The sequence below is a fragment of the Bacteroidota bacterium genome, assembly GCA_016714535.1.
Classification (GTDB): Bacteria; Bacteroidota; Bacteroidia; order AKYH767-A; family OLB10; genus JADKFV01.
The window spans coordinates 1-115,343 of sequence record JADKDR010000001.1 but is presented as its reverse complement, the minus strand read 5'-3'; the positions used below and the strand labels follow the sequence as shown (position 1 = coordinate 115,343).

At 38.1% G+C, this 115,343-nt stretch carries 102 protein-coding genes and 4 pseudogenes (1 of these 106 running past the window's edge); 44 read left to right on the top strand and 62 right to left on the bottom strand.

Annotation, left to right across the window (positions count from 1 at the left end; all coding sequences use genetic code 11):
• From IPO27_00530 to IPO27_00510, 5 genes are all read left to right on the top strand, one after another.
• Positions 1-124, top strand: partial view of an acyltransferase gene (locus IPO27_00530; GenBank protein MBK8845102.1) — the 3' end only. The gene continues 743 nt to the left of window position 1, outside the view; 124 of the gene's 867 nt are visible here — the last part of the coding sequence; its start codon lies beyond the left edge, outside the window; the stop codon is at positions 122-124.
• 81 nt (positions 125-205) lie between these two features.
• A complete protein-coding gene (locus tag IPO27_00525; protein MBK8845101.1) occupies positions 206-1,558 on the top strand; it encodes an NAD(P)-dependent oxidoreductase in 1,353 nt (450 codons plus the stop codon).
• A 99-nt stretch (positions 1,559-1,657) separates the two neighbouring features.
• Complete coding sequence (preA, locus tag IPO27_00520) at positions 1,658-2,926, top strand: NAD-dependent dihydropyrimidine dehydrogenase subunit PreA (protein ID MBK8845100.1); 1,269 nt, start codon at positions 1,658-1,660, stop codon at positions 2,924-2,926.
• Positions 2,927-3,032: 106 nt separating this feature from the next.
• Positions 3,033-3,740, top strand: a complete 708-nt coding sequence (locus IPO27_00515; GenBank protein MBK8845099.1) for a class I SAM-dependent methyltransferase — start codon at positions 3,033-3,035, stop codon at positions 3,738-3,740.
• Positions 3,741-3,745: 5 nt separating this feature from the next.
• On the top strand, positions 3,746-4,882 hold the full coding sequence (locus IPO27_00510; GenBank protein MBK8845098.1) for a hypothetical protein: 1,137 nt from the start codon (positions 3,746-3,748) through the stop codon (positions 4,880-4,882).
• Positions 4,883-5,366: 484 nt separating this feature from the next.
• Here IPO27_00510 and IPO27_00505 read toward each other — a convergent pair whose 3' ends face one another.
• Positions 5,367-6,242 (bottom strand): glycerophosphodiester phosphodiesterase, encoded by an 876-nt coding sequence (locus IPO27_00505; protein ID MBK8845097.1) that lies wholly within the window; start codon positions 6,240-6,242, stop codon positions 5,367-5,369.
• A gap of 80 nt (positions 6,243-6,322) precedes the next feature.
• On the opposite strand from IPO27_00505, the gene IPO27_00500 reads away from it, so the two are divergent.
• The 7 genes from IPO27_00500 (at position 6,323) to IPO27_00470 (ending at position 12,096) form a co-directional block, all read left to right on the top strand.
• Positions 6,323-6,739 carry a nucleoside-diphosphate kinase gene (locus IPO27_00500; protein MBK8845096.1) on the top strand — a complete coding sequence of 139 codons (417 nt, stop codon included), beginning with the start codon at positions 6,323-6,325 and terminating at the stop codon, positions 6,737-6,739.
• A gap of 270 nt (positions 6,740-7,009) precedes the next feature.
• Complete coding sequence (locus tag IPO27_00495; protein ID MBK8845095.1) at positions 7,010-7,348, top strand: hypothetical protein; 339 nt, start codon at positions 7,010-7,012, stop codon at positions 7,346-7,348.
• A complete protein-coding gene (locus IPO27_00490) occupies positions 7,345-7,485 on the top strand; it encodes a hypothetical protein (protein MBK8845094.1) in 141 nt (46 codons plus the stop codon). Before IPO27_00495 ends, IPO27_00490 begins: the two co-directional genes overlap by 4 nt.
• Before the next feature lie 79 nt (positions 7,486-7,564).
• A complete protein-coding gene (dapB, locus tag IPO27_00485) occupies positions 7,565-8,281 on the top strand; it encodes a 4-hydroxy-tetrahydrodipicolinate reductase (GenBank protein MBK8845093.1) in 717 nt (238 codons plus the stop codon).
• 132 nt (positions 8,282-8,413) lie between these two features.
• Positions 8,414-9,655, top strand: a complete 1,242-nt coding sequence (locus tag IPO27_00480) for an insulinase family protein (GenBank protein ID MBK8845092.1) — start codon at positions 8,414-8,416, stop codon at positions 9,653-9,655.
• A gap of 1 nt (position 9,656) precedes the next feature.
• On the top strand, positions 9,657-10,943 hold the full coding sequence (locus IPO27_00475) for an insulinase family protein (GenBank protein MBK8845091.1): 1,287 nt from the start codon (positions 9,657-9,659) through the stop codon (positions 10,941-10,943).
• 10 nt (positions 10,944-10,953) lie between these two features.
• Positions 10,954-12,096 (top strand): methyltransferase domain-containing protein, encoded by a 1,143-nt coding sequence (locus IPO27_00470; protein MBK8845090.1) that lies wholly within the window; start codon positions 10,954-10,956, stop codon positions 12,094-12,096.
• 49 nt (positions 12,097-12,145) lie between these two features.
• On the opposite strand, the gene IPO27_00465 is transcribed toward IPO27_00470, so the two are convergent.
• From IPO27_00465 to IPO27_00445, 5 genes are all read right to left on the bottom strand, one after another.
• Entirely contained in the window at positions 12,146-13,495 is a 1,350-nt protein-coding gene (locus tag IPO27_00465) for a vanadium-dependent haloperoxidase (GenBank protein ID MBK8845089.1), read from the bottom strand.
• A 780-nt stretch (positions 13,496-14,275) separates the two neighbouring features.
• On the bottom strand, positions 14,276-14,827 hold the full coding sequence (locus IPO27_00460; GenBank protein MBK8845088.1) for a hypothetical protein: 552 nt from the start codon (positions 14,825-14,827) through the stop codon (positions 14,276-14,278).
• Between the two features lie 296 nt (positions 14,828-15,123).
• Entirely contained in the window at positions 15,124-16,956 is a 1,833-nt protein-coding gene (locus tag IPO27_00455; protein ID MBK8845087.1) for a DEAD/DEAH box helicase, read from the bottom strand.
• Between the two features lie 59 nt (positions 16,957-17,015).
• A complete protein-coding gene (locus IPO27_00450; protein ID MBK8845086.1) occupies positions 17,016-18,068 on the bottom strand; it encodes an RluA family pseudouridine synthase in 1,053 nt (350 codons plus the stop codon).
• Positions 18,069-22,688 (bottom strand): amino acid adenylation domain-containing protein, encoded by a 4,620-nt coding sequence (locus tag IPO27_00445; protein ID MBK8845085.1) that lies wholly within the window; start codon positions 22,686-22,688, stop codon positions 18,069-18,071. It abuts the gene before it with no gap.
• Positions 22,689-22,945: 257 nt separating this feature from the next.
• Here IPO27_00445 and IPO27_00440 point away from each other — a divergent pair, with 257 nt between their 5' ends.
• Positions 22,946-23,752 (top strand): mechanosensitive ion channel, encoded by an 807-nt coding sequence (locus IPO27_00440; protein ID MBK8845084.1) that lies wholly within the window; start codon positions 22,946-22,948, stop codon positions 23,750-23,752.
• A 239-nt stretch (positions 23,753-23,991) separates the two neighbouring features.
• Positions 23,992-24,228, top strand: coding sequence for a hypothetical protein (locus tag IPO27_00435; GenBank protein ID MBK8845083.1), 237 nt, complete (start codon positions 23,992-23,994; stop codon positions 24,226-24,228).
• 141 nt (positions 24,229-24,369) lie between these two features.
• Here the strand turns inward: IPO27_00435 and IPO27_00430 are convergent, their stop codons facing one another.
• Positions 24,370-25,770 (bottom strand): MBL fold metallo-hydrolase, encoded by a 1,401-nt coding sequence (locus tag IPO27_00430; GenBank protein ID MBK8845082.1) that lies wholly within the window; start codon positions 25,768-25,770, stop codon positions 24,370-24,372.
• A gap of 101 nt (positions 25,771-25,871) precedes the next feature.
• On the opposite strand from IPO27_00430, the gene IPO27_00425 reads away from it, so the two are divergent.
• Positions 25,872-26,309 (top strand): nucleoside deaminase, encoded by a 438-nt coding sequence (locus tag IPO27_00425; protein MBK8845081.1) that lies wholly within the window; start codon positions 25,872-25,874, stop codon positions 26,307-26,309.
• Between the two features lie 158 nt (positions 26,310-26,467).
• Here IPO27_00425 and IPO27_00420 read toward each other — a convergent pair whose 3' ends face one another.
• Together IPO27_00420 and mazG are read right to left on the bottom strand one after the other, a co-directional pair.
• A complete protein-coding gene (locus IPO27_00420; GenBank protein MBK8845080.1) occupies positions 26,468-27,337 on the bottom strand; it encodes a T9SS type A sorting domain-containing protein in 870 nt (289 codons plus the stop codon).
• Between the two features lie 260 nt (positions 27,338-27,597).
• Positions 27,598-28,368, bottom strand: coding sequence for a nucleoside triphosphate pyrophosphohydrolase (gene mazG / locus IPO27_00415; GenBank protein ID MBK8845079.1), 771 nt, complete (start codon positions 28,366-28,368; stop codon positions 27,598-27,600).
• An 86-nt stretch (positions 28,369-28,454) separates the two neighbouring features.
• Between mazG and IPO27_00410 the strand changes: the two genes are divergently transcribed.
• Positions 28,455-28,868, top strand: a complete 414-nt coding sequence (locus IPO27_00410; protein MBK8845078.1) for a DUF1801 domain-containing protein — start codon at positions 28,455-28,457, stop codon at positions 28,866-28,868.
• 3 nt (positions 28,869-28,871) lie between these two features.
• Here IPO27_00410 and IPO27_00405 read toward each other — a convergent pair whose 3' ends face one another.
• From IPO27_00405 to IPO27_00375, 7 genes are all read right to left on the bottom strand, one after another.
• The gene (locus IPO27_00405; GenBank protein MBK8845077.1) at positions 28,872-30,455 is read right to left on the bottom strand and encodes an FAD-binding protein; all 1,584 of its coding nucleotides are present in this window, start codon (positions 30,453-30,455) and stop codon (positions 28,872-28,874) included.
• 20 nt (positions 30,456-30,475) lie between these two features.
• Positions 30,476-31,189, bottom strand: coding sequence for a PorT family protein (locus IPO27_00400; protein ID MBK8845076.1), 714 nt, complete (start codon positions 31,187-31,189; stop codon positions 30,476-30,478).
• Complete coding sequence (gene ubiE / locus IPO27_00395) at positions 31,179-31,931, bottom strand: bifunctional demethylmenaquinone methyltransferase/2-methoxy-6-polyprenyl-1,4-benzoquinol methylase UbiE (GenBank protein ID MBK8845075.1); 753 nt, start codon at positions 31,929-31,931, stop codon at positions 31,179-31,181. Before ubiE ends, IPO27_00400 begins: the two co-directional genes overlap by 11 nt.
• 20 nt (positions 31,932-31,951) lie before the next feature.
• Positions 31,952-33,757: an ATPase gene (locus IPO27_00390; GenBank protein ID MBK8845074.1), complete on the bottom strand. Its 1,806-nt coding sequence runs from the start codon at positions 33,755-33,757 to the stop codon at positions 31,952-31,954.
• 9 nt (positions 33,758-33,766) lie between these two features.
• Positions 33,767-34,756: a D-glycero-beta-D-manno-heptose-7-phosphate kinase gene (locus tag IPO27_00385; protein MBK8845073.1), complete on the bottom strand. Its 990-nt coding sequence runs from the start codon at positions 34,754-34,756 to the stop codon at positions 33,767-33,769.
• Positions 34,757-34,912: 156 nt separating this feature from the next.
• Positions 34,913-36,127 carry an NAD(P)/FAD-dependent oxidoreductase gene (locus tag IPO27_00380; protein MBK8845072.1) on the bottom strand — a complete coding sequence of 405 codons (1,215 nt, stop codon included), beginning with the start codon at positions 36,125-36,127 and terminating at the stop codon, positions 34,913-34,915.
• Positions 36,124-36,273, bottom strand: a complete 150-nt coding sequence (locus IPO27_00375; GenBank protein MBK8845071.1) for a hypothetical protein — start codon at positions 36,271-36,273, stop codon at positions 36,124-36,126. The genes IPO27_00380 and IPO27_00375 overlap by 4 nt, the downstream gene beginning before the upstream one ends.
• A 46-nt stretch (positions 36,274-36,319) precedes the next feature.
• Here IPO27_00375 and IPO27_00370 point away from each other — a divergent pair, with 46 nt between their 5' ends.
• From IPO27_00370 to IPO27_00360, 3 genes are read left to right on the top strand one after another with little or no spacing between them, the layout of a single operon-like run.
• On the top strand, positions 36,320-37,081 hold the full coding sequence (locus IPO27_00370; protein MBK8845070.1) for a triose-phosphate isomerase: 762 nt from the start codon (positions 36,320-36,322) through the stop codon (positions 37,079-37,081).
• A gap of 22 nt (positions 37,082-37,103) precedes the next feature.
• Positions 37,104-37,601 carry a hypothetical protein gene (locus IPO27_00365; protein MBK8845069.1) on the top strand — a complete coding sequence of 166 codons (498 nt, stop codon included), beginning with the start codon at positions 37,104-37,106 and terminating at the stop codon, positions 37,599-37,601.
• Complete coding sequence (locus tag IPO27_00360; GenBank protein MBK8845068.1) at positions 37,571-38,269, top strand: hypothetical protein; 699 nt, start codon at positions 37,571-37,573, stop codon at positions 38,267-38,269. The genes IPO27_00365 and IPO27_00360 overlap by 31 nt, the downstream gene beginning before the upstream one ends.
• Here the strand turns inward: IPO27_00360 and IPO27_00355 are convergent, their stop codons facing one another.
• The 6 genes and pseudogenes from IPO27_00355 to IPO27_00330 form a co-directional block, all read right to left on the bottom strand.
• Positions 38,270-39,019: a M15 family metallopeptidase gene (locus IPO27_00355; GenBank protein MBK8845067.1), complete on the bottom strand. Its 750-nt coding sequence runs from the start codon at positions 39,017-39,019 to the stop codon at positions 38,270-38,272. It lies immediately after the preceding gene.
• Position 39,020: 1 nt separating this feature from the next.
• Positions 39,021-39,299, bottom strand: a complete 279-nt coding sequence (locus IPO27_00350; protein ID MBK8845066.1) for a hypothetical protein — start codon at positions 39,297-39,299, stop codon at positions 39,021-39,023.
• Entirely contained in the window at positions 39,296-39,922 is a 627-nt protein-coding gene (locus tag IPO27_00345; GenBank protein MBK8845065.1) for a hypothetical protein, read from the bottom strand. Before IPO27_00345 ends, IPO27_00350 begins: the two co-directional genes overlap by 4 nt.
• Positions 39,923-40,601: 679 nt before the next feature.
• Positions 40,602-41,716 (bottom strand): annotated as a pseudogene (locus tag IPO27_00340) (S9 family peptidase).
• A 595-nt stretch (positions 41,717-42,311) separates the two neighbouring features.
• Positions 42,312-43,004, bottom strand: a complete 693-nt coding sequence (locus IPO27_00335) for a DUF1003 domain-containing protein (protein ID MBK8845064.1) — start codon at positions 43,002-43,004, stop codon at positions 42,312-42,314.
• 18 nt (positions 43,005-43,022) lie between these two features.
• Complete coding sequence (locus IPO27_00330) at positions 43,023-43,724, bottom strand: VIT family protein (protein MBK8845063.1); 702 nt, start codon at positions 43,722-43,724, stop codon at positions 43,023-43,025.
• Positions 43,725-43,873: 149 nt separating this feature from the next.
• Here IPO27_00330 and IPO27_00325 point away from each other — a divergent pair, with 149 nt between their 5' ends.
• Complete coding sequence (locus tag IPO27_00325) at positions 43,874-44,026, top strand: hypothetical protein (GenBank protein ID MBK8845062.1); 153 nt, start codon at positions 43,874-43,876, stop codon at positions 44,024-44,026.
• A 260-nt stretch (positions 44,027-44,286) separates the two neighbouring features.
• Here IPO27_00325 and IPO27_00320 read toward each other — a convergent pair whose 3' ends face one another.
• The 8 genes from IPO27_00320 to IPO27_00285 form a co-directional block, all read right to left on the bottom strand.
• Entirely contained in the window at positions 44,287-44,805 is a 519-nt protein-coding gene (locus IPO27_00320; protein ID MBK8845061.1) for a toxin-antitoxin system YwqK family antitoxin, read from the bottom strand.
• Positions 44,806-44,872: 67 nt separating this feature from the next.
• The gene (locus tag IPO27_00315; GenBank protein ID MBK8845060.1) at positions 44,873-45,778 is read right to left on the bottom strand and encodes a PD40 domain-containing protein; all 906 of its coding nucleotides are present in this window, start codon (positions 45,776-45,778) and stop codon (positions 44,873-44,875) included.
• A gap of 446 nt (positions 45,779-46,224) precedes the next feature.
• Positions 46,225-47,235: an ATP-grasp domain-containing protein gene (locus IPO27_00310; GenBank protein MBK8845059.1), complete on the bottom strand. Its 1,011-nt coding sequence runs from the start codon at positions 47,233-47,235 to the stop codon at positions 46,225-46,227.
• Positions 47,236-47,244: 9 nt separating this feature from the next.
• The gene (locus tag IPO27_00305; GenBank protein MBK8845058.1) at positions 47,245-47,961 is read right to left on the bottom strand and encodes an NRDE family protein; all 717 of its coding nucleotides are present in this window, start codon (positions 47,959-47,961) and stop codon (positions 47,245-47,247) included.
• A gap of 4 nt (positions 47,962-47,965) precedes the next feature.
• Positions 47,966-48,466, bottom strand: coding sequence for a hypothetical protein (locus IPO27_00300; GenBank protein MBK8845057.1), 501 nt, complete (start codon positions 48,464-48,466; stop codon positions 47,966-47,968).
• Positions 48,467-48,472: 6 nt separating this feature from the next.
• Entirely contained in the window at positions 48,473-49,009 is a 537-nt protein-coding gene (locus tag IPO27_00295) for a YceI family protein (GenBank protein ID MBK8845056.1), read from the bottom strand.
• Positions 49,010-49,014: 5 nt separating this feature from the next.
• Positions 49,015-49,761, bottom strand: coding sequence for a hypothetical protein (locus IPO27_00290; GenBank protein ID MBK8845055.1), 747 nt, complete (start codon positions 49,759-49,761; stop codon positions 49,015-49,017).
• Between the two features lie 83 nt (positions 49,762-49,844).
• Positions 49,845-50,264 carry a hypothetical protein gene (locus IPO27_00285; protein MBK8845054.1) on the bottom strand — a complete coding sequence of 140 codons (420 nt, stop codon included), beginning with the start codon at positions 50,262-50,264 and terminating at the stop codon, positions 49,845-49,847.
• 484 nt (positions 50,265-50,748) lie between these two features.
• On the opposite strand from IPO27_00285, the gene IPO27_00280 reads away from it, so the two are divergent.
• The 3 genes from IPO27_00280 to IPO27_00270 are packed head-to-tail and all read left to right on the top strand — an operon-like array spanning position 50,749 to position 54,063.
• The gene (locus IPO27_00280; GenBank protein MBK8845053.1) at positions 50,749-52,368 is read left to right on the top strand and encodes a hypothetical protein; all 1,620 of its coding nucleotides are present in this window, start codon (positions 50,749-50,751) and stop codon (positions 52,366-52,368) included.
• A 35-nt stretch (positions 52,369-52,403) separates the two neighbouring features.
• Positions 52,404-53,000, top strand: a complete 597-nt coding sequence (locus tag IPO27_00275; GenBank protein MBK8845052.1) for a hypothetical protein — start codon at positions 52,404-52,406, stop codon at positions 52,998-53,000.
• Positions 52,984-54,063: a T9SS type A sorting domain-containing protein gene (locus tag IPO27_00270; protein ID MBK8845051.1), complete on the top strand. Its 1,080-nt coding sequence runs from the start codon at positions 52,984-52,986 to the stop codon at positions 54,061-54,063. Before IPO27_00275 ends, IPO27_00270 begins: the two co-directional genes overlap by 17 nt.
• 578 nt (positions 54,064-54,641) lie before the next feature.
• On the opposite strand, the gene IPO27_00265 is transcribed toward IPO27_00270, so the two are convergent.
• The 11 genes from IPO27_00265 to IPO27_00215 form a co-directional block, all read right to left on the bottom strand.
• The gene (locus IPO27_00265; GenBank protein MBK8845050.1) at positions 54,642-54,929 is read right to left on the bottom strand and encodes a hypothetical protein; all 288 of its coding nucleotides are present in this window, start codon (positions 54,927-54,929) and stop codon (positions 54,642-54,644) included.
• A 22-nt stretch (positions 54,930-54,951) separates the two neighbouring features.
• Positions 54,952-55,362: a hypothetical protein gene (locus IPO27_00260; GenBank protein MBK8845049.1), complete on the bottom strand. Its 411-nt coding sequence runs from the start codon at positions 55,360-55,362 to the stop codon at positions 54,952-54,954.
• Positions 55,363-55,391: 29 nt separating this feature from the next.
• Positions 55,392-55,643, bottom strand: coding sequence for a hypothetical protein (locus tag IPO27_00255; GenBank protein ID MBK8845048.1), 252 nt, complete (start codon positions 55,641-55,643; stop codon positions 55,392-55,394).
• A gap of 102 nt (positions 55,644-55,745) precedes the next feature.
• Positions 55,746-56,057 (bottom strand): hypothetical protein, encoded by a 312-nt coding sequence (locus IPO27_00250; protein ID MBK8845047.1) that lies wholly within the window; start codon positions 56,055-56,057, stop codon positions 55,746-55,748.
• An 11-nt stretch (positions 56,058-56,068) separates the two neighbouring features.
• Positions 56,069-57,193 (bottom strand): NAD(P)/FAD-dependent oxidoreductase, encoded by a 1,125-nt coding sequence (locus IPO27_00245; GenBank protein MBK8845046.1) that lies wholly within the window; start codon positions 57,191-57,193, stop codon positions 56,069-56,071.
• Positions 57,186-57,884 (bottom strand): methyltransferase domain-containing protein, encoded by a 699-nt coding sequence (locus IPO27_00240; GenBank protein MBK8845045.1) that lies wholly within the window; start codon positions 57,882-57,884, stop codon positions 57,186-57,188. The genes IPO27_00245 and IPO27_00240 overlap by 8 nt, the downstream gene beginning before the upstream one ends.
• Entirely contained in the window at positions 57,877-58,983 is a 1,107-nt protein-coding gene (locus IPO27_00235) for a type III polyketide synthase (GenBank protein MBK8845044.1), read from the bottom strand. The genes IPO27_00240 and IPO27_00235 overlap by 8 nt, the downstream gene beginning before the upstream one ends.
• Positions 58,980-59,858: a UbiA prenyltransferase family protein gene (locus IPO27_00230; protein MBK8845043.1), complete on the bottom strand. Its 879-nt coding sequence runs from the start codon at positions 59,856-59,858 to the stop codon at positions 58,980-58,982. Before IPO27_00230 ends, IPO27_00235 begins: the two co-directional genes overlap by 4 nt.
• A gap of 451 nt (positions 59,859-60,309) precedes the next feature.
• Entirely contained in the window at positions 60,310-60,570 is a 261-nt protein-coding gene (locus IPO27_00225) for a DM13 domain-containing protein (protein ID MBK8845042.1), read from the bottom strand.
• A gap of 221 nt (positions 60,571-60,791) precedes the next feature.
• On the bottom strand, positions 60,792-61,415 hold the full coding sequence (locus IPO27_00220) for a LysE family transporter (protein ID MBK8845041.1): 624 nt from the start codon (positions 61,413-61,415) through the stop codon (positions 60,792-60,794).
• Positions 61,416-62,559: 1,144 nt separating this feature from the next.
• Positions 62,560-64,914, bottom strand: a complete 2,355-nt coding sequence (locus tag IPO27_00215) for a TonB-dependent receptor (GenBank protein MBK8845040.1) — start codon at positions 64,912-64,914, stop codon at positions 62,560-62,562.
• 139 nt (positions 64,915-65,053) lie between these two features.
• Between IPO27_00215 and IPO27_00210 the strand changes: the two genes are divergently transcribed.
• From IPO27_00210 to IPO27_00200, 3 genes are all read left to right on the top strand, one after another.
• Positions 65,054-66,310, top strand: a complete 1,257-nt coding sequence (locus IPO27_00210; protein MBK8845039.1) for an N-acetyltransferase — start codon at positions 65,054-65,056, stop codon at positions 66,308-66,310.
• On the top strand, positions 66,310-66,720 hold the full coding sequence (locus IPO27_00205) for a S1 RNA-binding domain-containing protein (GenBank protein MBK8845038.1): 411 nt from the start codon (positions 66,310-66,312) through the stop codon (positions 66,718-66,720). The genes IPO27_00210 and IPO27_00205 overlap by 1 nt, the downstream gene beginning before the upstream one ends.
• 735 nt (positions 66,721-67,455) lie before the next feature.
• The gene (locus IPO27_00200) at positions 67,456-67,629 is read left to right on the top strand and encodes a hypothetical protein (GenBank protein ID MBK8845037.1); all 174 of its coding nucleotides are present in this window, start codon (positions 67,456-67,458) and stop codon (positions 67,627-67,629) included.
• 178 nt (positions 67,630-67,807) lie between these two features.
• Here IPO27_00200 and murB read toward each other — a convergent pair whose 3' ends face one another.
• Positions 67,808-68,812 (bottom strand): UDP-N-acetylmuramate dehydrogenase, encoded by a 1,005-nt coding sequence (gene murB, locus IPO27_00195; GenBank protein MBK8845036.1) that lies wholly within the window; start codon positions 68,810-68,812, stop codon positions 67,808-67,810.
• 1,022 nt (positions 68,813-69,834) lie between these two features.
• Here murB and IPO27_00190 point away from each other — a divergent pair.
• The 5 genes from IPO27_00190 to IPO27_00170 all read left to right on the top strand — a co-directional run bounded on the left by IPO27_00190 (position 69,835) and on the right by IPO27_00170 (position 76,341).
• Complete coding sequence (locus tag IPO27_00190) at positions 69,835-70,788, top strand: DUF4476 domain-containing protein (protein MBK8845035.1); 954 nt, start codon at positions 69,835-69,837, stop codon at positions 70,786-70,788.
• Positions 70,789-70,852: 64 nt separating this feature from the next.
• Complete coding sequence (locus IPO27_00185) at positions 70,853-71,254, top strand: DUF423 domain-containing protein (GenBank protein ID MBK8845034.1); 402 nt, start codon at positions 70,853-70,855, stop codon at positions 71,252-71,254.
• A gap of 138 nt (positions 71,255-71,392) precedes the next feature.
• Entirely contained in the window at positions 71,393-72,541 is a 1,149-nt protein-coding gene (locus IPO27_00180) for a hypothetical protein (GenBank protein MBK8845033.1), read from the top strand.
• A 1,110-nt stretch (positions 72,542-73,651) separates the two neighbouring features.
• The gene (locus IPO27_00175) at positions 73,652-74,674 is read left to right on the top strand and encodes a T9SS type A sorting domain-containing protein (protein MBK8845032.1); all 1,023 of its coding nucleotides are present in this window, start codon (positions 73,652-73,654) and stop codon (positions 74,672-74,674) included.
• A 176-nt stretch (positions 74,675-74,850) separates the two neighbouring features.
• Entirely contained in the window at positions 74,851-76,341 is a 1,491-nt protein-coding gene (locus tag IPO27_00170; GenBank protein ID MBK8845031.1) for an OmpA family protein, read from the top strand.
• Positions 76,342-76,413: 72 nt separating this feature from the next.
• Here the strand turns inward: IPO27_00170 and IPO27_00165 are convergent, their stop codons facing one another.
• A complete protein-coding gene (locus IPO27_00165; GenBank protein ID MBK8845030.1) occupies positions 76,414-76,824 on the bottom strand; it encodes a hypothetical protein in 411 nt (136 codons plus the stop codon).
• 544 nt (positions 76,825-77,368) lie between these two features.
• Between IPO27_00165 and IPO27_00160 the strand changes: the two genes are divergently transcribed.
• The 3 genes from IPO27_00160 (at position 77,369) to IPO27_00150 (ending at position 80,568) form a co-directional block, all read left to right on the top strand.
• Positions 77,369-77,479, top strand: coding sequence for a hypothetical protein (locus IPO27_00160; protein MBK8845029.1), 111 nt, complete (start codon positions 77,369-77,371; stop codon positions 77,477-77,479).
• A 555-nt stretch (positions 77,480-78,034) separates the two neighbouring features.
• Complete coding sequence (locus tag IPO27_00155) at positions 78,035-80,038, top strand: T9SS type A sorting domain-containing protein (protein MBK8845028.1); 2,004 nt, start codon at positions 78,035-78,037, stop codon at positions 80,036-80,038.
• Between the two features lie 116 nt (positions 80,039-80,154).
• The gene (locus tag IPO27_00150) at positions 80,155-80,568 is read left to right on the top strand and encodes a hypothetical protein (protein MBK8845027.1); all 414 of its coding nucleotides are present in this window, start codon (positions 80,155-80,157) and stop codon (positions 80,566-80,568) included.
• A gap of 151 nt (positions 80,569-80,719) precedes the next feature.
• Here the strand turns inward: IPO27_00150 and IPO27_00145 are convergent.
• From IPO27_00145 to IPO27_00110, 8 genes and pseudogenes are all read right to left on the bottom strand, one after another.
• A pseudogene (locus tag IPO27_00145) lies at positions 80,720-81,991 on the bottom strand (adenylosuccinate synthase).
• Between the two features lie 57 nt (positions 81,992-82,048).
• Positions 82,049-82,300 (bottom strand): hypothetical protein, encoded by a 252-nt coding sequence (locus IPO27_00140; protein ID MBK8845026.1) that lies wholly within the window; start codon positions 82,298-82,300, stop codon positions 82,049-82,051.
• A gap of 135 nt (positions 82,301-82,435) precedes the next feature.
• The gene (locus IPO27_00135; protein MBK8845025.1) at positions 82,436-84,691 is read right to left on the bottom strand and encodes a bifunctional (p)ppGpp synthetase/guanosine-3',5'-bis(diphosphate) 3'-pyrophosphohydrolase; all 2,256 of its coding nucleotides are present in this window, start codon (positions 84,689-84,691) and stop codon (positions 82,436-82,438) included.
• Between the two features lie 239 nt (positions 84,692-84,930).
• A pseudogene (gene murA, locus IPO27_00130) lies at positions 84,931-86,242 on the bottom strand (UDP-N-acetylglucosamine 1-carboxyvinyltransferase).
• Between the two features lie 214 nt (positions 86,243-86,456).
• Positions 86,457-86,804 carry a T9SS type A sorting domain-containing protein gene (locus tag IPO27_00125; GenBank protein ID MBK8845024.1) on the bottom strand — a complete coding sequence of 116 codons (348 nt, stop codon included), beginning with the start codon at positions 86,802-86,804 and terminating at the stop codon, positions 86,457-86,459.
• 6 nt (positions 86,805-86,810) lie between these two features.
• The gene (locus tag IPO27_00120) at positions 86,811-87,209 is read right to left on the bottom strand and encodes a hypothetical protein (GenBank protein MBK8845023.1); all 399 of its coding nucleotides are present in this window, start codon (positions 87,207-87,209) and stop codon (positions 86,811-86,813) included.
• A 24-nt stretch (positions 87,210-87,233) separates the two neighbouring features.
• Complete coding sequence (locus tag IPO27_00115) at positions 87,234-87,893, bottom strand: hypothetical protein (protein MBK8845022.1); 660 nt, start codon at positions 87,891-87,893, stop codon at positions 87,234-87,236.
• Positions 87,894-88,401: 508 nt separating this feature from the next.
• Positions 88,402-89,190 carry a LexA family transcriptional regulator gene (locus IPO27_00110; GenBank protein ID MBK8845021.1) on the bottom strand — a complete coding sequence of 263 codons (789 nt, stop codon included), beginning with the start codon at positions 89,188-89,190 and terminating at the stop codon, positions 88,402-88,404.
• A 468-nt stretch (positions 89,191-89,658) separates the two neighbouring features.
• On the opposite strand from IPO27_00110, the pseudogene dinB reads away from it, so the two are divergent.
• From dinB to IPO27_00060, 10 genes and pseudogenes are all read left to right on the top strand, one after another.
• Positions 89,659-91,474, top strand: a pseudogene (gene dinB / locus IPO27_00105) (DNA polymerase IV).
• 309 nt (positions 91,475-91,783) lie between these two features.
• Complete coding sequence (locus IPO27_00100) at positions 91,784-92,416, top strand: hypothetical protein (GenBank protein MBK8845020.1); 633 nt, start codon at positions 91,784-91,786, stop codon at positions 92,414-92,416.
• On the top strand, positions 92,352-93,707 hold the full coding sequence (locus IPO27_00095; protein MBK8845019.1) for a hypothetical protein: 1,356 nt from the start codon (positions 92,352-92,354) through the stop codon (positions 93,705-93,707). The genes IPO27_00100 and IPO27_00095 overlap by 65 nt, the downstream gene beginning before the upstream one ends.
• Positions 93,692-94,927: a hypothetical protein gene (locus IPO27_00090; GenBank protein ID MBK8845018.1), complete on the top strand. Its 1,236-nt coding sequence runs from the start codon at positions 93,692-93,694 to the stop codon at positions 94,925-94,927. The genes IPO27_00095 and IPO27_00090 overlap by 16 nt, the downstream gene beginning before the upstream one ends.
• 41 nt (positions 94,928-94,968) lie before the next feature.
• Positions 94,969-95,982: a T9SS type A sorting domain-containing protein gene (locus IPO27_00085; protein ID MBK8845017.1), complete on the top strand. Its 1,014-nt coding sequence runs from the start codon at positions 94,969-94,971 to the stop codon at positions 95,980-95,982.
• Positions 95,983-95,987: 5 nt separating this feature from the next.
• Entirely contained in the window at positions 95,988-96,929 is a 942-nt protein-coding gene (locus IPO27_00080) for a T9SS type A sorting domain-containing protein (protein MBK8845016.1), read from the top strand.
• Between the two features lie 17 nt (positions 96,930-96,946).
• Positions 96,947-98,071, top strand: coding sequence for a T9SS type A sorting domain-containing protein (locus IPO27_00075; protein MBK8845015.1), 1,125 nt, complete (start codon positions 96,947-96,949; stop codon positions 98,069-98,071).
• A 45-nt stretch (positions 98,072-98,116) separates the two neighbouring features.
• Positions 98,117-99,043, top strand: coding sequence for a T9SS type A sorting domain-containing protein (locus IPO27_00070; GenBank protein ID MBK8845014.1), 927 nt, complete (start codon positions 98,117-98,119; stop codon positions 99,041-99,043).
• Positions 99,044-99,060: 17 nt separating this feature from the next.
• The gene (locus IPO27_00065; GenBank protein MBK8845013.1) at positions 99,061-100,176 is read left to right on the top strand and encodes a T9SS type A sorting domain-containing protein; all 1,116 of its coding nucleotides are present in this window, start codon (positions 99,061-99,063) and stop codon (positions 100,174-100,176) included.
• A gap of 65 nt (positions 100,177-100,241) precedes the next feature.
• Complete coding sequence (locus IPO27_00060; GenBank protein ID MBK8845012.1) at positions 100,242-101,129, top strand: T9SS type A sorting domain-containing protein; 888 nt, start codon at positions 100,242-100,244, stop codon at positions 101,127-101,129.
• Positions 101,130-101,215: 86 nt separating this feature from the next.
• Here IPO27_00060 and IPO27_00055 read toward each other — a convergent pair whose 3' ends face one another.
• From IPO27_00055 to IPO27_00005, 11 genes are all read right to left on the bottom strand, one after another.
• The gene (locus IPO27_00055) at positions 101,216-102,622 is read right to left on the bottom strand and encodes a hypothetical protein (GenBank protein MBK8845011.1); all 1,407 of its coding nucleotides are present in this window, start codon (positions 102,620-102,622) and stop codon (positions 101,216-101,218) included.
• A 527-nt stretch (positions 102,623-103,149) separates the two neighbouring features.
• Complete coding sequence (locus tag IPO27_00050) at positions 103,150-105,483, bottom strand: tail fiber domain-containing protein (protein MBK8845010.1); 2,334 nt, start codon at positions 105,481-105,483, stop codon at positions 103,150-103,152.
• A gap of 3 nt (positions 105,484-105,486) precedes the next feature.
• Entirely contained in the window at positions 105,487-105,954 is a 468-nt protein-coding gene (locus tag IPO27_00045) for a hypothetical protein (GenBank protein MBK8845009.1), read from the bottom strand.
• 266 nt (positions 105,955-106,220) lie between these two features.
• Positions 106,221-106,505, bottom strand: coding sequence for a hypothetical protein (locus tag IPO27_00040; GenBank protein MBK8845008.1), 285 nt, complete (start codon positions 106,503-106,505; stop codon positions 106,221-106,223).
• A 169-nt stretch (positions 106,506-106,674) separates the two neighbouring features.
• Positions 106,675-108,690: a tail fiber domain-containing protein gene (locus tag IPO27_00035; protein MBK8845007.1), complete on the bottom strand. Its 2,016-nt coding sequence runs from the start codon at positions 108,688-108,690 to the stop codon at positions 106,675-106,677.
• Positions 108,691-108,737: 47 nt separating this feature from the next.
• Entirely contained in the window at positions 108,738-111,080 is a 2,343-nt protein-coding gene (locus IPO27_00030) for a tail fiber domain-containing protein (GenBank protein MBK8845006.1), read from the bottom strand.
• 172 nt (positions 111,081-111,252) lie between these two features.
• Positions 111,253-112,197 carry a tail fiber domain-containing protein gene (locus IPO27_00025; protein MBK8845005.1) on the bottom strand — a complete coding sequence of 315 codons (945 nt, stop codon included), beginning with the start codon at positions 112,195-112,197 and terminating at the stop codon, positions 111,253-111,255.
• Between the two features lie 74 nt (positions 112,198-112,271).
• The gene (locus IPO27_00020) at positions 112,272-112,769 is read right to left on the bottom strand and encodes a hypothetical protein (protein ID MBK8845004.1); all 498 of its coding nucleotides are present in this window, start codon (positions 112,767-112,769) and stop codon (positions 112,272-112,274) included.
• 293 nt (positions 112,770-113,062) lie between these two features.
• Entirely contained in the window at positions 113,063-114,721 is a 1,659-nt protein-coding gene (locus IPO27_00015) for a hypothetical protein (protein ID MBK8845003.1), read from the bottom strand.
• Positions 114,722-114,819: 98 nt separating this feature from the next.
• Positions 114,820-114,993: a hypothetical protein gene (locus IPO27_00010; GenBank protein ID MBK8845002.1), complete on the bottom strand. Its 174-nt coding sequence runs from the start codon at positions 114,991-114,993 to the stop codon at positions 114,820-114,822.
• Positions 114,994-115,000: 7 nt separating this feature from the next.
• Positions 115,001-115,171 carry a hypothetical protein gene (locus IPO27_00005; GenBank protein MBK8845001.1) on the bottom strand — a complete coding sequence of 57 codons (171 nt, stop codon included), beginning with the start codon at positions 115,169-115,171 and terminating at the stop codon, positions 115,001-115,003.
• Between the last annotated feature and the right edge of the window lie 172 nt (positions 115,172-115,343).

Sequence of the window (115,343 nt, the reverse complement as noted above, 5' to 3'; positions counted from 1 at the left end):
CGAAGATAAAGATGAATTGCTGATAGCAGATTTCGATCTTGATCTGATAGAAGAAGTTCGTGCTACCTGGCAATTCTTTCGCGACCGCAGACCCGAAACCTATACACCCATGACCGATTTGTAGTTTCTTTTTTCTACTCATAAGAAGTAGCAAAAAGGCGATGCGTGTTTTAATTAAAATCAAAATCTATATAAAATAAAATATATGGCTATTAAAAATAAGCGATTAAGTGCCGAAGAGTTGCAGAAAAATTTCAGTGATGTGCATCCCCCTTTTGATACATTGGATGGTGCCCTGGTAGAGGCCAACCGATGTTTGTTTTGTTACGATGCGCCATGCACCAAGTTGTGCCCAACAAGCATTGATGTGCCTATGTTTATAAAACAGATTGCTACCGAAAATATAAAAGGAAGCGCTGCAACTATTTTTGATAGTAATATACTTGGGGCAGGATGTAGCCGAGTTTGCCCTGTAGAAAAACTATGCGAAGGTGCATGCGTATATAACCTGATGCATGAGCAGCCCATACAGATAGCGCGTCTGCAACGATACGCTACCGAACAAGCCATTCAAAAAAAATGGAAACTTTTTGAGAGAGCAAAAAATGGAAAACTTGTAGGCAAGCAAGTGGCCATAGTTGGTGCCGGTCCTGCCGGTTTAGCATGCGCGCATGCATTGGCACGTGAGGGTGTATCGGTTACTATATATGAAAAAGAAAGTAAAGGTGGAGGCCTTATGACTTACGGGGTGGCTGCTTACAAAGTAACACCACAATTTTGTGCCGATGAAGTCAAATACATTTTATCTATTGGCGGCATTACCATTAAGTACAATATGGCTTTAGGCTGCGATATTACCTTGTTGCAATTGCAACAAGAATACGAGGCTGTGTTTTGTGCTTTTGGCGTGGGTGTAGCGCGAGCGCTTAACATTCCGGGCGAAAATTTGAAAGGTGTAGTGGATGCTATAAGTTTTATTTATGGCTTGCGTACTAAAAACTTTGAAAAAATTGCCGTAGGCGAAAATGTAATTGTGATAGGCCTCGGAATGACAGCTATAGATGCAGCAACACAATCAAAAAGATTGGGTGCAAAGAATGTAACAATTGTTTATCGCAGAACGGAGAGCGAGAAGCCATGCACACAGGAAGAACTCGACCTTGCACGTTTAGATGGATGCAATATTGTTTACCTGGCTGCACCAAAGGAAATAATTGGCACAAGCAAAGTGCGCAAAATGATTTTTGAAAAAATGGAATTGGGAGAGCCTGATGCCAAAGGAAGACGCGCGCCAATAGGCACGGGCCAAACATTTACCTTACCCACCGATATGGTAATAAAGGCGGCAGGCCAAATGCCTTTCGAAGAATTGATAAATGGAATGGCCCTTACAAACGATCAAGGCAAGGTAAAGATTAATGCCGATGGCAGCACTAATTTAAAAGGTGTATTTGCCGGTGGCGATATTGTGAATGGCGGACGCGAGGTGGTAGATGCAGTGCAGGCAGGCAAGGTGGGGGCAGCAGGAATTATAGCCTATCTCGAAAGTATATCGTAATAATTACAAGCATTTTTTTTCGGTTACAAAAAAGTATAAAGTTACTTAACAAAACAAAAGCAAGATGCATCGTATACGGTGTATGTATATAAAAATACTATGGCAAATCTTTCATCATCGTTTTTGGGGATAAAATCACCAAACCCCTTTTGGTTGGCAAGCGCACCGCCTACCGACAAGAAGTTAAATGTACTCGGTGCCTTTGAAGCAGGCTGGGGAGGTGTGGTATGGAAAACGCTCGGCTCTCAGGTAAAAAATGTATCGTCACGTTACTCAGCTGTTAACTATGGCAACAAGCGCATAATGGGCTTTAACAACATTGAGTTGATTAGCGACCGCCCACTTGATGTTAACCTGCGCGAGATTCGCGAATGTATTCGCGAATTTCCTGACCGCGCCATGGTGGTATCACTCATGGCCGATAACGACCGCGAGAGTTGGCACAACCTCATTGATCAAACTGAACAAACAGGTGCTCATGGTATAGAATTAAATTTTGGTTGCCCACATGGTATGACCGAGCGCGGCATGGGTGCTTCGGTAGGTCAAGACCCTGAAATAGCGCGCATGGTAGTTGAGTGGGTAATGGAAAAAGCTACCATACCTGTAATAACCAAACTTACACCCAATGTACATAGCGTAGTGCCTGCGGCACGCGCAGTAGTTGAAGCCGGAACTAACGGACTATCACTAATAAATACGATACAAAGTATTACAGGAGTTGATCTTGAAACATTTGACGTACGCCCCAATGTTGGCGGGCAATCGGCATACGGTGGTTATTGCGGGCCGGCAGTTAAACCAATTGCTTTGAAGATGCTGCACTCGTTGAGTAAGAATCCCGTATTTAAAAATATTCCTATTTCTGGCATTGGTGGCATTAGCACATGGCAAGATGCTGCCGAATTTTTGTTGCTCGGAGCAAGCAACTTACAAGTGTGCACGGCTGCTATGAAACACGGATTTCGCATTATTGATGACTTCAATTCCGGATTGAGCAACTGGATGGACGAAAAAGGGTTGAAGAAAATAGATGATGTAGTTGGCCTTTCTGTAAAAAAAGTAACCGATTGGGAAAAACTTGACCTTAATTTTCACATAGTGGCAAACATTGATCAAGACAAATGCATTCATTGTGGGCTTTGTTATATCGCTTGCGAAGATGCGAGCCACCAAAGTATTCAAATTGAAAAAGGAATGCCCTACAACACCTATACTATTAAAGAACCTGAATGTGTGGGTTGTAACCTTTGCAAATTAGTATGCCCTGTTGACAACTGCATTACCATGGTTGAGCAAAGAGTAGCCCCCGAATACCTCAATTGGCCTGAGTTTCAGCGCAGGGGTATGAAGCTGAACGATCATTGAGCGGAATAAAGTTGTAGTACAGGTATTGCTAAATTAAAGCTACACAACCGAGCTTTTTAAAACGATTACTAAAATATTTTTACTATTGCAGCCAAAATGGGCTTTTATGAATGAGTTTGAAGAAGCAGAGTTTGATAAATATGTAGCGCACTACGAAAGAATGCGGGTAAAGAGTACCGGCTTTTCTGGTTTTCCTACGCACTATTTTGACGAGTATAAAATAAAGGCCATAGCAAACGAATTGCCGAATTTGGTGATGGAGCAAATTTCAATTTTAAATTTTGGTTGCGGCACAGGGAAAAGCGAGCCGTTTTTTTACAAATATTTTAAGAATGCAACGATTACCGGAATCGACCTTAGTCATAAGTCTGTTGAGTATGCGCAAGCTAAACATCATGAACTAAGCGACCGCATTAGTTTTGCAAATTATGATGGAAAAAAGATAGACCTTCAAACTAAGTCTGACATTATTCTCGTAGCAAATGTTTTTCATCATATCGATTTTGATTTGCACAAAAGTGTTTTAAATCAATTGATGGAGCAGCTTAAAATAGGTGGACACTTGTTTATTTTTGAGCATAACCCTGCTAATCCGCTTACCCGAAAATCTGTACGCGATTGCGAATTTGATATTAATGCGCGTTTGTTGACTCCCGATTATACCAGAAAAATTTTGCACAAAGCAGGCTTTCAAAATTTGAAAATTAAGTTCACTTTATTTTTCCCGGGTTTATTACGTTTATTTGTTCCACTTGAAAAGTATATGAGTAAGCTACCGCTTGGAGCTCAGTATTATGCACACGCTATCAAATAGCTGCCATGAAGGTTACGTCCAATAGCGATTTTATTTTGGGAATGATGCCAACAAGATTATCCAATCTTGAAGAGGCGCATCGGGGATTAGATTCAACAAATACAGCGTTGGTTGGAATTACCAAGCAAGGCCAATTTAATATTCTTGGAACCTTTGATGATCCCGGCATATATTGGTTATTCCCAAAAATCGCAAACCTGTTACACACTGATGTAGTATTCGCAGCTCGGCTATCGCTTGCATTTGCAGCAGTTCTTGCAGCCATTATGTTTTATTATGGTTGTAAAAAATTATGCAACTCCATCTTTGTGTTGCCAGTTACACTTGCGTTGTTTTTGCTAAACCTTATTAAGTCCGATGTATATGTTTTCAATTTTGCTGCGGTTGCATTAATACCTTTTTCTGTTGCGGTATTGCAGCAGAAGAGTATTTATAAATGGTTGATTATTTTTTGTTGTGTTTTTTATGCAGCTTATCTTAATCAGTTTCGATCGCATGCTGGAACGGTTTACTTTATTTTCATCGTAGTCTATTCTGCCTTTTATTTAAAGCCATTATTTAAAAAATCGCAAATTCCATTTTTTATCCTGATCGCTATTTTAATTAGCAACTTGCATTTTAAATACCTGTCCGAAGAACGAAATACCTATTTGGAAGCCAACTCAAATCTTATGGTTGACAATCAAATTGGGCACCCATTTTGGCATTCAACGTATATCGGTTTGGGATTTATTGACAATAAATATGGTATCAGTTACGATGATAATGTAGCTAAAAATCTTGTCGAAAAGGAACACCCCGGAGTTCAGTTTTGTGGCAAAGTATATGAAGCATGTTTGAAAGAGCATTATTTTCAAATTCTGAAAAGTGATTTTTTATTCATTGCAAAAGTTTATATATATAAAGCTCTGTGGGTGCTAATATTGCTATCCTTATTACTGAATGTTACCACCTTAAAATTATGGAAGTATGCATTTCAAGAGACGTTGTTTTGGCCTTTTGCGCTTTCAATTTTTTTCGCAAGCATGCCAGCTATATTGGTAATGCCAAGGATTAATTATCTCAATACAGTTATAGCCCTTGGTTTATTTTGGTTTCTCTTTTTGCTAGCATTGGAGAAAAATCAAAATACTATTACATGATTATTTTGTTGTCTTAACTGTAGTTCGTGCTTTATTTTTTTTATTTTTTGCATATGTATTAACCTGTCATCACGCTGAATCTTTTTATTCTTACTCTTAATTTAGCATTAGTCTATTGCACCGTTAGGGCTTATACTATTACTTTAAAATAGCATAGCTCCAAAGAAGCTAAAACGTTTTCTTCGAATGTGTTACATGTTAAAATCCATTTAGAAAACTTTTGAAAATCCGTGTAGTTTGTTATGCAATATTACCTCGCTAATAACAAAGGATTAGTCTTCTTAATCATAGTTAATAATAATTACAAGGTGAGATGTTAAGAAAGTTCTTGCGCTGGTCTTGATGCGTTGAAAAGCTTTACGCGTAATTATTTTTTCTTTGCATTGTCTAATTATTCATTTTAGTAAATTTGGATATAATTAAGCAAGCACTAATTAGCAAGTTTCATTGAATAGACTATCAAGGTTTTAAAATCATTTTGATTTTAAAATAATGCAAGCGGACGTTCAGGATAGTCACTTATAATCCCATCTACTTTTAAGTTCATTACACGGTGTATATCTTCCGGTTCGTTTACAGTCCAGCATAGCAAATCTAAATTGCAATTGCGAATTTCATCTCGGAACTTTTCATCAAGTAATTTATGCCAAATACTAATGGCAACGGGGTTTATTTTATTTTGTTCCAATGTTTCTTCAATCGTTACTTTTTTATCAAGCAAATAGGCAAGGTAAAGCGATTGCTTTTTTTGTTCTAAATAAAAAATAACGCGTGCATCAAATGACTGAAAAATGGTACGATGCAATACTGCTTTTTGTTCACATACCTTGTACACTTCTTCAGCAAATTCATTTACGGGTGGATGAAAAATGTGTTCCCACTCAGGTAAGCTTTTGGCTTCGATGGTGTAAACAGGCAGAGCCAAATTGTGCGCTCGCGCATAGGCATCGCAAGCATCTATCGTCTCGCTTAGAAGTGGTTTATAGGCTTTCATTTTTTGTTGTAAGGGGAATCTTGGATTTCCCAAACTTCCGCAATCAAATTTTTTAATCTCGGTATAGGTCATTTTAAAAAGATTAAAATCTTTTTCAATCGATTCTGTTATAAGTTCTTCAGTTGGTTGCAAGCTGATAGCATGATGCATCCATGGTTCGTGCGAAATAACGACCTGTTTATCCATGCTAAGTACCACATCTACCTCGAGGCAAGGTGCTCCAAGTTGTATGGCTTTTAGTAACGATGGAATGGTGTTTTCTGGCAAATGCCCCCGTGCCCCGCGATGTCCATGCACCAGGCAGTTGCCCTTTGCCGCATGCATAAGCTGACGTATATGGCTTATTGCCGAAATTTCTTTTTGCATTTTTTTTCTGAATTTGATGATTGTTCTACCTTTGCGCCCTCAAAAAAATAAAAAATTTATCAAATAAATAATAAAGCAAAATGAGTAACATCACATTTACCATGCTCAAGCCGGATGCCATTGCAAACGGATACACAGGAGCAATTATCGATCACATTGTAAAAGCCGGTTTTCGCATTGTAGCCATGAAGTACACGCAACTCACACCAGAGCGTGCCGGGCAGTTTTATGAAGTTCACAAGGAGCGTCCATTTTATAAAGACCTTGTTGCCTACATGTCGTCAGGGCCTATAGTAGCGGCCATTTTGCAAAAAGATAATGCCGTTGAAGATTTTAGAAAGCTGATAGGTGCTACCGACCCTGCCAAAGCTGAACTAGGCACCATTCGTAATTTATACGCTAAGTCTATTGAGGCCAATGCGGTACATGGTAGCGACAGCAACGAAAACGCAGCTATCGAAGGTGGTTTCTTCTTCAGCCGCTTTGAGCGTTTCTAAAAAGGCGGGCATCGGGAGGCATTTATGCATTGTCGACTTTGTCTTTAACTATAATATAAATACCACCTACTGCAGGTGGTATTTTTGTGTGGCATTATCTTTAATAAAGACTTTTACATTTGTAAAAAAAATGAGTTGCTTCGTTTTCTGATTTTAAAACCAGGTCATTTGCAAGTTAGCATGTTTCAAAAAGTTGTTTTGGTAGCGTTAATCTTATTGGGTGGGTGCAATTATTTTGCATGTGCCCAAACTAAACCGTTTAGCAAACCCATGCCATCACAAATTGATTCAGCAATTTATATGCATTCGCCACGCAAAGCGGCCCTCTTGAGTGCAGCACTGCCCGGCCTTGGACAGGTTTATAATAAAAAGACTTGGAAGGTACCGGTCATTTATGCTGGCGAGGGGGTACTTATATATTTTGCAATTAAAAACAAGCAAAACTTTAATGTGTACAAAGACGCCTTGAAGTCGCGTTACGATGACGATCCAACTAACATCGATCCATTTATAGATATCTATTCGGATGCAGATTTAATCGAATTAAAAATTACTGGAGGCGCAGCCGCGACTTGTGCATCATTGGTGGCGTGGTGTTATATGCCATGAATATAATTGATGCTTATGTAGATGCGCATGTATTTTATTTTGATGTGAGTGATAAGGCCATATTGTCCTACCAGCCATGTTTGTTGCAAAATCGTGGCGGCAACTTGCCGGGGGTACAACTTGGCTTGAGGTTTTAAATTAATAAAAGGAATAACCCGGCATAAATTAGCTTTAAGAATTTAGCAGAAGGATTAATTCATTTAACAATAACTATATATGAACATAGCGCTTATTGGATATGGAAAAATGGGAAAGGCCATAGAGCGGCTAGCAACCCAAAGAGGACATACGATAGCAGCTGTTTATGATCATGATAATTTTTTAATAGACCAACTTATTAAGAACAAGCCTGATATAGCTATCGAATTTACTACGCCTGAAGCTGCATTTGCAAATTGTTATAAATTGTTGGAAGCTAAAATTCCTACCCTTTGTGGTACCACCGGTTGGCTTCAAGGGATAAATGAAATTAAAGACCTATGCAACAAGCAGCAGGCCACCTTTTTGCATGCCAATAATTTTAGCATAGGTGTTAACCTGTTTTTTAAGTTGAATAAAATGTTTGCTCAGCTAATGCGCGATCATGAGCAATACAATGTAAGTATGTGTGAGGTACATCACATTCATAAGAAAGACGCTCCTAGTGGTACAGCTTTGCAATTGGTAAATGATTTAATCGAAAGTCTTCCTAATAAGTCGGCTTGGCAACTAGATCAAAACACAACCGGAAACCCACAGGAAATAATAATAGAAGATATTCGCGAAGGGGAGGTTCCGGGTATACATAGCATTAGGTACGAATCGGATGTTGATAAAATGGAAATAACACACACTGCCAAAACGCGCGATGCCTTTGCTATAGGCGCAGTTATGGTGGCAGAGTGGCTTAGCCATCAACAGGGATTTAAGACCATGAACGATTTTCTTGGTTGACAACAACTACAGGTGTAATCAATTTGCTTTCTGTTAGCTGATACGTTATGCATAAAATAGTAATTACTAACCATGGTATATGGTTATGGTTACAAAATGAGTTAAAATAAAAAATACGGATATATTTAGTTTATGATTAATTACGAAAAATATACACTGGCAAACGGATTGAAAGTGCTGATACATAAGGACCAATCGACTGCGTTGGCCACTATGAATATTATGTACAATGTGGGTGCCCGAGACGAAGCTCCTGATAAAACAGGATTTGCTCATTTGTTTGAGCATTTAATGTTTGGCGGGTCAGTTAATATTGATAATTACGATGAGCCGGTACAATTGGCAGGTGGCGAAAACAATGCTTTTACCAATAACGATCTTACCAATTATTACCTTACACTTCCTGCTAATAATATTGAAACAGCATTTTGGCTTGAAAGTGATAGAATGCTAAATCTTGCCTTTAGTGAAAAAAGTCTTGATGTGCAGCGCAATGTGGTGATTGAAGAGTTTAAGCAACGCTACCTCAATCAGCCATATGGTGATGCATGGTTATTATTGAGGCCATTATGTTATAAAGTTCATCCATATCAATGGGCAACAATCGGAAAGGAAGTTTCGCATATCGAACATGCAACATTGGATGATGTGAAATCATTTTTCAGAAAATTCTATCATCCTTCCAATGCGATATTGTGTGTGGCAGGCGATGTAAATGCAGATGAAATATTAGCACTTTGCGAGAAGTGGTTTTCGCCTATACCGTCTCAGGAACAGCAAGCGCGAAACTTACCTAAGGAGCCTTTACAAACCGAAAAAAGGTTGATAGAAGTTTACCGCGATGTGCCGGTTAGCGGCTTATACATGGCATGGCACTGTTGCGCGCGTAATGATGAAGATTTTTATGCTACCGATTTAATTAGCGATATTCTTTCGCGGGGGAAGTCTTCGCGTTTATATAATACACTTGTTAAGGAACGAAAGTTATTTTCTGGAGTGAATGCCTATGTATTAGGAGAATTGGACAACAGCCTATTTGTGGTGGAAGGGAAACTACAGGAAGGCGTAACATGTGAACAAGCTGAGGCTGCGGTAGCAGAGGTAATTGCAGAACTTAGTGCTCAACCTGTAAGTGAGAATGAATTGCAAAAAGTAAAAAATCAGGTTATTGCTTCTAATGCTTTTTCTGATTTAAGTATAAGCAACAAGGCATTAAATCTTTGTTTTTATGAATTGCTTGGTGATGCCGCACTTGTAAATCAACAAGAAGCTTTTTACGAATCGGTTACTGCCGAAAAAATTAGACAGGTAGCTGCAGGAATATTTTCCAATACTAATTTGTCTACTATCTATTACCACAAAAAGAATGATTAAAATGATAGATCGAAAATCAGCGCCTGCCATCTTGCCGGCAAAAAAAATTAATATCACTAATCCTGATTATATTGCATTAGACAATGGCATGCCATTGTATGCGATGGGTAATGACCATGAGGAGGTAGTAAAAATTGAAGTGTTGTTTGATGCAGGAAGCGATAAGAACAGCCAGCAGCAAGTGGCCGAAGCCACGTGCAATTTGAGTGACGATGGACATGTAGGATTATCGGCATCGGCCGTGGCCGAAAAATTTGAGTACTATGGTGCAAGTATTGAAACGCTTTGTGAATACCACTTATCTTCGATGTCTTTGTATGCCATGGCAAAACATGTACATAAGTTGATGCCTGTTTTTTGCGACTTGTTGCAAACTCCTGAATTTGCAACTGGCGAACTCGAGAATTATAAAGTGCGCAACATTCAACAATTAAAGGTGCAGAGCGAAAAAACCGAATACATGGCGCGTATGCGCATGCGTAATGAGTTGTTTGGTGACCATGTATATGGTGCGGTGCCTGCTATAAGCCACTTTGAAAATCTTTCACGCGAGCAATTGCAAAATTTTCATGCATCTTATTATGCTACCAAACCTTTTATTGTTATAGTTTCGGGTTGTGCAAGTGAGGCATTGATTAAACAAGTAAATAAAACCCTGGGCAGCATTAAGTGTGCACCAGGCAGCACAGCTAATTTGTTTTCAAATCAGAAGCATGATTTGACGCTCAAGCAAGTGCCTCAGAAAATAAAAATTACCAAACAAGGTGCTTTGCAAAGTGCTGTGCGCATAGCTTGTGCGGCCGTTAATAAATCGCACCCTGATTATTTTAAGTTGAACCTACTTATAAATGTGCTTGGAGGTTATTTTGGATCGCGGCTTATGTCCAACATACGCGAAGATAAGGGATATACATATGGTATAGGATCTTCGCTTGTTGCCTATCGCGATGCAGCCATTATTACGATTGCCACCGAAGTAGGTACTGATGTTACCGCAGCAACACTCGAAGAGATTTATAAAGAAATAAACAAGCTTTGCAGTGAGGAGATACCTGCGCATGAATTGCAGGTAGTAAAAAATTATATGAGTGGAAGTATGCTGCGCTTGTTTGATGGAACATTTGCCCGTGCCGAAAGATTCAGAATGTTATTGACCAACTCGCTTACGAATGAATACTACCAGAACTTTATAGCCTCGTTGCACCAAATTTCATCAAAGCAATTGATAGAAACTGCCAACCAATATCTGTTGCATGCACCATGGACAGAAGTTGTTTGTGGTGACTGATGCTTGACCTATGATTTATCCGGGGCATATCACAACGGTTACAAAATTATACCAACAATTTGATGGCAAGTCTGCGGCAAGTTTATTTCTGAAAAATTATTTCAGGCAGCATAGAAGTCATGGCTCGCGCGACCGCAGAATTATTACTGAAGGCTTTTTTTCTTTGTTGCGAATTGGTAATGCCTTTGCAAAAAGAGATTTTCTTTTTCGCCATATGGCAGCTTCTGCGCTTACCGTGAATGAGCAGTGGCAAACGTATTGGAAGCAACATCACCACGAAGCTTTTGCAGCGGTTGAATCTGAACTTGTCTATTTCGATGCTGAGCGTATTTTTCCATGCGCAGAGCATATTTCAAGTACTGTTGATAAAGTTGCTTTTATAAAATCGCATCTGCATGAGAATGATATTTTTTTAAGAGTAAATAATAGTTATCAGAAAAAGGTACAGCAATATCTAACCCAACAGCAGATTCCATATGAAGTGATTCCCAAATCAAATTCAATTAGAATACAAAGGCATGCCGACCTTATGAGCAGCAGATGCTATCAGGCAGGTGCATTCGAGGTGCAGGACTTAATGTCGCAGGCGTGCATGGAGCAAATTGAAGTATTAGATAATGAAACATGGCTGGATGCATGTGCCGGGTCGGGTGGTAAAACGTTGGCATTAATGGATAGAGTTGTGCATCTTGGATTAAAAAATGTAACTATAACTGTAAACGATGTTCGGCCCGCTATTATTAAAAGTGCTCAGAGCCGGTTGGCCAAATACAATTTCACAAACATACATTTTAGTGTAGCTGATGCATGCCTGAAAATGAATGATAAGATGTATGACAAAATTATTATTGATGCGCCTTGCAGTGGCAGCGGCACTTGGGCTCGCTCTCCTGAGGCACTCAGTATCTTCTCACACGCACAGCTCGAAGAGTTTGTTGTTTTGCAAAAACTAATTTTAGCGAACGTATTGCAGGTATTAAGGAAGGGTGGTTATGCCTATTATATAACATGCAGCGTGTATCAAAATGAAAATGAAGATGTTTTGGCTATACTTCCTACTGACGAGTACACAATATTGTCAAGCGAGTATTATAAAGGATATGATACACGGGCCGATACCATGTTTATGGCAACTATTTATAAGCATAAATAAAAAATCCCCGCCACCAGGCGGGATATATAGTCATTGTTAACAGATTCTATTATTTGTAAAAATCAAGTTTGCCGATATTTGCAGCAATTTGCTCACCGCATATTTTTCCATTTTCATTGGCTGCAGTAAAGTGAATGCCTCCATATAAACGCGATAGAGCCGCTTCATTAGCAAAGGACATAAAGTTACTAAACCAACGAGGCTGAAATCCATCAGGAACCTTTGAATGGTCAACAAACGAGTAGTTATATCCATAGATATCACTAAGGATTCTTGCTGCTGCACCGCTTTGCGTTGAGTGTCCCGAGGTATATTCAGGAAATGGTGGGGTGGTAATGAGTGGTGTCCAATTGGCATCAATATGCTGTTGTATAAAGGTAACGGGGCGCATGGTGCTGTAAGTGTATTTTACTTTCCAGCAATGTATAAAAGCATCGCATACTGCCATGCCTACTTTTGCAAATACCATGGCGCTTGTAAATAAATCGGAATTTGATTTGCGTATTACTTGCGATGCTATCTGCATCGAGTGTCCGGGTGGAGTCAAGGTGCCTGCTCCATCTGCCCAATATAATGCAATGTTAATTTGTGCCGGTGTCAGGTTGTTTTTTGTATTGTAAACTTCCATTGCTTGTATGTAATACAAGGAATTAGTTGCGGTAGAATAACTTGGCGGATTAGGAACGACAACAAATGGATTGATTGCAACAAAGGGTCTCACATCTCCCCAATGTGGTTGCATAGGTGCAGCATATGCTGGTGGTGTGGGTACCCACATACCAAGACCAGATAGGGGTACGAAGTTTGGGTCGTTATTTTTGAGATAACCCTCGTGGCCAACAGCATCTGTCATCGACCAATTGTAAACATGATCAGCTACGGATTTACCATAAGCTTCAGAGGTTAAAATTAGAAAATTGCTCCACGCAGCCAAATGCAAATTATGAAAGTACAATTCGAGTGAGTCGATACTTGCTTTGTTGGCAGTGGAGGTTCCCGGGAAAAAATTTCGCATCGTTTGTGCCATGCACGCATTAGCTGCGGCAAACCATTTAGTGTATTGTGCGGTAGGAGCTGCAACTGCAGGCATACCAATTTGAGAAGCTATAGACTGCATATTGCCACTACCATTTACGGTTGCTTCGTATAAGGCCACACCTGCATATCCAAGTGCGCGCGATGCAACAGGAGGGGTATATCCGGGTGTGGTCTTTATCAGTTTGGTCATCATATCCATCCATGCTATCGGAACATCATTATTGTTTTGTTTTTTCTCTTCTGCAGAGTAGTTAGTAGCCACCGGATTTGGTGTTGGCAATTCCTCTTCGCGTTTACACGATGATATTACCATAGCATAGTATAGCAATGCTAAAAATAATTTGATACTGGCTTTTTTCATATTTAAAATTATTATATGTTATATGTGTTTTCGAATTAAAAGCGTGGTGATGCTACCAATATGAGCCAATAGATGCGTTGGCTTTTGATTAAAAATAGGCTGCAATTTTATAACATAAAATTTATTTATGCCTACAAAAAGGTATAATTCACCCAAATTAATGGTTATTTTGCATCTTCTTTTAGCAAAGTAGCGGCCATATTTTAAAACATGACCGAAAGAATCTATCCTTTCTAAGTTCTTCTTATTTGTTTGTTGCATTGAGTAGGATTTTTATGCCTACAAGTATTCAACGCATTTTCTCCGGCATATGGAATTTCAACTCTTACCATTTGGTTCAACTGATTTTTTCTTTCGTCTTCGCATAAAAATTCTTAATGTTGAATTTATTTACGTTTAAAATTAACCATCTCACTAGATGAATAATTAAATTTTTACTTCATAAAATTTAGCACAAATTTATTAAACAGACTATTTTCAAAGTATGATTTTCCTCATGCGATGAATTATAATTTTAAGCTTAAAAAAATTTGTCTAACCCTAAAAAATATTTTATTCACACAAATTGCACTACTAAATGTGAGAACAGATACTAAACAGGGACAACCTCAAAAAGCAAAAATTTTGCCATGAATTGCAAATAGGTTTTTTTAAAATTATGAGGAAAGAAAAGTTTGGTAAAAAAGTTTCCAGCTAGGGTAAACGATTGCATTAGTTATTTTAAAACCAAGTAGTACAAATGAAATTTATTTAGCAAAGTTTTTTTTGAATGGGTTATGATTAATCCGCATTGTTTTCTTTCCCTTTATCACCTACAAATTGATCTTCTTTATTTTTAAATAAATCATTAAAGGTTGTGAGGCTGCCATATATACGGGTAATGTACTGTTGCAGGTTTACTTTTTCCTCATCGTTCATGTGCGGATGCGCATTAATGCGTTGCTCCATTACACGAACTCGGTCGCGCAACATTATTACCTTATGAAAAAAATTGTCGATTGAAATTTCTTTAGGTTTCAAACTAGTATTACCAGGATGTAAAACAATTTTACCACCTATCCACTTTTGTCCTAGAGGCACAGTTTCCTGTATATCGCTGTAGCGTTTTATTATATTTATTAGCGAGCGTTCTATATCTGACATGCTTACTAAATCAGTGTCAGGTTCAACCATTTCTATAGTTTCGAGCGCATTATTGAGGCGCGAAATGTCCATTTTACCTGCTCGTATAAACACCACAGTATACGTTTTGTTTTTTACATTGATAACAACACCTTCTCCAAATTCAGGGTGGCGCACTCGTGAGCCAATGCCATAGTCTTGATCTTCCATATTATTTTTGTTTTGAATAGCGGGGCAAATCAAAATTAATTTTTTGTTTAAAAAAAATGATTGGTACTTTTTTTAATAGATACAAAAGGTAAAATTGCGGGTAATGAAATCTTCTTGAGCATTCGCTTCTGTCATAATCAAAAACAAGGGCAAAAAAAAGAAGGTCTGATATGATTCAAACCTTGCCTTATTAAGAGTTTAAGATATTATATGCTAAAAAAGAAGATGCCAAATTTTACAGAGCAGGCTCATTCAAAATATACGGTCTTTATAATTGTAAAAGGCGGGTAAGAGTCTTAATATTTCTTGCGTGGACGCGACTGACCGCTGCGGTTTCCATATTCGCGCGTGTTTTCGCTTTTGTACCCACCTTCGCTTTTGCGGGCATAGCCACCGCCACCACCGCTTCTGCTGCTTCGGTTTCCACCACTGCCACCACCACCATCACGGCTTCCATACGATCTTCTCTTGGGGCCACTACCTCCACTTCCTTCAAATGACGATTGTCCCTGATTTTCGATGCGTACTTTACGATTTTGAAACATCCGTCCATTTAATCCATTAAGTACATCATCTACCTTATCCGGAGCAACTTCAACAAATGAATATACTCCTTTAATTACCACAAAAACAATGTCCTTTTTCTTGAGGTTGCAATTTTCGATTACAAGTTCTTTCATGGCATCAATATTAAAGCCATCGCGCGAACCAAGGTTGATAAATAATTTGGAGCCACGGCCACCACCATCTCCGCCACCAACACCTGGTCCATCGTTTCGTCTAGCATAATCCTGACTAACATTTAAGTCAACACCTTCCAGATAGTCGGCACTAAACCTGCGTAATTCTAAGCTGATCATTTTTTTAATCAATTCAGCAGGATCAAGTTCAAGCAACGGTTGCATTCCGGTAACTACTGCATCATCAAATATTCCTTCGTTAATTTCGCTGTTACTAAAAGTGTCTATAAAGGCAAGCAATTTTTTGTCGCGCACTTCTGCAGGCGATGGAATTAGTACTCGCTTGAATTTTACTCCTGATATGCGTTCAATGTCACGAAGTTTATATACTTCGCGCATGTTAAGCAGGGTAAACGAAATTCCTGTTTTACCGGCACGTGCAGTACGGCCACTGCGATGCGTGTAGTTTTCTACATCATCAGGCAAATGGAAATGTATTACGTGTGTTAGTCCTTGCACATCAATTCCACGTGCGGCAACATCGGTTGCACAAAGTATTTTTATTGCATGATGCCTGAAACGTGACATAACTTTCTCGCGTTGCTGCTGACTAAGATCTCCATGAATGCAATCGCTATTATATCCATCGCGAATAAGTTTGTCACTTATATCCTGAGTTTCGTTTTTTGTAGTACAAAAAACGATGGCATAAATATTATCACTGTTAAAATCGAGCATGCGCTTTAGCGCTGCATATTTATCTTTGGCATGCACCACCGAATATTCATGCGTGATATTTTCGTTCGAAGTATTTTTTTTCCCAATGGTAACCTCAAGAGGTTTGCGTAGATATTTGTTTGCTATTTCGCGAACATCTTTTTCCATGGTTGCGCTAAAGAGGCATACACGTTTCTCATCAGGCGTATTGCTCAATATGCTTTCTATATCATCTCTGAATCCCATGTTCAACATTTCATCAGCTTCATCCAGCACCACATAATCAACTTGAGTTATGTTTATTCTTTTACGCTCCATTAAATCCTGCAATCGTCCGGGAGTGGCAACAATAATTTGTGCGCCACGCTTCAATTCATCTATCTGTCCATAAATTCCGGCACCACCATATACGGCAACAATTTTCACGGCAGGCATATACTTGCTATATGCTTTTAGGTCTTTAGAAATTTGAAGACAAAGTTCGCGGGTAGGACAAATAATTAAGGCCTGTGTTTGGTTTTTTGTAAAATCAAGGCGCGTCATTAACGGCAATCCGAAGGCGGCAGTTTTTCCTGTGCCTGTTTGTGCAAGGGCCAAAATATCTTCATCGGTATCAATAAAAGCAGGTATTGTTTTTTCCTGTACAGGAGTTGGTTTTTCAAATCCCATTTCACCTATAGCTTTTAAAATCGGGTCGCTTAAGCCAAGGTCTGTAAATAACTTTTCACTCATTAGTTTATAAAATAAGGGCGCGAAGGTAGCCTTTTTTTCCTTATGAGCCTTTAAATGTTTTACTTTGGCTCGTGTGAATAGGCACGCCACCGCTCCAATACGGTTGCAAAGTCAGCAGGAATAGGGCTTTCGAAGTACATTTCTTTTTTGGTTTTTGGATGAATAAAGCCAAGTGATGCTGCATGTAAGGCCTGACGCGGAAGTATTTCGAAACAATTTTCGACAAACTGACGATATTTCTGAAAAACAGTTCCTTTTAATATACGATCTCCTCCATACTCATTATCGTTAAATAAGGGATGTTTTATGTATTTAAAATGCACGCGTATCTGATGCGTGCGTCCGGTTTCTAGTTTGCATTGCAATAGGGTTGTATAAGAAAATCTTTCGAGCACTTTGAAATGTGTAACCGCATGCTTGCCAACAGTAGTATCTTCAAACACATCCATTACTTTACGGTCTCGAACGCTGCGGCCAATATTTCCTGGTATTGTACCTTCATCCAGCACAACATTACCCCACACAAATTCATAGTAATGCCGTTTTGTTGTTCTATCAAAAAATTGTTTAGCTAAAAATGTAAGTGCCTCTTCTGTTTTAGCAAGCACAATCAAGCCGGAGGTGTTTTTATCAATACGATGAACTAGCCCGGGCCTTTGCGATTCAGATTTTAATGGCTTGCCATCCAGTTCAGGATGCAGGTGATGTATAACCGCATTTATTAATGTACCACGATAATTTCCATAAGCAGGATGAACCACCATGCCGGCAGGCTTATCTATTACAATAATTGAATCGTCTTCATAGATGATGGACAAAGGTATAGGGTCAGGGTATAACTCAATTTCGCGTGGAGGTTTTGATAATACCAGCGTAATTAAATCAAGAGGCTTTACCTTATAACTTGATTTTACCGCTAGGCCATTTACAAAAACCGAACCTGCATCTGTTGCTGTTTGTATTTTGTTTCGCGAAGTATTCTCTATGCGTCCATACAAAAATTTATCTATACGCACAGGTCCTTGTCCTTTATCAACTTCAATGCGCAGATGTTCAAACAGCTCGTCCTGCTCACCTCCTTCGTTTGCAAAATAAGCCTCTTCCTCTTTCATTTATTTTGGTTGAGTGGCCTTCGATTTTTTGTTTTTCAAAAGTACAAGGTGCTGCTGCATCAATTCTATTTGTTTTTGCATCATTAGCTTAAGGCGATCGTTGCTGCCTGCAGTGTGCGGAGTAGGTTGGGGAGCATCTTTATTAATGATATCAAGCCAAAATCTTTTTTTCTCAAATGGATAAGTTGGCAGTGGAATTAGTTTCCTCGATTCTAACGCATAATATTTACTCCAATCCACCTCAAGTCCGCGCAGCCATAATTGGCCAATAGCATTGTTTATGGTTTTCCACTCAAGCATATTATCATATCGGTCAGGCAACGAAGGTATGGCGACTTGCGCTTTCATATCAGTAGCTTGTTGCTTCGCAAGTTGCGAAGCGGTATTGCGTGGCCCACATTCAAGCAGCACATGGGTAGGGTTTTCTTTCCATAGATTTGAAATAGCAGTTGCAAACTGCACCGGTACACGCAGGTGGTTGGTCCAGTAATCTGTATTTTGTGCTTCTGTATCGGTAAGTATATACGAAGTTACCGTTGATTGAATTTTAATTGCTGGTGGATGCAGTTTTATAGATGCCACTACTTTTTTGAATTCGGGAATTACGGGATCCATCATGGGCGAGTGGAAGGCATGTGATGTATGAAGTAACTTGCACACAATCTCTTCTTGTTCAAGTTTCGATTGCAGGGATGCAATCGCATTATCGGGTCCTGAAGCAACGGTAAGCTCAGGCCCATTAATAGCTGCTATAGAACAGTCATCCGTAAGCAACGATTTTACTTTTTCTGCATTTGCCCTTACCGATAACATACTTCCTTTGGGCATACTTTGCATGAGGTTGGCCCGTGCGCCTACCAGGCGCACTGCATCTTCCAGACTAAACACCCCTGCCAGACAAGCGGCAACAAATTCGCCAATACTATGTCCACATAGCACTGCAGGCTTTATGCCCCAATGCATCCACAAGTGTGCCAGTGCATATCCAACAGTAAATAATCCCGGCTGGGTGTATTGCGTTTGCTTTAGTAATGTTTCCGATTCTTCACTGCTAAGATTTTCGGCAAACATGAGTGCCTTCAGATTTATACCTGCATGTTTGTTGAATAATTCAAAACATTGGTCGGCATATTGACGAAATATTATTTCGTCATCATATAAAGCCTTGGCCATCCTCACATATTGTGCCCCTTGCCCTGGGAAAATAAAGGCAACTTCAGGTTTCCCCGATTTTGATAGGTATGAACCACTAAGCTTTGGCAGTGGTTGTTCCAGTTGTTGTAAAAGCTCGTCACGGTTGCCATATACGAAGTAACTACGATTTGCCAGTGGCAAACGTGATGTTTGATAAGTAAAGGCGAGATCGGCATCATTCACAGTGTTTTTTTGCAAAAAGTATTTAAGCTCTTGCTTATAACGTTGTAATGCGGCATCGTTTTTTGCCGACAATACCAATGTTTGTGCCGGCCTTGCAATGCCTGAAGGCATTGCCTTTGGCGCTGCCTCTAAAATGATATGGGCATTGGTGCCACCAACTCCAAAAGATGAAATGCCTGCCCGCAGCACATACTTATCGCTTTGCCAATCTGTTAGCTTATTAACTACATAAAAAGGCGAATTTGCAAAATCAATTGTTGGATTTGGATTTTTAAAATTAATAGTAGCTGGTATTTTTTTATGATAAAGTGAAAGTGCCACCTTAATCAAACCGGCAACTCCCGCTGCGGCTGTAAGGTGTCCGAAATTACTTTTTACCGATCCTAACCCGCACGTCTGACGCAACTTTTTGTCTATGGTAAATGCTCTTGATAATCCTTCAACTTCAATGGGGTCTCCGATGGGTGTTGCTGTACCATGCGCCTCAACATAAGAGATGGTTGATGCATCAACATTTGCTTTGGCATGTGCCATCGCAATCACCTGTGATTGCCCTTCGGCACTAGGTGCTGTAAAGCTTGCTTTATGTGCGCCATCATTGTTTAATGCGCCACCACGTATCACCGCATAAATGGTGTTGCCATCTGCCACCGCATCCTTATAGCGCTTCATGGCTATCATGCCTGCCCCATCGCTAAACAGTGTACCGCGCGCATCTTTGTCAAAAGGATTACAATGTCCATCGGCACTGTTCATGCTGCCTTCGTTGTAAAGGTAACCGCTATTTACCGGAGAGGTAATAGCAATACCTCCTGCAATGGCTATATCGCATTTGTTTTCGAACAATGCATCGGCAGCATTTATAATGGCAACAAGCGAAGTACTGCAAGCGGTATGTATGCTTAATGCAGGTCCTTTTAAATTTAATTCATAAGCAATGCGGGTGGCAATATAATCTTTCTCATTATTGGTCATGGTTAAGAAGGCACCTACTTGCTCTTCTTGTTCAGGATGAGACTTTACATTGTTTTGATAGTATGTATTATTACCGGTGCCAGCATATACTCCTATAAGTCGGTTTTCCTTTTCAGGATTTATACCTGCTAATTCAAGCACCTGATGCGATAACTGTAACAGTATACGATGTTGCGGGTCGGTAACATCGGCTACCTTAGGATTGATACCGAAATAAGCGGCATCAAACTTATCAGCATCATACATAATACCTCGTGCACGCACATAGTTAGGGTCATCAATCAATTCTTTAGGCAAGGAAGGGTCGAGTTCTTCTTTGGAAAAAAAGGTGATACTTTCTTTTTCAGTAACAAGGTTCGACCAAAACTCATCAATAGAGTCTGCCCCCGGAAATTTGCATGCCATACCTATGATGGCTATTCCATCTTCCACGTTTTCAACTTTGGCAACGGTATTATTAAAACGATTTTTTATAGCATTTTGCAAATCTGAATTTGATTCATTTTCTATACGCAAAAGTAATGAACTGATGGCAGGATATTGAAATAGCCACGTTACCGGCAAGTCTTTGTTGAGCAGCATATTCATGCCGGCTGTTGCTTTTAGTGCAAGCAATGAATTTCCTCCCAACTCAAAAAAGTTGTCGTTAATACCAACCGAATCAATCTCAAGTATTTCGCTCCATAAACCGGCAAGCAGTTTTTGTTCTTTTGTAACGGGGGCTGTATATGCAGATTGCAAGTTAGGCCGTGAGGTATCAGGAATGGGTAAGCTTTTGCGATCAATTTTTCCGCTCGGAGTTCGCGGTAATTCGGGCATAAACACAAATGAGGAGGGTTGCATATAGTCAGGCAACGAAGCAGCAACATGTTTTTTAAATTCGGTGACTGTAGCTTTACTTCCGGCATATAGTTGCACATAAGCTACCAGCTTTTTTGCACCGGGTTTATCTTCGCGCACGGTTACTGCACAGGAATTTACTTGTGCATGCTTCGCAATACAAACTTCTACCTCGCCTAATTCGATACGGTAGCCGCGCACTTTTACCTGTCCATCTATGCGGCCAAGGTATTGTATGTTGCCATCAGGTAGCGTTTTAGCAAGATCTCCGGTTTTATAAATGATGGTTTTTCCTCCATCAAGTGGATTAGAAATGAACCGCTCATCGGTAAGTGTTTTATTATTTAAGTATCCCGAAGCAAGACAACTTCCTTTTACATATAATTCTCCTTCATCACCATCCTTTACCGGTTTCATGTTTTCATCTAACAACAGAATTTCGGTATTGGCTATTGCTTTACCTATTGATGGTAATGCGGGCCAGCTACTGGCTGCCCCTGTTAGCATAAATGCTGTGCAAACATGGGTCTCGGTAGGGCCATAATGATTCCAAAGTGTGCAATGACTATTGGTTGTAAAAAATTTAATGATAGCTGGAGTTGTTTGCAATTGTTCACCGGCAGTTATTACTTCGGTAAGTGTTTCAAGTTTGGTTTCTTGTTGAGCAGCTGTTTCGGCAAGGTGCTGCAGGGCAATGAATGGAAGAAATAGACGGTTTATTTTTTGTTCGTTAATAAAGCGAAGCAGGGAAGGAGCATTCAATCGCATTTCATCATCAATCATTACTAACGTGCCCCCAATACTCCAGGTTGCAGCTATTTCCTGAAACGAGACATCAAAACTTATCGGTGCAAATTGTAATGTAACGGTACTGTTATATGCTTGGCTATTTTGAATTTGCCATCTGATTAAATTTACAAGACTGCTGTGTGGCATAGCCACACCTTTAGGTAGTCCGGTACTGCCGCTTGTAAACAAAATATAGCATAAGTCAACAGTTTCGCTAAGGTTAATGTTGGTATCTGCCTCAAGATTGGTTTTCAAATCTTCCATTAGAACCGTTTCTATGGCATGCCCCGCAAATACATGTTTTAAATTATAATTGGTAACAAGGTGCGTAATGCCCGATTGCTTAATCATGTATTGCAAGCGCTCAGCCGGATATTCCGGATCAAAGGGAACATAGGCAGCTCCACATTTCAGAATGGAAAGTATAGCAAGCGGTAACTCAATGCCTCGAGGTAAACATACACCTATCATAGTTGAATTTCGGGTAGTTTCCTTCAATTGCATAGCAATTGAAGCAGAGGCTTGATATAGTTCGCTATAAGTATAAGTGGCCTCATTATAACATAATGCAATACTATCGGGGAAATGTTTATACGAGTTGTCGAAAAAATCTACAACCCGAATATTGTTTTTGCTCAAGTATCTTTTCTACAAATTGTTTCTTTTCCATCGGCAATAATTAGGTTGCAAAGGTATAGCAATTACCTTGTATAGGTTAGCATATTGGCCATGGTTTGTTAAAAGGTCCTTGTTTGTAAGTTAACACACGCGTTATTTAAGTGACTAAAAAGATGGCGATGTTTGTCTTTCAAAATAATAAAATACGCTTCGTTAATAGCATATGCTAACGGTGGCATAAGTATTGCTTCTTAGGCGTAATTCAAAAAATAAACTCTATGTTAGATTTAGCAAACATCACAAACAGCATTGGCTCTGTAATAGCCAATTATGCCCCCAAAGTGGCGGGCGCGATAATTGTTCTTATAATCGGTATGTGGATTATTGGCAGGCTTGGCGCCCTGGCCGATAAGGGCATGCAAAGACGGGATATGGATGTTTCGCTTCGTTCATTTTTACGAAGTATTGTCAGCATCGGTCTTAAAGTGATATTAATAGTAAGCGTGGCGGGAATGTTGGGCATTCAAACATCATCCTTTGTTGCCATATTAGGAGCTGCGGGTCTTGCTGTTGGTTTGGCATTGCAAGGCAGCCTTGCAAACTTTGCCGGTGGGGTGTTGACGTTAATTTTCAAACCATTTAAAATTGGAGACCTTATAGAAGCGCAAGGACAAACCGGGGTAGTTAAGGATATTCAGATTTTTAATACCATACTTTTAACGGCTGACAATAAAACAGTAATTCTTGCGAATGGTGCATTGAGCAATGGTACAATTGTAAATTATAGTAAAGAAGGAAATATTCGTGTAGGCATTAACTTGTCGGTATCTCCCAAAAATGATTTTCAAAAAGTACGCGAAACCATCATGCCTGTGCTTACTGCTCATCCCAAGGTGTTGCGCACGCCTGCTCCTTCAGTAAATTTTTCAGGATTTGGCGATAGTGCTGTAAATATTGCGGTACTGCCATATACAACAGTAGAAGATTACTGGAGTGTTTATTTTGAAATTCAGGAAGGAATTAAAAAAGCATTTGAAGCCAACGGAATAATTGCACCGGTAATTGCCAGAAATATTATACAATAAGCATTGTAAGTTCGAATGCAGTACAGGGCAACCTTATGGTTGCCTTTTTTTTTAGTCTCGGAAATTATTTTGATTGAAGTTAGAAAAACCCAATCTGGCATTAGTGCCTGCGTATAATGAAGAAAATATTGACCTGCTTCCGTTTAATTAATTAATAGAGAAGTTAATGTGTTGCCTGCAAACGAATATGGATATAGTTAGAAAAATAGATTTGGCAAGAGAGGATTTTAGATAAGCGTGTGGAAAATGGTCGAATAAAGCTAAAATCGCGTATATCCAATACCGAGCGTGAGTTACAAAATAGGGCTTTGCGTTTTTCTTGTAGCGATGCGATGGAGTTAGGTTGCTTTGATTATGATACCAATACACATCGAAATTCGCGCTTATCGAAGATTTACGTGAAGGCCCCCCTCGGTATAAGACAGATCGTTAACACTGCTATCGTGTTGTGTTATGCAATTATTTGTTTAGGGTAGTAATCAGAACAGGTAAAAGTTTGTACGTTTAAGGTGGTAGTAATTTCGAGCCTTCAGCCCCAGTTTACGTTTTGTGCATAACCATGAAAGCACCCAAGTGCCATCCATAAAATTAGTTTTGAATTCATCACCGTTGTTTTATTAAATAGTAAACGATTGTCCCCTTGAAGGAATTTCAATATTAGTATATCCATTATCAAGCAAATGATTTTTCCATGCGGTTTGTCTTTTAATTTCACCATGAACCAAAAATATTTTTTTCACTTTGCTTTTATTTTGGCAACTTAAGTATTGAAGCATTTCACCATAGTCGGCATGAGCGCTGTAAGCACCTATCTTGTCAACAGCACAACGCACTTTTTTCTTTTCTCCAAACACACGTATTTCTTCTGCACCTTGCAATAGTTGCCCACCAATCGATTCGCTGGGCAAGTATCCAACTATCAATATCAAATCTTTATTATCCTCTACATTGTTGGCAATGTGATGTTTTATGCGTCCTGCTTCGGTCATGCCCGAAGCTGCAATTATTACACCCGGGTTTTTGGTTGAGTTCAATGCTTTTGATTGGGCTACCTCTTTTATGTAATGACATTTTTCAAAACCAAACGGGTCGTCATCACGTTTCATATACTCTTTAACCGAATCGTTAAATGACTCGGTATGCTTGCGCATAATATTGGTTGCACTTACCGACAATGGGCTATCAATATAAACATCGATGGGAGGAATTATCTTATTCGTAATTAATCGGTCAATGGTATAAACCAACTCTTGTGTGCGGCCAAGCGAAAATGCAGGAATAATAACACGACCCTTGCGTTTAAAGCAAGTTTCCATTATGGCACGTGCCATATGTGATTCGGCATCTTCGGTTTTGTCATGCAGGCTATCGCCATACGTGCTTTCGCAAATAATCACATCAGCTTGTGGAAAAGGTTGAGGTGGACGCATTATTTTATCAGAGTACCTCCCAATATCGCCACTAAAAAATACGCGGGTAGCTTTATCATCCTCGTAAATATTTATGTTAACTGCTGCACTTCCCAATATGTGGCCGGCATCGGTAAACATAAATTCGATATCATCATCAATTCGTTCCCACGTGTCTAGCACTACCGGAATAAATTGATTCATGCACGCCTTCGCATCTTCGATAGTATAAAGCGCTTCAAGTGGTTTCTGATTTTTTTTTGCTCGCTTTTTATTTAAAAACACTACGTCTTGTTCATGTATGTGGGCACTGTCTTGCAACAGAATTTCGCACAAGTCTATGGTTGCTGGTGTTGCAAATATTTTTCCTTTATATCCTTGTGCACATAAGTATGGTATGTTACCGCTGTGATCAATATGAGCATGCGATAGTATCAGGTAATCTATCTCGTGTGGCGCAAAACCAAAATGACGGTTAAATGTATCGTTATCAGAGCCAAGGCCCTGAAACAGCCCACAATCGAGCAATAATTTTTTTCCATTATTTAAGGTAATAAGATGCTTGCTGCCGGTTACTGTTTGTGCTGCGCCATGAAATGTAATTTTCATATCTGTGTTTATTTTTTGTGCAAGGTTGCAATTATTTTCCAACTATGAAATTATTAGAACTGCTCAATTGCAATTCTTACTTTTGCTAAAAATGTTGACCTATGCAAAAAGATAAATTTATGCAACTCGCTATTGACGAGGCGCGCAAGGGGCTTGATGAAGGTGGAATTCCCATTGGCTCCGTCCTCATGCGTAATGGAGAGTTAATTGCCTCGGGACATAACAAACGGGTACAGGAAAAAAATCCTATACTTCATGGCGAAATGGATTGCCTTAATAATGCAGGACGAATTGGTAGTTATCGCGATACTATTATTTATTCAACACTCATGCCTTGCTACATGTGTGCGGGCACCATCGTTCAGTTTAAGATTCGCAAGGTGATAGTAGGAGAGTCGGTTACGTTTGCCGGAGCGCGCGAATTTATGGAACAACATGGGGTGGAGGTTATTGACCTTAACCTAGATGAGTGTATCGAAATGATGCAGGATTTTATAAAACAAAATCCGGAGCTTTGGAGTGAGGATATTGGTGAGTAGAAATTATTAATCATAACATAAGGACTGACCTTGCAAGTTGAATTTGACATTTAAAAGGAATGTCTAATACGAAACCAGAATTTCAATTTATTTTCGTATAAAATAAAAAACCATCGGGCACAATATGCATCCGATGGTCTTATTCAAATTTTTTATTGCTATTTCTTTTCTACAAGCAATTTCTGAGTAATCTTTTCTTCTCCCGAAACAAGACTAATAAGATATAGTCCTTCTACTAAATTATCAAGCGCCACGGTTGATTTATTAAAGCTGACATTCTGTATCAATACAGCAGCGCCTTTGCTATCCATTATGGTAAGGTTATACTCCTTGCCATTTGTGAGGCGAGGAAATACAATCTTATCTTTTGCAGGATTTGGAACAAATAAAATTTGGTGAGCAACGGCCGACTCATCAATGCTATTAGAAAAATAGGCAGCAGGTACTTCGGTATAGCCTCCACTATTATCAAGGGTTCTTACCGCCTGATGCATGTTTCCTAAAACTCCCAAGTTGTAATCAAATGCATCAGTACCTAACGTTAATTCGCTGGGATTGGAATAGACTGAGTCAAGAAACAATTTTGTTACCCATGACTTTAAGGTGCCTTTAATAATTAAATCAACAGGAACATTTGTTGGCATTCCTCCAGATGTAACATCTGCAACAAAGGCGGCTGGTGAATTGCCATTTGGGAATAGAGCACTCCAGGCTACCGAAGCACTGTTGTTTGCACCCCATGGATTAAAAAACGGGATTGGATTGGTAGTGCCACTGTCAACAAATGCCACATAATAAATATTGTCGATCCAATTTTGAATCGCATAATACCCGCACGTGCAGTATTCGCCTGCAGTACCGCCTGCAGTTTTCAGGTCTTTGATTGTAAACTCTACATGCGTAAATGTAGAATCAACTTTGGTATTAACTTTTGGTGCTGGTGGTGTGGGATCTACACACGCCAAAGCAACTTGAAATTGGACAGTCAAACAAATAGTCAGACACAAGAAGGTAAATTTTTTTTTCATAATAAATGGGTTTTAAATTATTAATAATAAAGTACAGTACGTAATAAGTAACTTGTTTGTTAGCGAGCTATTAATAATTTGTAAAATATTTTCGAGAGACTGGTTCACATAAGCAGAAACCAGCATTATTCTAGTTAAATAATTCGGCAGCTGTTACGATACTTATATACGTTTTAACTCAAATGTTTTATAATCAAAATGACATGTTGAATTTCAATACTGCCTGTTGTAATAAGTGTAAACTAGATCTAGCAATAATTTTACCTAAATACCTCTTTGGCTTTATTCCAGTAAACATCCATTTCATCAAGATTCATTTGCGCTAAGGCTTTTCCGGCTTGGGCTACCGCTTCTTCCATATGCATAAATCGCTTCATAAATTTTTTATTGGTTCGTTCTAATGCTTCTTCCGGATTTACATTTACAAAACGGGCGTAATTTATAAGTGAAAAAAGTAAGTCGCCAAACTCCTGTGTTATTCGTTCCTGATTGCCAATGGCAATCTCTTGATTTAGTTCCGAAAATTCTTCCTCCACTTTAGCACGTACCTGTGCTACCTGGTCCCAATCAAAACCTGCCCCACGCGCTTTTTCTTGTATCCGAATTGCTTTAACAAGAGATGGCAACGAAGCGGGCACACCTTCGAGCACCGATTTTTTTCCCTCTTTCATTTTTATCTGCTCCCAGTTGCGTTTTACAGTTTCTTCATCATCTGCTTTTACATCGCTATAAATATGAGGGTGCCGCACAATAAGCTTGTCGCAAATAGCATGTATCACCTCTGTTATATCAAAGGCGTTGGTTTCGCTTGCAATTTTAGCATAGAATACAATGTGCAGTAAGATGTCGCCAAGTTCATTTTTTATTTCATTGGTGTTCTTTTCAAGGATGGCATCGGCCAGTTCATACACTTCTTCAATGGTAAGATGACGAATACTTTCCATAGTTTGTTTTTTATCCCATGGGCACTTTTCGCGCAATTCATCCATAATAGTCAGCAGTCGCTGAAAGGCTTCTTGTGCTTTATTCATTTCAATAATTTTGAGTCAGAAAATTTGCCGCAAGGTAATAAGAAGCCGCGGGTTTTTTAAGTATGTTTGAGTTCAATTTATCACTCATGGCCAATTATAATATAACCGAATTGTTGCTGCGTTTGCCAGCAGAGGAGCGTTTAATAACCGATGTGTTGAGGCAAATTATTCAAGATACTCTTCCATCTTATTGCCGCGAAAAAATTTCGTATGGGGTGCCTTATTTTTATGGTAACAAAGGAATATGTCTGATATATCCTGCTTCGGTTCCTCGAGGCGGTTTTAAAGAAGGGGTGCTGTTAGGGTATTGGTATGGCAACCGATTAATTGACCCTGATCATTATCTTACACATGGTACTAACAAGCAAATATTTTATAAGATATTTAAAAGTGCCGAAGAGATTGATGATAAAGCTATCATAAAACTGCTGCATGAGGCTATTGAATTGGATATGCAATTTGCTAAAACGAAGAGCAAGAGGAGTAAGGTCAGCAAGTAGAATTTAGTTACTAGTCGATGTTAAAAAATCACAAGCAGCAGCAGCACATCGTTCGCCATCAATTGCTGCACTTACAATTCCACCGGCATATCCTGCACCCTCGGCACATGGGTAAAGCCCTACAATTTCGCTATGTTGCAAGGTGTCTGCTAAACGAGGTATGCGAACCGGTGACGAGGTGCGCGACTCTGTTGCTACCAATACAGCCTCGTTGGTAAGGTAGCCGCGCATTTTATTTCCAAAATTTTTCAAACCTGTTTTAAGCATTTCTGTAACGGCAGTTGGCATTATGTCTGTTAGTGCTGCACTACTTATTCCCCGGAATATAGCTGCATGCAGGTAAGGTTGATGATTTTTTGTTTTCCAAAAATCCATTACGCGTTGTGCCGGTGCAGTAAGATTGCTGCCTCCGGCTTCGAAACATTTTTTTTCAATTTCTTTTTGAAATTGAAGTGCACGCAACTCGCCATGTTTTGCATATGGAGCAAAGTCATCTTCGTTTATACTTATTACCATGCCGCTGTTTGCAAAGGGATTATTTCTGCGCGAAGGCGACCATCCATTTACTACAAGTTCGTTTGGGGCAGTGGCTGCAGGTGCTATAATGCCGCCCGGGCACATGCAAAAGGAATACACACCACGGTTGTCATTGCTTGTAAATGCGAGCTTATACGATGCCGGTGGAAGGTATTCGTCACGAACATCGCAATGGTATTGTAGTTGGTCTATAAGCGATTGCGGATGCTCAATACGAACCCCCAGCGCAAAAGGTTTGGCTTCGATTGCAATTTTTTCGCGATGCAAATATTCAAACACATCGCGTGCCGAGTGGCCTGTAGCAAGTATTACGGCATTGCCTGCAATAGTTTGTGTATGCCCACTGTGCACATCTTTTACGTTCACACCTTCGATGGTTTTGCCACGCAACAAAAAATTTTGAAAGCTTGTGTTATAATGTATTTCTCCACCACAATCAATGATGGTATCACGCATCTTTTCAATTATTACGGGCAATTTATTGGTGCCGATGTGTGGATGTGCTTCGATCAAAATTTGTGAGGTAGCGCCAAAATATACCAAGGTGTTTAAGATTGATTTCACATTACCACGTTTATCGCTGCGTGTATAGAGTTTACCATCGCTATAAGTGCCGGCACCACCTTCGCCAAAGCAATAATTGCTATGTGGGTTTACAATACGTTGTTTGTTTATGGCAGCAAGGTCGCGTCTGCGGTCGCGCACGTTTTTACCTTGTTCTATCACAATGGGTTTCAGGCCTTTTTCAATAGCCTTGAGTGCCGCAAACATTCCTGCAGGGCCACAGCCCACTATAATCAGCGGTTTGCAGTTGCCTACCTGTTGCAAAGGTAAGGTGATTGCCTCCTCTTTTTCGAGCTCACTGTTAATGGAATAATTAACTGATAGTTGAATTTTTATAGAGCGTTGACGTGCATCAATCGATTTTTTTTGAATACTGAATGCAAGACGGTCAGCTGCAGTAAGGTGTAATTGTTTGCGAAGGGCAATTTCTATTTCGTTATCATTGGCCGCCTGTTGTGGTAGCAAAATGATGTTGATGTTTTGCATGGTATAGGGTTATGGTAACATTATTCAAATGTAAGGGTTAATGTAAAAATGCGTGAGCGCAGCGAAGAAATGCTTCGAGCATAAATGGTATTGTCCACTACTTTAAGATTGTTTAAGCCCTGATACATACGCACATCTATACCAAACTTAAACATCTCCATATAAAAATCGAAACCCATGCCAATGGAGTAACCATAATCTCTGCGTCCAAGTTTTACAAATTCTTTGTCTTTGTTTTTTACCTTGGCTTGCGATACCATATCTACATTGTACTCGAAACCTGCCTGCACAAATGCACGGTAATTATTTACTCGTTCCGATTTAAATTTTAAATAAAAGGGTACTTGCAGAAAGGATGATTCAACTTGTTTGTTAATGAGTTTGGTAGTTGAATCGAAGGAATAAAATGTATAGTTTAAATCGCGTTGTGCAAATGATAGCCCCGGTATAAATCGAAAATCAAAATGGTTGCCCAGGTGTAAATTGCTTATAATATTGAGGTTGAAGCCTGTTTGCTTTATATTGTCAAGAATGTATAATGAATCAAAGGAGTTGAAGTTACCAACTTTAACCAACTTAAAATCTGTAACGTTGGTACCAATGGCAAAACCAAAATGTATTTTTTGACGATCGTATTTTGGCAAATTCTCTACAATACGATATTGCGCCTGGCAGCGAAAGCATGCTGCTACTACAACTAATGTAAGAGCTATATATTTCAACTTATTCTTCATTTTCTCCTCCCGCTTTTTTCGACTTGTATACATTCACTATTCCGAAAGTGAGTTTTTGATAAAACGAATCGTGAAAGCCTGTACGATGCAAAAACTCAATAAACTTAAAGCCTGATGGAAAAGCATTAATGGAGTCAGGCAGGTATGTATATGCAGCTTTATCATGCGATACCAAACGGCCAATGGCCGGCAATATTGTTTTTGAGTAGAAATGGTACAATTGTTTAACAGGGAATTTTTTAGGCTGTCCAAATTCCAGCACAATCAATAAACCGCCTGGTTTGAGCACTCTATTTATTTCGGCCAATCCTTTTTCGAGATTTTCAAAATTTCGTACACCAAAGGCAACTGTTGCAGCATCAAAAGTGTTGCTCTCAAAATTTAAAGCTTCGGCATCGCCTTGTAAAAAGGTAATGCGGTTACCAATGTTTTTCTTTTCAAGTTTTTTGCGAGCTACATCCAGCATCTTGCCCGAAATATCAACACCAACCAAGCGGTCGGGCTTTATGCGATTAAAGGATTCAAAAGCAAAATCTCCCGTACCGGTAGCAATGTCTAAAATAGATTTGGGCTTTTCCATTTTTAATAATTGAATAGCATGTTTGCGCCATGCTTTGTCGATGCCCAACGAAAGAAAATGATTAAGGAAATCGTAGCGTGGTGCAATTTTATTGAACATCTGCTCAACCTGGTTGCGCTTTGAGTCGCTTTGATCTTTATATGGAACTACCGTTTTGGCCATTGCTGTTTTTTTAAAAAGAATTAACCCACCATGAAATGGGCACCCGGATATTTGTAGCGCGTACTTGTTACCTGTGAGCTTAGTGCTAGCGCCAGGGTAATGGTACCTACACGGCCCACAAACATACTAACTATAATGATATACTTACTTGCCTGACTTAATGAAGCGGTAATGCCGGTTGATAAACCCACTGTGCCAAAGGCTGACACTTCTTCAAACAGGAGTTTCATAGGATCGATACCCGGGTCTATGGTGCACAGTGCCAACCAGCAAGCAAGACAAAATGTGGCTGAGAATAGTAAAATAGAAAATGCTTTGTTCAACAATTCCCAGGCAATGCTGTGTTTAAATAGCTCAATATTTTTTTGACCCCGCACCGATGCCCATGCCGAAACAAACAAGAGGGTAAAAGTAGATGTTTTGATACCACCACCTGTACTTCCCGAAGATGCCCCTACAAACATTAGAAAAATGGTAACAATCAGTGTTGGAATTTTTACCACACCATAATCCATCGAGTTGAATCCGGCTGTACGGGGTGTGATACCCATAAATATACTCTCGCCTATTTTTTCGGCAAAGGTGAACTCGGCAAGTGCATTATCTCTTTCGTAAAAGAAAAAAATAGCGGAACCGATTGCGATGAGCCAAAGTGAGCTATACAAAGCAATTTTACTTGAAATAGAAATTTTGCGCCACTTACTTTTTCTGCGTTCGCGAATATAGGAGGGGTTAAACAATTCCTGAATGGTGCTAAAACCAAGGCTTCCAAAAAAAATGACAGCGCCAATAGTTAGGTGTAATGCAACTGCATGCCGTATTACCGGCTCATACAAATTACCACTGTAGGTGCTGAACCCAGCATTGTTGAATGCGCTTACCGAATGAAATACTGCAGTAAATAATTGACTCTTAAAACTTGGGAAATCAGCATAATATCCAAATTCGATAAATAACAAAACGGATGCAACACTTTCAATGAGCAGGCTGGTTATAATAATCTGGCGTAGTAAACTTTTTGCCGAAAGAATACTATCGGTGCTGTAATAATCAGCCATTAGGGAAGTATGCTTGAGGCCGAGGCCTTTGTTAAACAAGGAGGCAAAAAAAGTGGCAAACGAGATTATGCTTAACCCACCCAATTGAATGAGTATCATAATGGCAATTTTACCTTTTAAGGTAAAATAAGTTGCAGTATCCACTACGGTAAGGCCGGTAACACAACATGCACTGGTAGATGTAAATAGCGAAATAATAAATGATGGAGGTCCGTAATGCATGGCTGGCAACATTAATGCTCCTGTACCTATGGAAATTAATAAGATAAAAGAAAGGATGAATAAGGTGGATGGATGCAAGGTGAGAAATTCGAAAAATGTGCTGGCCTTAGCAAAGTTGATAATAAACAAGGTAAGTAAAAAGGTAAGTAGCAAAAACAAATACAATCGTATGGAGTGATGTCCCAGTATGGCCGACAGTATATTTTCGCCAATTGGAAAGTTGAATAGTAAGGTAGATAATGCCTCAATCAAAATCAATAAAAGTAGAATCCATTCTAATCTTGTTTGTTTAAAAAATTTGCGTGGTTCAAAGGTGTACAGAAACCGAACAAAAAAATTCAACATATAAAATCCAAAAATGGATTTCAATAGAATCATTTGTATATAATTAGTTTCGTGCGAAGGAGGGAAACCCACGATATATACAATGAGTGCAAAACTTAAGATAGCAACTGCAATACTCAGTCCTGAAAACATGAGCAACACCGCTTGCTTGCTTCCAAACAATCGCAGGTTAACCCACTCGCGAAAACTATTAATTGACATGGTTGTGTGTTAGAGCAAATTCAATTTTTGAATTTCGTTGAAGAACAATTTATTGTTTACGGGAACCACACCGGCATATTCGCATACCATACCACCAGCTACGTTAGCTATGGCATCTGCTAGTTGCAGCGGCAAGACGATTGCCAGACAACGGGTAGCAATGGCAATAACGGTATCACCGGCACCAGACACATCGGCAATGTTGCGTATGAGGGCATCATGCATACCGGCCTGTTTTGGTGTAGCATAATACACACCATGTTCCGATAGGGTAATCATCATGTTTTTTATTTTTTGATTACGCAAAAAATCAGAAGTATATTGAAGCAACGAGTGTTGATTTTTTTCCAAAGTTGGGGCATTCAAGCCATTCTTAATTTCGGCAAAGTTTGGTTTGAATAAGGTTACATTCTTATAATGTAAAAAATTAGCGCGCTTAGGATCAACCGTAGTAATTATGTTTAACTTGTTTGCAAAGGCCGTAATTTTTTCAATCAAATCTTTATCAATACATCCTTTATCATAGTCTTCAAATATGATGGCATGGGGAGCATGTTTTTTTATAGCTTCCAAAATAGAATTGGTAAATGCATTACGTTCGGTTGCTGATAAGGTTATGTTTTTTTCCTCATCAATGCGAAGCAGTTGATGCTTATTGCCAATAACGCGGGTTTTGATAGTGGTGGTTAAAGAGGCGTGGCTATATATTCCTTTGCTGTTAATTTTACTCGAGGTAAGATTTTTTTTGAGCTCGGCAGCAGCAAGGTCTTTGCCCACAAGACCAAATAAGTAAGTGTCTACTCCAAGTGCACGCAAGTTATAAGCAACATTAGCTGCACCACCCGGGCGCGACTCTTTTTTTTCTACCTGTACCACAGGCACAGGTGCTTCAGGGCTTAAGCGCTCTGCTTTGCCCCATATATATGCATCGAGCATCACATCGCCAACAACAAATATCCGTAGTTCGCTAATTTTATTGGCAAATGTTTTTATATCCATTAATCAAGATTTTTTTGGCAGGCCAAAGGTAGAATTATCAAAGGCAAAGAAAAACACGAATTTAGAACGATTTGATATTTTTATAATCAATGTATTCATGTTTTATGGTCTTGTATGCAATTGCCTCCACACTATAAAACATAACGGTGCGCATGTTTATACACTTCCTGCAAGAAAGCCTGATGTCCATGCATTTTGAAAATTAAAGCCCCCCGTTATTCCATCTATATTGAGTGCTTCGCCCGTTGCAAAAAGGTTAGGTATTTTTTTATGTTCAAAGGTATTCATGTTTATTTCTTTAAGATCAATACCACCACTGGTAACAAATTCTTCTTTGTTGGGCGATTTCCCGTTTACATCAATAATCATATTGGTAGCGATTTCGGCAAGTTTGTTTAATTGTTTGTTACTGCATTTATGATAGGTAATTTTTTCATCAAGCCCGGCTTGGGTGCAAAGGAGTTCCCACAGCCGGGCTGTAAACGCTGTCGGGTAAAGGTTACACACTTTCTTGTTGGGGAAATTATTTTTATACAAAGCTAATTCTTCAAAAGCAGTCTGTTGGGTAGTGCCTGCCATAAAGTTTAGTTTGAGTTTAAATTGATAATTTACAGATGCTGCATATCCTGCAGCAAAAGCAGAAAGTTTTAAAATACATGGTCCGCTTAAACCCAGGTGCGTAAACAATACCGGGCCAGTAAACTGAAATTTGGTATTCAGAATTTTGACTTCGCAAAGCGGAGTTGAGCTTCCCGAAATGTTTTTGAAAGGCGAATTTGGTATATGTACAGAGAATAGCGAGGGTACCGGATCAATTATGCCCACTCCGGAAAGGCGCAGCCACTCATATTGTTCGGCTTTGCTATAACCACCGGTAGCAATTATTAATTTTTCGCATGTATAATCTCCACGTGTAGTAGTAATATAAAAACTGTTATCTTTTTTTTCAAACTTAAGCACGTTGGTGTGATAGGTAATATCGATATTGTGTTTATCGAGACCATGCATCAAACAATCAATGATGGTTTGCGATGAATCACTCACGGGAAACATGCGTCCATCTGCTTCTGTTTTTAATAGCACACCATTATTCTTAAACCAGTTGATCGTATCGGTAGTGTCAAATAAATGAAAGGCGTTAATTAACTCACGTTCGCCACGCGGATAATTTTTAGTCAACAGCTTTTTATCGAAACAGGCATGTGTTACATTGCATCTGCCTCCACCCGAAACTTTTACTTTCATAAGCGCATTTCCTGTTTTTTCTAAAATCATTACGTTGCGACTACTATATTTTTCGGCACTGGCAATGGCAGCAAAAACGCCAGCAGCACCGGCACCAATTATTATTGTATGAAAGTTTGTGTTCATTCGTAAATGATACCTTTACACGATGCCGCAAAGCGGGCATCAATGGCAAGGCAAAGGCTGCAAAGGTATTGCATGTTTTTTAAAAATGACCGTGCCTGAATCACGCTTCCGCTTAAAGTTATCAGGTCACGTGTAAATAGTTTCATTTTTTATGCATCATATATTTACTTTCGTGCGGTAATATATTTATGTATGAGAAAAAAAATTGTCGCAGGTAACTGGAAAATGAATTTAACGCTCTCGGAAGCTGAAGAATTGGTTCGGTCAGTATTGGACGCAAAGATTGAAATAAATGATCACACGCATGTATTGTTTGGTGCACCTTTCCCTTATATAGCCGGAATTTCGGCATTAGTGCGCGACCAAGGAAATTATCATGTGGCTGCGCAAAACTGCAGCGAACATTTGCAAGGCGCTTATACCGGAGAGGTTAGCGCTGGCATGATTAAAAATTGCGGAGCAAGTTTTGTTATCGTAGGACATAGCGAGCGCAGGCAATATTATGGCGACAATCACGAAGTTATTTGTGCTAAGGTTGATCATGTTTTGCAACAGCAAATGCAGGTAGTTTTTTGTTGTGGCGAAACCTTGCAACAGCGCGAACAATTGAAACTTTATAATGTTATCGAGGCTCAATTATGGGATTCTCTTTTTCATCTTGAAGAGGAAGATATATTAAACTGTATAATTGCTTACGAGCCGGTGTGGGCTATAGGTACCGGTGTAACAGCCTCAGCAGCGCAAGCGCAGGAAATGCATGCCTATATTCGAAGTTTATTGCACGAAAAGTATGGTGAGCATATTGCCTCCTCCGTATCCATCGTATATGGTGGTAGTTGCAACGATAAAAACGCCCCCGAGCTTTTTGCCTTACCTGATGTGGATGGTGGATTAATAGGTGGAGCATCGCTAAAGGCAGAATCGTTTTGTAGTATTATCAATGCCATTTTGTAAGTTGTTCAAGCACGGTTAATTCATGAGGCTGCAAACAATATTCTACACATGGATGCTGGCAGCTTGCGTTACCGGATTTTCACTAGCGCAAGCGCAAAAAAAATATTTCAATGCAGATATATGTGCCGGTTTTAATGTGAAAAACTACCCCGGTTTTCCTGAGCAACAATCGCCAACTACCGTGTTGCGCATGCGGGCTGGCAAACATTACAATGGAAGTAAGCCCTGGCATCGCAATTACAAATACCCATATGCAGGTATCAATGTGAGCATTGCCTCCTTAGGCAATGCGAAAGTATTGGGTTATGCAGGTGCTGTTATGTTTGATTTTATTTTGCATCAAAAACTGAGCACACGTTTTCAATTAGAAGAAGGGTTATCGTTGGGTGCAGCCATTTATACCAAAAAGTTTGATAAGGTGGAAAATCCAAGCAACATTGTTGTAGGTTCGCGGGCAACTGCATTTGTTTCAGCTTCGGTAAGTGCGGTGTGGTTATTAAAAATAATAATGCATTCATAACCGGCATTTCAGTATTTCATGGGAGCAATTCGCACACCGCAATTCCTAATGTGGGAATAAATGTTCCGGCAGTGCATGTAGGCTATCGATTTTATTACGGTGGAAAGGAAAGCCCGGTTAGCGCAGAAGCCATAGCATTAGCAAAAACTAAATGGCGGTTTAATATGCGTGCAGCAATTGGTATCAACGAGCAAGGCACTAGCACCGATGCAACTGATGGCCCTAAGTTTCCTGTATATATTAGTGGGCTTTATTTTTCGAAAAGGGTAGGGGTAATAAACAAACTTAGTCTTGGTGTAGAGGGCTGGTATAACACCGGAGTGTACACCTACATTGAGGCGCACAACGAAAATTATAAGAACGCACATACGGCTTCAATGGCAGCACAAGGAGTAATAGCACATGAGTTTTTGTTCAATCACTTCACCTTGCTTACGCAAGGTGGTGTTTATTTTTACAATCCATTTTATAAGCAACAGTACAAGGATTTTTATAATGGCGATTTAAAAGCGCAACTAAAAACACGTATCACAGCAAAGCTTGGAATTCAATATTATTTTAAAAATATTTTTGGCAGCGAGCGGAATCAACTTTTTATTGGCACCTATGTAAAAACAAATTTCGGGCAAGCAGATTTTTGGGAAAACGGAATCGGGTTTCAGTTTTAGTTAGTTGAGAAGTTTGAAATTATTTTTTGCATACACTCTGCTACAAGCATTGTAATGCCACCATTCGGTTTGGATGGAGGTAAAGCCCACACTCAGCATAAGTGAGCGAAGCAGCTTTCTGTTTTCAATTTGATGGTTAGTTAACTTGCCTTGTTTAAGTAATTTTTGCTCGAATCGCGGTTGTGCTTCTTCTCCAAAAAAATCATAAGTGCTGCCAAAGTCCAGTTGCTTGCCTGTGCTATCGAGTATAGCAAGGTCAATGGCTGCACCATAATTGTGCAGCGAGTTTTGCTCCGGCTTCGACAGATATAGTCGCTTGGTGCTTTCCGGTAACTGTGCTTGGTCCCACAATTTCTGTTGAACTACTACAGGGCGTGCCGCATCGTATATTACAAGGGTATAATGGGGATGCAATTGCTTTAATTTTATTTGCGCAGCAGTAATTTTTTTGGCATAGCCATCTATCAGGTATGCTTTGTCGAAAGTGCCATACAAATCGGTTTTGGTAAAATTATCTTTGGTACTATATGCTATACGTATTGCAATGGATGAATCGAGCATGGCAATGTCGGTCAAACCTATTGCCTTGGCTTTGGCTTCAAAGCCAAAGTCTTCTTCTATCTGTGCAGGTGGGCTTTCCGTTGTTGCCGGTGCGGTGGTTTCTCTCGCTACAATAATTTCATTTTGTTTTTGAATAGAATTGCAAGCAGCAAGTAACCATAGAACATATAGGGTGATGGTTATACGCATGTTAATTTTTTGTAATTTCGAGTACCCAGCGCAAGTAACTATGTTCCCACACATCTCTAAAGTTGGTAATGCGATGCATGGCTAACTCACATTCAGGTAACTGCGAAATAATGCGTGACTTTAATCTTGCCACATCATAATGTCTTGAGTGAAACTGATACCAGTTGCAGTAACGCAATTCTGCTTCGCTGTCAATTACCGGGTGATGGTTGCGCAATAAATTAAAGGCCGGATCAATGTGGATGGTGTAGGTATGAGCAACGTAAAACGGAAGTATCAATGCTTTGCCGCCACTACGTAAAATGCGATTAACCTCGGCAAAAACTGCTTGTCGCTATCGCCTTCAAAATGTTCTAGTGAGCAATGCAGGGTAATGGCATCAACTGAACCGCTTGGCAAATTAGTCTCGTGTGCATAGCCTCCAATCTTGTTTCCTTTTATTCCGCGGGGATATACCAGGTCTTGTTTGTAAACTTGTGGTACTTTATATTTTTGCTCAACAATCTCAGCAAATGGACTAGTACATGCAGCTATGTCCACAAAACATGATACCTTTTCAAAGTCAATAAATTCGAAAGTGGTGTAATGCTCCAGCGTTTTTTCAGTAAAATTATTTTTGCCCGGCTGCCCGCCATAATAGTCAGCAGGATAGGCCGTTGCAGCTATATACTCTTTGTAAGCAGATTTGTTTAATGCATGTTGCCGGCAAGTAATTGATTGTGATTTTAATTTTTCGAAAAGTATATCATCCAGGGTTGGGTTGTCTAAATGCTCATCACCAATAAACCCATTCATTATTTTTTTATTGCCATGCTCCTTTTTAAAAAAAGGATTCAAATGCCATGTAGCATACAAGGCATCATGCAAGGCATGATAGGCGGGCTCGGCAATTTGCTTTAACATCAATCTGATTTTATTGGTCTGCAAATATTGACATTGTGATTGACATAGCAAAGCAGTGAGTAAAAGGTGCTTTTTTTGGGATGAGAAAGTTAATTGGTGCTTGACCAATGAACCCTTTAAATCATCGTTTCTGGGCTTGTGTATACGGTGATGGGGTTTTCTTATTCTGCTTTTATTTGGTGTTATTACCAAACGTAAATTGCCATGGATTGATTTTGTTATGTTGGTGAAAACACCAACATAAGGCAAAATAGATTTTGGTGGGTTTTCTTATTCTACTTTTGTTTGGTGTTTTACCAAACGTAAATTGATTGGATAGATTTTCTTATGTTGGTGTAAACACCAACCTAAGGCAAAAGCTTAGATTGCAACATTGCAGCAGAAAATGTTGTACGCCTTATTGATGCGTTTGTATGTAAAAATAAATAAATGATTTATTCTTATAAGGAATCAATATTTTAGATTGTTAAAAGCACGACAAATCGTATATAGTCACAGTGACGAAACAGATACGGCCGGCAAAATATTTTAAAAATGGGTTTTTACAGAAACGTTTCGCAGCAACAAGAAGTTGGCGATTTCGAAGCACAAAACTTCTTCTAATCACTGAGCCGCCAATTTCTTGTAGCTGCTGTTGGCTGTAGTTTAAGTTAGTGAGTTTGCATATGTTTTTCTCAAACTATAAATTGTCCTTCCAGAATTTTTCCATACTCCTGCGCAAATGCAGGCTGGTGTTTCTCCCTGCCAAATTCCATGATCACGCATGGGGTAAGACATCATAGTAAACAGTTTGTTGTTTTTTATGAGTTCATTGACCAACATTTCAAAATTCTGATAGTGCACATTGTCATCGCCAGTGCCATGAATGATCATAAGGTTTCCCTTTAGTTTATGGGCATGTGTTAAGGGTGAGCCTTCAAGATATCCTTCCACATTATCATTTGGTAAACCCATGTAGCGTTCCTGATAAATATTATCATACAGTGTTTGTTGGGAAACAAAAGCCACAGCAATACTGGTTTTATAAATATCCGAATGGCGGAACATACAATGCAAGCTCATTTGTCCACCACCACTCCAACCCTAAATGCCAATGCGCTTTTCATCTATGAAAGAGTAGGTGTCCACAATTTTTTTCGCTGCCTTCGCCTGATCATCAGCTGCCAATAAACCAATCTGCCGGTAAATGCTTTTTCTGAAATCGCGTCCACGAGGCACAAGGGTGCCACGGTTGTCTATACTCACAACAATATAATCCAATTGGTTACTAAGGTATTGATGCCAGAGGTTATCACCCGTTACCCAATTATCCTGCACAGTAGAGCCTGCAGGTTCTCCATACACATGAACCAAAAGTGGGTATTTTTTCTGCGGATCAAAACTGATGGGCTTGATCATCCAGGCATCCAAAACCACGTTCCCAATATCTACTTTAAAAAATTCTTTATTACGCAAACCCAACTCATTCATTTTGACTTTCAGCGCGGCATTGTCTTCGAGGACTTTTATTTCTTTGTGAGTATTCAGGTTGACTAATGAAATCCGTTTTGGCGTTTTAGCATTTTCAAAACTATGGATGGCATATTTTGCATCGCTAGAGATTTGATAACTGTGTTGGCCAGCCATGTCTGCAGGCGAAACTCTTTCTGATTTCCCGCTTCCAACCAGCCTGCTGCGATAGAGGTACCGCTGTGTAAAATTATCTGGCGAAGCAATATAATATACAAAGCCGCCAACAGGATCGATGCAATTTATATTCACCATATCAAAATTCCCGTTGGTAATAAGCTTCATATCTTTTCCATCTCGAGATACTTTATAAAAATGCTTCCATCCGTCTTTTTCGCTCGTCCATGTAAATGATTTTGTTTCTAAAAATACAAAACCTCAATCATAATTTCAGAAAAAATATCCTGATGCTAAATGGAGTGCTACGCAACAAAGGTGTCTAAATATCATCTTCCTCGTTTGCGATAGTCGAGCGTGGGTTTCGTATAGATGGCTAGATGTTTTCGGTTGTTTTTCTTTTCCGTCCGTTAGTTTTCATTGTTGTCTTGTGCTACGTGTAAGATGTGTAATAATCTATGAATAATTGGTGCAAAAAATACTGCTGTTAAACTTAAAAATGCAACTCCACTGTAAAGAGCATACATAGATGAAAATATTTTTGCAGGTGGTGTTGTCATTTCTACAACCGGTCCCATACCTGTCAAAATCATACAAGCCATATGAAAACTGTCAAGCTAAGAAATTTGCCCAAAATAATGATAGCCAAGTGTTCCTAGCAGAAGAGAAAATACTATTAAGCCTAAAGCAAACAGTCCATACCTTCCCAATCTGAATAAGAAGTGAGTTAGTGGAGTTACTTTTTGTTTGCGGTTTTCTAATTTCATTTCTTTTTAAGTTCTTTCATTAGGTCTTCTAAATAGTCTGTTTGAACTTCTTGAATTTCCAATAATTTTTTATTTTGATGTGCTAATAAATGGTCTATTTTTTCACTCAACAATTTTATTTCAAGTTCTGCCTTTAAATTGATTTTGTAATCGTGTTCGCTTCTTTGCCTGTCTTTTTGTTCCTGTCTGTTTTGGCTCATCATAATAATTGGTGCTTGAATTGCCGCCAAACAAGAAAGAATAAGATTAAGCAATATGAAGGGGAATGGGTCAAAAGGTCGTCTGTCTAAAAACCAAATATTAATAATCATCCAAATTAAGATGAATGAAAAAAAAGTGATAATGAATATCCAACTGCCACCAAATGCTGCAACACTGTCAGCAAGTTTTTGTCCGAACGTGAGGTCTGCTTCTATTTCGTCCTGAATGTTTTCAGAAAGAATGGAATTATTTTTTATTGCTTCCATTACATCCCTGTCAATTAACGCAATTTCTCCTTTTTCTAGAGTTATCAATGATGTCAAATACAGTCGCCTATATTGATTTAGTTCATCTATTGTTATAAAGTTGTCTCCGTCAAAGTCTGGGAAGTCACATTTTATTAAATTAAATATCCCTTCTCTGATGTCTCGACCTTTTACGTCTTCACCCTTCTGGATTTCTTGTTTGCTTATGTGGCTTGTCTTCATTATGGGTGTCTTTTTAAATTAAACATTAACGCCAAAAATATAGCCTACCAATGCGGAAAGCCCCATAGCTAAAGTTCCCCATATTGTAATTCGCACAATAGCCTTTCTTATGTTTGAACCGCCTGTTTTTGCAGATGTTGCTCCTAAAATGACAAGAAAAATAATTGTGAAACCATATAACCAATATTCCATTCCTTTTACGGTTGCAAAAAGGACTATTAGTAGTGGTAGAACACCACCAACTGTAAACGATGCTCCTGATGCAATAGATGCTTGTATAGGATTTGCTTGACTTATTTCGTTGATACCTAATTCGTCTCTAATGTGAGTTCCTAATGCATCTTTTTCCGTTAGTTCAATTGCTACCTGCATAGCCGTTTCTTTTTTCAGTCCACGTTTCTCATAGATTTGAGCCAAAATATTAAGTTCTTCATTTGGCATTTCCTTAAGTTCTTTAATCTCTCTTTCAATGTCTGCTTTTTCTGTGTCCGTTTGTGAACTAACAGAAACATATTCACCTGCTGCCATAGATAATGCTCCCGCCACAAGTCCAGCGACTGTTGCTAAAACAATTGGTTCTCTTGTAGAACTTGCAGCCGCAACCCCAATAGCCAAACTTGAAATTGAGATAATCCCATCGTTTGCACCCAAAACAGCAGCACGTAACCAATTACTTCGGTGTATATAATGATTGTCTAAATAATTGTCAATTGTTAGCATTTTTTTTCTTTGTGTGTGATTTCTTTTAAAATAACCCATAACATCAGTCTGTGAAAAAACCAAACAGCCCACAGCTGCACGTTAACAACATGTGGTAAAAATAAAAACTACATCGACACCGTTGACATACCTTAGCAAAAAAAATAAATATGCATCACATAGCTGAGGGCTGCCGGCATCAAATGGAAATATCAAGTTTAGATTGCAACATCGATACTGAAAATGTTGTACGCTTTATTGATGCTTCTGTTTGTAAACTCGATTTCGTGAAATTGAAATTTGAAAGAGGAATGTTGGCCTGATAAATTAAAGAGCTAAAAGCGCCACAAATCGTATACAGCCATAGTTAAACAATCGCAAAAAACAAAATTGCTTTACTATTACACCTAATTATTTAAACACGCTCCCCCCCCAGCAAAGCCACTCAATTATGACGACACCCCATGCCGGTGTCGCTGAACACCCGTTAGAGAATACGGGACAGGCCTAATAGACAAAAGCCCCACGTATTCGACTCGCCCGGGGGCTTTCGTCTATACGGCTGAATGTTGTGCGTTCGTTTTTATTTTTCGGTCGTTGAGATTAATTTGTCGTCATCATATATTTCGGTTTTTAATACAACTCCTGTTTCAGAATATGATGTCCATACACCTTGTTTTTTTCCTTGTAACCAAAAGAAATCAGCCTTTAGTTGTCCATTGTCATAATATTGCCTTGATATCCCATTTGGAATGTCCATGATATAAGACTCTTCATACTTTAATATGCCATTATCGTGAAAGTATTGCCACAAGCCGTGTCCTTTTCCATCTTTCCAATAAGCATTATAACGTAATTTACCGTTTTCTAACCATTCCTGCCATTGTCCATTTGTAATACCATCTTTTATAGTTTTCCATAATTTCGGTTTCCCATTCGGATAGTTTTCAGTTACAAAGCCTGTAAATGGCTTTCCATCAAAAGCAATCAATTCAACGCCATCTTTTGTTATTGTTTTGGTTTTAGAAATATCTACGACTGTTTGCCCAAATGAAGTCAGAGCGTAGAATGTGATGAAAGAAAAAAGAAAAATTGATTTCATATTTTTTGACTTAATTGTTAAAGAGATTTTCAAAATTTAAGAACGCTGTTTCAATGAGGTAAATACTTCAAATTCCGTCTTCGGTCGGGTTTTGTCTATATTCTCTCCCAAAAAAGAAATACTTTCCGTCTGGTGAAAATCTCGGACTGCTTTCTTCTGCTTTTGTGTTTACTAGGCTACCAATACTCTTAGCCTTTGTCCAACCCGTGGTTGTTTTCTTAGAAATAAAAATATCTTCTCCTCCAACACCACCTTCTGCTTCGTATGAATTAAAAAGCAAGTATTGTCCATCCGGTGAAAGTACTGCTGAATATTTCCAAGATTTTTCATTTTGAAAAAAACCTGAGATTTTTTCAGGTTTAGTGAATTCATCTCCTTTTTTGGTTGTCTTATAAACTTCAATTACTTTCTCGCCACGAAGCATAGTGGTATAAATAAAATTTTTATTGTCAAGAGAGAATATGAAGTTTTCATTTGATGATGGCCATTCTTCTTTTTCTTCTTGAACAGCATTTATGTTAGAGTTTAATGGTTTTGGATTGCCCCACTTATTGTTTACCAATTCAACTTGCCAAATGTTCATATCAAAGTTTCCTTTGCTTGGCCTTCCTTCAATTGGTCTTGCCGAGCCGAAATAGAAGGTTTTTCCGTCCTGTGAGAAAAATGGAGTTTCGTCTCTATCTGTGGAAAATGGTAATTGAGTGGGGTTTGTCCAAACACCATTTTCAAATGTCGTCTGCCAAAGTTTTTGTTTCTCGCTACCAATTCTGCGTGTAAAAAAAGCCGTCTTGCCATCAGGTGTAAAAGCAATGTCAAACTCACTATTTTCTTTTGTCGATACAATGCCGTCAGCAAAAATTTCAGGTATACTTATGACTCTGTCAGAGTAGTTCAGAGTTGAATGTTTTGGAATTTTTGTGGCACAAGCACTAATTGTCATAGTTGCTGCTAAAAATAAAATTTGTCTATACATTTTTTTCTTGATGTTTCGGGTGTCTGTAAAATGACGCACATCTTCCCGCTTGACGCAAGTCATTATTTTTAATTTTATTTATACGTAGCTTGAAGTGCTTCATTTGCAATTAGTTTGAAATTAATATACAAATAACGCAATTGCGTTTTTTGTATATTTTTATTTGCTTTTGTATTTTATTGCCACTGTAAATGTTCGTTCTTTTGGCTATTGGCAAATCACGTAGAGCAATTCATTCTATAACCAAAGGTACAAGATTTCTCAAGCTAATTTTAAAAATATTAAGAATATGATTTTGCTAAACATCCTAAAGTGAAAGCTTAGATGTACCCCACTGTTTGTCCGCATTTACCTGGGATAAATTTTCTTTTACTGGAAAAAACTCCAATAAAAAAGCAAGATGAAAATTTTGCTGCTAAATTTTCCGGTCACATACATCAGCCTTTTTAGTTGGCAATAAAATGTGTGTACATGGTTTTTACTATTGCATTAAATGAAACAGGTTTAATGCCTCTTGCTCTGTTCTGTATTGCAATGTCTGCTAAAATATTCCAATGATACATTAAATTTTTGTACGCATTTATAAGTCCATAAGAAGTATCGTAAATATGCCCAGGCTCTGAGCTTGCACCATTTAGTTCCATAATCCTGATATTTTTTCCGGCATACAAATCGTCAATTGATTTAACTTTCAAATCAAATCTGCCGTAATAAAATCCCGCCATATCTTTTGTAACCGTATTAAATACCGCGTGCAACTTTTCATTAATAAGATGGTTGCCATTAATAAAGCGCGTGCCACGGCAGTGATTTCCTATTGGCTCTAGCAATACCTTTTCGCCTTTGGCAATTACGGCTTTGCTGGCTTCGCCCAACTTATTTATAATCGCAGTTATCTGAAATCTTGCACGGGTATGTTGATTCATTAATTCAACAATGGTTGATTTACCATCACCAGTAACGGTCAAAAATTCTTTTATAGTTATGGATGTAACAAGCCCCTTATCATGGTTTGGTAAGCGATAAAACAACACACCCAACTCAATAGAATAATCAATAAATTCTTGTATAATATATTCAGTAGAAACTGCTTCATGATAGGTGGCTAGCTCTGCAGCGCTATTTATTTTTTCAACATTAAAACCTCTTTCGCCAATATTTGGTTTGGCTACAACCGGAAATTCGAAGTTGTTTTGTTGCACCGCCTCCACCGGATTGTTAGATGTAATGTAAATTGTTTTGGGTCTATAGTGTGTTGGTATTTGATTAAGTATATCAATTTTACTTTCTCCAAAAAAGCCACCCATTTCTATGTTTGTATTAGTGGCAGTAAAAAATGCAAGCGATCTTGTTTTTATAGAAAGCCACAACCAGTAGGGCAGTACCGGAATATAAAAAAACCACCACGGCCAGTATTCATAGTTTGTCCATTTAATAATAAATAGCGGTGTGTTCATAGTTAGATTCTAATAAAAACGGCAACGCTTTCGTACTTTGTTAACCAGGTCTTCGTAGATTATGGTACGCGATAAATTTTCGTGAGCTATGGATGTTACACTCACCGTTTTCTTTTCTTTAATATCCATAATCAAATTATGTTGTGCAGCGCCATTGCCGGCAAAGTGGTGAAAAAATAAAATTTCTTGTACGGTGTAAATGGTATTATTCTTTAGCCACTCATGAAACCATTGTTCGCGTTGTTCAATTACTTCCTTTTTATATAAAGTTACCGAAGACCAAATAGCAGGTTTTTCGATCGGAAGTTTTTTTAAGTGTGCATGGTTGCCATCCCAGCGCAATTCATAAAGCTTAACAGCATCGGTATTATTGCAAATAATAATTAAGGTGAATGGCTCAATTCCAACAAAGTTGTATTGCGATGCATACTCCTGGCAGCTTGCATATTGAAATATATCAAGCAAAACCAATCCTCTGCTTTTCGCATAGGGTGGTTGATGTGTATGTTTTTCGAATGCGCCATTCAATAAACACAGCGTGTACTTAGTGGGCGATGTGGCAATCCATGTGCCTTGAGCTTCCAAATCTTTAGGAAAAAAAACGGTAGTGCCGTTAATCGAATACTTGGTAGGTGGAAGTGCTGTTTTTCTTGTAACAGATTCATCTCTGTTAGAAGTAAGTATAAAACCATTTTTCTGTAAAGGCAGATAGGTTACTGTACACATTGGATTATGATATAGACAATTGCTGCTGATGTATGATGGTAGAATGCGCTACACCAAAGTTTGGCGGCAGTGCAATTTGTGGAAAATGTGTTATGATGCCTATTTTAATAATAGCCAAATGATGAATGCTGTGTTCAATGTTGTAAGCCAATTCACGATACACAGAAGTGGCAACAGAATAAGTTCCATCGCCATAATTCATGGCAAGCAATAAAGGTTCATCACTAAGTTGTTCTATGCAATGTGCAATATTTTTGATGGCCTCACAGGTGTAAATTCTGTCGGTTTCCAATAAGATATTTCTTTCGCGCGAATCATAATCTATATGTTTATTTGCCAAGCCATTCAATAAGCATTGGTGAAATTCTACAATGTGCCGAACATGCTTTCCAATAGCTTGTTTAGCTAAAACTTCGAGCGGTGCAGTATATTGCTCATCCATTAATTGTTGAGCAAGATTACCAACATCTGCTAGTATTTTTATGTTTTGATTTCGAATGTCCATCTTCAATTATTTTGATGCATTAATAACAATGGCAATGGTAACATTATCGGCCATGGTCCAACTACTTCCACCTACATTATAATCTCTGCGGTCTATAGTGAATGTGGCTTTAAAGGTAGCATTATTTTCCGATTCAACATAGGTAAAGGGGATAGCAATATTTTTTGTTACATCTTTAATGGTTAACATAAAGGTGCCCTTGTAGGTGCCATCTTTTTCTTTACCAATTGCAGTAGATCGTATATAGATTTTTGGATACTTAGCTACATTGAAATATTGTTCCTTGTTTCTAAGGTGCTTGTTTCGCAAGTCGATTCCGGTGTTGATCGTACTTGCATCAATACTTGCTGCAATGGAGCCTTTCTCATAATTGACATCATCAAATTTAATAGCTGCAACCAACCCGCTAAAGGAGCCATCTACCATAAGTCCTGCGTTTTTAATTTTAAATGTTACAGCAGCTGTGGTAGGTTTCCAGGGTGTTTGAGCCATCGCTGTTATGCTCACGGCTAAAAAAACTAAACATGAAATATTTTTTATCATAAAGTTTATTTGAATGGGGTGTAGGTAACTCCTATCATTCCCATCAAGGTTTTGTTTCTCCAACGGTCATTGTCAAATACGAGTTTGTTGGTGGTGGTATATTCAGTAAATAAAAAACCCAGGCCGGCCTTTATGCCAATTTTATTTTTTATCCAATATCGCACATACAGTTCAGAGTTAAGGGTTCCCAAATCATTATCACTAATCAATAAGGCGTTGAAGGCAGTAGGCTTTGCCTCCTGAGTTTCGCTCATAGTTAACGGGCGTTTTTCTGCCATGTACTTTCCAGTTTGGCTACCGCCAAAAGAAATTCCTACGGCATCAATGTTAAACCCAATATCAAATTTTTTGGAGACAGAATATTGAAGATTTATAAATGCATTCAATGCATTAACCTGTGCTTTTGATAAAAATAGGGTATCATAATTTGCAGGATTAATTTCGGTAAAAAGCACTTGGGGCCCTGTTTGGCCACTTGTTAATTTTGCCGGTGCAGTAAGGTAGTTTAAGTCACTTCCTGAATATCCTGTAAATCGAACTCCGTATCCAATTTTGAATTTTTTCTTTTTACCTAGACCATGTAAGTGTACCCATGATAAAGCGCCAGAAAATTGACCACTGCTAACTCCCAAAGTAAAATCAAAATGGTTATTGTATTCGTATCCTTTGGGCGCTTCTGTGGCACTTTCCTGCGCAAAACAAACATAAGCGAAAAAGAGTGCAATTGAAGTTAAGAGGCTTTTTAATTTCATCGTTATTGTTTAAATTATAATGTCAAAGATAAGCACTATATCCTAGAAGCAATGTCAGTTAAATGACATTAATCAATAAGTTATTAATTTAGATAGTGCGAGTGAGTAGATATAATATGCATGATTGTTGAAGGATGCATATATCTTTCTCTTTTATTCATTAACGATTTATGGTTTGGTACACCCCAACTGGTGATGTTTAAATTTTTGCGCACATTGGTACTCCATGCAAGCAGTTGATAGCCAAGCCCATGGTCTATGCAAAGCTGATCGGTATTAAATTCAAAATGGTCGTTGTATTTTTTTGATAGATGCCCAAAAAATATTCGACACATGCCTCCAAAATTCTTATTGCTAAAATCACTAACGTGACTCAGTTCATGTCCTTGTACTCCTATCTGCGCTTTATAGGTTAGATGTTTTAGAGTTATAGTATCTAAAAACGATGTGCTTTTTTTACTAATGGTGACTATATACGTTCTCTTCTTTGCACAATTAAACATGCTATTTACATCTTTGAATGATAATAACAACAACCCCTAAATATTTTTTAGCATAAGCTTACTTATGTCATTTATTTATTTAATTTTGGTTATCCAATTTGATTTGCAATGAAACAAAACGGCAATAGCAATTCGAAAGTAAAAGCATTAAAGCTACAAGCTACTAAAGTTTTATTGTAAAAACAAAGTTAGAAACATAAATTGTCTAAAGTATTATTTCTATGAAAAAAGCACCCACGAATTTTCCTTAATAATCCAGCATCCTCCGTAAGTATAATAATTGATTTAACCGGGTTTATGGCTACTAACAAAAATTCAATTTCTAAAATCAATTATTATGAATTCAATAACAAAAATATCAATACTGATAATTTGCTTTATCACAATGACACATGTAGTTTTATGAGCACAAGTTTATCGCAGTGCAACTGCAGCAGAAACAACTATTAACTCAATAACCAATGTTACTAATACGGGCTGTGATGTGCGCGGTGCATTAGGTGGAGAGATAAATTCTGCGTTTGTTTGGGATGGCCCTAATGCTTCCTTGCAACTGAATATAGAAAATTGCAGTGGTGCTGGTATTAATCTTAATGCCATGATTGCTTTACCTTTAGGTGCCACAGACCCTGATGTTGTTATATGTAATAACAATGCGGGTAGTGCCGATCCCATCATTATTGTTGTGTATAATCTCAATGGAAATGCTGGAATAAAATTGTACAAAAAAACTTTATTTGGAATTTGTACAGGCTTAGGAATTGTTGATATAACCGGTAATCCTATTTATGCAGGTGCTGTTAACCAAATTAATTCTTCTCCTTCATCTTCCACTATAAATATTGATTGCAATAATTGGGGGCAATTTGCAATAGTATGGGAAAGTAACGGTGTGATAAGAACAATAGGAGGCATTTATAATCCCGGACCAAGCACCCTAACTTTTGCAACTTTAATTTCGGACTTTCCGGTATTTGGTTCATTCAATTCAGCAGCGCAACCTGATGTTTCGGTATTTGGTCGTAATTTAAATTTTAATGCTAATACCACACTTAATTATACATATATTAGCAATACAGGCTCAGTAATATTGCACTTGGTTCGGTTTGCCGCTATATACACCGTTCCTAATACGATAAATGTGCCTACTTTAACTTCTTACACTGGTGCTGACCCAAGTACACCTTTAGCGAATGGCCAGTTTTACCAAACTGAAGTTGTTGAAGTAAATAATGTTGGTGGCGCATGGACTTTTAGCCTGCCTCGCATAGCTAGCAACCAAGGTGCTACAGGCAATGGTGCTGATCAAAATGAATACACCGCTGTATTTGAAGCCTTAGAAATTGCTACCGGCCATAGTAATATTATTGGGATTAGTTGTGTGCTGGATTTGAACTTTACAGGCACAATTGGTGATTACCAGATTCAATCAAACTGTTATACGGATGGTAGTCAGGTTCCGCATCCTACAATTCCATCAACACAAACGCAAGAAATTGTAACGCAAACGCAATATAATTATATGCCGGTGGTTTCCTACAACCGAAAAAACACCAATATCATCATAGGTTGGAATATTGAATATGCGCCACCTATGTACAATTTTCCTAATACTAATGGCTTACCGGTTGTTATATATGCTAATCCTACTCAAACTTGCAATGGGGTATTATTGGATTTAGGTTGGGTAAGTCAACCGGGGTGTGGAGTAAGTGCATTAGGGTATCAAAATAACTACCTTGGTGTGCCAACTATACCATCCAATTTTCAAAATGCACTAAGTATATCAAGCAAGGGCACCAATGCAAATATTACTTATATGTATTTTGATGCAAGTAATAATGGGATTAAATACAAGGATGTTGGTTTTCAGGCAGCAAATTTAAAGATTGTTGATGAGGAGGCCATAGCTTCAATAACCATTGAGCCTAACCCAATCAATAATGTCTGCAAAATTATTTTAAGTAAAGAAGTAGAAGATTTGAGTTTATATAACATACAGGGTGCTGCTATCAATAATTATGCATACAATCAAATGAAGGAGCTAGAATTGCAAATCACAAACTTAGTCCCAGGTTTATATTTACTCTATTGCAGATTGTAAAATGGTCAAATGGAATCCATTAAATTTATAAAACAATGAAAGCGATAGTAGGAATCGTTTGTATGCTGCTGTTTGGTATTATAGCAAAGGCCCAATGGTTTCAACTAACCAAACAAAGAAACATTGGCGTTGGCGGTATTATAGGTGGTTTAGTGGCAGGGCCTTATTATACCCACAATCAAATACACAGGTTGCCTAATGGCAACCTGTGTTTAACTACCACAGCATCGCAAGATACCTTATACGATAAAACAGTATGGGGCTATGGAGACAATGATGGGTGGTACCTCGAAATAGATTCTGAATTTAATAGTGTGAAGCAATGGATTATTGGCGGAGATACAACTGATATATTGTCGGATTTTATTTTAACATCGGATACATGTATGCTAAGTTTATTTATTTCAAACAGTGATTCAAGTTTCGATAAAAGTCAAAATAATAAGGGCGACAACGATTACTGGATAGTTAAAACAGACATGAATGGAAATAAGCTATGGGACATTACCTTGGGTTCGCAATACGAAGACGTTCCAAGTCGAATTTATGAAACATCCGATAGCACATATCTAGTATTGGGCAACTCACGAACGGAATTTCCTTCAGGTGATGTGAGTGACTCTGCAGGCTGATGCTCCATGGTTTGTTATACTTGATAAAAATGGCAATCTTAAAAATAAATACCGAATCAGCCCAGCTGCTTCATGGCCCTATGCTTTGACTTTTTTACCATTTGGACTGTATTCAGTGCACTTTTATGGTGTGCAAGGGGGAGTTTGGGGGAGTGTTGGTACACATGGGTCATTAATTTTGGAAAGTGATACCGCTGTTTTTGCCAATTGGACTAACCTTTTCGATGCTTGGGGTTCAGGAATTGGAGGTTGTTTTTATGATAGCAAAACTGATAATAATTACTTAGGCACGACACTTTTTATTCAAGATACAAATAGTATTTGTAGTGAGGTTTCGCGAGGTGGATTTGATGGAGTTGTTTATAAGACCGATTGGCTTGGTAATGTGCTATGGACAAAACTTTATGGTAACAATTGCAGAGACAACCTTGCAGGAGTTTTCGATTATAACGATACGCTACTATTAGCCTACGGTTATACACAATCTGCAGCAGGCAACGAAATATCACACACTATACATGATTATAATGCTAATTGTGCAGCATCAGGAGCAGATTTGTGGCTATTATTAATTAATAAAAATAATCCCTTTCAATATTGTGATACCATATTTGGTGGTAATAGATTAGATATATGTGGATTCAATTCGCTATCTCGGTATGATGACACCACTTTCTATTGGGTTAGCTCAAGTAGTTCTGATTCGTCATTTGAAAAAACCAGTCATAAGAATGATACTGCATCAACTAGTAAAGAGCTTTGGTTGTTAAAAATGATAATATCTCCGTATGCATTATCGGGTTTGGGCTGGCAAACGGCAGAGGCCACAGCACCACCTACGGTATTTCCAAATCCTACCAATAATATGCTGCATGTATCTTTTGATACTAAAGGGCCTTATAAGCTAACCATACAAAACATGCAGGGTGCAATAGTATATAGTGGCATATTCAGCCCTGGCGCGTGCAGTGTTTACATAGGCCACTTGGCGCCTGCAACATATACATACACCGTTAGTACACTAGAGGGCACATCATTTTATGGTAAGGTTATTAAATATTAGAGGTGGAGTTTTAATTATAGAATGCAGCTTAAGTTCAGCCTTAAACAGCTTTTAAATAGTAGTGTATATATGATATTCAATTAGGACGAAGTCATTCGTTTAGCAGAGCTAAAAAGGGGCGAAAGGAAAAATATTCGAACAAAAAAAATCGTGCATCAATACTAAATGAAGTGAGATTAAAATAATTTGATATGGACGTTTATTTAGTGCCTGCTAGCAAACGCCCAATGTCAATGACATCAACAGTTGCATATTAAAAGGGATGCTGAAAGTTGAAAAGAAAAAACGAAAACACTGTAATTGAGTGTTAAGTTTGCTCCATATTGAAAAACAAACAAACGATTGCGCAGTGGCGAAAACTCAAACACATCAGACCAATTACTAATCACTTTACCGGACAGCGAGCCAAGTCGTATTCAAAGTGAAACAATACTTATACACCACACATAGACTCAAAGTGCGTATCGATAACGTACTGCAACAAATAGCGCATATTAATGATGTGCTATGCCCCCCCCATTAACTGGTTTCGATAAGCGTTACAAACGTATATAGCCTACGTTAACAAATTTGCAAACCTAAAAGAGCGTAGATTCCAAAATCAGGTGTTTTCGGGTAGACACTAATAGCGATGGCCTTGTAGCCAATGGAGTAATTCTATTTTTAAACCTAAATTTTATCTTAATGTCAACGAGTTCCGGAAAGTAGGAAAGCGCAATTAAGGTTTGTTGTTCAAATCCAATTGGCAATGTTTTTTTATTCCCGTATTTTATTTTTAGCTCAGCAAGGTCTTTTTCTGTCAGGCTATCCTGATAAAATTCCTGCACCACTTGTTGCGCCCGAAGGTTGAAAGAAATGTGCAGCATGCTCATAAGCAATACGAGGCATTTAAAAGGCTTCGGCAAAAACGATGTATAATCCATGTCCTTCTTTTGTAAAACCCATGTCAAAACGCAGGTTAATGTTTTCTTTTTTATTTAACTTGTAGCGAAGTCCCATTCCATAATTATACCTAAAGGCCTGTGAATCAAAATTTCTTGCTTTGTCTGCAACCTGTCCTATACCTGCAAATGCAACCATACCAATACGCTGAAAAAGATGCACCCGTGTTTCGCCTTGTATAACCATTAAATTATTGTCTCTGAATCTTCCTCTATAGCACCCGCGCAAGTATCGTGCACCACCAATAGCAGGCATAGCCCTGAATGGTACCGTGCCATTATTAAAATTTCCATACGCTTGCAAGGCAAGTGTATATCTATTGTAAAAGGTAATGTACTTACGCAAATCTACAGTCATGTTTGAAAATTGAAATGACTCATCGTTAACTAGTTGTTTGTAGATACTGCAAGTTCAGCACAATTGCCCGATGTACAATTGAGCACATTATTGCGTGAATCATAAATTAGCAATGCACCGGTTCCACTAATAAAATACCCATTGCCTCCCACCACGTCTTTCGGATTCATCATCAATGAATCGGATTTTATAACATTCGTAAGGTATTGCATTTGGTATTGTATGCCTCCAAATTTTTTTTCGCCTAAATTCCTTACATTTTTCGAGCGTAAGCTGAACATATCAAATGCATAGAGTTCTCTTTTCGATTCGCATGTAAAATTTCCTATTCAAAAAAAGTATTCCGGAAAGCGCGTACAATCAAGCCCTCCTGTAAAAATATATTATTCGTTTTTCGAAAATATCTGCCATTCATTCTCAACAGAGAGTTGCTTGTTTTGAGTGATTGAAACATACAATTGTATGTTTGAGTATCGCGAAACCGTATCTGATTTATTAATACGAAATACCGAATAGATTAATGCTCCAACACCAATGCGCGTTTCAGGTGTATAGTATGCCAATGGCAGTAATTTGGTTTTTCGCGGTGGCTTTGGCTGTGCAAGTGTATCTTGTGAGTTAGCATAATTGCAAGCATTACCCAATATTGAGAGAACGATAAAAATAGATTTTGCTATCTGCTTATATACAAACATTCAATTTTATTTTAAAATTTCTTGCCATGAGTCATGCTAATAAGTTTGTCTGTTGCCATTGGAATTTTCTTAAGTACCGCGATTGCAAAGTTGGTAAGTAGTTCTCCGCCAAAAAGATGTTGAATGTATTGGCCTGCTTTTATCCTGCCTGAAAATAATTGATTCCACCGCAGGTTATAGGCATCTTCAAATTCTTGTCGGGATATAAGATTATCTAAAAAATTTTCGATTAATTGAAATGCTGTATAAGAAGCATGCATGGCCATACTCATTCCATTGCCACATAGTGGTGCAATACTGCCTGCTGCATCTCCAAGCATTACCTGATGGTTTTCGATGGCCGATTTTTTATCAAATGTAATTTGAGAAATGGTAAGTGGTTGTTTGTAGATGAACTTTGCTGTATTGAAATATTTTTTTAAATAGGGGTTTTTCATCAATACATTTTCTTCCATTTTTTTAATATCATTCCCATTCTCGTTCAGATTTTCAGATGTTGTTAAATAACACATGCAGTAGCTATCGCCATCTACTTTCGAAATTCCACAATAGCCATCTTTAAAATTATGCAACTCGATTCTGTTAGCAGGTAAATCTGCAATGACATGATATTTTACACCCACATAATTTTTCTTTGAAGGGGAAAATTTTCTTTTCAACTTAATATCAAGCACCGATTTTTTTCCATAAGCTCCACAAGCAACTTTAGCTTGATAGGTTTGCTGTGATGCAGTTATAGTGAAAAGGTCTTTTTCAAAAAGCACATCGGTTACTTTAGTTGCTTGCAACAAATTAACTCCTTTGCTTATGGCCAGTTGCGCCAATTGTGCATCGAGCGTATAACGGCTTATGCCAAAGCCGCCTAAATCAAGCGTTCGGGTTATGGAGTTGCCATTGGGCGATGAAATTTTTACTTCATCAATTACCGGCAGACTCATGGTTGAAAGTGGAATTCCAATTCGTTCTAAAAAATCAAAACTTTCCATCGAAATATATTCTCCACATACCTTATGAAAAGGGTACTTTTCCTTTTCGAACAAAATAACTGTACGCCCAGCATTTGCCAATTGAATGGCAAGCGTTAATCCTGCCAGTCCGCCACCTGCAATAGCACAATCATATACGTTGTTACTCATTGGGATATATAATTACTAAATGCCTGAATGCCCATTTGTTTTGAATGCTGTATTTTTTGATTCCTGATTTTTTTATTATTTCTATCCATTCTTTTTTTTTAAAACCTCTCAATACCGATAGGGGAGCATCATTTTTTACTAATACAGTTTTTGAAAACAAACGGGTAAGAAATTTAATTGCATAGTATGCGATGGCATTTCTTTCTAAATCATTAATTAAAAATATAGCATTGTTAGCTGAACATAGTTTTACGAAATCAATAATTTCAGTCTCTGTAAAGTGATGACAAAATAGCGATGCGTGTACCAGGTCGATTTTATTTTTTTGAGAAAATACGTTTCTAAAATCATCGCACGTAAAAATTAGTTCCGGATAGTTTCGGCAATGTTCTTTTGCATATGTTATACAGTCAGGCTTTAAATCAATTCCTGTTAAGCGAATTTGCATTTTTTTCTTTTGTGCCCATGTGATTATTGCTTTGGCCGAGTCGCCACCTCCGCTACCAATATCAATTAGGTTGTAAACCTTTGTTGTGTCAGTTATTAGCATCTCAAGTCCAGCAACAGTAATGGCATGCCCTCCTAAATACGTATTAATAAAAGCTAACTCTTTCAAATTTTGAAAGAGCGAGTCTCTTGGAATATCGGACTCGTCAAGTAATTCTTTTTTATACGAACGTGTTTTAAACATTTTCAAGTACGGCTGATTCCATTGTTAATCCGGGACCAAACGCCACCATATAGGTAAGCTCTTTTGATTTGTTGTTTACTTTGTTTTTCATCAAGTCTTTTAATACAAACAAAATGGTAGGCGATGACATATTACCATAATCTTTTAACACACGGTACGAGCTTTCTAAATCGTCATGTTTCAAGTTGAGTTCTTTGTGTACTACCTCCAGAATTTTTCTTCCTCCCGGATGGATTGCCCAATGTGTTATATCTGATTTGTTTATTTTTAGTTGAGCAAGAGATTGGTCAAACAGGTTTTTAAATCCTTTTTCTATTAATTGTGGAATGTATGAACTCAACGTCATCAAAAAACCTGAAGAGGATATTTGCCATGCCATATCGCGTTTACCATCTAATTCAATTTGCGAATAAAAACGTTTTATTTTTAGGCCATTCGATTGATGGATATCCGTATTCTTGTCCGAAACTATCAATGCGGCAGCTGCACCATCGGCAAAAAGTAAATTGGCTGTTATGTTATCCATGTCATCCTTCTTTTGAAAATGGATGGTGCATAATTCAACACATATCAGCAGTACCACTGCATCTGAATCGCTTTTACATATATAGTCAGCTTGCTTTAATGCATGAACTGCTGCATAGCAGCCCATAAAATTTATGGAAGTACGGTTAATATCTGAATTTAATTTAAGGTGCTGTACTATTTCAATGTCTAAACCCGGAGCACACAAGCCGGTGCATGTAACGGTTATTATATGCGTAATTTGATTTTTATGTATACTGCCTTTTAGGCAATTTTCTATTGCCTCAATACAAAGTGGAAGTGCAGCATTATTAAAATACTGCATACGATATTCAATGGCCGGAAACGGCTCAAGGTTGGTTGTTTTGGGATAAAAGATTCGATCTTCCTTGCTGCATGAATAGTCTGGTATTACCGAGTAGCGATTTTCAATACCACTTTTAGCAAATAGCAGGTGTAACTTCTTTTTTTGTTGATCCGAATATTGATACAGATTACACATAAAATCAGCCAGGTCTGATTGGCGGTGCTTATATACTGGAAGCGCAGTTGATATATTGACTATAACACTCATTTAATCGTATTTATAATAAGTAACGTGATAAATAATAAGTTCATGCAAGTGGATGCAATGAAGTTCATTCGCATTGTATTTTTAAAAGAGGCTTCTTTTTCGTTTTTATAAACTTTAAAAAACCATTGTAGAAAATATAGAATTACCGGAAACAGAAATGCTTGAAACAAGATAAAATGTTCCATTTTATTTTTCTGACTGAAGTAGAAAAAAAGCAACACATTGGCCATCGAAAACATGATTGCGCAAAAAATAAATGTCCCTCTGATTCCGAGTTTATAACTTATGGTAATATCTCCACTTGCTTTGTCAGCTTCATGCTGATAGACTTGTGTTAGTGGATATACACCGCCTATCAAAAATAAGCAAGCTGCTAATACTGTTACCATGCTTACATCTATGGGTGCACCGCTTTTATTTATGCCTGCATAAACCATCCAATAGGTAAAGGCACCCTGAAAAAATATAACCGTCATAAAACCAACATAGGGATATTTTTTTAAGCGTATTCCTTTATAGCTATAAGCGCGAGATGCTATCATATATGCTAGGGTAGATAAGAAAAAGTAAAAGCCAACTATTAGTGAAAGACTTAACCCTATTAAATCAAAAACAATTGAAGTGTAAAAAAGTTGCCTGGTTGGTTGAGGTGGATGCTCTAAACCACCAATGCTTGTTTCATCTTTATCCATGTAGCTGTTGTAGCCGTTGCTTGCAGGATAGATAAACAGATGTAAAACAAAAAAACAAATAGTGGCCTTTAGCCAATCAGTTTGCGGAACCTGACTTACAGCAAAGAAAAAAACTGGCATTAAGAAATACGAAAAAGGAATGCGCAGCAGTCTTATAGTATCTCTGGTTATTATCATTTGCATTTTTTAAGAATAAAATCATTCATAAAATGGCACAACCATTTTATTCGGCAATCCTATTACACAACAAACTAACACATTTATACGGTATAAAAATAATTGGCATCCCTCATTCAACTAACCGGTAGTTGCCTTAATACGTTTTTCATTTGGTGCCAAAGCCCTTAGTTTGCTTAGTAGGCAAGATTTTATTGATGCAAGGTTGATTATAAGTAAGCGGCAAGAGTAACCGGTTTCACCATGCCTGATTATATTTTTGAATGTGTACGGTCAGGCTATACAATGGGTGTACATTTTTATAAAGTGAATTGGCTCTAAACATAAAGGTGATAATGAATGCGTTATAGTATTAAATAGAAACCAGAAAAACAAGTTGCTGATTTTAATAACTTCATTGCGCTTGTTTTCTTGCAAAGTATTGTATAGGCGAATTCCCTTATTACACCGAAAAGTATTAACACCAAATTAAAACAATATTGTAAGTGCCGGCATTAACTTCCGAAGCTATTGGATAATTAAAATTTCCTGAAGTAGATTTCAATGCGTGCAAATTTATAACATAAGCGTTATTGGTAGTTTTCGATAAGTAAACTTTTCGATCAGGTGTACTATCAGTTTTGAAATTTTCAAATTTGCAGTGGCGTGTTATATATACGACAATACTTAGGTTATGGTGTTGTTGTATCAGCAATCTCAACTTTTTTGCGACCATCATAAATTATCTTAACATCTTTAATTAGTATGCCCATATTGGTTAATTCCGTATGGCACTAAGTGGCTATGAAATTGGAATATCATGGTTCGAAACATAGATGGTTTCTCTCTTATGTGCAGCTTAAAAAGGCGAAATCATGCACAGTTATTTAGTATAACTTTAGCTGTTGGCGTTAAGTAAATTGTAATTGTGCAAGTAATACTATTTTAGATACAAGTTCATTATTTTACTAAGAGATTAATTGTTTGTGCAATTGCGAGAATGATAAACAAACAGCCAAATATTGTATTCAACTTGAACTTGGATAGATTTGCTGCAAAGAGATGTTTGTTTAGATGGGTTAAATAGGCAATAAGTGCAAGTAACCCAAAGGCACCAATGGCTGCCCCTAGTGAAAATGCGAGTGATGAAATGACCGTTGTTGAATTGAGCATATTACTTGAAGAAAAAAACAGGACAATAGAAAGCCAGAATGGAAGTAGTTGAAAATTGAATAAAGCCAATAAGAAGCCTGCAAACATACCGCTTGCGTAGTTTTTTTTCGACTCGTTTGTGATTGTTGTGCTTTTTCTGAAAATATTGAATAAGCCGATGCAAACAAAAAAGGGTACAACTAACCATTGCAGGGTAAGCATGTTTTGTTTTAGGAAACTTAAATCTGATATTCTTATTGCAATCAATGCGTATATAATTTCGGGAATAACGCCTCCACTTGCCATGAACAAACCTGATTTGTAGTCCTTGTTGAGAACAGTTTTTATCACAGCTAAATTAACAGGGCCTAGCTGGATAGAACCAACAAAACTTATTATTGCAGTTGCAAAAAATAGGGCTACAACGTTCACACTCAATTATGATTTATTCGTTACAAATGTAAAGCTTTCAGCATTATGATATCGCTTTATAAGATTTGAAAGCCATAAGATCGCTCTTCGGTTTAGAAGCAGAATCAAGCTCACACAGCGCCATAGCTTGTGGAACGTGATAAAGATTTGCATTGCTCATTCATTTTATTCGGTTAATATTTTATTACACATAGATAAAATTATGTTTTTCATAATAGCTAAAAATAAAACCGCAAGTGTGGATGCATGCGGCAGAAAAATGCACCTTAACCCTTTAGGGGTTTACCTTTGCGGTGCTGGCAATTTCTTAAAGTACAAATTTAATTGTTAAATTAGAATCTCCTATTATCGCAATCCAAGCCAATTGGATTTAATTCCTTTACTTAATGACATTGGGATTTAGGGGTGAATTCTACTCCAACCTGTCAACCTTTACATTTCCTTCTTCCGAAGGCCAAGCTTATTTACAAAAATAAACCCCACTCATAGACGAAGAAATATCCACAGTTTTATACTGACTCCACTGACTTACTCTCTCCCTAAGTTTGCACTCACCATTAACATCATAAACCGCTAACCAACAAACATCCTTATCAACCGGAAACCATAATGTAAATTTAGCGAGGGTAGGAGTATTAAACGCTTATATTTTCTTAGCCCCCTTATAGGAGTTTGGGGGTATTTCCAAGTTATTGCAAAGTCCATTTGCGCCCAAAAAATAATTGGGGTGGTTGGGTAGGGTATTGAAATAAATAGTTGGCAGATTAATGGTATGTTACATTAAATTGCAAGCAAGCCCGGAGCTAGCTGGCTGGTCTATTATACTCATGTAGTGTGTGCTGTTGCCGCTTGTTATATAAATCTTACCATCGGGAGCGAATGCAATGTTGTGTATTTTACAATCATTTTATTTAGGCAAGAAATAACTAATTAGAGGCAATGTAAAAAGGGTAGCGTCAACTTTAGACCATTGTGTTTGCTAAGCATAAGTAACCTAAACCATTGTGATGTAACGGTGCATGTATATCATGGTATATGGCATGGCAAACTTACGTATAAAACGAAATCTTACAATGGATGAAAAATGCATAAGATGGTCAGCCCCAAGCACAGTATAATTCTGTCGAACTTTGTGCCTGTGCTGTTAGAAATCAACTTTAAAGCTTAGGATGGGAATCAATGGTGTTTGGTAAATGGTTTTAAACGTATTGGTTTTTGGTTCGTAATACTCACCATAAACGTTTTTACGATTTGTAGTATTTTGAAAGTCAAGCGACCAGGTAGTGGTGCGGCTGCCACGATTACGTTTCATACTAAATTTGGTATCTATACGGAAGTAATCTTTTTGTTTAACCGAAAAGGGCCTTGTAAGGTCATACACCGTTTCATCAGCTGCCATACTTGCTTCGCGGTCTATTGGGTTAGCGTTTAATCCTCCCCTGAATACAAATTTGGCATTAATGCCAAACACGCGTTGTCCTCGTTTTGCTTTTGGTTTGGTTTCGTAACCGCAGGTTCCTGTGAGAGAATAGTTCGTGTTGAATCGGGTATTATACCATTTTCCATCTTGTGTTTTGTATTTTGAATCATACAACGAACCGGCAAGCAGAAAATAAAAGTTATGATGCATGTATTGTTCAAGCGTAATTTCCATGCCGGTGTTTTTACCAATGCCTTTGTTGGCAAGTGCTTCGGCATCTACAACATACTCCATGTTAAGTAGGGAATAGGTGCTGGTGTTTGATACACCAACTGGAACATCATACAAGTGTTGGTAGTAAAGTTCAGGTTTTATATGCAGGTAACGGTTCAACATAATATCATAACTCAACACAAGATGATGCGATTTCGACATTTTTAATTTCTTATTGTAAGTAGTATCGTTGCTAATATTAGTTTTTACAAAGTATACACCAAGCGGATGCGATTGGCTATGCAGCCCATAACCTACCGAAAGGCTTTGCCTTTCTGTAATGTCATATTTTACACTCGCGCGCGGCTCTACCGAAGTTTCGTTGTTCAATCCAAAGTGATTTATTGAAAGCCCTGTAACTACGGTGGCACGTTCATTGGCGCGGTAAGCAAACTGCGCATAAGATTGTATCATCGAGGTGTTCCCATCGCCACTAAGGTCGTTTTGCTTTTGTTGCGTAATGGGTTGAAACGAGTTCTGACTTTGTTTAAATTGCATCACCTGATAATTGATTCCGCTTTTTAAACTGCTGCGCGAATTGAATTTGCTTGTAATACTTGTGCCAACGGTAATTTTAGTATCTACAAAATTTTCATCGTACCAAAAGCGAGGTTCATAGTTAAGGTCTAGTTTGTTTGCTTCGTATTCTTTGGTAGTGTTACCATACACGATTGTTGTTTTAATATAGTTGGAAGAATTTATATTGAAAACATGAGTAAGCCCTACCGCACCTGTATTTGAAATAAATTTCCAATCAAAGGTGTTGTAATCAAATTGCCACTCACTGCTGTCTTTTTTTGCTTTAAAGTTTTGATCGCTTAATCCTCCAAAACCAAACAAGCTGATGTTACCAAATTTGGTTGTAGGTAAAAAAGCATTGAATGATAAGTCCTGAAAATTGGTGGTGGCATCTCCAATGTTTACACCTAACTTTCCTATCAGAGATAGGGTAGAGTAGCGGTAGTTAATTAAATATGAGCCGGCATATCCTCTTTTAAATGGGCCTTCGGTAGCTAAGTCTATTCCCAGAAATCCTGCTTGTATGGTATTCTCTCGTTTCTCATTGTTGCCTTTACGCAGTTTTAAATCAAATACTCCGCTAAGTGCATTATTGTATTCGGCTGGAAACGCTCCGGTCATAAAATCGGAGGTTGATAATAGTTGCGAACTCAGTATGCTGATACCACCACCTGCTGTATTGCCCGGAGTAGAAAAGTGATTTGGATTTGGAATTTCTGCTCCTTCCATACGCCACAACAATCCATTTGGATTGTTGCCTCTTATCGATATCAGGTTGTTACCATCATCGGTTGACATAACCCCAGCAAACGATACGGCCATTCGGGCAGGATCATTTACTGCTGCTGCAAATCGTTGGGTCTCTTCAACACTAAAAGTTCGTGCGCTTACTAAACTCATTTCGTTTAGTGGTTTATTTTTTTCACGAGTGCCGCTTACCTCTACCACTTGGTGTTGCACAATTTGTTCTTCAAGCAAAATAGTTATCACCGATTCTTTGCCTGCATTTACCACCATGTTTTCAAAGTACGATTCGGTGTAACCAAGCAAGGTTGCTTTTAATGAATGCTTGCCAACAGGTACATTCGTAATTTTAAAAACTCCATTGACATCGGTACTTGTGCCTTGTAGTGGGTCGGTGTCAGTTATAACAACTATTGCCCCCGGCAATGGGGTATGTGTTACTTTGTCAATCACAGTGCCTCTTAGTGTTTGAGTTAATACTTGTCCGTGGCACCAGCCGGTTAGCATTAATATTAAAATAGTTGCTTGCAGTTTAAGGTTCATAGCGGTTTTAAAATTTACTTGTTTCTACTAAGACAATCACATGTTGCTTTACCCCCAAGTAGTTGTAAATTTTAATGCAGTGTTTAACAAAAAATTTTAGTTTAATATCGGATTACTTTAAGTTACATTTGCCCGATATATGATTCGAAAACTAAAGGAAACTTTTAAAAAAGCTTTGTCCCATGCGGTACTACATTGCTCGGATGATGGGTTGCATTATGCTTATTTTGATAAGGCTAGCGATATACCTGCTCATGACTGGAATAGCACCTTCAATGCAGACCATCGTGTTTTTAATGATATTGCTTATCTTAATGCCATTGAACATTTTGTTGATAAGCGGATGAGCGTGCGCTATTTGTTAGTTTATAAAAAGGAGCGTCCAATTGCAGCATTTTATTTTCAACTATTTAAGTTGAATGGATTGTTGCCTTCGCAGTTGATTAATGAAACTTACTTTGAGCAAGCTGCCACTTTTATCAAGGAAATGAAAGATCAATACATCTTTGGAAAAAGTAATGAGGATCCCAATTATATTTTGATATGCGGCAATTTATTCAATAGCGAGTCAACAGGCTTCGAAGTTTTGAGTACCGAAAAAAGTTCGATACGGCTTAACTGGAAAAAAATATATTATGATCTCGAAATGCAAATGGAACCGCATAGTGAAATTATTGCCCATTTGTTTAAAGACTATGGCACATCGCATCATTTTCAGATTGATACATTGCTTGCCGAAAGATATGGGCAATTTCAGATAGATCCCGAAATGCATCTTACATTGAAGTGGCCAACCTTTGAAGATTACCTGGCCGACTTATCTACCAAGTATCGCACACGTATTAAAAGCGCCCTCGAAAAATCGAAGCACATTGAAGTGCGATATTTATCGCATGAGGATATAAATCAGAATCACGTTAGTATAAACCGGCTTTTTCAAAATGTATTTAATAATGCTCCGGTACGTTTGGCAGCGTTGCATGGCGGTTGCTTTATTGATATGCGAAAGGTGCTGGCAGACAAATGTATATTCATTGGCTTTTTTTATGAGCAAAACTTAATTGGTTTTGCAACAGGTATAGTAGATGGTGCGATGCTCAATGCACAATTTGTTGGTTTTGACACAGCCGATAATAAAACGCATAATTTATATATGCGAATTTTGATTGAGTATATCCGAACGGGTATCAGCATGGGAATGAAAAAAATAAACTTTGGGCGCGATGCATTAGAAATAAAAAGCACATTTGGCGCTATGCCTGTACCTTTATCGTTGTTCTATTACTTCCCGGGTTTAAGAGGCAAGATTATCTCCGGCATGTTTGATAAGTTTGTAAAGCCCAAAGAATGGATACAACGCAGACCATTTAAGGAAAAAGAAGAAGTAAACGTATAATGTTACCGAAACTAGCAGATGATAACCGATCTACACCCATGCAGCGCAAGTTTGTGCGCGACCTTAAGATAGGGCAAGTGCTTACAGGAAAAATTATTAAGCTAACAGATTATGGCGCCTTTGTTCGCATTGGGCCCATCAATGGCTTGTTGCATAACAACGATATATCCTACGAACGAAAAACACAGAGTGTTGAAAAATTGGAATTGAATCGCAAGATTGAAGTTGTAGTGCTTAAGAAAGACGAGGAGCTTGCTAAGGTTTCGCTTGGTGTAAAACAATTAAAGCAAGCGCCATGGGAAAAATTTACTTCCAGATATAAGGAAGGGGATACCACTGTTGCTACTGTTGTGGACAAGCGCGAATATGGAATATTTTTCGCTCACACCCGTGGATGGGCTATTGCATAAAGATGAAATTGAGAAACTAAATGAGTACAATACATTTGATGCGTATGAAATGGATGCAGTATTTCAATTGAAAGTAAAAGCAATAGATCAAGATAAAAAACGGGTAGCTTTAACCTGGTTATAAGTTTGTTGTTCAACATTAATTATGATTTTTCGATACCCAAGACATACTGTTAACATACATTTACTTGAAGACTTTTACACAAAAATTGTTGGGTTTGTTAAGACCGGAAGTTTTCAAAATCACAAAGGGCATGATGTTTTATTTAAGCTAGCCCAATAGCAATTGGCATCTAGAATTTACTTCATCTCCACATGCTCCCAAACATACGTTTGATCAGGATGATGCTCTTGTGTTTTATGTATAGTCAACTGTTGAGTTACAACGCATTAAACAGCACTTGCATGCGCACCATATTTCAATTGAGTCGCCAGTAAATCCATACTGAGCCAATAATGGCATTATGATTAATAACCGGATTGGTGGAAAGTAATTTTCTCGAAGAAAGATGTGATGCTCGATAACGCAGATGAACTGACCACGCTGCTAAAGCAGCATGTTGTAACAACATGGAGCGATGCGATAGTTATATCCAAAATTTGCCCTATGGACGAAATTCCAGCAGGAGCGATTTCTTGTAGGTAATTAAAGAGCAAAAAGTAACCTGTAGTTCTAAACACACTTTGTTGGCTATGTTGGCACAAGCAAATAATATGTAGGGTGTAAAATTGGTAATGGGCATATATAAAGTAACAGCTTTCAATACACCACAATTTAATGATAAATTACATGCCGCCTCGCTGGAGTATTTTCCCGAAGTGCATTGTTATCTTAAATTAAGTAATCACCGTTTTGATTTTACAACTCACTCTTCAAACATTGCCAAAATAGAAGGCGATATTATTTAGGAAGAGGAAATTCTGCCTTTTCAAGTTGTTGATTATAAAGTGCAACAGCACAAAACTTTTATTTCGAAATGGATAGTAGAATATGCTATTGAAAAATCGTTCGAAGAAGTATGGCAACTTCGTGAGCAATTTATTGCTCAGTTGTAGTCTTGAGAAATTAGAAATTTCGTTATCGAGTCTAAATTATATTTACCTCGCGCTCAAGTTCAATATCGAATTTACTCTTTACCGAAACGATTATTTGAGTAGAGAGGTGTAGTACTTCGCTACCTGTTGCACCTCCCAGGTTAACAAGCACAAGGGCTTGATCTTTATGACATCCGGCATTGCCTATGCGTTTGCCTTTGTATCCGCATTGTTCTATCAACCAACCTGCCGCGCATTTTATTTTACTTCCGGCAGGGTAGCCAACTATGTTGGGAAAGGACTCTTTTAATTTTTCGAAATGTGATTTTTCAATTTCTGGATTTTTAAAAAAACTTCCTGCATTACCAATAACTGCCGGGTCGGGCAATTTACTTTGCCTGATGCCAATTACAATGTCGCTAATATTTTTAATAGTTGGTTCTGTGAAGTTGCGTTTCTTCAGTTCACTTTCAATAGCTCCATAATGTGTAGTTACTTTGCTTGTGTGCGAAAGTTGTAAGGTAACACTTACAATTATGTATTTATTTTTTGCCTGATTTTTAAAAATGCTGTTACGATATCCAAAGTTACATGCTTTATTGTCTATTTCTTCCATACGTGCTTCACCAATATTCCATGCCACTAGCGATTTAAATACTTCTTTCAACTCAACTCCATATGCTCCAATATTCTGAATAGGTGCGGCACCCACAGTACCCGGTATTAGAGACAAATTCTCTATGCCTGCCAAATTATGTTCAATGCAAAATTGTACCAGATGATGCCAGTTTTCTCCTGCAGATGCTGTTACCGTAGGATGACTTCCTGTGTGGGCAATGCTAATACCTTTAAGTTTATTGTGTATGACAATGCCAGTAAAATCGGTGGTAAATAGAATGTTACTTCCACCTCCAAGAATAAGGTAGGGCTCCCCTGATTTCAATAGTTTGCTAATTTCCTGCAACTGATTTGGATTGGTAAGTTCAACATATTTTGAACAGTAGCAATCAATTCCAAACGAGTTTAGATTTCGAAGCGAAAAATGCTCTTGAATCATATATTTTCTGGCCTTGTTTTGATTTGCAATAATACAATACTTACACGGTAACTTTGCTGTTGTGTCTATTTAAGATTTAAACTTTGAATTTTGAACGTATTTAAGATTTTATTTTTTGCATTTAGTATGATTGAATTTTTTGGGTAAGACAACAAGTTTTCTCACTAGCGCTTAGCACTGCGCTGCAACAATCTAACAGAGATAAATAGATATTCGCTAGTTGAAAACAACTACATTTATCTAAAGCCGACCACTATAGAAGACAAAAAAAAACGCTGACTATTAATCAGCGTTGACAAATTTTGATTGGGGAATCAATTATATTATGATTGCTTTTGCATCGATTGGTATTGAGCCTTTCCGTATGCAGGGCATTTTTCTTTAGGCTTGCATGAACAACGAAAACCAAGAAGCGAAATTATAACCAACGCAAATAACAGATTTTTCTTTTTCATTTACAAATATTTATTATCTCTGTAAGAACGAGGCGAAAGTAGCAAATATTGCTCCAAAGTCCGATAGAAAACTTGCTAACATATTAACAATGAATATGCTGTTTTATGAGTGATGTGATTCTGCTATCATTACAATAGCTTTTGCCTATAATATTCAAAACCACCGTTTTGAGTTGGTCATGACTTTTTGCCGCAGGTTTTCCAAAGTGGAAAACAATCAAAAACTGTTAAGTAACGGTGTGTCTATAGCAACTTGTTTAAGCAATATGGTCTGCTATTTTTTGATCGTATTAAGTTTTCGGATAATTAATTGGATATAAAATTTGTAGCGCACCACGCATTGGGCAATTGTCATATAGCAATTGAACATGCCTGAAGGGAGGTATAAAAGTGATAATCGGAAAATACTCCATAATAAAAACAATAGATTAATCTTAAAGAGGGGCACTTAGAGGAAAATAGAAATTCAATGAAAAAGCAGTTGATTGTTGTTAAAAATAATTGTGTGCTTTCCTCATAATCCAATTTGATAATTAAATTTGCCCAACTAATTTATAAGTTAATCAAATGAAGAAGAATTTATCTTTAATCGTTGTGCTTATGCTTGCAGCCAGCATAAGCATAGCACAAACTGCCAATGCAGTATTGTTTACAGAAAATGGTGAGAAGTTTTTTGTAATACTTAATGGCTTGCGCAAAAATGAAAAGGCACAAACCAATGTAAGGTTAACCGAGCTGACTTCTATGCAGTATAAGTTGAAAATTATTTTTGAATCTGCCGAGTTAGGGGAAGTAAATACCAATCTGTTTCTTGAGCCTGGTACGGAGCGAAGTTTTTCTGTAAAGAAAAACAATAAGGGAACTTATGTTTTACGCATGGTAAGCGAAGATCTCATTCGTATTGATGTTGCCGATGTAGAGCCCCCACCACCGCCACCGCCATCACCTGCCGATAATTATAGCACAGGAGGCACAGTGCAGCATTCAGTAACTACTACTACCACATCCGGAGGTAATACAGATAATGTAAACATTGGGATGACCGTAGGCGAGGGTGGCATTAGCATCAATGCTTCGGGATTTGATGATGATGGACTGGTACATCAACAAACTACGGTTACCACCACCACCACCACTACGCATAGTGGCCACACCGTAGTAAGCGGCAATACTCCACCGCCACCGCCACCACCGGCTTATGTTCCCGGTTACACCGGACCAATTGGCTGCCCGCATCCAATGGACCCCGGAAGTTTTAGCGAGCTTAAGCAAACCATTAGTTCAAAGAGCTTTGAAGATAGCAAAATGACCATTGCCAAGCAGGTGCTTCGCGACCGCTGCCTTATTGTTTCGCAGATTAAGGAAATTTGCCAGTTGTTTACATTTGAAGATAATAAGCTCACTTTTGCAAAGTATGCATATAGTTATGCGTATGATAAGGGCAACTATTTTAAGATTAATGATGTATTTACTTTTGAAACGAGCATCGAAGAGTTGAATGAATACATTGGAGGAAGATAAGTTAATAATCACTAAAAAATAACAGGTTGGCAGCGGTTTTCAACCGCTGCCTTTTCTTTTTATCATGAAATCTGATTTATCATTTGCCAAGCCCATTTTAATAACCGCTTCCGTTTGCGGAGGCATAGCCGTTGCATTGGGAGCTTTTGGTGCGCATGGTTTAAAAAAAATTGTATCCCCTGAAATGATAGATATTTTTAATAAGGGGGTTTACTATCAGTTTATACACACCTTTGCATTACTTGCATGCGGAATTTTGGTTTTTCTTACAAACGAAAAAAGATTTGTAATAGGCTCACGCTTTTTTGTGGCTGGCATAGCTTGCTTTAGCGGTTCTCTATATTTGTTATCATTCAAAGAAATTTTGGATATTAATACCAAATTAGTTGGCCCCATTACACCTCTTGGCGGGTTGTTTTTTATTGCGGGTTGGCTTATGCTTTTTTACCGGAGTTATACGCCTTAAAGTTCAGTAATTATTTTTTTTGCGTCTTTGTTAATGTGTCGCATTTTATTGTATATTTGAAGCACAGAAAGCAATAAGGTTGCTTTCAACCATTCTCTTGTAAATTCTTCAAGTCTTACTTATTAATTAATTTTATTTATGAAAAAAAACATCTTCATCGCGATGGCAATTGTGGCATTGTCAAGCACTACTGCTATTGTAAATGCGCAATGGCAACTTAACGGAAATGCCGGTACCGACACGGTAAACAATTTTATTGGCACCACCGACAACAGGTCGCTAAGAGTGCGTACCAATAATCAGGTACGTATGCACTTCGACCGAAATGGCAGGATTGGTATTGGTACTACATCCCCGCAAACAGCACTCGATCTTTATTCGGCAGCTTCTGCAACCGCTTTCGGTATTCGCAGCGATGCCGGTAGTGCATTTATCTTTATGGACAAGCAGAATGTTACCGATAATTCAACGGTAAGCTACCGCACCGATGGTGTTGCCAAATGGCAAACAGGAACGTTTGCCAACAATAATTTCGCCATCAAAAATTTGGTTTTGGGCAATGCAATTACATGTAACGAAACCAATAATTTTGTCGGCATTGGAACTGCAACCCCAGCATTTCTGCTCGATGTGCAAGGCAGCATAACAGGTAATTCATTTTATAATTTAAATAGCATCGTAAATTATGTTGGCACCTCTGACTTTCGAGCTATATATGCCTATTCAAAACCTGCTGATGGATATGGATACGGTGTTCAAGGTACCGGAGGTTGGTACGGTGGTTTTTTTACAGGTGATGGTGGCGCATATACTGGAAGCGCTACCGGAGTTTACGGATATGCTACAGGTTCTGCAGGTATCAGGTATGGCGTATATGGATTTGCATCAAATACAGGTGGTGCTGCTTGGGCAGGGTATTTCGCAGGCAACACGTATGCTACAAACATGGTAGTTAATTATTCTACGCCTTCTGCAGGTTATGCTCTAACCGTTGGTGGCAAAATAATTTGTACCGAAGTGCGGGTTCAATTAACGCCATTCCCTGACTATGTGTTCGACAAGTCTTATAATTTAAATACCATTGAAGAAGTAGAGCAACATATTCAACAATATCATCGCCTGCCAGGCATGCCTTCGGCTTGCGAAGTAGAAGAAGGTGGCATGGCAGTAGGAGAAATGCAAGCAAAGATTGTTGAAAAGGTTGAAGAGCAAACGCTTTACATCATTCAGTTGAACAACAAAATAAAGGAGCTTGAGAAAAAAATTGAAGCACTTGAGCGCAACTAGTTTTGTATCAAACATAGCGATAATAGAAGTCAAAAAAAATTAAAAACTAAATGATATGAAACGAATAAAAATATACATATCCATGTTGTTTATGATAGCATGGGGCGCTAATGCGCAAAGTGTTATTAATGGAACTCCCGGAGTACTAAGCGGACCGGCAGGTTATAGAACATCCATTAAAGAAGCCGAACAGTCACCTGCAAACATCCGTTATAAAACAGAGACTCAAACAGTTCATCAGTTTTTCTCTTTTGAGAATGAAGAAGAAAACACAGCTGAGAACCGTGAGCGCATAATGACCGAATTACAGTTTGGTAAGGAGAACAGCATGCGCAATTCTGCCCAGGTATATAATTTAAACGAAACCAATCTGAGCGCTCCTCCCGCTTATGGAGCAAATAAAGTTACCAGCCAGTCGCCCGGTTATACTGCTTTAGGAAATCAGCAAGGCGGCCTCGATCCTAGCGATGCACAAATAGCTGCCGGACCTAATCATCTGGTGGTATTAGCCAACGATGATGCACGAATTTTAAATAAACAAACAGGTGCTATTATTAGTGAAGTTACACTTGCCGCATTTTTTGCTTGGACCGGCTTTGTATTTGACCCACGTATTGTGTATGATCCTTATGGCAGCAGGTGGATTGCCCTTGCATTGCAAAGCACGGGTTGTAGCAGCGACAGTAAATTCAGAGTAATGATTTCGAATAACTCTGATCCTACAGCAGGTTGGTATTATTATGAATTTGATGTAACCGGCTCTAATAATGCATGGATGGATTTTGCCATGCTCGGTTTCAATAAAGATTGGATTTGTGTGGCAGGAAATATATTATGTAATAACGCATCTGGAATTTATGTTATTAATAAAACCCAGGCTTATGCAGCAGGCAGTGCGAATTTTTATACATGGAATTCGTTATGGTTGGCAGCGCCAGCAATAACCTATGATAACACCATCGATCGTTTGTATTTGATGAAAACAGGCAATCCAAATAGTGGTGGAACTGGTTTTATTGATACCTGGTATATAAACAGCACACCTCAGTTGATACAATCTTTTAGCTATGGTACTAATGCCTGGGCGCCATTTGCAACGGATAGTGCCGCTTGTCCAAAACAATTGGGTGGACCTACCTTTACTGCAGTAAATATTTTTGGCGCAAGTATGTTAACAAACACCGTATATCGTGGTGGATTGTTGTATGGTGCGCACCCCATTTTCTGCCGGCTACCGGCACTACCACGCGATCATCAACACAGTGGTGGGGTGTTAATCCTGTTGCTGGTAGCATTACGCATGTAGGGCGCATTGATGATGGTTCGGGCGCTACTTCGACCTATTATCCCAACATTAGTGTAAATGCACTAAACGATGCTGTGGTTTCGTATAGTCAGTTTAATGCAGGTTATTACCAAAGTGCTTCTTACAATTACCGAAGCAGTGCCGATGCTAATGGAACATTGCCCAATGGTGTATTTTATTATCCCGGACAGTCGGTTGATTGGGATGGCCGCGGTGGCGATTATAATCAATGCGTTACCGATCCTAATGATCAAACCGCTTTTTGGGTTGTAAATCAAATACCGAATGGTAGTTGGGAAACGCGCTATTCGCTCATACCCGGATATTATGGCTGCTACACAACTGCTACTTTTTTTAATACTGTTTGGAATGGCTATACAAAGAACGAGGCTAGTGTCTCCATCTCTTCTGCCGAAATGATACAGTCGCCATCCATGGTAGAGTACGATGCAGGCAGTTTCGTTGCCCTCACTCCAGGGTTTGTGGCTAATGAAGGATGTGTTTTTACAGCCTATATTAATGGTTGTGGTGGTGCATTGTCTAATTCCAGAGAGAAGAACACAACCGTGGTTACCGATGCGCAAAGCAAAACACTCGAGCCAGTTTATGAGCAAGGAACGATTGGTGTATTTCCCAATCCATCGTCAGGGTTATTTAACCTTACATTGAATCTTACCGAGGATGCACGTGTAACTATAACCATATATGATGCAACCGGAAAAGTAGTTGCCATGCCATTGGATAATGTGGGAATACCGAAGGGTTATTTCAACAAAGAGTTGAATCTTGAGAATCTGGGCGAAGGAATCTATTTTTCAAAGCAATAATAGGTAACCGCGAGTACGCTCAGAAACTTGTGTGAGAAAATTAAGTCTAAAATCAGTTAAGATAGCCACCTCGCAAGGGGTGGCTTTTTTTATTTCTTTGTAGCCGAATTAAATAAAGGATTTTAGCCTTAGCACAATTCTTGCTAAACGCTAACATCATAATTTTTTATATCCAAATGAAAAAATCAAGTTTACTAGCATGTGCTCTTTTAGGATTGTTTGTTATTTCTAATGCTCAAACAGTAGATAAGAAATGGGCTGTTGGTTTGCACGGAGGGCGCACTACCTATAATGGTGATTTGGGGCAGGGATTCTATCGGCTCGATCAACCCTTTTATGCTTTTGGAGGAGTATCGCTATCACGTTGGCTTAGCTCGCGGTTCGATATCGTTGCCGGAGTTAATTATGGCGAGGTAGGTTATAGTGAAAGAATTAATGATAAGCTATCTTTTAGCAATACTCTGACGGATGCTTGCTTATCGCTTCGTTTGAAAATGCAGAAGGATGATGATAAATTCTTTAGTCCATATTTAATGGCCGGTTTGGGAATTGCAAATTTTAGTGATGACAAGATTAATCAAACACGAAATGCACCGGCAGTAGTATTTCAGAAGAAGGGAATGGATTTCATTTTACCATCTACCGGATTTGGAATTAACTTTCGTTTATCTCCTGTATTGAACTTACAGTTGCAGCAACATTTTTTACTTACCAATAAAGACAGGCGTGATGGAGAGTCGCACGATGCTAACGATGCGTTTTTACATCATACAGTTGGTCTTACTTTTAATATTGGCGCCAAAAAAGATAATGATAAAGATGGTGTTGCCGACCGTATGGACAAATGCCCTACAACTCCTTTGGGAGTTGCTGTTGATGCAGTTGGGTGTCCGGTTGATAAGGATGCCGATGGGGTAGCCGATTTTCTTGATAAGTGCCCCGAGGTTAAAGGCGCTGTAACTGCTGCAGGATGCCCTGATGCTGATGGCGATGGCATTGCCGATGCTGACGACAAATGTCCTGCCGAGGCGGGTCTGCTTGCCATGAATGGATGCCCTGATGCGGATGGCGATGGAGTTACCGATATAGAGGATATGTGCCCTGATTTAAAGGGGCTTAAAAACTTTTCTGGTTGCCCGGATAGTGATGGCGATGGCATAACTGACAAGGAAGATGCATGCCCTGAACTTCCAGGTGATGCCCTGCTTAAAGGATGTCCCGATGGTGATAAAGATGGCGTTTCTGATAAAGATGATAAATGCCCTGACGAAGCAGGAATAGCTGCCAATAAGGGATGTCCCGAAATAAAAGAGGAAGTAAAAGAATTATTTAAAAAAGCGTTGCAAGGCATTCAATTTGAAACAGGAAAAGATGTAATACGCAAAGTATCGTTTACGATACTTGATAATGTGGTAAAAGTAATGCAGGATAACCCTGCTTATTTAATAGACATCAATGGATATACAGATGATGTAGGTGATGAAAATGCAAATCTCACTCTATCGCAAAATCGTGCTGCCGCTGTAAAGCAATATCTGCAAGATAAGGGAGTAAATGCAAACCGAATTAAGTCAGCAGGATTTGGAGAAGCCAATCCTGTGGCCAATAACAAAACAGCTACGGGCCGCGCACTCAATCGCAGAGTTGAGTTTGTGGTACAGTTTTAATTTCGATGGATATACAAAAAAAATGCAGCGAATAATTTCGCTGCATTTTTTATTATAGATAGCCTTATCTTTTTATTTGGAATAAGTAGCCGTTACCGTGTCCTTATCATTGCCATCAACACAATAATAGGTAAGGTTAATTTTATTGTTGCTTAGCAATCCAAAACCCGAGATGTTAGTATTGCTTACCGATTGCAGTGGGATGGTTACACTATTAGATGAAATAAGCATAGTCACTTTATAGCTATTGGTTAAGTTGTAAAAGTTGCTTACGGCAATGGAATCCAAATTACCAATTTTAGAAATCGATACATTGTAGGTGGAATTGCCATATAGCTTACTTTTCTCAGCGCAAGTCCATGCTCCTAAATACACATCACGCTCATCAACATCCGGTTCGGGTTCGTTGCCGGTATCGGTACAACCGGTTATCACTGCAAAAAAGGCAACAACAATGGCCAGGTATAAAAAATTCTTATTCATATTATAATTCTTATTAAAGCTAAACGTAGTCCAATTATTGTGCAGACATAAATTTTAATTATAAAATTTTGATGAATCATGCACCATAACTTCAGGTCTAAGACGATTCTGCTTATTACAAGTTTACATCCGAGTGCAAAAAACAAAAAATAAACAGGTTAATTGATGTTTATGAGTAACTAATGTAAAACAGTCTGCCTTGTCCTAAAATAGATTTAAATCAAAAGATGTAAGACATATATGGGTAACCTCACATCAAACAGGATTTATCATTAAGAAATTAAGACCCGAACAGAAAGATTATTATCGACAGCAAATTACTCATGGCAAACACTATTCATTACTAATAATGACATACAAACTTATCACAGGATTAATTAATTAAGCTATAAACTTATTTTTGGACGATTCAAAATGTGATGCATCGATTAGCTGCCAATACGCCCCTAAATCCCCGTTCCGGGGACTTTCGTTGACTGCGCTGGGTTTTTGTTTACTTTAGCATTATGAAAAGCAAAAGGAATATGATAAGGAAAGAGCAACAATATTAAAAAGCAACCATATCGTTGAACTAAGATTTTCAAATAAAGAAGTAAAAGAAAATATTACCTTTGTATTAAATGAAATTGAACAAACCATAAGAATACTAAAATGAATATGTATCATGACTCCTGCCGAGCACTGGCAAGTCCCCGGAACGGGGATTTAGGGGCCTGACTCTACCTGGCAGAATACACTGTAGCAGGTTAGTACGCGGATGGCACTACATAGAATGCATATAGGTGGAGAAGTTGAAAACTTCAATCTCTTTAACTCGCAAATTACGCTACGCTAAACTTGCAAGAGCGATGACAAGTCAGCGACCTAAATCGAAACTTTTCCTCTTCAAATTACTTTTACAACTAAGTGACATTGGTCATAAATATAAGTGACATTGGCCCTAAATTATAAATTAGATACTATTGATATTTGTTTAGAATTAATTATAAGTTATCTAACCCTAATTAATATTGCTTTTGCCTTAAAAAATAATATTAGACACTTACACAATTCAAACACAATTATGAATCATCCATTTTATCAACGCAAATTCAAAAACAAGCCAACTTTATTGTGGTTTGTTTTTACATTGTCTTTAGTTCTGAATACTTTGTTCGTACATGAACTAATTGCTCAATCTGCATTTCCTGCAAATTTAAATTCCTATTCTATGCAATTACATGTTCATGGGTTAAGTAATCACAACGAACGCCTAGAAGCAGCAAGTATGCAACATCAGACTTTTTGGGCCGACACATCAGATACACAAATTCTGTGGTGGACGGATCATCGTGAGGCTTATCTACAGCTTAAAACTTCCAAATTTAGTTTTAAAAATGGCGTTTATGATTCTACTACCTTACGTATTAATAATGTTATAGGAAATAAAAACGTTCCGACCTACTGGCAAGGATATAAAAACGGAGGCCAAACTAAATTATTTCTGACCGACTCGTCCTTTACGTTGCAATTGAAATCAAACTCAATAACCAACGATTATCAGTATTTTAAAATTTCACCTCGTGTTGAAAGTGGGCTACTTAAAGGCAATCGTGACTTTGTAAGGCCGCTGCCAAGTAGACCTATTGTGAGTCTTGATTTAAAACCGACTGGCCTTACACACCTTTTCAATTCACAAGTTCAACTAATTATTTATTTAAGCACCCATCATTACAATGGACAACAAATAAAACAATCTATTACCTATAATTTCATAATAAACACTTTTCCGTTTTCACGAACGCTTATCGATAGTTCCAACATTATAGTAAATATTCCGGTTGCAAATAAAATTAACAACCATGTAAATCTTGACCTTCAATTAGATGCTTCATTCTTAAAAGATGGCTTGGATAACAACGTTACTGATTGGAGTTTTAAAGTACAGAGCAGAAAAAACAAATTGGTGAATGCAAAGTTTTCGAATATTACGTTTTACTCAGAAGATACTTCTGAATACAGTCAATACCTTCAATACAAAAGTTTTGCTGATTACTATACTGCTCAAAGCAATGTAACTGAATACATAGGAATAGAAGTAGCCACTAATGAAGGAACTCACTTAAATGGCTACTTACCTGATTCATCAACTAACCGACAAATGCTATATTATAATGGAGCAGGAAATAATCTTGACACTTTCTCTTCTCTCATTCATCAATCGGGAGGTATTACATCCTACAATCATCCTTTCGGATTTAATGGCACCCTTAATAGCGATTCGCTTCAGGATTATGAAACAGACACCCTTGCTCTACATTTGATAAATAACAGTGCCCATGATGCTACTTTGTTAGAAGTTGGCTACGTTGACAGAGGTGGTGCCGATTTAAACCACCATCTTAAACTATGGGATATTCTTACCGCCAACAGGCTTTACTTGTACGGTGATGGAGTTAATGATAATCATGGAGGAAACTGGTACATAGAAAGAAATCGATATAGCTCATGGGTTTGGGCTACTGATTCATCGGCACTTAGTTTGATAGAGGGAATAAAATCCGGTAAAATGTATTTTGGAGATTTGATGCGATTTAAAGGCAGGTTTATGTTTTATGTGGATAGCTTTGAGATGGGCAAAAGAATACCGGCAGTTAATGATTCAGGAAAAGTTTCTATTGTGATGGATTCAATATTGCTCAATTCAAAATTTCGTTTAACACAAGGATTATTGAATGATAATATTCAAGTTACCTATTTACATAACAGAACGTTATTTAATATAAACAATCCTCCTTTTTTAGATTTCACACAGCCCTGTTTTGTAAGAGTTGAAGTTACAGATGCAAATGGTAAACCATACTTATTTAGCAACCCGGTTGTTTTTACAGAGGGAACAGAAACCAAAAATAAAACAGCCAAAAATCCATCGCAATATGAAAATGAAAAAACAATAGAAAATTACCCATCAAATGAACAAGATACGTGGGATGGGGAGTTTTGCATTTATCCAAATCCAACAAGTGGATTTATTAGTTTGTACACACAAAATAAATTTATCAACCCATTAAAAATAGATGTGTTGAATGCTTTAGGCATGGTGGTTAAATCTATTTACATTGAAAATCCTGACCAAAATATTTCTCTTGATTTCTCAGATTTAACCTCAGGAATTTATTTAATAAATCTAAGTAGCGACTCATTTAAGCAACCTCTAAAACTAATTATTAAGTAATGATGTCATGCCTTAAATATTTATCAAACAAAGTTGTTCTGTTAATTCTTATTTCAGCTTCAATTAGTTTGCAATCGCATAAACCACCGCATGCCATACACAGGAGTATGGTTTTGATGAAGTCGGATTTGAAAACTAATACAATTTCAATTATCGCCAATATTTATTTAGATGATCTTGAAATGGCTATTGAAAGATTAAATAATAAACAAATAGAACTTGGAGATCCTAAATTGAATGAATATATGCAGAACTATTTTTCTCAAAAATTCAGTATTAAAATAAAGAATCAAATTATTCCCATATCTCTACAGGAGTTCACACCGGTAGAAAATATAATCTCAATAAAGTTGGTGGCTACAAAAACATCTTCATTAAAAAATGCAACCATATCAAATCAAATTTTGACTGAAATTTTTGATGACCAAAAAAACACTGTAAGGATTGAAGAAAATGAAAACACAGTGGAATTAAACTATGACAAATCGAAGCCAATCCAAAAGGTGAGTTTTAATAATGCTAAAAAGTAAATTTAATTTGAAAGAAATTTCTTGGTCGGTATTATTAAGAGTTCTACAATTCTGGATAAGCATTAAATTCCTTGGCTTATAAAACAGATCGCAGCAAATACGATTCAATCAGGCGTAAAGTAAATGATTCACCTCTTTCAAATAAAGGAAACTACATATTAATAATCTGTGTTCTATCAGGTCCTACGCTCACTATGCTAACCGGTATAGACAAATAGCCTTCAATCATTTTAATATACTCTATCAACTCTGCGGGCATATCCATCTTGTTTCGTACTGCAGTTAGTTCATTCATCCATCCTTTGTACGCCTTATAGTTTGGTGTTATGGTTACTGTAGTTTAGTCAAATGGTATTTGGTCGGTTTCGTTTCCATTCACCTGATATGAATGACAAACCATTATTTTATCAAAGCCACTAAGTACATCGCACTTAGTCATTACCAGCTCAGTTACACCATTAATCATGCAGGCATATTTCAGTGCAGGCAAGTCGAGCCAACCGCATCTGCGTGGGCGGCCGGTGGTGCTGCCAAATTCATTGCCTTGCTTGCGCATACGCTCACCTGTTTCATCTTCCAACTCTGTTGGAAATGGCCCAGAACCTACACGCGTGCAATATGCTTTGAAAATACCAATTACTTTACCTATGCGCGAAGGTGCTACACCAAGGCCTGTGCAAGCACCGGCAGTTACGGTATTGCTGGAAGTAACAAATGGATAAGACCCGAAATCAATATCGAGTAATGAACCTTGTGCTCCCTCGGCCAAAATATTTTGTTGCTGTGCAAGTGCATTATTGATAAAGTAGGTAGCATCTATTACCGGTATGTTTTGCAACTTGGCCAGGCTATCATGAAATAAGGGCTCGGCTTGCATCAGTTCTTCCTTGTAATCATACTCATAGGCATCAAGCAGAGCGCAGTGTTTAGCAACAAGTGCAGCATATCGGTCTGCAAATCCCGGCTGGGTGTAATCCCCTATTCGTAATCCATTGCGACCGGTTTTGTCCATATACGCTGGGCCTATACCTTTTAACGTGCTTCCAATTTTGTTACTACCCTTTGCTTTCTCCGATGCTTTATCAAGCAATCGATGGGTTGGCAGTATTAAGTGTGCTTTACTGGATATGCGCAAGTTCGCTTCTATGTTTACACCCATGGCCTGCAGGGCCTGTATTTCTTTAATCAAGATAACAGGGTCTATAACCACACCATTGCCTATCACATTAATTAACCCGGGCTGAAATATTCCCGAAGGGATTATGTGCAACACATGCTTGATGCCATCAAACTCAAGTGTATGGCCGGCATTGGGGCCGCCCTGAAAACGTGCAATCATTTTATATCCAGGGGCTAATACATCTACTATTTTTCCTTTTCCTTCATCGCCCCATTGAAGGCCCAACAATACATCTACTTTCATTATTGGTTTCTTATATCTTGTAACGGTAATTATATATGTTTACAATTATTTGGTTAGTTAACTAGTTGCCTCAGTATAAAAATACAAGTTGAAATCGCGATGGAATTCACTTTCGGTTTTTACATGTTCGCAATTAATTATGCTCAAATCGCCACCGGCAATACGCGCAGCCGTTAGTAGTTCCAGCAGCACTTGGTATCCTTCGCTATTAAGCGCTGTCATCTTTTCTGCATTCAGAATAAATTTATTTATCCCAAGATCTAACTGAAACTCCACCTTCTCCTTAAAATCGTGAGACGTTTCTTGCATAACGAACTCGCCATTTATTAGGATAATACATTCTGTATTAAGTACCTTGAATTCGAAATTATATGGCATGTTCATTTTTGTTGTCAAAGCAATAAATAAGACCTGAGATATTAAAGCAATGTTGAAAAATAGGCTCTAACTCTTGGCATGTGTTTTTAAATCCTGCCGCATCGAGTGGAATTTGTCCTGATCAATACGCACTACCGCCAACATTCCCGGAATTTCTTTGAGCTTGGCAATGAGGCGTTTGAGATGTTCGGTATTGTGAACAAAAAGCATGATGACCCCATTAAACAGCCCATCTTCACCTTCGATGCTGATAGAGCGCATATTTACCTTTAGCTCGCTCGATATAATGTTTGTAATAGCACTCACTACGCCTACATCATCTGCACCTTGTATGCGTATACCTGCAAGAAAAGTTATTTCATGCTGATTGTTCCACCGTGCCTGCACAATTCGATAGGCAAAGTTGCTCATGAGGTCTTTTGTATTCGGGCAGGTTACCCGATGAATTTTTACGCCTTCGTTAATCGTCATAAATCCATAAACTGCATCACCGGGAATTGGATTACAACAGGGTGACAGTTTATATTCGAGGTTGTCAAGATCTTTTCCGATAAGTATCGATTTATCACTGCCACGTTTTTTGGTTAGCAGCTTATCAAATTTCTTGTTTTCAATTTTGCTTTCTGTAATCTTATCAAGCTCTGCTGATTTATTTAATAAGTAATCTTTTACATCAGCAAAATCTATTTTCTCATTGGCTAGTTGATAGTAAAAGTCGGCCATGCTGCTCAGCTTAAAATAAGCAAGCATTTTGGTTGTATTTATTTTATCAATATCAATTTTCGCATTCTTTAGTTTACGTTCAAGAATTTCTTTTCCATCATCACTTTTTAGTCGTTTATCTTCGCGCAGTTGTTGCTTTATTGTTGCCTTAGCACGTGCGGTTTGAGCAAACTCAAGCCAGTCTTCTTTAGGCTTTTGCTTTGTCGAAGTAAGTATTTCTACCTGATCGCCACTATGTATTTTATGATTGAGCGGTACCAGTTTGTAATTTATTTTTCCACCAATACATTTTCCTCCAAGGTCGCTGTGTATATCGTAAGCAAAGTCGATTACGGTGCTACCTGCAGGCAAGGTACGCAGTTCGCCTTGAGGTGTAAATACAAAGATTTCTTCTGTAAATAAGTTGAGTTTAAAATCATCAACAAAATCAAGCGCATCTGAATCTGCATTTTCAAGCATTTCGCGTATGTGATTTATCCACGCATCTACCGCGCTCTCGTTGCTCGACTCTTTATATTTCCAGTGTGCAGCATATCCTTTTTCTGCAACTTCATCCATGCGTTGCGAGCGTATCTGAACTTCTACCCACCGTCCTGTTGCACTCATTACGGTTACATGTAGCGATTCGTAGCCATTTGCTTTTGGAGTACTTATCCAATCGCGCAAACGATCGGTGTTTGGCTTATACGAGTCTGTGACCAACGAATACACATTCCAACAATCTGCTTTTTCTTTGTCAGGTGGCGAATCAAGAATGATACGTATAGCGAACAAGTCATAGACTTGTTCGAAAGGAATGTTTTGTTTTTTCATTTTGCGCCAAATAGAAAATATCGATTTGGGCCTTCCTTTCACTTCGTAATTTGTAATGCCGTTTGCAGCTAAAGCTTTATCAATAGGACTAATAAAATCGGCAATAAACTTATCACGGTCTTTCTTGGTTTGCTGTAATTTTTTAACAATGGATTTGTAAACTTCAGGTTCGGTGTATTTCAAAACCAGATCATCCATCTCTGTTTTAATAGAATATAAACCCAGGCGGTGAGCAAGTGGTGCATACAGATAGGATGTTTCGCTACAAATTTTCAATTGCTTGTCGTGTGGCATGCTTCCTAGGGTTCGCATGTTGTGCAAGCGATCGGCAAGTTTTATCAATATCACACGCACATCATCGCTTAAGGTAACAAGCATCTTACGAAAATTTTCTGCCTGTATGGAAGTGGTTTGATCAAACACACCACTAATTTTTGTCAAGCCATCAATAATCACCGCCACCTTTTTGCCAAAAAGCTTTTCAATGTCGGTAAGTGTAATTTCGGTATCTTCTACAGTATCATGCAGCAATGCGCATATGATGGAGGTTGCTCCCAATCCAATTTCGCGTGCTACAATTTGTGCAACCGCAAGGGGATGTAAAATGTATGGCTCGCCACTGCGCCTGCGCATGTCCTTGTGTGCATCTAACGCTAAGTCAAAGGCCTTGCGAATGTTTTTTATTTCTTCATGCCTAACGTATGGCTGGCATGCACGCAACAATGCACGGTATTGTTTGATAATTTCTTTCTTATCGTGCCCTTCGTTTACAAGGTTTTCTTTAATAATATTTTTTTCCTTTTTGGCAGGTTGACTTGCAACAACCACTTCGGTAGTTGACGCCTTAACTGCAACTTTTGTCGCTTTGTTTTTCTTCTTACTCAAGACAAATGTATTTGTGCAAAAATAAAAATTATGAGCCGTTATAAAAGAGTTACGAAAAAAAAATAAAGGAGTAAAAGCGAAAAATAATTTTTATAAACGAAAGGGGAGTGCGGCAGCGCGGTACGCGCTGCCGTGCTATGTTATGCTGTTATACGCGTTATTTGTGCACCCAAGGCCTTTAGGCGACCTTCAATATTTTCATAACCGCGATCTATTTGTTCAATGTTATGAATGGTGCTCTTACCCTTGGCCGATAGCGCTGCAATAAGCAACGATACCCCTGCACGTATATCGGGCGAAGTCATGTTGATACCCCGCAATGGATATTTTCGATTTAGGCCTATAACCGTGGCACGATGCGGGTCGCACAAAATAATCTGGGCGCCCATATCTATCAATTTATCGGTAAAGAACAACCGGCTTTCAAACATTTTTTGGTGGATTAATACGGTGCCGTTAGCTTGCGTTGCTGTAACAAGAATAATACTTAGTAAGTCAGGAGTAAACCCCGGCCATATAGCATCGGCAATGGTGAGTATACTGCCATCGATAAAAGTTTCTATCTCATAATTTTCCTGTGCGGGAATATAGATGTCATCCCCTCTGAATTCCATTTTTATACCGAGCTTTTGAAACACCGAAGGTATAATGCCCAAGCTGGGGATATTGCAATTGCGAATGGTAATCTCACTTTGAGTCATGGCGGCAAGGCCAATAAAACTGCCTATTTCTATCATATCCGGAAGCATGGTATGCGTGCATGCTCCTAACTTTACAACCCCTTCAATGGTAAGCAGGTTGCTGCCAACTCCCGATATTTTGGCGCCCATGTTGTTTAGCATTTTGCATAACTGCTGTATATAAGGTTCGCAAGCTGCGTTAAAAATGGTGGTAGTGCCTTCGGCCAATACTGCTGCCATAATGATGTTTGCAGTACCAGTTACCGAAGCTTCTTCGAGCAACATATGTGTGCCCCGTAATGCTTTTGCTTCAACGGTGAAAAAATTTGCATCTGCATCAAAATTAAATTCGGCACCGAGGTTTTTAAACCCGATAAAGTGGGTGTCTAATCTTCTGCGGCCAATTTTATCGCCACCCGGTTTAGGTATGTATGCTTTGCCAAAGCGTGCCAGCAACGGGCCTACAATCATAATGCTGCCACGCAAGGCTGCCGCTTGCTTGATAAATTCTTTAGTCGAAAAAATCCATATTTATGCGGTCGGCCTGAAACGTGTATTGATGGTCGCCACTATGCTCCACCTGCACCCCCATGTTGCCTAACAGGTCAATTAATTTGTTTACATCAATAATGTCAGGAATGTTGTTTATGACCACCTTTTCGGCTGTAAGCAAAACAGCGCTTATTATTTGCAACGCCTCATTCTTGGCTCCCTGTGGGTTTATTTCGCCTCGCAATGGCTTGCCACCTATTACTTCAAAACTTGCACTCATAGTAATTTTATTTGGTGGCGAAGTAAATTGTTTTGCCAGCAAGTTATTGGCTGGTTATGCTTAGTTCTTAGCGAAGTTTTTCACAATGGAATTAAGGAGATTTTAGGTGAGTTGTGTTGGTTAATAATTTGGATTTTATTCAAAAAAATTTTTGTCTGCAGTTGTTGTCCTTCTTACAGCCCTAATTTATTCAAATAACTTTTGCTCCAGCTCGCTATTCTTTAATAAACTTTCCACTTAACAATTCATTCTCACTTCGCAAACTTACAACATACCTCCCACTTGCCCACCCTGCACAATCCACATCAGCAGTGGCATAACCATTTGTAATTTTTAATTCGTAATTCCTAATTGCGCTACCATGTACATCATATATGGTTACCGTTACACGATTGCCTTGCAATCCACTTGCATTTACAAACAACTTCTCCCAAGCAGATATATACGTGCATTGCATTTTCCCCTCTCCATGTGGAGAGGGGCTAGGGGTGAGGTTTGCACTTAATGTATCACAAGGACTCCCCACCAACGGCCCCAAACCATAATTAGGATTATTAGGCAAACCATATTAGGTGCGCTTACCACCAAGGTAAAACGAGAAGGGCTGAAAATCGCAGGCACTGTTATCGGGATAGTTGATTACACTTAGGTTATCGGTAATGTAGTTGTGTGTGCTATCGGGATAGGGAAAGCCAAACACACCCGGAGGGCTGTAGGCGCAAGCCCAATACATTTTGCCATCAGGGGCAAGCTCTATAAGGCTGGCTGCGGCAGCATGCTCACCTTTGAACAGTGTATCGCGACTGGCAGCAATGTTAGCTGCTTGCAAGTCGAAGCGTTGCAAATAATTGGTGGTGTCAAAATTTGAAAATACTTGGCTTACATACAAATAGCGCTTATTGGCAGATAGCTCGCAATCCCAGTACCAGGGGGCTAAAGAAGCTGATGTTACCTCATGCTCTATCAACACCTCGTTCGATAAAGTACCTGTTCAGCGGTCGATATCAAATACTGAAATGAGGCCGTTGTTGGTACAGCATGCAATTTTGTTCCTATCCATTGATGGCTCAATTCTATAAAATCCAGGGCGTAAGGAAGCGCCTATATCTTGTGTATGGCTCAATGCAATTCCTTCTGGCGAAATAAGATAAAAGTAAAACTTTATATTCTTTATTTTCCAATCCCTCACCAACACCCACCAATCTCTTCCATTGCCATGTTTAATGGCGGCAAGTCCATCATTTGTATAAAAATTTTGCCCCTGCAATTGCACATTCTTTTGTATTACTGCTCCTCGTGCGCTATCGGCATTCATATCTATTATGCTGTAGTATGGGCCTCCATTGCCAGTTACAGGAGCTTGAAACAAAAGAAATAAGTGGTTATTATCTATATGAGGTAGCATTATTAATTCCTTGTACCACCCACGACCAATTAAGTCAATTCCATTTACCATTATGGAGTCCTTACTATTAAACACAGCGGTCAAATCCTGCTTTCCTAAATTCCAATATGGAACATATAATGTATGAGCGTAAAACAATAAATTATTAAGGCTATCACTAATACTTACACATGACCCACGCGATACAACGGACGATTTTTTTACAATAGCACCGTTCAAAAAATCTATACGGGCACTATTCTCCAAAACACCATATTGTATTCATGTTTTGGCCATTTGCATTTGCAAAAAGAAAAAGGCATACAATGAGAACTAACCATTTATTTTTCATTGTCTTAGAATCACAATTTGTTTTTCATGCATAACTCCATCAAGGTCTTTACAACCTAAAATGTAAACGCCACTAACAAAATCACTTAAATTGATCGGAATATATTTGAAAGCATTTACCCCCGATTGGCGTCCCGCCTACCGCCCCACAGCCAATAACATGCTAGCTTTTCGTTCTTGCAACACCATGAACTTCAATTTTATTTTCATCAACATTTACTCCTTTACCAACTACATTTCCAATCGTAAATTAAAAAAAATGCGCTAACTTCTTGCAATAAAATTTTTTCAAAATAATCACATGTCCATTACGTTTTCCTGTAAAGTAAATTATTTAAATTATTCAAAGGAAAAAATCCTACACAACGCATACATTCACCGTTACAATTTTCTGGTTATACCACGCACTTGAATTTCTTTCTTCTCATTTCAACTTCGCCTTTAGCGTATTTTCCAATTGCATTATCTTATCAAACAGCTCATCGCGCTCGCGCACAGGCGTTGGCAATTCGCTGCTTATATAGTTGCAAAATTTCCATACTTCTTTTACCTCGTTTATTTCAATAGCATACGGCTTATAAAAACTATTGAGCGATTGCAACAGCAAGTTTTTCTTTTTCTTAATTTGATTATGTACCACCTTAAACACAATCCCTTCGTCTAGCGTAAGCAGCACATAGGCATTGCCGTCTTTTATATCGTACCAGTTTTCAACATACTCAGCTATCACATACGATTTATCGGGTATTGGCAACATGCTATCGCCCGAAATCTGAAACATCCTGTACTTGCGCTCGCTAAACAAAATAGGCAACTGAAACGTTGGCAATCGTTTTATATAATCAGGGTCGCTATATCCCGCCTTATATCCTGCTTTGGCTTTATGATTTACCAGTTCAATATTTTCGCGATTATTTTTATCAACCGTAGTAGCCAACACGCGCAGGCGCGAGCCGGTAATATACACATCATGACCACGCTCCAGCTCGCCCAATTGCGATTCGCTCAGGTCCTCCATGTTTACCTTTATCAGCGTATCTATCGACACTTTGTAATAACGCGAAAACTGCACCAGCGCCTCCAGCGTAGGATTCTTAATACTGCCATTTTCGTAACTGTTCAAGGTACTGCGGCTTACCCCCAACTCATTGGCCACCACATCCTGCGTGCGCCCTTTGCGCGTACGCAATAGTTTAATATTCGATGAAAACATATCCTTCCTCCTTTTTATAAATTTACTATTCAACCAACTTGTGCAGCCCGCCACTGCTGCCATTTGCGAGTACCTGCGGTCTTACCCTTACTCATTACAGTAAGTTCCCGCTATCCGCTGCTACTCCTCGCGCCACCCGCAAGCCTGCCCTGCTGCGGGGTATCCGCTACTATCGGGGGTAGTAACCAGGCCATTACTCCTTCGGTTTATTAATTCTTCCAATCAATTCAATACACACCAACTACCCTAACTGCACCGCCCACCGTTTCTAAAACCAAACCATCACCAATAGTTATCAGCATAAAAAATAATTTGCTCCATGCCGTAAAGATAAATGATTATATTGTAGCCACCAAATTGTTTGTAATACAATCAAACATACTTTTGCACCGGTATGCAAACAATGAGATAAAAACGATAATCATAGGAGCACCAATGACTCACACACCTACATCGAGTATTGTACACATGGATCTTGATTGCTTCTTTGTATCGGTGTCGCGCATGCTGCATCCGCAGTTGAGAGGCAAGCCGGTAATAGTGGGAGGTGGTGACCGTGGTGTGGTAGCTGCATGCAGTTATGAAACCCGGGTATTTGGTGTACACTCGGCCATGCCTATCAAGATGGCCAAGCGCCTCTGCCCCGATGCCATCATTGTACGTGGCGACTATGATGAATACAGCAAAAAATCGGACGAGGTTACACAGATTATCAATGAGCGTGTGCCCCTGTTTGAGCGCTCATCCATTGATGAGTTTTACATTGACCTTACCGGTATGGATCAATATTTTGGCAGTTATAAATATGCTACCGAACTAAGGCAACGCATTATTAAAGAAACGGGGCTGCCCATTTCGTTTGGCATGTCTAAAATAAAACAGTAAGCAAGATTGCTACCGATGAGGCCAAGCCCAACAATCAGATGTTGATTGAGTTTGGTACCGAGAAAATTTTTTGGCACCGCTGTCGGTAAAAAAAATTCCCATGGTAGGCGAAAAAACTTACCAGCTGCTTCGCAGCATGGGTATTGAAAAAGTAAAAACGATACAACAAATGCCCATGCAACTGTTTGACAATGTGATGGGCGAAAATGGCGTAAGCCTGTGGCGCAAAGCCAACGCCATAGATAGCAGCAAGGTAGAACCATACAATGAACAAAAAAGCATGTCGCAAGAAGAAACATTTGAGAGCGACACCATAGATGTAACACGATTAAAAAACGTGCTCATATCCATGATTGAAAAATTATGCTTTCGCCTGCGCACCGAAAACAAACTAACATCATGCATTGCAGTAAAAATTCGCTACTCCAACTTTGATACGCATACCATGCAATGCCGCATAGCCTATACCAGCAACGACCATACACTCATAGCCCGTGTAAAAGAATTATTTGACAAACTCTATAACCGCAGGTTGCTCATACGGCTGGTAGGAGTAAAACTGAGTCACCTGGTAAATGGTGGACATCAGATAGACATGTTTGAAGATAGCATTGCTGTGCTTAACCTGTATCAGGCAATGGATAAGTTGCGCCTCACCTATGGCGAAGACAAGGTGATGCGTGCCGTTAGCCTGAATCACAGCTTGCGCGGATTCAACCCCTTTAATGGACTGAGCTCATCACCTGCAGCATTGCAGCATGATCGTGAGCATACACGCGCGCACATACCTTCGCTAAAGAGTATGAATAAATTGCTGGGGATAAAAAAATATGGACAGACAGCAACTACCGATGTACCAAAAGTTGTAAGCTATGAGTACAAGATTGTAATAAATGTGCCGGCATCGGTACAGCGCTATGCCAGTGCATTGCAAAATAATCTCTGTGCCCTTATGCCTGATGAACCACCACAACGCCTCAAGGCCCGAATTGCGCTTGCGCAATTTCTGCTTAACGATTGCGATGAAGAACAATTGATAGAAAAAATTGCTCATGTAACCAAGCATCATGGTGCCCTATTGCTGCGCATACATAATTTTGTACAACACAATGCGCAAGGCTTGTATATGCATGTACCTGCTAATGATGCACTCACACAACTAATACGATCGTTGCGTGCTACCCTGTGCCTGCCACCCAGCAAGTGCATGTACATGAACCGCTATGATATTACCATACTTACCAAATTTACCGATGCGCTGAATAAAAAAGTACAGGAACAATTACCAGCCAAAAAGTACGAAGCCGATTTTATGTGCCATACCATTGCCTTGCAAAGGCGTGCGCAAGCACTGGCTAACTACGAAACTGTGGCAGAATTTGTGATGGGGGTGTATTAGTGAATTGAGAGTAGCGTTAGTTGGGCTTTGTTTTTTAATAATTGATTTCACCTATTAAGAATTTGAATTAAGCGATTAATAAATATTTTTATTTTTTCAACCAACTAATGATTTATTTGCTTTCTTTGTACTAGGTTCTTTGAAAAAACCATTCATTTATCGGAAAACCTTGCTGCAATGAGAAATAAATTCGGTCGATGTTTATTATCAAGCTTCACTAACATGCTCGTGTTACTTTACGTTTTAAGCCCCCTAATTGGTTTTTTAATTGTGCGGTATTTTTAAGTATAATTTTAAAAAATAAAAACTATGAATGCGCTAAATTTTAGAACACTTCTATTTGATTCAATTACAAGGTACAAGGTACAATCAAATTTAATACATTGTGTAGCTTCAAGCCTACCATCTCCATTATTATTTTTACTAATTACTTGCTGTGTAATGTTATGCGGAATAAATAGGTTAAATGGTCAAACGCCTACCTTGGGGTTGGGTTTTGCAGGTAATAACTATCAAGTTGGTGATACCGTTCAATTTATTAATACTTCGACTGGGTTTCCTTCCAATACAATTTATTATATCAATAATGGGCTACCATGTGGTGAATACCCTGATCATAGTCCTGTCGTTGGTGATACTTGTGATGTAGCTATAACAGGCACACAAACTTACGAGAAAGTTTACGCTTTACCTGGTACTTACTATTTACAATTAAGAGCAAATTATAATGGTCAAAACTACATTTATTCATCACAAATTACCATTGCAGGCATAAGCACACTTGGATGCAATGCACCAATTTGCAATCTTGTTCATAATGGGGGATTTGAGGATATAATAACATGTCCTTTATCAAACTCTCCTGAATATTTAGCCGGTGTATCTTTCCCCCTACCTAGCATTTCTTGCAATTGGTTTTATCCTACTTTTTGGGTCTCCTGATTTAGTAATTAACGCTACCAACTTTGGCTGTACAACTAATACCCTTAATATATATGATGGTGGACCTATTATTACATCAGATGGCATGGCTGACCTGTATATAAATGGACCTAGTCGTGAATATATTGAACAAGAACTATTACATCCATTATATGCAGGCATTACTTATAGAATAAGCTTTGACGCAAGAATGTCAACTTTACTTTGTCGATCTTCTGAAGCACAGGTAGCTTTTACTCAGGGTCCTTTAACCAATTATGCAACGATAAATCCATTGAACTTGCCTAATGGAAGTAGTATGCTGCTAACAACACCGATTATTAGTCAAGGAGCGGTTCAAACCTATACTATGGATTTTACTCCAACAATAGATTGCTTAGACCATATTATAATTGGGACTTTTGTTGCTGACACTAATCTAACTATAACCCAAGGTAATTGTCCACAAAGCACCGTATCCGGATTGATGATGATAGATAATGTTCGGTTATTTCCAGTTAATAATTTAGATGCAACCATTGATAATATTTGTAATACTTCCGGAGGAGGTATTACGATCAATAGTGGATGTTTAAATAATATTACTTTTCCACCGCCCCATACGTTTCTGTGGAATAATGGTAATACTACCAATTCAATCAGCAATGTACCAAGTGGAACATATACTGTAACAGTTACCGCCAGCAACAGCAATACGATTACCTCTTCTTATTCCATACTCTCGCTTGGTGTAAACTTAACTCCTCCTCAAATTATTGGTCCGCATGATGCCTGCAATCCAAATCATCTTTTTAGTGTAGATAACCCATTGCAAGGTCATAACTATTCCTGGCAGGCAAATGGCAATGGCACAACAATTTTTGGCAGCGGTACAACTGCAAATATCAATTTTAACGTGGCTCCATTTAATGGATCCGGTACCATTACCTTCACCATTCATGATGTCAGTAGTTGTTGTACGGCATCCTCCATATTTGAAATTTTTGCATGTTGCGATGGCACTTTTAATATTCAAAATACTAGTATTACAGATTTACTAACTACTAATCCTGGTATATTTAATTTAAGTGGCCCTCATCCGCAAATAGATGAAGCCTCAGTTGGAGGCTTTGGCAGTACAATTAGTATTAGTGGTACATTAACAGTGGATCAAGATTTTGAATTTGGAAAAATAGATGTTCTAATGAGTCCTGACGCTGTAATACATGTAGTAAATAACGGTACCGACTTTTTTCTATCAGACGCACATATAATGACCTGCAATCATGAATATATGTGGCGTTCTATTTGATGGATGATGGTTCTTCTTTACAGTCTGTACTTAGTACCATTGAAGAAGCTCAAATTGCTGTGTCAGGCTCTAATTGTACGATAGGATTATTTAACAATACAAGGTTTAATGCCAACAATGTATCGGTACTAGTTGAAAATTCTACAATTATTAATAATTGTACAGTTGAGCAGTGCATATTTGAATCAAAAGATGTATTCACAATTGCTGTACCTGCAAATTTAATACGACCATATTTAGGAAGAAGACCCGAAACTGCTTTAAGGTTTAAAAATTGTGTCGGGCAATTTATTGGAAGACCTTTGAATTATGCTAATGTGTCTGCTCTTAACTATCGAAACTATTTCAGAGATATGAACATGGCTATTGATATTTCAAATACCACTATAGAAATTTATAACAATGACTTTACAAATATTTTTCGACATGATATTATGTACCCACCAAGTTATGCTATTAATGCGCTCAAATCAAACGTGATAAAGGGAATTACCGTTGGAGATTTTAATGTGCCTCCACAAAATGACAATGGACAACAATTATGGGAGAACATTTTTTACAACTGTGACAATGGAATAAATATTAATGGATCTGCAGTTGCAACTATTGTTAATAATAAAATGAACCGGATACGGGCGCAACCTGGTAGTACAGGTACTTCTACAGGTACGGCTATTAATTTGTTTGATGCCAACTATTCAACTTATGATATACACAATAACTTTATTACCAACTTCGGCACCGGTATATGGGGCAGCCTGCTATCTTATGCAAATATCGATATTCATAATAATAATTTTAATATCGGCAGCCTTGTTACTGCTCAAGCCTTTGCAGCCATCCGCTTTGCTAACCCTGTAAATGCACTAGCCATATTTACTCCTACCCAATTTATATACGATAACAGTATCAGGCGTGTTACCCGAGGCATAGTAACTACCAATTGGGATGATATAAGTATAACAGACAATAGCATTAACCTAACTAACAGCGATATAGTTGCCAACCCTGGTACATTTTATATCGGAATCAATGCTAATAAATGCCAAAACTTAAATATAGCACGAAATTATATTTACAAAGATGGCCCCAATCCAACCAGTGCAATTGACGATCAGGTATTAGGTATCAATGGGCAAAACATAACTACATCAACTATTACAAGTAATTTATTATCGCGCATGGCAGCGCCATCCGCTTCTTTAACTCACAACAAATAAACACCGTACACTGCAACCAAATGGATACCTGCCGCATAGGTGTGCGCTTTGATGCAAGTAATATTGGCGACCAGGGCAGTGCAGCAGCAGCACAGGAGAATGCGTGGTATTTTCCGCAGAATCCGGTGGGGGCCTATTTTGCTTTTTATAAAGATGCTTTAAGTCTAAACCCAAATTGGTTTTATCGACCAGGGCCAATGGCCTTGCCTTTTCAACCAAATCCTTTTCAAATGTCTCCTGTAGGGTTTGTTATTGCGCAAATAGGAAATTCATTTAATGATTGCGAAGTTCCATGTCCTGGTTGCCCTGATCAACGAATGGCTGATATAGTTGCAGAACAAAATGAATTTGCAGGACTTACGTCAGATGAGCTTTATTTTTTGAAATATAGTGTTTACGAACAATTGAGAAGTGACACTTCTTTGATGTATGCGGGTTATCCATCGGATTTGATTTTGAAACAATTTTATGATAGTGCATCAAACTCGAATATGGAAATGTTATTGATTGTTAATGACCTAATTGCAGACTCTCTTGCATTGTTCGCGAATGCTGTAAACTCCTGGATAAGTCCTATTAATCATTTTGAAGATAACATGAAAGTCATCAATGATATTTACATAAATACTTGGGCGGTTGGAATTTATACTTTTAATCAAGAACAAATGGATTTACTTAGTCAAATTGCAAATGAAAACCCTTTAATAGGAGGGTATGCCGTATATACAGCAAGGGTAATGCTAGGATTGGACTTTGCAGATTTTATTAATTCAAATTTAAGACATTTGCCAAATGAAGTTAGTTCTAATAAATATAAGTCGTTTCAAATTTATCCTAATCCTGCACGAAATAGGTTGTATATAAATTACCAATTTGAAAAAAATGAAAATGCAACAATTGAATTAATTGACTTAACAGGGAAAACAAAATGCTATATAAGCATTGATTCATCTACTGAAATTGACATTTCACATTTAACGAATGGCGTTTATATGGTTAAATTCTCAGTGGATAATAATCAAACTGTGAATAAAGTTGTAGTTTTAAACAAATAGTTGAAATGAAGTATATTTTGATAAGTATCTATGCAATTACCCTATATCGTAGTCAAGCTCAAAATTTAGTTATTAATCCAAGTTTTGAAGACACATTAGATTGCCAGACTTGGTGGAATTCAGGAAATCTACCCTCATTGCAAAGTGTATCATGGTATCAATCAATTGGATCACCAGACTTTTGGTCAACAACTTATACTCCTGGTTGTGGCACCGCGCCATTTCCGAATAATTTCACGGGATACCAGACTGCAAGAAGCGGTGATAATTGCACAGGCTTTGCGGCAAGTGGTTTTCCAAATTATATTAATTTAAAAGAATGCATAACAGGTAAATTAACATCCCCCTTAATACAAGGTCACAAATATTTTGCAAAAATGTATTTAAACAGTTGCGATAGTTGTTATTTACATATTGATAAAATTGGAATGTTTTTTAGTAATGATAGTGTAAATCCAGATACTAGTAATCTATTTTATATGAATCCTCAAATTGAAAATTCAGCAGGAGTTATTTTAAGCGACACTATAGGCTGGATGGAAGTAAGTGGATATTTCAATTCTGTTGGCGGAGAATCATTTATCACAATAGGTTGTTTTAGACCTGATAGCTTGTTGCAATTTGATAGCATAATACAATGGCCAATTATTGCAGCATACTACTTCCTAGACGATATCTCCGTAATCGACTGCACAGCAATTTCGCTGCCAGATATAGCAGATACAAAACTTAATGTATGGTATGATGCTACAAATAACAAACTTGTAATTAGCACCAATGAGCAAATAGAAAATTATACACTACTAGATATGCTTGGCAAAACAACCTTGCAAGGCAAACTACTAAATAATGAAATAAGTGCAGCAGCTTTGTCACGGGGTGTGTATATGTTGGTGGTGGAGGATAAGCGTTATAGGAGGAGGGTATTTAAGGTGGGGGTTTATTGATTATAAAAATAAATACAATGTTTAATCATATAAATACAAGTGCAGTTGGTGGCAGCGCCATCCGCTTCTTTAACACACAAATGACCAACACCGTACACTGCAACCAAATGGATACCTGCCGCATTGGTGTGCGCTTTGATGCAAGTAATATTGGTGACCAAGGCAGTGGTGGTGCTGCGCAGGAGAATACTTGGTTTTTTCCACTATCAGGCCACTTGGCATTTTATCGAGATAATTTAAGTCCAAATCCTAATTGGTTTACGCGTACACTTACACTGAGTTTGCCTTTTAGTCCTCAAATAATTTACATGTTTCCAACATCTTTTGTGAATTATTTTTTAGGCAATGCTACTAATGATTGCGAAGTGCCATGCCCGGGATGTCCATACGAACGGATGGCAGACATTGCATTAAGAAATGGAGAGTTTGCCTACCTAACAAACGATGAGTATTATGCATTATCCAATGATATATATAATGCACTCAACGAAGATGGCAGCTTAATGTATGCAGGTTATACAAGTGATGTAGTGTTGCAAAACTTTTATGATAGCTTAGCCACTACAAATATTGGTATGCTTAGTATTGTAAACAATTTACTCGCAGATTCACTAAATGCTTTTGCAGGTATTGTAAATAATTGGGTAGTGCCTGTAAATCATCAAGAGGAGAACTTTAAATTGGTAAATGAAATTTATTTAAATACCTGGGCAATTGGTATCTATTATTTTAATAATAACCAACAACTCATACTTGAAAGTATAGCAAACGAAAATCCAATGATTGGTGGCGATGCAGTTTATTCAGCCCGCGTTTTGCTTGGTTGTGATATGGTAGATTTTATAGATAATGTCAATAGAAAAACTGACAATATTCAAATTAATTCTAAAGCACTTAAAGTCAAATTTTTCATTTCGCCAAATCCAGCAGATCATATTATTAATGTTTATTTTGAAGATAAGGATAGCGAGGCCTATTCAATCGAGTTTAAAAATGTCTTAGGCGAAAGTCTCATATATAAGCACTCTAATTTGAATGATTTTTCCATTGATATAGAATTTCTTTCAAATGGAATTTATCTGGCTATTGCTTATCTTAACGGTAACTATTTAGGTTCTTTGAAATTGGTAATAAACAAGTAATTAATAAAGGATATGAGTTCTTTTTTTGGTATTAAATCTTTAATCATGATCATTTTATTTCTTATAAATAATTTATGTGCAAAGTGTCAAAATTTAGTACTTAACCATAGTTTCGAAGACACAGTTACTTGTACTCAATGGGCATTAAACGATTGGCCAAATCTTCCTTGTAAAAATTGGTATCAATCCATTGGCTCACCTGATTTTTGGAGTACACAATACACTCCCTGGTGTGGCTGTTCTCCATTTCCAAATATATTATTAGGGTATCAATTGGCAAAGAGTGGCAATAACTGTGCTGGTTTTGTTTCAAGTTATTTTCCCAATTTCGTGAATGCTAAGGAATTAATTACTGGTAAATTATCTAATCCTTTGATTTTTAATCATAAATATTATACATCTTTTTATGTAAATGTTTGCAATAATTGTCATATACACATTGATAAAATTGGGGCTTACTTTAGTATAGATAGTATTAATCCTGATAGTAACTATTTATTTAATTTAAACCCGCAAATTGAAAATCCCGCAAATTTGATGTTATCTGATACAATGAATTGGATGGAGATTTCTGGATTTTTTATAGCAAATGGTGGAGAACAATTTATTACACTTGGTTGTTTCAGGCCTGATAGTGCTTTAACTATGGATAGTGCTTTAATTTGGAGTGAGCCTGGCGCATACTACTTCCTCGATGACATCTCCGTAATTGACTGCACTGCCGTTACCCTATATGAGCTGCCAGAGCTACAAGTAAACGTATGGTACAATGCCATAGATAAAACAATTAAAATAAACACCACCGAAAATAATCTTAGCTTTACGCTAATAAATGCGATGGGCAAAGTAGTAATGCAAGGCAAACTACTAAATAATGAAATAAGTGCAGCAGCTTTGTCACGGGGAGTGTATATGTTGGTTGTGGAGGATAAGCGTTATAGGAGGAGGGTATTTAAGGTGGGGGTTTATTGATTATAAAAATAAATACAATGTTTAATCATATAAATACAAGTGCAGTTGGTGGCAGCGCCATCCGCTTCTTTAACACACAAATGACCAACACCGTACACTGCAACCAAATGGATACCTGCCGCCTTGGAGTTAGATTTGATGCAAGTAATATTGGCGACCAGGGCAGTGCAGCAGCAGCACAGGAGAATACGTGGTACTTTCCTTTAACAGGTTTTTTTGCTTTTCAAAGAGATAATTTAAGCCCAGACCCTAATTGGTTTACAAGAAATTTAAATTACACCATACCTTATACACCACAAAACAGTTATATGCAACCTTTGGCGTTTGTAACGTATCAGCTTGAAAATGCTACTAATGATTGTGAAGTGCCTTGCCCCAGCTGCCCTAATCAGCGAATGGCAGAAATCGTATCTGAAAGTGGTAATTATGCTAATCTATCAATTGATGAAAAATATTTATTGAAAAAAGAGGTATATCAAATTCTTGATGCAGATAGCAGTTATATGTATGCGGGATATTCAAGTGATATTATTTTGCAAGATTTTTATGATAGTGCTGCAACAACCAATCTAACTATGTTTAGTTTTGTTAATTCCCTTATTCAAGACTCGCTTAGTGTTTTTGCATCAGCAGTAAATTCATGGATTAGTCCAATCAATCATTTTGAAGAAAACGAAAAAAGCGTGAACGAAATTTATTTAAGTACCTGGGCTGTTGGTATATATCAATTAACGCAAATACAAAAAGATTTACTCGAATCAGTTGCTTCAGAAAATCCACTATCAGGTGGCGATGCTGTATATACTTCGAGAGTAATGTTGGGCTGGGATATGCCTGATTTTACAAATCAAATCAATAGAATTAAATTTGATCAAGCCTTCCAAAAAAATGATATGGAAATAAAAATTTATCCAAATCCAGCTTTTGAATATTTTTCAGTAGAGTCAAGTATTGACGAAAGCTTTGAAATTTCAATTGAAAATACTGTAGGACAAAATATTTACTACAACAGCCATGTAGAGCCGCTTGAGCGTATTAATACCAAAAAGTTTTCGAACGGCTCCTATATAATTTTAATCAAATTAAAGAATACGAAAATTGAATATCGAAATAAACTCCTTATTAGTAAATAAGCCTGCATACTATGAAAATGAATGTTTTTATTTTGTTCGCTTTCCTATCCTTAGGTTATAAAGGGATGAACCAGAATTTAGTATTTAATCCTTCATTTGAGGATACAGTATCTTGCAGTGTTTGGAATAATTCATGGCCAAAGTTGCCTTGTGTTGGATGGTATCAATCTATTAATTCTCCTGATTATTTTAGTTATGTGTATACAAACGGATGTGGTTCAGTCCCTCTACCTTCAACACTGTTGGGATTTCAATATCCTCATAGTGGGTTTGCATATGCAGGCTTTGCAACAAGTTTGTTTCCTAACTTAATTAATTCAAAAGAATTAGTAACAGGCAAATTAGTCGATTCACTTAAATCTCAGCATAAATACTTCGTGCAATTATTTCTAAGTAGTTGTAATAATTGTCATATTTCAATTGATAAAATAGGCGCGTTCTTTAGTATAGATAGCATTAATCCAGATAGCAACTATCTATTTAATTTAAATCCTCAAATTGAAAACAATTCAGGTAATATATTGTCAGACACAATGAATTGGATGGAAGTTTCTGGTTTTTTTATAGCAAATGGTGGAGAACAATTTATTACACTTGGGTGTTTTCGACCTGACAGTTCGTTGAAATTTGACAGTATTCAATCATGGTTGGAACCTAGTGCCTACTACCTTTTAGATGACGTATCCGTTATAGACTGCACTGCCACCTCACTAAACGAGTTACCAGAGTTACAAATAAACCCGTGGTACAATGCCATAGATAAAGCAATTAAAATAAATACCACAGAAAATAATCTTAGCTTTACGCTAATAAATGCGATGGGCAAAGTAGTAATGCAAGATAACCTAGTACAAAATGAAATAAGTGCAGCAGCTTTGTCACGGGGAGTGTATATGTTGGTTGTGGAGGATAAGCGTTATAGGAGGAGGGTATTTAAGGTGGGGGTTTATTAAAGCACCAAAGTAATATTTGCTTCAAGTTCATTATAAGAGAAAAATAGTAAAACTATTTTTAGAACAACTTGTACAATTAAACTTGATTATCGTGGTATTTCTTTCAGGTCGGCATCTGTGTGAATTCGCATAGTATCAACAAGGCCAAATTGTAACGCCATGTTTAATTCTGAAATTGCCTTATCAGTTTCCTTGTTTTGAGCATGATACTTTGCCGAAAAAAACCAGGCTTCTGCATTTTGCGAGTCAACAGTTTTGTATAAGTCAATTGCTTCTTTGGCTTGTGGCGCTTTTTGCTCCAATAAATTTTTGCTGATGCTATAGGCTGCCAGGCTCATATAACCAAGTACCCGCTCATACATGATACTTGCCTTGTCCTTACTTTGCTGCAATTTCTTTATCTGCCCATATTCGTTAGCCAACTGACCAAAGTTTCCGCTTTGAAACAAAGAAGAGATTTTGTTTTTCATCTCCATTTCAATATTCAATTCTTGCTGCCCTTGCGCTACAGCTGCCTTATACTCTGAACTTGCGTACAATGCAGCAAGTTGCGACTCATACCTTTTATCGGTATCAAGTTGTTGAAGAAAATTGTAAGCCGTACCTAAATGCATTACCTTATATAAAATATCGTCATGCTCCGCAGCAATACAGGAGTCCATCATGGCACGAAAGCCAGTAATAAAATCTGATTGCGATGCCTGCTCATCTTTATCAAAAGAATATAAATACAATCCATATACAACTTGCGCAAATTGATTCACATCGCACCATTCGTGCTTGCCATGATATACAATAAGATGAGCAGGTACTTGCTGGTTTCGCAATTGATTGATCCCCGACATGACATCAATGTAATTCATATCGGCATCTCCGGCAAGCCCGATAAATTTGGTACGGCTAAGGTCACTCTTTACCTCTTTGGGAGTAAGCAATGCCGAATTTGCTATCACCCCTTTGATAAGCGGATAATTGTATGCTGCATAACAGGCTACTTTGGCGCCACCGCTAAATCCTGCTGCAAATAATTTGGTAGAGTCAACATTGAAAATAGAAAACGCATCCGTTAGCATTATGCGTACAAGCTTATTGGTGGTGTTCCAGTCATTGCCATTCATCGAATTATTAGAGCCTAACATGGCAAAACCAAATTGATTAGCTACTTCCTTGTACTTGTGTAGTGGCAAACTACCATCTCCATGAGGATCGAAAAATAAAATTACCGGGTAGGGCATAGTACCCAATGACGAAGGTATATAGCTATAGTAACTATGTGCAGCGGAAGTGGGGCTTGTGATTTTGTAAACTGAATCGGATAAATGCGAATTCGCAGTTGTTGTAACCGGAATGGAAGAAGTAGCATCTTCAACCGCAGGTTGATTACCGCACGAACAGAGGTTAAAGGCAAGGTATAAGAGCAACAAGCGCGTAAATGTTAGGTGCAGGATGTGCTTGTGTGGTGTATGCATAGTGCGGTATAGTTTAAGTTTCATATTTTTTGCAGCAGATAGATTTGAGTTATGTTATAGTTCAATTCAAAATTAAGTTGCAGGCAGGTGCCTAGTTGTTGGTTGCAGGTAGTAAGGCGATTGTTTTATGTTAATTATCTTCAACTGCTTGCAGCAAGCAAAAAGATGAATGCAAAAACTAATTTATTGGTACAACCAACCAAATCAAATCCTGAATTTTAGTTTCTTGTTAATTTGTGTGTTTGTTATTCATTGCAACAATTGTTGCAATGCTCACCAGACAAAAGTATTTGTTTTGCTTGATTGGAGTAGTCAATTAGCGCATAAAATTATCAATGATATAATCTGCCGCTAGTTTATAGTGGAAGTTTGCAACTGTAATTCTTATTGCATTCTTATCAAAATAGTAATTGAGCTTGATGGGTGAATTCCTTAATCCAATTCTCTAACAGCGGTTTAAAGTGTTTGTGTTGAGGTTAAAATTTGCAGCCTGCACATTTTATTATGCAGGCTGCTGTTTAGTTTTTATAGCACTTTAAGTGCTATAAGTGTTATTTTGTTACAACCATCTGCTTCGTATCTACAGTCATATCATCTACAATCAACACATAAGTATAAACACCCGGTGCAAGTGTATTGCCTGCAATTTCAATTTGACTTTTTCCTTTTGTTGAAATGATGAACGATTTAATCTCCTCGCCATTCATCGAAAATATTTTAAGCGTTGCTTTACTTGATGATGCTGAAATGTAAAAACCGATTGTTGTGGTTTCTTTGAAGGGGTTGGGATTGTTTTGTTCGAGGTAGTTCAAAGTTGTGAGTTCTGAGTTTTGAGTTTTTGTTTCTAAAGAATTATTGCAAAGTGTTTCAAGGCATGATTTCATTTCTGCAATTTCATTTTTCAAAACCTGATTCTCATTTTGCAAATTGCCTATTGCTAATTGCTGATTTGTATTTTCAATTTTCAATTCGGCATTCGTTTTTTTAAGGTCTTCGCTTATTTTTGAAAGTTCCTGAACTGATTTCACCAAAGGCACAACAAAGGCAGCATATCGTAAACCGTAAATATCCTTGGAATTTTTTGGCGCATCCACTCCATTGAAATCATAATTAAGATCTATGGCGGCTCTTTCTACTTCTTGTGCAATAAACCCACTTTGTACAATGGTGGCCTGAATTTCTTTGGCCTTTGCTTCTTCTGCATTTGACGACTCTGTGGTTCCATAATATTCATCAAGCTTTGTAACATTAAGTTGGTAAGTAACCGGTCTGAGTTTATTAACAAAATCAATTCCCGGAACATTTTCTTCAACATTCAACTTGTATCTGCCATCCGAAACAGCTGTCCAATTTTGCGGTCCTCCAATGCTTAATGTACCTGTGCCACCAACCCTTACTATGTTACTTGCTGTAATTGCACTGTTAGCACCAAGTGCAGTAGAGTTAGAAAATGTTGCACCTGTAGCAAATGCTTTAAACCCCAAAGCAGTGTTTGATGCCCCTGTAGTATTTGAAGCCAATGCACTATCTCCAAATGCCGCGTTGTTATTACCGGAGGTATTACTGCGTAGCACATACCTTCCCGTAGCTGTATTAGAATTGCCAGTTGAATTAAAATTTAATGAAAGCGTGCCAATTGATGTGTTGTTTTGGCCGGTTGTATTGTTTTGTAAAGATCCGGCACCGGATGCAGTATTGTCAAAGCCGGTTGTGTTTGACGCCATTGCTGATCTCCCAGTTGCAGTGTTTCCATCACCAGTTGTATTTGCCTTTAGAGCCAAATATCCAAAGGCAGAGTTGGACGAAGCTGAAGTGTTTTGCTCCAAGGCTCGGGCGCCAAATGCGACATTTTCTGCCCCGGTTGTATTTTTGAGCATTGCATTTCTTCCTGCTGCTGCATTGTTTGTTCCACTTATATTGTTTTGCATTGCACTATCACCTATTGCTGTATTATTATCACCGGTTGTATTGCTACTTAAGGCATTCTCTCCTAATGCTGTATTTAAATTGCCGTTAGTATTATTTTTTAATGCACTAAAACCAACGGCTGTATTTGAGCTGCTTATATTGTTTTGTAAACTAAGATTTCCGACTGCCACATTTTTATTTCCAGTTGTGTTTGTTAATAGGGCATTTAAGCCTAAAGCAACATTGTCATCACCTGAGCGATTATTTAATAAGGCATTATTTCCAACAGCGGTATTATTATTACCTAAATCGCAATTTTTAAGTGCTTGTGCGCCCAATGCAGTATTTAAAAATCCTGAATTGCTACCCTCCAATGCCAGATAGCCGACAGCAGTGTTGTTAATCCCGGTTACGTTAAATTTAAGAGAATTTGTTCCTAAGGCAGTATTGTTATTCGCAACCGTATTTGAACCTAAGGCATTCAAACCAACAGCAACATTATTGTTTCCTGTAGTGTTGAAAAGTAAGGCCGAAGCCCCAAATGCACAGTTTGCGCTTCCTGTCGTATTATTTTCCATTGTTTGCGTACCAAATGCTGAGTTGTTTGTTCCATTGTTGTTCAATAAAACTTTTCGTCCTGTTGCAGTATTTCCTGATGCAGTAGAGTTACTAAACAATGCACTGTCGCCAATGGCTGTATTATTTGTTCCGGTAGTATTACTTTGTAATGCGCTTGCACCCATTGCCGTATTAAAATCACCTGTTGAGTTGTTTCTTAAAGTTCTGCGGCCAACAGCTGTGTTGTTAATTCCTGTTGTATTGAAGTTTAAAGCGCTTCGACCTACTGCGGTGTTTTGAAAGCCTGTTGTGTTAGTTGATAAGGCAGCAATACCCACAGCCGTATTATCGTTTCCAGATGTATTACTAGAGAGGCCTCCTACAGCCACATTGTTGGCACCGCTTGTATTGGATTGCAAGGCTCATGCACCTATAGCTATATTAGCACCTCCGTTAACATTATTTAATAATGCATTAATACCAATTGCTATATTTGATTGACCACTTGTATTATATGACAATGCACTATCACCAATCGCAATATTGTTTAAACCTGTAAAATTACTAAAAAGAGCTCCCCTTCCTATTGCAACGTTATTTACTCCAGCGTTGAAAACTCTCCCACTTGAACTAAAAAGAGAACCATCAAAATATATGTCTCTCCATGCAAGCGAACCACTGCCTAAATCTTTTGTGTTGTTCGTTGATGGCAACAAGGATTGATTGATAGCCGTAGGAACAAATGCAGTTGATTGTATTGATCCATCCGGAAATTTTATGCTTATTGGATAAACAACATTCCAAGGGAACGAACTACTGCCTAAATCCTTAGAGTTATTTGTAGAAGGAACTAACGATTGATTGATGGATGTTGCAGAGAGATTTGACAAACTTAAGTTTGCATCATCAGCACCATTTGCATCACCTGTATTTGCTATAACGTTTCCCGTGATACTAATTCCGCTTCCACTCGTATAAGGAACAAATGCAGTTGATTGTGTAGTTGCATCGGGAAATTTTACTGTTGTTGGATAAACATCTTTATAACGAAAAGCAGCCGAACCAATATCTATAGTGTTATTGGTATCGGGTAATAAATCCTGATTCAGTTTTGTTGGAGCAGTTAGATTGCTTAAAGTTTTATTGGCAGAATTATTTATAGCAGTCCATGCAGTTCCGTTAAAAAATAAAACCCGGGTGTGCTGTTGGTTTGATAAATGAGCAAGCCTGTTGCAGGTGTTGCGATTGCATTGCGTTGCACAAGGGTCATACGCGGAATAAGCAACCCTTTGCCAATAGTATCAATATCCAATGCCGCTGAGCTGTTGGGCGTTGTTGTGTAAACGCCTGCACTGCCCGTAGCAGGAAATGTGTTTTGTGCAATTGAATGCATACTGGTTGCAAGCATAGCTGCAACAGCTAAGACAATTAGTTTTTTCATAATTTTTTTTATTTTAAGAATTTATTGTTTGGGATTGAATTAATGCCTCCGAGGTTTGCATTTTTATTAAAGACCTTTATTGTAAGGTTAATATTTTTTTTGCTTTTGTAGAGCATTAAAAACTGTTGCTTTTTAAAAGTCATTTTCATAAACTTTAAGAGAAACACTTTTACTTTTGGCTGAATACTATTTTTTGCAGTTCAGCCAGCACTTCCATCCTTTTGCTTACTTCTGCTTTTAATGATGCATTTTGTTTTTCCAGTTGCTGCATTTCATTTTTCATGTTTGCATCCAGTTCCTGAATGGATTTTGCCAGCGGAACAACAAACTCACTATAACGTAAACCGGCTATATCATCTGAATAATCATATCCGCTAAAATCGAAGTTAGTTTCATCAGCAGCTGCTTTCACTTGTTGTGCAATAAATCCGGTGAAACGTATTTCATCTAAATTTTTATTAACCCATTTTAATGTGTCGGATTTGTTGCCACATGTCAACGCTATCAGTTTTGATGAATTGATGTTATAGGTTACCGGCTTTAGCTTTTTTATAAATGCAAGACCGGGTATATTTTGCTGTATTTTCGTTTTTATGCGAGCATCTGACAAATTAGAAAAGGATACCTGTCCACCTATTGAAGTTGCAGTGTTCCTGCCAAGTCTTACAATGTTTGTATCTGCACCATTATCTAAATAATCAATTGCAGTAGTATTGATTTCGGTTGGCGAAAAATTAGCAGCAACATTTATCCATGTACTATTAGTGCAGGAACTCGCATTGCCACCGCCAACCCCAGTATTACCGGTACCACTAGAGATAATGGCCGCTATACCTGTGTTGCCCCCGTCAGGTTGTATAGCTGTTACAAATGGTCCTTGTGTATATATTGAGGTGCTGTTATTATAGGCAGTAGTTGTTCCCAACGACATGATGCCTAAATGGGTGTTTCTACTGCCTGTTGTATTTGTATGTAAAGCCTGTACACCAAATGCGGTATTGAAGTTGCCGGTTTGATTGCTATTCATTGATCGCCAGCCACCCGAAGTATTATAATCACCGGTAGTATTTGCTATAAGTGCACCATCACCAAATGCTGAATTTCCATCGCCAATGGTATTATTTAGCAGTGCATTTTTTCCTACTCCGGTATTTCCTGTACCTGTTAAGTTTTGATATAATGCTTTGTAGCCGGCAGCTGTATTACCACTTCCGGTAGTATTAAATTCTAATGCCTCACTGCCGGCTGCTACGTTATTATTACCTGTGGTATTAAACAACAGCGCAAACAAACCAATAGCTACATTATTTGAACCTGTTGTAGTTGCCTCCATACAATGAGCACCAACAGCCACATTTGATGAACCGGTGGTTAACATGCGTAATGCTGAAAACCCAATAGCCGAATTGCCAAAGCCGCTGGTGCATGAAAAAAGTGCCTCGTTACCTACTGCCGTATTTTCGCTACTGCCAATATTATTGCTCAAAGACTTTGCACCCACAGCAGTATTGTTACCTCCTAGTGTATTAGCTAACAATGCTTCAAAACCCGCAGCAGTATTACTGCTGCCAAAGGTGTTGTTAAATAATGCATCTCTTCCAATTGCTGTGTTTTCATTGCCTTCAAGATTTAATGTTAACGCTTCGGCACCAAAAGCCGTATTACCATTACCAATTGCATTAGAGGTAAATGCAAAATATCCAAATGCTGAATTTTCTGAATTTCCTGTATTATTAAACGATGTCTCATAGCCAAAAGAAGTATTCTGTGTTGTTATGGACGGATCAATCAATCCTGACAGCTTATTATTCACCTTAAAAACCAACGGTTTTAAATCTGTTGTTCCAATAAAATCAATATTGCCATTCGTTCCTGTGTTACCGGTTAAGTTCCAACTTCGTGTTGTTAAGGAACTCCAACCGCCATTTGTAAAATAGTAAAAACCTTTTAGGTTATTAGTTTGAAAAATGAGTAGTCCTTCTGCAGGAGATAGAATCAAATCTCGCTGCGCTTTTGTCATTCGGGGAATTAAAATTCCTTTATTAGCAGAAGTGATGTCCAATGCTGCTGAGGCATTTGGTATAGCTGTGCCAATGCCAACAATTCCGTTTATAGGGAAAATATTTTGAGCAGTAGCAATAGCACTTGATAAAAGTATTTGTAGTAAAATAATTAGCTTTTTCATTTTAATAAATTTTAGTAGTTCATTTTTTTTAATTGCAATTGATAGGTTTATTTATTCAATATCACCTTTTGAATTACCAAAGCAGTATTTTCATTTATTAATTGGACGATAAAACTGCCGCTGTTATAAATGGATAGGTCAAGTTCTAATGACGATTGATTTTCTGAAAGTGAAATTGACTTTAATAGCACTCCATTTTCATCAATTAAATTAATTGCTGCATCAGAACTTTTATTTGCTAAATGATACTGAATACAAATTCTTCCGGATGAAGGGTTGGGTGAAACTGATAATACGTTTTGATTTTCAACCGCTTTCAATTTCTGCTTGTTTGAATTGCTTTGCTGATCTGAAATATAATTTTGAATTTCTGCAATACGCTTATCTATTTCTTTTAAGTCTGTAATTATTTTTTCGTTCTCATGCTTCAAATCAACAATGGCATTCTTTAAGTTTTCATCCAACTCCTGAGTAGCTTTTACAAGCGGTACCACAAATTCGCTGTAACGAAGTCCCATTAATTTTCCGGTAGTATCAACACCGCTGAAATCGTAATTTGTTTTGTGTGCTGCTGCTGCTACTTCCTGAGCAATGAAACCACTAAACTGTATTTTTTCAATTGCGTATTTACCCTCAAAATCAATAGTATCTATAACTCCCATCAGTTCATTTTGAGCATCAACATTAAAATGGTAAGTAACGGGGCGCAGTTCATTTATAAATGTAAGTCCGGGTACGTTTTCCAATATATGCTCCTTTATCCGCTCATCAGATAAACTTGTCCAGGCTACAGCACCTCCTATACTTACAATAGAGGTGTTGCCAACGCGGACCTTATTGCTGGCATCAACTACGGCATTAAAACCAATAACAGTGCTATTCGAAAAATTACCATTTGAAACATTTGCGTTTTTTCCGATTGCAGTATTAAATGAGCCCGATTGATTGCCTAATAAAGCACTTTCGCCAATAGCAACATTGGAGAGGCCGCTCACCGTGTTTCCCATAGCATTTACACCAATGGCGGTGTTTTCATCGCCAGAAGTTGATGATTTTAGAGCATTGAATCCAACGGCAATATTATTGTCCCCGAAAATATTACCAGCTAAAGCATTATAACCAGCTGCAATGTTGCCAGCACCTGTTGTGTTTTGATACAATGCATGATAACCGACAGCGGTATTGTTACCGCCTATTGTATTGGAATAGAGTGCAGAACTACCAAAGGCGGTATTAAATGTTCCGAAGTCGCAGTTATACAATGTGCTATCTCCGAATGCACTATTTCCACCACCATTAGTTGTACCATTCATTGCCAAGTGCCCCACTGCGGTATTGGCCGCTGTTGCGGTGCCTTCATAAAGTGTTAGTGACCCAAATCCAATTGCGGGATTTCCATTGCCTTTTGCATCTGCAAGTGCCTCGAATCCAATAGCTACATTTTCATTAACACTTGCCTGTATGAGGCCTCCTATTGCATTAACACCAACTGCAACATTTGAATTTCCATTCAAATTTTTTAGAAGACTTGAATTGCCAATAGCAACATTGTTAGAACCTTGCGAATTAAAATTCAAAACATTTTTACCGAATGCCGTATTACCTGATCCGGTTGTATTGAAAAAACTTGCTCTGTCTCCAACAGCAGTATTTTCTGTACCTGTAGTATTGTTAGTCAACGATGACCTGCCTACTGCGGTATTATTGTCCCCGGTTGTATTTGCAACCAACGATTCAAATCCAATGGCCGTGTTTGAATTGCCAATAGTATTTGCTGATAACGCCCGTGTACCGATACTTGTATTTTCGTGGCCCGTTGTATTTTGACTTAACGTGTTAGCGCCCATTGCAGTGTTGCTATACCCACCATTGTTAGCTTTAAGTGATTGGTAACCAAAAGCAGCATTCCTGGAGCCTCCGTTCACATCTGATGAATAAGCTTCAAAACCAAATGCAGTGTTGCCAGTAATTACTGCAGGATCTATTATGCCTGACTTTTTATTTTCTATTTTGAAAACCAAAGGTTGGGCATCCAAAGTGCCTATAAAATTATTGGTACTGTTGGTGTTGCTATTATCGCTTAGCCCCCAGGCTTTTTTCTGAACTGCTGTCCATGCAGTACCTGAGTAGTAATAAAAACCCGGTGTACTGTTGGTTTGATAAATCAGCAAACCTGTTGCAGGTGACGCAATAGCATTGCGTTGTGCAAGTGTCATGCGAGGAATTAAAACTCCTTTTGTTGTTGATGTTACATCGAGTAAGGATGAAGCATTGGGTGTTGCAGTACCAATACCAGCAGCACCTGATGTTGGGAATGTGTTTGTTTGTGCGTTTGATTGCATGATGGTTGCAAGCATAGTTGCAACAGCTAAGAGTATTAGTTTTTTCATAGAGAATTTTGCTTTAAGAATTTATTGTTTTGTATTAATTTGATTTTAAAATTAAGCAGCCGGAATCTTTTATTTAAACTCGCTGCCTTACTCAAGTGTTTGTCATGCTGAGGAACGAAGCATCTGCATTTTATGAGCCCAGATTCCTCGTTCCTCGGAATGACAGTTCCTCTTATTTCGTTACCACCATCTGCTTCGTATCAACTGTTTTATCATCTACTATCAACACATAAGTATAAACACCCGGTGCAAGTGTATAGCCTGAAATTTCAATTTGACTTTTTCCTATTGTAGAAATCACAAACGACTTTATCTCTTCACCATTCATCGAAAATATTTTAAGCAATCCTTTGCTAGAATTTGATGAAATGTAAAAACCTATTGTTGTGTTTTCTTTGAAAGGATTGGGATTGTTTTGTTCGAGGTAGTTCAAAGTTGTGAGTTCTGAGTTTTGAGTTTTTGTTTCTAAAGAATTATTGCAAAGTGTTTCGAGGCAAGCGCTCATTTCTTCTATTTTGTTTTTCAATGCTTGATTTTCCTTTTCAAGCTGTTCTAACTTTGAACTTTGAACCAATGAACTTTGAACTTTACTGTCCAACTCCTTCACACTGTTTATCAGCATATAGGTCATAGCACCATTATCCACACTTAAATATTCTGTTGACTTATTATTGTCATCAAGGTAATTCCATGTACCTACCATGTATGGTGCTACTTCTTTTAGTTCTTGTGCAAGCACACCTACTCCGGTTTCTTTTGGCATGCCGGCTTCTCCTGTGTACGTAAACCAAACAGGATGTATTTTTTTCAATGCATCTAATCCTTCTTTGTAATCGTGCACATTGGTTTTTAAGCGTGCATCACTTGCAATGGTCCACGTATTTGATGTTGGCTTTGCTGCTGAGTTGGTTGATACCTGCAATTTAAAAGCAGGTGCTGTTGTACCAATTCCAACATTGCCGCTGCTATCAATAACCATCTTAGTTGAATTACCATTGGTGCGAAATAGAAATCCTTTGTTGCCTGCTGCATTGTATAAAATGCCACCGCTTACAGCGCTTGCAGCAGTGCCAAATAAAATTCCGTTATCACTTGCATTTGGAGAAAGTAATTGCAAATATGTTGTGGTATTACTTTCTAAAACTATACCTGCATTACTGTTTGGTGTACCACCTGATAAACCTGTATTAACTACATGTAGTCGCTTAGCGGGCGTAGAGTACCTATGCCTACATTGCCTATGCTATCTAAAACCATCTTAGAAGCATTACCATTTGAACCAAAAGACAAACCTTTGTTACCTATATAATTGTATGTGATACTACCACTGAATGCATCTGCTGCCGTTCCAAATAAAATTCCATTTTGGGTGTTATTTGGTGTAAGGAATTGTAAAAATGTTGTATTGTTGTTTTCAATCAGAATTCCATCGAAATAGGCTGGTGTACCGCCCGACAATCCATCAAAAACATGTAATTTTTTGGCAGGGGAAGAAGTAGCTATACCAACATTTCCATTATCTTTAACAACTACTAAATTCGTTGCAGAAGAGTTTTGAATAGTTAGTGCCGAAGTAGCAGATGTGCTTCCTTGCCCTTTAATATGTAATGAAGAAGTTGGCGCACTAATTCCAATTCCAACATTTACGCTATTTGTTGCACCATTAACTCCAATACTGCCCAATACCATAGAGTTGTCAGCCGCTACTAAAGCATGTGAACCAATAGCTGTAGCATTTTTCTGAATGTTAGATGCTGCATTGGAACTGTCTCCAATAAAGGTATTGTAGGAACCATCTGCGATTGTGGTTCCAGCACTTATTCCAATTGCTGTGTTATTATCTCCAAATGGATTAAATGATAGCGCGTTATATCCTATTGCTGTGTTATTAATTCCGAAAAGGTTTGCAAAAAGTGCATCAGCACCAATCGCTGTGTTATACTCCTGAAGTGTAGCTATTAATGATGATTTACCAATCGCTGTTAACTATATCCTGTATTCACTATGCCAGCATCAGCACCAACAAATAAATTATTAGAGCCTTTAGTGCTTAAAACTTGCTTTCCATTAATCTTATAAGCTGAATCTGTATTAATACTTCCCTTTGCAAAAACATTTTTCCATGCAAGCGTACTGCTACCTAAATCAATTGTGTTGTTTGAAGATGGTAACAATGATTGATTGATTGATGTGGCGGTAAGATTTGACAAACTTAAGTTAGCGCCACCTGCAACCGTACTTGAGATAACATTTCCTACAATGCTGATTCCACTGCCGCTTGTGTAAGGAATAAACGCAGTTGATTGTATTGATGCGTCCGGAAATTTTATACTTGTTGGATAAACAACATTCCAAGCTAAGGAAGGGCTGCCTAAGTCTTTTGAATTGTTTGATGAGGGTATTAAAGATTGATTGATTGATGTTGTGAGCAGATTTGATAAATTCTTATTGGCCAAAGCCAACGAAGGAGCAATAGTAGAAGCTGAGGTTACTCTGCCTGTAGCATCAATAGTAATTACAGGAATGGTTCCCGAGGTTCCATAAGTTCCAGCTGTAACACCTGAATTGGCTAATGCAACAGTTCCTGAATTAGTAATGGTTCCCCCTGTTAATCCGGTTCCTGCGGTAATGCTTGTTACTGTTCCACCAGTTGTATTTGAAATTACATTTCCCGTAATACTAATTCCGCTTCCACTCGTATAAGGAACAAATGCAGTTGACTGTGTTGTAGCATCAGGAAACTTAATGGTTGTTGGATAAACATCTTTCCATGAAAGTGAACTGCTGCCCAAATCTTTTGAGTTGGTTGTTGATGGCAACAGCGATTGATTAACAGATGTGGTTGTAAGATTTGACAAACTCAAGTCAGCATCATCAGTGCCATTTGCATCGCCCGTATTTGAAATTACATTTCCAGTAATATTAATTCCGCTGCCACTTGTATAAGGAACAAATGCTGTTGACTGAGTTGTTGCATCAGGAAAAATTAAAGTTGTCGGATAAACATCTTTGTAACGATACGTTGCAGAACCTAAATCGATATTATTTGTTGCTGCCGGTATTAATGATTGATTAATAGCTGTAGAAGCAAGATTTGATAAACTAAGGTTAGCACCACTTGACCCTGTACTGGAAATTGTATTTCCTGCAATGCTTATTCCACTACCGGCAGTGTAAGGAATAAATGCAGTGGTCTGCCATGTTGCATCCGGAAATATTAATGTTGTTGGATAAACATTTTTATAACGATACGATGCAGAACCGATATCAATTGTGTTGTTGGTGTCGGGCAATAAATCCTGATTCAGTTTTGTTGGAGCAGTAAGATTGTTTAATGTTTTATTGGCTCCATTATTTATTGCAGTCCAAGCTGAGCCCGAGTAAAAATAAAACCCGGGTGTGCTGTTGGTTTGATAAATGAGCAAGCCTGTTGCAGGTGTTGCGATTGCATCGCGCTGCACTTTTGTCATACGCGGAATAAGCAATCCTTTTCCAATGGTATCAATATCCAATGCTGCCGAGCTGTTTGGTGTTGTGGTGTAAACACCAACACTTCCGTATGAAGGAAATGTGTTTTGTGCAACTGAATGCATGGTGGCTGCAAACATTATTGCAACGGATAAGATGATTAATTTTTTCATAATGATTTTTTTTTGTTTAAAGCGTTTAATTAAAATTAATTATTCCTTTTTATAATAAACCCCTTCAAGGGTTTAAAACCCTTGAAGGGGTGAGTGGATTATTTAGTTACCACCATTTGCTTGGTATCAACTGTTTTATCATCCACAATCAACACATAGGTATAAACACCCGGTGCAAGTGTGTTGCCTGCAATTTCAATTTGTCCTTTTCCTTTTGTTGAAATCACAAACGACTTTATCTCCTCGCCATTCATCGAAAATATTTTAAGCAATCCTTTGCTAGAATTTGATAAATGTAAAACCAATGGTTGTGTTTTCTTTGAAAGGATTGGGATTGTTTTGGAGAAGATAGTTTGAAGTTTGAAGTTCGAGGTTAGAAGTGTTTGTTATTTCACTATTGTTACAAAGTGTTTCAAGGCATGATTTCATGGTTTCGATTTCGTTTTTCAATTGCGCATTTTTCTTCTTTTAATTTTTGAAAATCGGATTGCTTCACTGCTGCGTTTTGTTTTTCATCTAACTCCTGAACTGCCTTTACTAATGGAACAACAACTGACTGTATGCTAATGAATAATTATCATTCGCATTATCTTTATCTCAATATGCAAACCATCAAAGTGAT

Bases quoted from the DNA above. Each gene is read 5' to 3' on its own strand.
- IPO27_00310 (MBK8845059.1), bottom strand. From the start codon at position 47,235: ATGAACACACCGCTATTTATTATTAAATGGACAAACTATGAATACTGG.
- IPO27_00465 (MBK8845089.1), bottom strand. From the start codon at position 13,495: ATGAAAAAAGCCAGTATCAAATTATTTTTAGCATTGCTATACTATGCT.
- IPO27_00080 (MBK8845016.1), top strand. From the start codon at position 95,988: ATGAAGTATATTTTGATAAGTATCTATGCAATTACCCTATATCGTAGT.
- IPO27_00300 (MBK8845057.1), bottom strand. From the start codon at position 48,466: ATGGACATTCGAAATCAAAACATAAAAATACTAGCAGATGTTGGTAAT.
- mazG (MBK8845079.1), bottom strand. From the start codon at position 28,368: ATGAATAAAGCACAAGAAGCCTTTCAGCGACTGCTGACTATTATGGAT.
- IPO27_00110 (MBK8845021.1), bottom strand. From the start codon at position 89,190: ATGTTTTCATCGAATATTAAACTATTGCGTACGCGCAAAGGGCGCACG.
- IPO27_00525 (MBK8845101.1), top strand. From the start codon at position 206: ATGGCTATTAAAAATAAGCGATTAAGTGCCGAAGAGTTGCAGAAAAAT.
- IPO27_00250 (MBK8845047.1), bottom strand. From the start codon at position 56,057: ATGTTTGTATATAAGCAGATAGCAAAATCTATTTTTATCGTTCTCTCA.
- IPO27_00480 (MBK8845092.1), top strand. From the start codon at position 8,414: ATGATTAATTACGAAAAATATACACTGGCAAACGGATTGAAAGTGCTG.
- IPO27_00040 (MBK8845008.1), bottom strand. From the start codon at position 106,505: ATGAAAAAACTAATTGTCTTAGCTGTTGCAGCTATGCTTGCAACCAGT.
- IPO27_00015 (MBK8845003.1), bottom strand. From the start codon at position 114,721: ATGAAAAAATTAATCATCTTATCCGTTGCAATAATGTTTGCAGCCACC.
- IPO27_00245 (MBK8845046.1), bottom strand. From the start codon at position 57,193: ATGAGTAACAACGTATATGATTGTGCTATTGCAGGTGGCGGACTGGCA.
- IPO27_00475 (MBK8845091.1), top strand. From the start codon at position 9,657: ATGATAGATCGAAAATCAGCGCCTGCCATCTTGCCGGCAAAAAAAATT.
- IPO27_00165 (MBK8845030.1), bottom strand. From the start codon at position 76,824: ATGAATAAGAATTTTTTATACCTGGCCATTGTTGTTGCCTTTTTTGCA.
- IPO27_00320 (MBK8845061.1), bottom strand. From the start codon at position 44,805: ATGAAATCAATTTTTCTTTTTTCTTTCATCACATTCTACGCTCTGACT.
- IPO27_00400 (MBK8845076.1), bottom strand. From the start codon at position 31,189: ATGAAGAATAAGTTGAAATATATAGCTCTTACATTAGTTGTAGTAGCA.
- IPO27_00330 (MBK8845063.1), bottom strand. From the start codon at position 43,724: ATGCTAACAATTGACAATTATTTAGACAATCATTATATACACCGAAGT.
- IPO27_00285 (MBK8845054.1), bottom strand. From the start codon at position 50,264: ATGTTTAATTGTGCAAAGAAGAGAACGTATATAGTCACCATTAGTAAA.
- IPO27_00510 (MBK8845098.1), top strand. From the start codon at position 3,746: ATGAAGGTTACGTCCAATAGCGATTTTATTTTGGGAATGATGCCAACA.
- IPO27_00430 (MBK8845082.1), bottom strand. From the start codon at position 25,770: ATGAAAATTACATTTCATGGCGCAGCACAAACAGTAACCGGCAGCAAG.
- IPO27_00140 (MBK8845026.1), bottom strand. From the start codon at position 82,300: ATGCAAGAAACGTCTCACGATTTTAAGGAGAAGGTGGAGTTTCAGTTA.
- IPO27_00405 (MBK8845077.1), bottom strand. From the start codon at position 30,455: ATGCAAAACATCAACATCATTTTGCTACCACAACAGGCGGCCAATGAT.
- IPO27_00505 (MBK8845097.1), bottom strand. From the start codon at position 6,242: ATGCAAAAAGAAATTTCGGCAATAAGCCATATACGTCAGCTTATGCAT.
- IPO27_00315 (MBK8845060.1), bottom strand. From the start codon at position 45,778: ATGTATAGACAAATTTTATTTTTAGCAGCAACTATGACAATTAGTGCT.
- IPO27_00385 (MBK8845073.1), bottom strand. From the start codon at position 34,756: ATGGATATAAAAACATTTGCCAATAAAATTAGCGAACTACGGATATTT.
- IPO27_00055 (MBK8845011.1), bottom strand. From the start codon at position 102,622: ATGAAACTTAAACTATACCGCACTATGCATACACCACACAAGCACATC.
- IPO27_00365 (MBK8845069.1), top strand. From the start codon at position 37,104: ATGAGGCTGCAAACAATATTCTACACATGGATGCTGGCAGCTTGCGTT.
- IPO27_00455 (MBK8845087.1), bottom strand. From the start codon at position 16,956: ATGAGTGAAAAGTTATTTACAGACCTTGGCTTAAGCGACCCGATTTTA.
- IPO27_00375 (MBK8845071.1), bottom strand. From the start codon at position 36,273: ATGAAACTATTTACACGTGACCTGATAACTTTAAGCGGAAGCGTGATT.
- IPO27_00345 (MBK8845065.1), bottom strand. From the start codon at position 39,922: ATGTTAAAGCAAATTGCCGAGCCCGCCTATCATGCCTTGCATGATGCC.
- IPO27_00235 (MBK8845044.1), bottom strand. From the start codon at position 58,983: ATGAGTGTTATAGTCAATATATCAACTGCGCTTCCAGTATATAAGCAC.
- IPO27_00190 (MBK8845035.1), top strand. From the start codon at position 69,835: ATGAAGAAGAATTTATCTTTAATCGTTGTGCTTATGCTTGCAGCCAGC.
- preA (MBK8845100.1), top strand. From the start codon at position 1,658: ATGGCAAATCTTTCATCATCGTTTTTGGGGATAAAATCACCAAACCCC.
- IPO27_00225 (MBK8845042.1), bottom strand. From the start codon at position 60,570: ATGATGGTCGCAAAAAAGTTGAGATTGCTGATACAACAACACCATAAC.
- IPO27_00370 (MBK8845070.1), top strand. From the start codon at position 36,320: ATGAGAAAAAAAATTGTCGCAGGTAACTGGAAAATGAATTTAACGCTC.
- IPO27_00410 (MBK8845078.1), top strand. From the start codon at position 28,455: ATGGCCAATTATAATATAACCGAATTGTTGCTGCGTTTGCCAGCAGAG.
- IPO27_00265 (MBK8845050.1), bottom strand. From the start codon at position 54,929: ATGCTGCACATTTCTTTCAACCTTCGGGCGCAACAAGTGGTGCAGGAA.
- IPO27_00230 (MBK8845043.1), bottom strand. From the start codon at position 59,858: ATGCAAATGATAATAACCAGAGATACTATAAGACTGCTGCGCATTCCT.
- IPO27_00295 (MBK8845056.1), bottom strand. From the start codon at position 49,009: ATGATAAAAAATATTTCATGTTTAGTTTTTTTAGCCGTGAGCATAACA.
- IPO27_00210 (MBK8845039.1), top strand. From the start codon at position 65,054: ATGATTCGAAAACTAAAGGAAACTTTTAAAAAAGCTTTGTCCCATGCG.
- IPO27_00200 (MBK8845037.1), top strand. From the start codon at position 67,456: ATGGGCATATATAAAGTAACAGCTTTCAATACACCACAATTTAATGAT.
- IPO27_00495 (MBK8845095.1), top strand. From the start codon at position 7,010: ATGCCATCACAAATTGATTCAGCAATTTATATGCATTCGCCACGCAAA.
- ubiE (MBK8845075.1), bottom strand. From the start codon at position 31,931: ATGGCCAAAACGGTAGTTCCATATAAAGATCAAAGCGACTCAAAGCGC.
- IPO27_00380 (MBK8845072.1), bottom strand. From the start codon at position 36,127: ATGAACACAAACTTTCATACAATAATAATTGGTGCCGGTGCTGCTGGC.
- IPO27_00305 (MBK8845058.1), bottom strand. From the start codon at position 47,961: ATGTGTACAGTAACCTATCTGCCTTTACAGAAAAATGGTTTTATACTT.
- IPO27_00260 (MBK8845049.1), bottom strand. From the start codon at position 55,362: ATGACTGTAGATTTGCGTAAGTACATTACCTTTTACAATAGATATACA.
- IPO27_00500 (MBK8845096.1), top strand. From the start codon at position 6,323: ATGAGTAACATCACATTTACCATGCTCAAGCCGGATGCCATTGCAAAC.
- IPO27_00450 (MBK8845086.1), bottom strand. From the start codon at position 18,068: ATGAAAGAGGAAGAGGCTTATTTTGCAAACGAAGGAGGTGAGCAGGAC.
- IPO27_00255 (MBK8845048.1), bottom strand. From the start codon at position 55,643: ATGTTCAGCTTACGCTCGAAAAATGTAAGGAATTTAGGCGAAAAAAAA.
- IPO27_00240 (MBK8845045.1), bottom strand. From the start codon at position 57,884: ATGTTTAAAACACGTTCGTATAAAAAAGAATTACTTGACGAGTCCGAT.
- IPO27_00070 (MBK8845014.1), top strand. From the start codon at position 98,117: ATGATCATTTTATTTCTTATAAATAATTTATGTGCAAAGTGTCAAAAT.
- IPO27_00075 (MBK8845015.1), top strand. From the start codon at position 96,947: ATGTTTAATCATATAAATACAAGTGCAGTTGGTGGCAGCGCCATCCGC.
- IPO27_00440 (MBK8845084.1), top strand. From the start codon at position 22,946: ATGTTAGATTTAGCAAACATCACAAACAGCATTGGCTCTGTAATAGCC.
- IPO27_00030 (MBK8845006.1), bottom strand. From the start codon at position 111,080: ATGAAAAAACTAATACTCTTAGCTGTTGCAACTATGCTTGCAACCATC.
- IPO27_00425 (MBK8845081.1), top strand. From the start codon at position 25,872: ATGCAAAAAGATAAATTTATGCAACTCGCTATTGACGAGGCGCGCAAG.
- IPO27_00020 (MBK8845004.1), bottom strand. From the start codon at position 112,769: ATGGTATTGGGCAGTATTGGAGTTAATGGTGCAACAAATAGCGTAAAT.
- IPO27_00420 (MBK8845080.1), bottom strand. From the start codon at position 27,337: ATGAAAAAAAAATTTACCTTCTTGTGTCTGACTATTTGTTTGACTGTC.
- IPO27_00335 (MBK8845064.1), bottom strand. From the start codon at position 43,004: ATGAAGACAAGCCACATAAGCAAACAAGAAATCCAGAAGGGTGAAGAC.
- IPO27_00205 (MBK8845038.1), top strand. From the start codon at position 66,310: ATGTTACCGAAACTAGCAGATGATAACCGATCTACACCCATGCAGCGC.
- IPO27_00150 (MBK8845027.1), top strand. From the start codon at position 80,155: ATGAAGTCGGATTTGAAAACTAATACAATTTCAATTATCGCCAATATT.
- IPO27_00490 (MBK8845094.1), top strand. From the start codon at position 7,345: ATGAATATAATTGATGCTTATGTAGATGCGCATGTATTTTATTTTGAT.
- IPO27_00180 (MBK8845033.1), top strand. From the start codon at position 71,393: ATGAAAAAAAACATCTTCATCGCGATGGCAATTGTGGCATTGTCAAGC.
- dapB (MBK8845093.1), top strand. From the start codon at position 7,565: ATGAACATAGCGCTTATTGGATATGGAAAAATGGGAAAGGCCATAGAG.
- IPO27_00035 (MBK8845007.1), bottom strand. From the start codon at position 108,690: ATGAAAAAGCTAATTATTTTACTACAAATACTTTTATCAAGTGCTATT.
- IPO27_00215 (MBK8845040.1), bottom strand. From the start codon at position 64,914: ATGAACCTTAAACTGCAAGCAACTATTTTAATATTAATGCTAACCGGC.
- IPO27_00290 (MBK8845055.1), bottom strand. From the start codon at position 49,761: ATGAAATTAAAAAGCCTCTTAACTTCAATTGCACTCTTTTTCGCTTAT.
- IPO27_00155 (MBK8845028.1), top strand. From the start codon at position 78,035: ATGCAATTACATGTTCATGGGTTAAGTAATCACAACGAACGCCTAGAA.
- IPO27_00275 (MBK8845052.1), top strand. From the start codon at position 52,404: ATGAAAGCGATAGTAGGAATCGTTTGTATGCTGCTGTTTGGTATTATA.
- IPO27_00355 (MBK8845067.1), bottom strand. From the start codon at position 39,019: ATGCGTATAACCATCACCCTATATGTTCTATGGTTACTTGCTGCTTGC.
- IPO27_00470 (MBK8845090.1), top strand. From the start codon at position 10,954: ATGATTTATCCGGGGCATATCACAACGGTTACAAAATTATACCAACAA.
- IPO27_00170 (MBK8845031.1), top strand. From the start codon at position 74,851: ATGAAAAAATCAAGTTTACTAGCATGTGCTCTTTTAGGATTGTTTGTT.
- IPO27_00325 (MBK8845062.1), top strand. From the start codon at position 43,874: ATGCATCACATAGCTGAGGGCTGCCGGCATCAAATGGAAATATCAAGT.
- IPO27_00060 (MBK8845012.1), top strand. From the start codon at position 100,242: ATGAACCAGAATTTAGTATTTAATCCTTCATTTGAGGATACAGTATCT.
- IPO27_00185 (MBK8845034.1), top strand. From the start codon at position 70,853: ATGAAATCTGATTTATCATTTGCCAAGCCCATTTTAATAACCGCTTCC.
- murB (MBK8845036.1), bottom strand. From the start codon at position 68,812: ATGATTCAAGAGCATTTTTCGCTTCGAAATCTAAACTCGTTTGGAATT.
- IPO27_00100 (MBK8845020.1), top strand. From the start codon at position 91,784: ATGAATGCGCTAAATTTTAGAACACTTCTATTTGATTCAATTACAAGG.
- IPO27_00460 (MBK8845088.1), bottom strand. From the start codon at position 14,827: ATGGAAGATCAAGACTATGGCATTGGCTCACGAGTGCGCCACCCTGAA.
- IPO27_00065 (MBK8845013.1), top strand. From the start codon at position 99,061: ATGTTTAATCATATAAATACAAGTGCAGTTGGTGGCAGCGCCATCCGC.
- IPO27_00390 (MBK8845074.1), bottom strand. From the start codon at position 33,757: ATGTCAATTAATAGTTTTCGCGAGTGGGTTAACCTGCGATTGTTTGGA.
- IPO27_00515 (MBK8845099.1), top strand. From the start codon at position 3,033: ATGAATGAGTTTGAAGAAGCAGAGTTTGATAAATATGTAGCGCACTAC.